The organism is Sideroxyarcus emersonii, assembly GCF_021654335.1.
GTDB lineage: Bacteria > Pseudomonadota > Gammaproteobacteria > Burkholderiales > Gallionellaceae > Sideroxyarcus > Sideroxyarcus emersonii.
This window is the reverse complement of sequence record NZ_AP023423.1, coordinates 1-115,343: the sequence shown is the minus strand read 5'-3', so window position 1 is coordinate 115,343 and position 115,343 is coordinate 1. Positions and strand designations below refer to the sequence as shown.

The following is a 115,343-nucleotide window of genomic DNA, read 5'->3' as shown; positions in this document are numbered from 1 at the left end:
CGAGGCATTATAGTAGCTGTGAAAATCGGCCGCCAATTCTTTCAGGTAGAACGCCACCAGGTGCGGCGCAAGGTCTTCGGCCGCGGTCTCGATCACCTGCGGAAAGTCGATCATGCGCTGCAGCAGCTGCGTCTCGTACTCGCTGTCCAGCACGCCGACATCGGCATGCAGCAGCGCGAGGCGGTCGCCGTTCCATTGCGCCAGCACCGTGCTGATGCGGGCATGCGCATACTGGATGTAATACACCGGGTTGTCGTTGCTCTGCGACTTCGCCAGGTCGATGTCGAACACCAGTTGCGAGTCGGGATGGCGCGCGGCGAGGAAGTAGCGCGTCGCGTCGCACCCCACCTCGTCGATCAGGTCGCGCAGCGTCACATAGCTGCCGGCCCGCTTGGAGATCTTCACCTCCTCGCCGTTCTTCAGTACCGTCACCATCTGGTGCAGCACGTAGTCCGGCCAGCCCTTCGGGATGCCGGCATCCAGTGCCTGCAGGCCCGCGCGCACACGGGTGATGGTGCTGTGGTGATCCGACCCCTGCTCGTTGATCACGCGCTCGAAACCGCGCCGCCATTTGTCCAGGTGATAGGCCACATCCGGCACGAAGTAGGTGTAGCCGCCGTCGCTCTTGCGCATCACGCGGTCCTTGTCGTCGCCGAAATCGGTGGTGCGCAACCACAGCGCATCGTCCTGCTCGTAAGTGTGGCCGCTGGCGATCAGCCTGTTCACGGTCTCTTCCACCTTGCCCTCGGTGTACAGCGCGGATTCCAGCGAGAACACATCGAACTCCACCTCGAAAGCGCGCAGGTCCAGATCCTGCTCGCGGCGCAGATAGGCCACCGCGAAATGACGGATCGCCTCGGCGTCGTCCGCATCGCCCTTGCCGGTGATGTGCTGATCGTCTGCCTCGACCGTCTCCTTCGCCATGTAGGCATTCGCCACATCCACGATGTAATCGCCGCGGTAGCCGCCTTCCGGCCACGATGGATGATCTGGTGTGACACCCTTGCAGCGCAGCTGCACCGAGCGGGTCAGGTTGTCGATCTGCTGGCCGGCGTCGTTATAGTAGAACTCGCGCGTCACGTTCCAGCCTGCTGCATGCAACACGCGGCACAGGCAATCGCCCACCGCCGCACCCCGCCCATGGCCGACGTGCAGAGGCCCGGTCGGGTTGGCCGAAACGAACTCCACCCCCACCTTGCGCCCGCCGCCGACATGCACATGGCCGTAGCCCGCACCTGCCTGCAACACGCCATGTACCACCTCCTGCTTCGCGGCGGTGGTGATGAATACATTGATGAAGCCCGCACCGGCGATTTCCACCTTCTCGATGACGCCGGATTTCGGCAACGCCGCGATCAAGGCGTTCGCGATGTCGCGCGGCGCTTTGCGCAGCGGCTTGGCCAGCTGCATCGCCAGATTGCAGGCGTAATCGCCATGCGATGCCTGCTTGGGACGTTCGATGAGGACGGTCGCGCCGCCATGCTCGGGCGCCACCTCGCGCAGCGCCTGCGCAAACAGTTCGGACAGATGGGATTTGAAATTCAGGACAGCAGACATGAAGCAGCACCATTAACATGAATTCGCCTGGCGATTCGTTTTCCCCGCTCCCTCCGGGGGAGGGTTTGGGTGGGGCAAACGCGCACGGCGAATGTTATTTTCAGGGATGGCACACCACCATGCCCGTTAGAGAGGCGCGGATTATAGCACCCAGGCCGCGCCGCTTTGATAGCGCCGGCATCGTTTTGCGGGCACAACATTTGCCGGTCCGCGGTATAGAATGCGCGCCTGCATCCATGCTCATCTTTTAAGGGAAATAACCATGTCTGAAGGATTCCATGTTCACGGCGCCCACGACCATGCGGTCGAGCACGGCGCCCACAGCGGTGACAAACTCGGCGGCCAGGTCGCGATATTCACCGCCATCCTCGCCTCGGTCGGCGCCATCGTCAGCTATCAGGGCGGCGACACCCAGAACCAGGCCATGCTGTTCAAGAACGAGGCCGTGCTGAAGAAGACCCAGGCCTCCGACCAATGGAGCTATTACCAGGCCAAGAGCAACAAGGGGCATCTGATGGAGCTCGCCGCCGACCTGGCCCCAGCCGGCAAGCGCGATTACTACAAGGCGCAGATCGAGAAGTACGAGAACGAGAAGAAAGAGATCAAGGCCAAGGCCGAGGCGCTGGAAGCGGAATCGGAGAAAGCCAACGAGGAAAGCGATCACGCGATGCACCCCCATCACAAGCTGGCGCAGTCGATGACACTGATCCAGATCGCCATCTCCTTGGCCTCCATCACGGTGTTGACGCGCAAGAAATGGCTGTTTGCCGTGGCGGCAATCTCGGCCGCGGGCGGACTGGCCATGTGGGGATGGGCGCTGAGCGTCTAGTGCGATGAAAGAGTTCCTTTACGACTGGGGCGGCGCCAACGTCTGGCTGTTCCATGCCATCAACGACATCCGTTTCGAATGGCTGGACCAGTTCATGCTGCTCGGCACCGCGCTGGGCGACCACAATCTGTTCATACCATATCTCGCTTTGCTGACGCTGCTTGCGCTGGTCATGGTGAGCAGGCCGGCGCAGGATCCCCGGCTTTACCGCCTGCAGGTGACGCGCTGGATGTCGGTGTTTGCCGTGTTCAGCGTCGCCTATCTGCTGGACGGCCTGCTGCTGGGATTCCTCAAGCCCCTGCTGGATTTCCCGCGCCCACCGCTGGCTTTACCGCCGGGCACGGTGAATATCGTCGGCACGCCGGAATACCACCATAGCCTGCCCAGCGGCCATTCGTCCTTCGCCATGCTGGTTGTGGCCAGCCTGTGGCCCGTGCTGAACCGCAAGTGGCGCGTAGCGGGCGTGGCCTTCGTATTGTGGGTCGGCATTTCGAGGAGCAGTCTGGGCGCGCATTTCCCTGCCGATGTACTGGCGGGATTCCTGTCCAGCCTGGCGGTGGTGATGCTGGTTTATGTTGCCGTGCATAAGCTGGTGCAACTGGCCGGACGCCGTCCTGTCGACGCGGGTTGAGCAGGAGCAACTCTAACCCCGCATCGCCTCGTTCCGTCAGCGCCTTGCCTTGACCACCAGGCTCACACCCAGTGCGGTAAGGGCGGTTCCCACCAGAGTCACCGGCGTAATCGGCTCGGAGAAAAGCACCCAGGCCATCAAAGCCGTAGTGGGAGGCACGAGATACAGGAGGCTGGTCACGGTGGTCGCCGCGCCGCGATGGATCAGCATATATAGCAGCGAACTCGCCCCCACCGTCAGGACCAGCACCGACCAGGCCATCGCACCGATAAATTCCGCATTCCAGCGTACGGGCTCGGCTTCGAGCAGCGCCAACGGCAGTGTGACGATCAGGGCGGCCAGGAGCTGCACCGTATTGGCGCTGCGCACATCGCAAGGCGTCACGAATCGTTTCTGGTACAGCGTCCCTGTGGTGATGCTAAGGAGCGCAAAGACGGCCAGGGAAAGATTGAACACTGTTGCTTCGCCGCCCGCCCCGAATTTGCGCGACACCACCAGCACCAGCCCGGCAAAACCCAGCAACAGTCCGGTCCACTGCCGTCGTGTGACGTGGCTGCCGGTGGAAGATAACCAGAATGCGGTCAGCACCGGTTGCAAACCGACGATCAGTGCGATCAATCCCGAACCCATGCCGGCTTTGACGGCGGCCCATACCCCGCCAAGATAGCCGCCATGCATCAGCACACCGCTGACTGACAGATGCAGCCACTGCGCGCGCACCCTTGGCCAGGAGATGCCGGCCAGCACGACCCAGGGAAGCAGGCAAAGGATGGAAAAGGCATAACGTAACGCCAGGAAGGTCATGGGCGGGGCGAGTGGCATGCCATAGCGCGCCACGATAAAGCCGGTGCTCCAGAGCAGGACAAACACCAACGGCATCGCCCGGATCAGGCCGGCTTCGTCGGCACGTTCACTCATTTGGGGAAACCGGGCATTGAACCCGCATAACGCATTAGAGATGATTGCATCACATTCAGACCTGATATTTCACTGCCGCAGAGCGGCACCATCGCTTTTCATACGGCATACAAAATCAGCAACCAGCCTGTATGCCCGAAATTCCAATTTGTGCAGCCAGTACCGCCTGCCCTTGATCACTCCGCCGCAGCCAGCCGTATGGTGTACTGCCCCGATTTCTCGTCCTTCACCAGCATCACCAGCTTGTGCTTCTGCGCATCCTCCATCAGTTCCTTGAAGGAGCGGTAGCCATAGTACGACTCGTTGAAGCCGGGTTTGCGGCGCTGCATGGTGGGTTTAACCATCGAGTACCAGAGCTTCTCGTCCGAGCCGCGTTCGGAGATCAGGCCCTCGACCGTCTCGACCAGGAAATCCATCGCCTCCTGCTTCTTGTCTTCCTCGCCTTTCGCTTCAGCCGGTTTCGCGGCTTCGGCTTTCGCCTTCGGTGGGACCTTCTTTGCAGCCTGTTTTTTCTTCGCTTCCTGCACCCGCACGAGGTCGTCGTAGAAGATGAACTCGTCGCAATTGGCGCTCAGCAGGTCGGAGGTCGAATCCTTCACCCCGATGCCGATCACGTATTTGTTGTTCTCGCGCAGCTTGGACACCAGCGGCGAAAAATCCGAGTCGCCGCTGATGATGACGAAGGTGTCGACATGGGCCTTGGTATAGCAAAGATCGAGTGCATCGACGACCATGCGGATATCGGCGGAGTTCTTGCCACTTTGCCTCACATGCGGGATCTCGATCAGCTCAAACGCCGCCTCGTGCATGGTAGCCTTGAATTCCTTGTAACGATCCCAGTCGCAATAGGCTTTCTTCACCACGATGCTGCCCTTGAGCAACAGGCGCTCCAGCACTTTCTTGATGTCGAACTGTGCGTACTTGGCATCGCGCACGCCCAGCGCCACGTTCTCGAAATCGCAGAACAGGGCCATGTTGGTGATCTCGGGTTGACCTGCCATTGCGTACCTCCTTGGAGCGGGTTGAATTGCGATATGCTCAATGGTATCGCCAAACAGGCCACTGACGAAATTTCAATGATGATCCCGTCACACCGGCGCAGGCCGGTGTCCAGTTTGATCAATACGCTGGATTCCGGCCTGCGCCGGAATGACAATTGATTGCGCCTATACCACTTTCCCGGGATTCATCAGTCCGTGCGGATCCAGTGTCCGTTTGATGCTGCGCATCAACTCCAGCTCCAGTTCACTCTTGTAGTGGGTGACTTCCTCGCGCTTGAGCTGCCCCAGCCCGTGCTCCGCCGCGATGCTGCCCTGGAACCTGGCCACGAACTCGTACACGAGGTGGTGCACTTCGCTCTCATGCCGCTCGATGAACGCCTTGTTCTGTGCCGCATCCGGCATGGAGGTGTTGTAGTGGATGTTGCCGTCGCCCATGTGGCCGAAGGCGACGATGCGCACGCCGGGATAGGCCTTGCGCAGGGCGGCGCTGGCTTGCGCGATGAATTCCGCCACGCGGCTGATCGGCACCGAGATATCGTGCTTGATGCTGAGGCCTTCCCGCTTCTGCGCCTCGGCGATGTTCTTGCGCAGCTTCCACCAGCGCTCTGCGTCATCCTTGTTGGTGGTGACCTCGAATTCGACGATGCCATCGCCGAACGAGTTGAGCGCATAGCGCAGAGCCGCATCCAGCGGTGCCGGCAGCACATCGGCCAGGCGGGTGATGACGATCCATTCGTGCCGGGTGGCGAACGGCTCCTGCGTATCCGGGATGTGCCTGAACACCAGGTCGAGGCAGGAGCGCGAGACGAACTCGAAGGCATCGATCGTGTCGCCGCAGTTGGCACGCAGGTGCGCCAGCAACTCCACCGCGGCGGCCGGGTCGCGCACCGCGATGCAGGCCGTCGCCACCGATTTCGGACGCGGAAAGAGTTTGAGGACGGCAGCGGTGATGATGCCCAGCGTGCCTTCCGCACCGATGAACAACTGCTTCAGGTCGTAGCCGGTATTGTCCTTGCGCAGGCTGCGCAAGCCGTCCCAGATGCGACCGTCCGGCAGCACCACTTCCAGCCCCAGCACCAGGCTGCGCGCTGTGCCGTAGCGCAGCACGTTGATGCCGCCCGCATTGGTGGACAGGTTGCCGCCGATCTCGCAGTGCGGCGCGATGGCGGTGAGGCCGAGCGGGAACAGGCGATCCGCCTGTTCCGGCGCATCGTACAGCGAGGCCAGCTTGCATCCGGCCTCGACGGTCATGGTGTAATTGGTGGCATCCACGTCGCGGATGCGATTCATGCGCGACAGGTTGACGACGACCTGCGGCAGCCCCCCCGCCAGCGGCACCGAGCCGCCGCACAGGCTGGTGTTGCCGCCCTGCGGCACGATGGCCAGCCTGTTCGCCGCGCACAGCTTCACCACTTCGCTGACCTGCTGCGTGTCGGCAGGGAACACCACCGCCAGCGCCTCGTTCGCATAACGGCCGCGCCAGTCCTTGCCGTAGGGCACGGCAGCCGCGCCGGTCAGCACGCCATCGCGGCCCACAATCGCGGCGAAGGATTCCAGTAGTTGCGGTTCTGTCGTCATGGTGTCCAGGCTCCTGTCAGGGTGGCATTGTAGCCCTGTGGGGCGACAGCGTGGAGCCGAGATATTTGCCACTTTGCCGCGAAGCCAGGCAGGACGGGCATGTTCAGACAGGTGGCTCGAAAACCAAGAAAAGACGGCATGCTTCAGCCATATCGCGTGCGGAACGCCTGATGACGGGCTTTGTGGGGCAGGTATGTTTACATCCGGTGATAGGTGCGAGTCACCCTCAAAATAATTCGACTCCAGTACCTATTAACTTACTGCCGGACACTTTGCAGATCACCGGTACCTGCGACATGAGTTGTCACAACCTTCAAAACTCCATCGGATCAACATCCAACACCCACCTCAATCTGCTCGCAGGCAACTCATCCAGCACCGGCTTCCACGCCCGCAGAAACTCCCCCAGCGCCTTGCGCTTGTCGCTCTGCACCAGCAGTTGCGCGCGGTGGTGGTTGGCGCGTTTGGGCATGGCGGCGGGGACGACGCCGTACACTTCGACGGGCAACTTCAATTCCATTGCTGCCGTGCGCGCCTGCTGCAGGAAGGCGTTCACCTCGCCCTGCTGCTTGCCTTCCGCGCTCAGCAGCGCCTGGTACACGAACGGCGGGAAGCCTGCCATCTGGCGCTCGGCCAGCAGGGTCTGCGCCCAGATCTCGTAGTCGTGTGCACGCAGGGCCTGGAACAGCGGATGGTTGGGGAAGGCGGTCTGCACGATCACTTCACCGGCCTTGTCGGCGCGCCCGGCGCGTCCGCCGACCTGGGTGAGTTGTGCGAAGAGCTTTTCCGAGGCGCGGAAGTCGGCGCTGTACAGCGCGCCGTCCGGGCTGATGACGCCGACCAGCGTGAGGTTGGGAAAGTCGTGGCCTTTCGCCAGCATCTGCGTGCCGATCAATATGTCGGCTTCGCCGTCGTGGATCTGTTTGCGCATCGCATTCCATGCGCCCTTGTTGCGCGTGCTGTCGCGGTCCACGCGCAGGATACGCGCTGCCGGAAAACGGGCCTGCAACGTTTCTTCCAGACGCTGTGTGCCGATGCCGACCGGCTTGAGGTCCGCATCGCCGCAGGTGGGGCACGCATGCGGCACGCGCTGCTGTGCGCCGCAGTGGTGGCAGCGCAGGCTGCGGTCTTTCTGGTGCAGCACGAGCTTGCCCGCGCAATGCTTGCACTCGGACAGCCAGCCGCAGGAGGTGCACATCAGCACCGGCGCATAGCCGCGGCGGTTGATGAAGATGAGGCTTTGTTCCTTGCGTTGCAGGCGCGCCTCGATGGCGGTGAGCAGGGGCTCGCTCAGTCCTTCGTGCAACGGCAGTTTGGTGATGTCCATGCAGCGCACGGTGGGCAGGGTGGCGGGCTGCACCGCGCGTTGCGTGAGCTTCAATAATCTGTAGCGCCCGCTCTGTGCGTTGTACCAGCTCTCCAGCGAGGGCGTGGCGGAACCCAGCACGATGGCCACGCCGCGCTGGTTGGCGCGGAAGATGGCCACGTCGCGCGCCGAGTAGCGCAGGCCGTCCTGCTGCTTGAAGGACGGGTCGTGTTCTTCATCGACCAGGATCAGGCCCAGGTTGGGCAGCGGCGTGAAGACGGAGAGGCGCGTGCCCAGCACGATGCGCGCTTCGCCGGATTGCGCCTTGAGCCAGTTCTGCGCGCGTTCGCCGTCGGCGAGGCCGCTGTGCAGGCTGACCAGGTCGACATCGGGAAAGCGGCTGCGGAAGTAGTTCTCCAGTTGCGGCGTCAGGTTGATCTCGGGCACCAGCAGTAGCACCTGCCCGCCGCGCTGCAGCATCTCGTGCATCAGGTGCACGTAGATCTCGGTCTTGCCGCTGCCGGTGATGCCGTGCAGCAGGAAGCAACCGTAGCCTTTTTGTTGCGAGACGGCATCCACGGCCTGCTGTTGCTCGACAGTGAGCGTATGCGCGCCAAGAAGAAGATTTCTTTTCTCGTTTGTCCTTTCTCCCGCTTGCGGAAGAGGATTGCTTTTGCGATCAACCAACTCGATCCAGCCTGCTTCGATCATTGCTTTGAGCGCCGCAGGCGCACTGGGCGACAGGCTGCGCAACTGTGCACCACTCAGGGGCGCCTGGCGCAGCGCCTGCAGGATGCGCTGCTGCACCACACGGCGCTTGGGCAACGTCGCCACATCCAGCGCCCTGCCAGCCTCGCTCAGGGTGTAGTCCAGCGACTGTTTCACGGCAATCGGTTCCACGGCACGCAAACGCGTCGGCAAGGCGGAGAGCACCGTCATTCCCAGAGGGTAGTGGTAATAGTCGCTGCAAAACTGCAGCAGGGTGAGCAATTCTTGCGGTAACGGCGGCACATCGTCTAGCACCTGTGTCACCGGCTTGATGCGCTCCGCCGCAAGATCGGAGCTTTCCGCCCACGCCATCGCCACGCCCAACACCTGTTTGCGCCCGAACGGCACGACCACACGCTGGCCGATCTCGAGCTGCGTTTTTTCACTTGCGACATAGTCGAAAAGTGTTGACAAAGGCACGTCCAGCGCGACGCGAACAATAGGCATGTTAAGGAAAATTTCTCCGGTAATTTCTGCGAAGTTTAGCTAATCGGCTTGAGCCAAATAGGGATTTTTTCTTATGCACATATCCTGTGGATAACTGTGTGGGCAATTACCCGATAAATACGCTAACTGCTAATTGTATATACGGTTTTTTTCTGTCGCCCAAATTCTGCTCAAGCCGATAGATCATTAATAAACAATTGGTTACAGATCAAACGAAAAAGGCCACGAAGATTGTGCTCCGTGGCCTAGCATCGAAACTCGCGCTGTTTATAAGACTGGGAACAGCGCTTGATTATTAATGGTATTTTTTGCTCAACTCATGCACTGCCTGGACCAGCGCAGCGGCATTATCCGGGTTGGTGAACTGCGAAATTCCGTGCCCCAGATTGAATACGTGTCCGCTGCCGTAGCCGTAGCTGGAGAGGATCTTTTCCACTTCGTTGTGGATGACTTCCGGCGTGGAAAACAGCACGGCCGGATCGAGGTTGCCCTGCAGCGCAACCTTGTGGCCGACCTTCTGCCGCGCCACGCCGATGTCCATGGTCCAGTCCAGACCGACCGCATCGCAGCCGATATCGGCGATGCTCTCGATCCACAGGCCACCGCCCTTGGTGAACACGATGCTGGGGATCTTCACGCCGTCGTGCTCGCGCTTCAGGCCCTGCACGATGCGCTGCATGTAGGGCAGCGAGAACTCGTGGTAGGCGGCATGCGACAAGGCGCCGCCCCAAGAGTCGAAGATCATCACGGCTTGCGCGCCGGCTTCGATCTGCGCATTGAGGTACTCCGTCACCGCATCCGCAGTCACACTGAGGATGTGGTGCATCAGTTTCGGCTCCTTGTACATCAAGGTCTTCACCTTGGCGTAGTCATCGCTGCTGCCGCCTTCGACCATGTAGCAGGACAGGGTCCACGGGCTGCCGGTGAAGCCGATCAGCGGCACGCGGCCGTCCAGCGACTTGCGAATCTGCGACACGGCGTCGGTCACGTACTTCAGGTCCTTGCCGATGTCCGGAACGCGCAGTGCCTTGATCGCGGCTTCGGTGGTCAGCGGACGCTCGAACTTGGGGCCTTCGCCTTCGGAAAAATACAGGCCCAGGCCCATCGCATCCGGCACGGTCAGGATGTCGGAGAACAGGATGGCCGCATCCAGCGGGAAACGATCCAGCGGCTGCAGCGTGACTTCCGTCGCCATGTCCGGCGATTTGCACAGGTTGAGGAAGCTGCCGGCGCGCTTGCGCGTGGCACAGTACTCAGGCAAATAGCGACCGGCCTGGCGCATCATCCACAGCGGCGTGTAGTCGGTGGGCTGGCGCAACAGGGCGCGCAGGAAGGTGTCGTTCTTGACTTTGAAGTTCATCGTTTTCTTTTCTTGTTATCGCGGCAGCACGCTGCTGCCCATCAGGTATTCATCCACCGCACGCGCCGCCTGACGGCCCTCGCGGATGGCCCACACCACCAGCGATTGGCCGCGACGCATGTCGCCCGCGACGAATACCTTCTTCACGCTGGTCTGGTAGCAGCCGGCACCGTCGGTGGTCGCCTTGGCATTGCCGCGGGCATCCTTCTCCACGCCGAAGGCATCCAGCACCTGTGCCAGCGGATTGGTGAAGCCCATGGCGAGGAACACGAAATCGGCCTTGAGTTCGAATTCGCTGCCCGGCATCTCGACCATCTTGCCGTCCTTGAACTCGACGCGCACCGCCTTGATCGCCTTCAGCACGCCATCCTCGCCGACAAACTCCTTGGTGGAGATCGCCCAGTCGCGCTCGCAGCCCTCTTCGTGCGAGCTGGAAGTGCGCAGCTTGAGCGGCCAGTATGGCCATGTCAGCGGCTTGTTCTCATGCTCCGGCGCACGCGGCATCACTTCGATCTGCGTGATGGAGGCTGCGCCGTGGCGGTTGGAGGTGCCCACGCAGTCGGAACCGGTATCGCCGCCGCCGATGACGACGACATGCTTGCCGGCGACGTTGATCGGGTTCTTCGCATCGCCCGCCACTTCCTTGTTCTGCGGGATGAGGAATTCGAGCGCATAGTGCACGCCTTTCAGTTCGCGCCCCGGCACCGGCAGGTCGCGCGGCTGCTCTGCGCCACCGGCGAGGATGACGGCGTCGAATTCCTTCTGCAGCTCTTTCGGGCTGATCGTTTTCTTCGCGTCATTGACGATGCCTTTGCCCGGCGCATCCTTTCCGACGAAGGTGCTGGTCTGGAACTTCACGCCTTCGGCGGCGAGCTGCGCCATGCGCCAGTCGATCAGCCGCTTGTCCAGCTTGAAGTCGGGGATGCCATAGCGCAGCAGGCCGCCGATGCGGCTGTTCTTTTCGAACACGGTGACGCTGTGGCCGGCGCGTGCCAGTTGCTGGGCGGCAGCCAGGCCCGCAGGACCGGAGCCGACCACGGCGACCTTCTTGCCGGTCTTCTTCTTCGCGGGCTGCGGTACCACCCAGCCGTTCTCGCCGCCCTTGTCGATGATGGCGTGCTCAATGGACTTGATGCCGACCGCGTCGTTGTTGATGTTCAGCGTGCAGGCGGCTTCGCAGGGAGCAGGGCAGATGCGCCCGGTCACTTCGGGGAAGTTGTTGGTGGAATGCAGCACATCCAGCGCCTGTTTCCAGTTGCCGCGATACACCAGGTCGTTCCAGTCGGGGATGATGTTGTTGACCGGGCAGCCGTTGTTGCAGAACGGGATGCCGCAGTCCATGCAGCGTGCACCCTGCTGCCTGGCTTCGGCATCAGTCAGGTGCGCGACGAATTCGCGGTAATCCTTGACTCGCTGCTCGACCGGCTCGTAACCCTCGCTGACGCGTCGGAACTCCATGAATCCTGTTGGCTTGCCCATTATGCGGCCTCCTTCTGCTGCGCCGCGATCTCGAGCAACGCACGACGATATTCGGTCGGCATGACCTTCACAAATTTGGGCAGGTAAGTCGCCCAGTTATCCAGTATCTGTCTGGCGCGGGCACTGCCGGTGTAGCGCAGGTGCTTTTCGATCTTGCCGCGCAAGGCCGCTTCATCCGCCTTGTTCAGGTGATTGAAATGCACGCGTCCGTGCGCCTCCACCTCGCCGGTCTCGCTGGCCGCGACCTCTTCCGGTACGGCCTCCAGCTGTACCATCGCCAGGTTGCAGCGTTGCGGGAAGGTGCCGTCCTCGTCCAGCACATAGGCGACGCCGCCGGACATGCCGGCCGCGAAGTTGCGCCCGGTCTGTCCCAGCACCACCACCATGCCGCCGGTCATGTATTCGCAGCCATGATCGCCCACGCCTTCCACCACTGCGATGGCGCCGGAATTGCGCACCGCGAAACGTTCGCCGGCGACGCCGCGGAAGAACACCTCGCCTGCGGTCGCGCCATACAGCACGGTGTTGCCGACGACGATGTTGTCCTCAGCCACCAGTTTGCTGTCGTCGGACGGCTTGACGATGATGCGTCCGCCGCACAGGCCCTTGCCGACATAATCGTTGCCTTCGCCTTCCAGCTGGAAAGTGATGCCGTGCGCCAGGAAGGCGCCGAAACTCTGGCCGGCGGTACCGACCAGCTTCACGCGGATGGTATCGTCGGGCAGGCCGGCATTGCCGTGGCGCTTGGCCACTTCGTGCGACAGCATGGTGCCGACGCTGCGATTGACGTTGCGGATCTTCGTTTCGATGGTCACCACGCGTTTCGCGTCCAGCGCCTCCTTGGCTTCCGCGATGAGGTCGTTGTCCAGCGCCTGGTCCAGGCCGTGATCCTGCTCCTCGGCATGACGGCGCGCCACGCTAGCAGGCATTGCGGGCTGATGGAAGATGCGCGAGAAGTCCAGCCCCTTCGCCTTCCAGTGCTTGATGCCCTTGCGCATGTCGAGCAAATCGCTGCGACCGACCAGATCCTCGAATTTGCGGATACCCATCTGCGACATCAGTTCACGCACTTCTTCGGCGACGAAGAAGAAGTAGTTCACCACGTGTTCCGGCTGGCCGGTGAATTTCTTGCGCAGCGCCGGGTCTTGCGTCGCGACGCCGACCGGACAGGTGTTGAGGTGGCACTTGCGCATCATGATGCAGCCCTCGACCACCAGCGGTGCGGTGGCGAAGCCGAACTCATCCGCGCCGAGCAGTGCACCGATCAGCACATCGCGACCGGTCTTCAACTGGCCGTCCACTTGCAGGCCGATGCGGCCGCGCAGCTGGTTCAGCACCAGCGTCTGCTGCGCTTCGGCCAGGCCCAGCTCCCACGGCGTGCCGGCATGCTTCACCGATGACAGCGGCGATGCGCCGGTACCGCCATCGAAACCGGAGATCACGATGTGGTCGGCCTTGGCCTTGGATACGCCAGCAGCCACCGTGCCCACGCCGACTTCGGACACCAGCTTCACCGAAATCGATGCCGCCGGGTTGGAATTCTTCAGATCGTGGATCAGCTGCGCCAGATCCTCGATGGAATAGATGTCGTGGTGCGGCGGCGGCGAGATCAGGCCGACGCCGGGCACCGAGTGGCGCAGCTTGCCGATGTATTCCGACACCTTGCCGCCGGGCAGCTGGCCGCCTTCGCCGGGTTTCGCGCCCTGCGCCATCTTGATCTGGATCTGGTCCGCGCTGGAAAGATATTCCGCCGTCACGCCGAAACGGCCGGAAGCGACCTGCTTGATGCGCGAACGCAGCGAATCGCCCGGTTTCATGGTCAGGTCGGCTTCGATGCGGTTCTTGCCGATGATCTCGGACAGCTTCTCGCCGCCATGCAGGACCTTGAAGCGGTTGGCATCTTCGCCGCCCTCGCCTGTGTTGGATTTGCCGCCGATGCGGTTCATCGCGATCGCCAGTGTGGTATGCGCCTCGGTGGAGATGGAGCCCAGCGACATCGCGCCGGTGGCGAAACGCTTGACGATTTCTTTCGCCGACTCGACTTCGTCCAGCGGCACAGGTTTGCCTGCGGGCTTGATCTCGAACAGGCCGCGCAACGTCATCTGGCGTTCGGTCTGGTCGTTGATCAGCTTGGCGTATTCCTTGTAGGTTGCGTAATTGTTGGAACGCGTCGAGTGCTGCAATTTGGCGATGGAATCCGGCGTCCAGGTGTGGTCTTCACCACGCGTACGCCAGGCATATTCGCCGCCGGCTTCCAGCATGGTGGCCAGCACCGGGTCATTGCCATAGGCTGCGGTGTGCGTGCGCACGGCTTCTTCCGCCACTTCCTTCAGGCCGATGCCCTCGATCTGCGAAGCGGTGCCGGGGAAATACTTCTCGATGAAATCGCTGTTGAGGCCGATCGCTTCGAAGATCTGCGAACCGCAGTAGGATTGGTAAGTGGAGATGCCCATCTTGGACATCACCTTCATCAGTCCCTTGTCGACAGCCTTGATGAAACGCTTCTTGGCATCCTTCACATCCAGGCCGGCCGGCAGTTCCAGCGTCGCGATGGTGTCGAAGGCGAGCCACGGGCAGACGGCTTCCGCGCCATAGCCTGCCAGCAGGGCGAAGTGATGCACTTCACGTGCAGAGCCCGTGTCCACTACCAGGCCGGTACTGGTGCGCAGGCCAGCCTTCACCAAATGATGATGCACGGCAGCTGTCGCCAGCAGGGCCGGGATCGCCACGCGCGCCGCACTCATGGCACGGTCGGACAGGATCAATACGTTGTAACCCTTGGCGACAGCCTTCTCGGCTGCCTTGCACAGAGCGGCGATCGCCTTTTCCGCGCCCGCCGCGCCATCCTTGACCGGATAGGTGATGTCCAGCACCTGCGACTTGTAGACACTCTTGGTCAGCTTCTCGATGTCATACAGCTTGGCGATATCTTCTTCCGACAGTACGGGCTGATGCACTTCCAGGCGCGGCGCCGGTTTGGTCTCGTCGATGCCCAGCAGGTTGGGCTTGGGACCGATGAAAGAGGTCAGCGACATCACGATCTCTTCGCGGATCGGGTCGATCGGCGGGTTGGTCACTTGCGCGAACAACTGCTTGAAGTAGTTGTACAGCACCTTGTTCCTGCTCGACAGCACCGGCAGCGCGGCATCGGCCCCCATGGAGCCGATCGCTTCTTCTCCCGCGCTGGCCATCGGCAGCATCAGGAACTTGGTGTCTTCCTGGGTGTAACCGAAGGCCTGCTGGGTATCGAGCAGACTGGCTTCGTTCTTGAGCGTGGCTTTGGACTTCGGCAGGTCGTCGAGGTAATGGCGTGATTGTTCGATCCACTTACGGTAAGGTTTGGCGGTGGCAATCTGCTGTTTCAGCTCCGCATCGTCCACGATGCGGCCGGCCTGCATGTCGATCAGGAACATCTTGCCCGGCTGCAGGCGCCACTTCTTGACTACCTTCTGTTCGGGAATCGGCAATACGCCCATCTCGGATGCCATCAGCACCACGTCGTCGTCGGTGATCAGGTAACGCGCCGGACGCAGGCCGTTGCGATCCAGCGTCGCACCGATCATGCGGCCGTCGGTGAAGGCCACGGCGGCCGGGCCGTCCCACGGCTCCATCAGCGCGGCATGGTATTCGTAGAAGGCGCGACGCTCTTCGTCCATCAGAGGGTTGCCGGCCCAGGCTTCGGGGATCAGCAGCATCATCGCGTGCGGCAGCGAGTAGCCGCCTGCCACCAGCAGTTCCAGCGCGTTGTCGAAACAGGCGGAGTCGGACTGGCCTTCGACGATCAGCGGCCACAGCTTGTCCAGATCCTTGCCGAGGAACTTCGACGACATCGCGGCATGGCGCGCCGCCATCCAGTTGACGTTGCCGCGCAGCGTATTGATCTCGCCGTTGTGCGCGATCATGCGGAACGGATGCGCCAGGTTCCAGGTAGGGAAAGTGTTGGTGGAAAAGCGCTGGTGCACCAACGAAAACGCGCTGACCAGCGCCTTGTCCTGCAGATCGAGGAAGTATTTGCCGACCTGGTCGGCCAGCAGCATGCCTTTGTAGACGATGGTGCGCGACGACATGGAGGGGGCGTAGAACCCTTTGCCCTGCTCTTTCGGCAAATTGCCGATTGCATGTTCGGCGGTCTTGCGGATGACAAACAGTTTGCGCTCGAAGGCATCCTGATCGGCAGTCTTCTTGCCGCGACCGATGAACACCTGGCGCACACAGGGTTCGACCGCTTTCACGCTCTCGCCTAGGCCGCTGTTATCCACCGGCACATCGCGCCAGCCCAGCAGTGTCTGCCCTTCGGCCTTGATCTTGTCGGCGATGATTTTCTCGCAGGCAGCGCGTGCTTTCGCATCGCGCGGCAGGAACAGCATGCCGACGCCATATTCCCCGGCTGGCGGCAGTGCCACCCTGGATTTCTCCAATGCCTTGCGCAGGAATGCATCGGGGATCTGGATCAGGATGCCGGCACCATCGCCCGCCAGCGGATCGGCTCCGACTGCACCGCGGTGCGTCAGGTTCTCCAGGATCTGCAAACCCTGGCTGACTCGATCGTGACTGGCTAACCCCTTGATATGTGCGACGAATCCGACACCACATGCATCGTGTTCTTGACGTGGGTCATAGAGACCCTGCTGCGCTGGCAACGAAGAATTGCTCACCTTGTTCCTCACCTCGATCATCCGACAATTGGCGGCTTAGGCCGCCTTCCAAATATTCATGCGAAAGGGCGGGAATGCTACCTTAATCCGGGGGGGGAGGGCAACCTGCTGCTCAGATCTCTTCTATGGCGAAGATGCGCCGATGTTCGCGGATGGCATAACGGTCGGTCATGCCGGCGATGTAATCCGCTACCGAGCGAGTGTGCCCGGACTCAGTCGGCGGCTTGAACTGGGGGGGCAGCAGTCTGGGATCTTCGGTGAAGGCCTCGAACAGGTCGCCGATGATACGGCGCGCCTTCGCCGTCATGCGCATCACCAGATAGTGGCGGTACAAATGGGTGCGCAGGAAGGTCTTGAGTTCGCGGTTGAGTTCGTGCATCTCGTCGCTGAACGCCACCAGCGGCGGCGCATGGCGGACATCGTCCACACTCTGCGGCGCAAGCGTGCGGATGTTGTGTTCCGTCTGCCCGATGAGGTCGGTGACCAGGGTATTGATCATGCGGCGCACGGTTTCGTGCACCACCCGGCGCTCGGCCAGGTCCGGATAGGCTGAGCGCACCTCGTTCAAATGCCGCGCGAACAAACGTACCGAGCTCAGCTGCTCCAGCGTCAGCAGGCCCGAACGCAGGCCATCGTCCACGTCGTGGTTGTTATAGGCAATCTCGTCGGCGAGATTGGCGATCTGCGCTTCCAGCGATGGTCGCTGGTTCTTGAGGAAGCGCTCGCCCACTTCACCGAGCCGGGCCGCATTCTCCGCCGAGCAGTGCTTGAGGATGCCTTCGCGCGTCTCGAAACACAGGTTGAGGCCATCAAACGGGGCGTAACGCTCTTCCAGCACGTCCACCACGCGCAAGGATTGCAGGTTGTGTTCGAATCCCCCGTAGTCCTTCATGCAGGTGTTCAGCGCCTCCTGTCCGGCATGCCCGAACGGCGTGTGGCCCAGGTCATGCGCCAGCGATACCGCCTCCACCAGGTCTTCGTTCAGCGCAAGGCGCCGGGCGATCGAGCGCGCGATCTGGGCGACTTCGATGCTGTGGGTGAGGCGGGTGCGAAACAGGTCGCCCTCATGATTGACGAACACCTGTGTCTTGTATTCGAGACGCCGGAATGCGCCGGAGTGGATGATGCGGTCGCGATCGCGCTGGAATTCGCTGCGTCCCGGCGGCGCAGGTTCAGGGTACCGCCTGCCGTGCGCGCTGGCGCTGACCGCGAATGCGGCAAGCTGCATCTCAGCCACTGCATGCCTCCAGCGTCTGCTCCAGCAGGGCTTGCGGCACGTCGCCCGTCAAAACCGCCTGCCCCAGTGATTTCAGCAGTACGAAACGGATCTTGCCGCCCGCCACTTTTTTATCCATCCCCATCAGTTGCTGGTATTTCTCCGCCCCCAGCCTGGGAGCGACGACCGGCAATCCGGCACGCTCGAACAGCTTGCGTACGCGCATCACTTCTTCTGCACCCAGCCAGCCAAGGCGCCGCGACAGGTCGGCAGCCATGATCGTCCCTGCTGCGACACCTTCTCCATGCAGCCAGACGCCGTAGCCCATGCCGGTCTCGATGGCGTGGCCGAATGTGTGTCCCAGATTCAACAACGCGCGTTCGCCGCTCTCGTGCTCGTCCGCCTCGACCACTTCGGCCTTGTTCTGGCAGCTTCGGGCGATGGCATATTGCAGTGCGGCGGTATCGCGCGACAACAATTTCTCGATGTTGATCTCCAGCCATTCGAGGAAGGACAGGTCCCGGATCAGACCATACTTGATGACTTCGGCGATGCCTGCGCGCAGCTCCCGGTCCGGCAGGGTGCCCAATGTAGCCGTGTCCGCCAGCACGACGCGCGGCTGATAGAACGCCCCTATCATGTTCTTGCCCAGCGGATGATTGATGCCGGTCTTGCCGCCCACGGACGAATCCACTTGCGACAGCAACGTCGTCGGAATCTGGATGAACGGCACACCGCGCAGGTAGGTTGCCGCAGCATAGCCGGTGATGTCGCCGATGACGCCGCCGCCCAGCGCGATCAGCGGTGTGCTGCGCTCGCTGCGCGCCGAAAGCAGGGCATCGTAGATAGTGTTGAGCGATTCGCCGTTCTTGTATTGCTCTCCGTCCGGCAGCGTGATGGATTGCACCCGCACCCCGTGCGATTCCAGCCCCTTGCTCAGGCGCTCAAGGTACAGCGGCGCCACCGTGGTGTTGCTGACGATCATCGCGCGCTTGTTCGGGATGTGCGGCAGCAACAGCTCGGCATGATCGAGCAGGCCATCCCCGATGTGGATGGGATAACTGCGTTCGGCCAATCCGACGCTCAAAGTCTGCATCGTTTTTTCGCTTCCTGTCATTTGCCTCAGCTCTTCCAGTTTGTGTTGCAGCCGCTCCAATAATATCTGTACGCTTTGCTTGCCGGTATGAATGACGATGTCTGCCGCCTCCATGTAGAGAGGATCGCGCAGGTCGTACAGTTCCTGCAATTTGGCTCGCGGATTCGCGGTCTGCAGCAGCGGGCGGTTATGGTCGTGGCGCGTACGCTGCCACAGGTCGTGCACATTGCTTTTCAGATACACCACCACGCCATGTTGCCGCATCAGGAGCCGGTTCTGTGCGTTCAGGACGGCGCCGCCCCCGGTTGCCAGCACGATGTCGTTTGCGTCGAGCAGTTCCTGGATCACGCTGCTCTCGCGTACCCTGAATCCCGCCTCGCCCTCGACATCGAAAATATGCGGAATGGTGACGCCGGTACGCCGCTGTATCTCTTCATCGCTGTCGATGAAAGTCTTGCCGAGTTGCCTGGCCAGCAGCTTACCCACCGTCGTCTTCCCGGCACCCATCATCCCGACCAGAATGATATTGCCGGAAGCCCTCTTGTCTGCCGTCGTGTTGCTCATAGGCACAATTGTATCGGAAACGGCGCGCTTCTCCCGCGCCAAAAAGGAAAGCCCGGCAGCGCCGGGCTTCGCATCTGCCTGCGGGATTGCTAATTCATGCCCAGACTGTCCTTGACGATCTTGGGCGTGATGAAGACCAGCAGCTCCTTCTTCGCATTGGTCACATTATCTTGTTTGAACAGCCAACCGATGATCGGGATATCGCCGAACAATGGAACCTTGGCCGTAGAGCTGGATTCGTCTTGCGTATAGATACCGCCGATCACCACCGTACCACCATTGTCGACCAGAACCTGCGTATCCACTTTTTTGGTGTTGATGCTGGGAACACCGGAATAGATGTTGCCCACCGTATCCTGATGCACGAGCAACTTCATGCCCACCCGATCTTCCGGCGTGATCTGCGGAGTCACAGTGAGGCCCAGCACCGCATTTGCAAAAGCGATGGTGGTAGCACCGCTGCTGGTTGCCATCGGATAGGGGATCTGCACGCCTTGTTCGATGGTTGCCGGCGTCTTGTCCCCTGTCAGCACGCGCGGGCTGGCGATATTCTTGGTTACGCCATCCAGCTCCGAAGCAGTCAGCTCCAAGGTCAGCGTCTTGGTGGCAGCCGCATTGAAAAGTGACAAGGTGACTCCACCTGTCCCGAACGGCGATCCGACCGTACTCATGCTTCCGCCAGCTCCATTTGTAACCGCACCACCAGTCCCAGCTACGACCGAACCCAGCTGCCCGTTACCGACCGAGAATCCCGGGGTCGCGCCTTGATAGCCGAGTCGCCCGCCAATTGTTCGATTGAAGGAATTGCCAGCTTCCACGAAGCGTGCTTCGATCATCACCTGACGCACCGGCACATCCAGTTGCTTAACGAAATTGCGCACTTCTTCGAGCCGGGTCGGTGTGTCCTGGACGAACAAGGTATTGGTGCGCAGATCGGAGACGGCAGAACCGCGCTTTGAAAGCAGGCCGGTATCCTTGTTCTTGAGCAAAGTCGCAATATCCAAGGCCTTGGCGTAGCTGAGCTGGAAGCTCTCGGTGTGGGTGGGCTCCAGTTCGCCGATTTCCTGGCGTGCGGTCAGGTCGATCTTCTCTTTGCTGGCAATCTCTTCGCGCGGCGCCACCTGGATGACATTGCCGTTCTTGCGCATGTCCAGCCCCCGGCTTTGCAGGATGATGTCGAACGCCTGGTCCCAAGGCACATCCTTCAATCTCAGCGTCAGATTGCCCGAAACCGTGTCGCTGATCACCATATTCAGGCCGGTAAAGTCGGCTATCACGCTCAACGCTTCGCGAGTGGAGATATTCTGGAAATTCAGGGTGAGCTTTTCACCCGCGTAGCCCTGCTGGTTGCCCTTCACCAGCTTGTTCGGGTCTTCTACGACGGATTTAATCTCAATAATGAATTTGTTGTCCGTCTGGTAGGCAGAGTATTCCCACTGCCCCTTGGGCTCAATCGCCAGACGTACGTTATCCCCATCTGCAAATGCGTCGACCAGTTGAACCGGTGTGCCGAAATCAGTCACATCCAGTTTGCGCTGCAAATTACGCGGCAGGTTCGTGCCCTGGAAATCAACCAGCAACATGCGCCCCTGCTGCTTGATGTCGATGCCGATATCCGTGTCGGAAAGATCAACCTGCACCCGGCCCTCGCCGTTCTTGCCGCGGTGGAAATCGATATCGCGCAGGCTGTGTTTTTGCTGCATCCCCTGTTTCGCATCGGCGAAATGCGCAAGCACGGTATCTCCGCCCGCTACACCTTTGCGCTGCAAGGTGATCAGCAGGTTGTTGCCATCGATTCGCGTCTCATAGCTGAGCATCTGCGCCAGATTGACCACCAGACGCGTACGATTGCCGGCTTGCACAATGTTGGCGCTGCGCAGGTCGCCCTCGCCAAACTCCTGGGTTGATTTCCCCAGCCCGTTCTCGGTGCCGGCAAAGTCGAAAGCGATCCGCGGCGGCGTATTGATGGCAAACGTGGCAGGCTGTCCGCCAGGTGCGGTTTTCAAGCCGACCGTAATCACCACCTTGCCGCCCGGCTCATTGTTCGCGCTCAAGGATTGGATGCTGTTCAATGCATCCGCATTCCCAGACTCCTGAGCCTGAACAATAGGCGCGTTCAACAGCAAGGACACCGCTAACAATCGGATGACGCCCAGAACCGGATTGCTGACTTGTTTCATAGTATTTGCTCCTAAATCATTCGACCAACTGCAGGCTACTCTCGCGTTCGGACCAGTCGCCCACGCTGTCTTGCACCATTTCCTTGATTTTCACTTCAGTTTCGGTCACCGAGGTGATCTGCCCGAAATTCAACCCAATGTAATTCCCTGCTTTAACGCGGTAGAGTTTGCCTTCGGTTGAGCGGATCACCGCCTGACCAACGCCTTTTTGGGACAGATAACCCACCATTTTCAGGCTCTCCAGGGGAAAATCTTCCAGTTCTTCTTTGGGGCGATTCAAGTTGGGCTGATTCTGTCCGCCATGCGCCGAACTCCTCGCATCCTGCTTGCGCGGCTTGAATGGGTCAGGCAGATTCGAATCGTTGTCGTAACTGAAAGGCTCATAGGGTTTTATATCCGGCGGCGGCGCAACCTTGCCGCGCATATCCGCCCCGGCATTCTTGACGAAATCGCGCAAATCCTGAAATTCCTCCCCGCCGCAACCGGCCAGCAACAGCGATGCCAGAAAAATGTAGCGCGAGATTCTCATTTCCTTGCTCCTGCCTTGGCAGCCCGCTTCTGTGCAGCCAGCTCATCTTCGTCCAGATAGCGATAAGTCCTTGCAGTTGCATCCATCGACAGCACCCCGCCCGCTCCGGGCGCTATGCTGATATCGTTCAGCGTAACGATTCGCGGCAACTGCGAGATATCGCTGGCAAATTTCCCCAAATCATCATAGTTCCCTGTCACCTTGATGGTAATGGGCTGCTCGGTAAATACTCCCGTCGCAACTTCTGGTCCTGGTCTAAATAAATCAAATTGCAGGCCTCGCCCCAAACCAGCCTGATTGATGTCGGTCAGCAACGCGTCCATTTCCGATTTGCTTGGCAACTGCTTGAGTAGCGCACCAAACGATTGCTGTGTATCGATCAATTGTTTTTTGATGATATCCAGATTGATCGCTTCGCGTTTTTTCGTCAGGAAAGTCTCCCTCAACTGCTCCTCTTCCTGCTGGGCCGCCTTCAGGTCGCCCCATTGCCCCTGCCAGTCAAATACCGCTCCGGCGGCGACAATCACAAGAAACATTGCACCAAAAGCGGCAAACTTTACCAGCCAAGGCCAGCTGCCCGGCGTTTTGGGATCGATGTTCTTCAGTTCTTCGATAAGCTTCATGTGTACCCCTTAGCCTTTCCCGCCCGTTGCAGCCGGTGTTGCAGCAGCAGGCGCTGCGCCTTTGGTCAGGTTAAAGTTGAGGGAAAACTCGCTCAGGCGCGTACCGCCAACAGTCGTAGCATGCACCTCAATCAGAGTCGGGGTATCCAGCCAAGGAGAGTCCTCGATCGAGCGCATCAAGGTGGAGACCCGGGCACTCGACTGGGCGTAGCCAACTATGCTGATTCTGTACCCAGTCTGCTTGAGGCTCTTCAAATATACGCCGTCCGGCAATATCCGCAGCATCTGGTCTAACAGATGAACGACATCCGAACGCGTGCTCTGCAGATTCTCGACCACCGTCTTCCTGGCCAGCAACGCCTGGGTCTGTTCGCGCAACTTCCTGATCTCTTCGATCTGCTTGTCAAGCACCGTTATCTCTTGCTTCAGATAGGCATTGCGGCGTTCCTGATAGGAAATCTGCGTGCTGATGGCTACATGGACAAAACCGACAATCACGCCACCCAACACCAGCGAAATGGCACTCAGTATGATGAATTGCAGTTGACGGGCTTTTCGCTTTTCTGCGCGGTGCGGCAGTAGGTTCACGCGTATCATGATGGATCGAATCTCCGCATAGCCAAACCACATGCAATCATCAGCGCCGGTGCATCCATCTGCAGCTGGCGCGGCTTGATGCGACTGGACAGCGTCATCAATTCAAACGGATTCGCCACCAGCGTGCTGACCTGTGTGCGAGTCGCCACGGCCTCATCCAGCCCCGGCAGGGCGGCACATCCGCCGGCCAGCACCACATAGTTCACTTCGTTGTACTGCGTCGAGGTAAAGAAGAACTGCAGCGCGCGCGAAACTTCCATGGCAACGTTCTCGCGGAAGGGAGACAACACGTCGCTTTCGTAATTCTCCGGCAGCCCGCCGTTGCGCTTGGCCGACTCGGCCTCTTCGGCCGACAGCCCGAAGACCCCCTGGATCTGCTGTGTGAGCTGTGCTCCGCCCACCTGCTGATCGCGCGCGTATATCGATTGCCCATTACGCAATACGTTCACATTCATGACATATGCACCGATGTCTACCAAGGCCACGCATTGATCTGCCGCACCGCCCGGCAATTGGCTGCGTATCATGTCAAACGCCGCTTCCGCAGCATAGGGTTCTACGTCCACCACGATGGCCTTTAACCCGGCAGACTGCGCCGCCGCCACGCGATCTTCGACATTGGCCTTGCGCGAAGCAGCCAACAGCACTTCGACTTCATCCGGGTTGTTCGGCGCCGGGCCGATCACCTGGAAATCCAGGTTGACCTCTTCCAGCGCAAAAGGAATGTATTGATTGGCCTCGCTCTCGACCTGGTACTCCAGATCATCTTCGCGCAGGCCGGCGGGTAACAAAATCTTTTTGCTGATCACCGCTGCGGCCGGCAGGGCCAGGCTGACGTTCTTGATACGCGACCCCAGCCGCTTCCAGGCGCGCTTCACCGTTTCCGAAACCGCATCCAGGTTATTGATGTTGCCATCGCTCACCGCGTCGGGCGGGAGCATCTCGATGGCATAGCGCTCGACCACATAACCAGCCTTTTTGGGCGCCTGACTCAATTCCACCATCTTGACAGAAGACGAACTAATATCCACCCCGATCAAGGGCGGCGTTGAGGTAGTCAGAAAGTCTAATGGGATATCAAAATTTCCTTTGATCATAGACTGGTTAGCGCTCTTCCGTACTAAAGTGGTTTAAATCCTAGCAATAACTCCCACGAGTGTAAAGTTTTTTTTATGCGCTCGTTTTCTGTGCACCAAACGATATAATTACATAAATATATAACTCAAACATTCGTCATGACCTCTCGTTGGTGGTTTTATCCCGCGCTTGTCGTACTCGTCCTGCCCCTGTTGCCGATTCTGCTGCTCGTCTTTGCGGCGATAGTCACCTATCCCACACTGCCTTCGCTGGAAACGCTGACCGACTATCGCCCCAAAATGCCGCTGCGCGTTTTCAGCGCGGAAGGCACGCTGATCGGCGAATTCGGCGAAGAGCGCCGCGAGCTGGTCAAGATAGACGACGTGCCGGTCCTCATGAAAAAGGCCATTCTGGCCGCAGAAGACGACCGCTTCTACGAACATGGCGGCGTCGACTATATCGGCGTGCTGCGCGCGGCCTACTCCAACTTTACTTCGGGCGGGGTCAAGCAGGGGGCCAGCACGATCACCATGCAGGTGGCGCGGAACTTCTTCCTTTCCAAGGAAAAAACGCTCTCGCGCAAATTCAACGAAATGCTGCTTTCGTTCAAGATCGAGCATAACCTGACCAAGGACGAGATCCTGCAGCTATACATCAACCATATCTATCTTGGGCAACGTTCCTACGGATTCGCTTCTGCCGCCCAGGTCTATTTTGCCAAATCGCTCAACCAGCTCAGCCCCGCCGAGATGGCAATGCTGGCAGGCCTCCCCAAGGCGCCCGCCACCTTCAACCCGGTGGTGAATCCGGAGCGCGCCAAGCTGCGCCAGATGTACATCCTGCGCCGCATGCACGACCTTGGCTACATCACCAAGGAACAATTCGAGCAGGCACAGAGCGAACCCATCGTAACGCGGCAAGCAAACCGCCACCAGGAATATCCTGTCAACGCCAGTTATGTCGCCGAAATGGTGCGCCAGGAAATGTATGACCGCTTCCAGGACGACGCCTATACCCAGGGCTACAGCGTATACACCACGATCCGTGCGCAAGACCAGGCCGCTGCCTATGCCTCAGTGCGCAAGGGCGTGATGGAATACGACCATCGTCACGGCTATCGCGGACCTGAAGGCTATGTCGACCTGAAAAAGAACAACACCGACGAACTGCTGGACGAAGCCCTGGAAGACGTGCCGGACAGCGACGACCTCATTCCGGCCATCGTGCTGTCCATCAACCCCAAGGGCATTCGCGTCCACTGCAAGGGCGGCCAGATCGTGGAAGTTCGCGGGGAAGGATTGCGCTTCGCGCAACAGACGCTGGGCAACAAGCTGGCGCTCAACCATCGCATCCGCAATGGTTCACTGATCCGTGTCTACAAGAATGACAAGGACTTCTGGGAAATCACCCAGCTGCCGCAGATCGAGTCCGCCTTCGTTTCGGCCAATCCCCGCGACGGCGCCATCTATGCGCTGGTCGGCGGCTTCGATTTCTATCGCAACCAGTTCAACCATGTCACCCAGGCATGGCGGCAACCCGGCTCCAGTTTCAAGCCTTTCATCTATTCCGCCGCGCTTGAAAAGGGTTTCACCCCTGCGTCGATCATCAATGACGCCCCGCTGGTGATCGATCTCTCGCAGACCGGCGAAGAGCTGTGGCAGCCAAAGAACTTCGAAGGCGGTTTCGATGGTCCGATGCGCATGCGCCAAGGCCTGGTCCGCTCCAAGAACCTCGTTTCCATCCGTATCCTGCAGGCTATCGGGCTTGAGTACGCGCAAGACTATGTGACCAAGTTCGGCTTCGACAAGGACAAGATCAAACCCTTCCTGACGATGGCACTCGGGGCCGGCTCGGTAACGCCGATGCAGCTGATGGGCGGTTATTCGGTCTTCGCCAATGGCGGCTACCGCATCATGCCCTATTTCATCCAGCGCATCGAGGATGGACAGGGCAAGGTCATTTCGCAGGCGGCGCCCGTCGTTGCGGGCCAAGGCGCCGAACAGGTCATCGATGTGCGCAACGCCTTCACCATGGTCAACATGATGCAGGATGTGGTGAAACATGGCACCGCCATACGCGCCATGGAGCTGGGACGGCAGGATCTGGCCGGCAAGACCGGCACCACCAGCGACTCGATGGATGCCTGGTTCGCCGGCTTCCATCCCACCCTGGTCGCCGTGACCTGGATCGGTTATGACAATCCACAAAGTCTGGGCGAAAAGGAAACGGGCGGAGGCGCGGCATTGCCGATCTGGATGGGCTACATGGAAAAGATGCTGAAAGGCGTGCCCGAGATCGAATACTCGATCCCGGATCATATTGTCACCGCGCGCATCAACGATAACGGCTTGCGCGACCCCAACGGCACCCACACCGAATACTTCTACGAAGAAAACCTGCCTCCGGAGCAAGGCGAAAGCGTTCCGGATAGCAGCAAGCCGGCGGAAGCGGGCGGACAACTTTTCTGATAAAAAGATGGGCAAACCTCACCCGCAACGCCGCGACCTGATGCGCGAACAGCTCGCCCATATGGCCGCCAAATTGATGGCCGAAGACGGCATCACCGATCACGCCTACGCCAAGCGTAAGGCCGCGCGCCAGCTCGGCGCATCGGACACCCATCACCTGCCCAGCAATCAGGAGGTGGACGATGCCTTGCACAGCTATCGCGCACTCTACCAGCAGGAAAGCCACCCCGGCGTCCTGCACCAGCTGCGCCAGGACGCACTTGCCGCCATGCGTCAGCTGGAAGCGTTCCATCCTTATCTCACCGGTTCGGTGCTGAGCGGCACCGCTGGCGAACGCTCCGACATCAACCTGATCCTGTTCAGCGACGACGAAAAGGCCGTGCTGCTGTTCCTGCTCAAGCACAATGTGGAATTCGACGACGGGGAATGGAAGACGCAGATCGGCGGCCGCAAGGAAACTGTGCCCAGCTACACCCTGGCCAGCGAGTCAGGCGCCCAGATTCATATCATCGTCTTGCCGGAGAATGCCTTGTACAGCGGCAGCCGCCATCCCGAAACCCATGCGGACATCGCCGCGGTGGAAGCGTTACTGGCAGTCTGAGCGCTCGGCAAGCAGTCATCCCCGAACCTGCCGATTCAAGGGCTAGGCGGTATTCAGCCGATCCAGCAAATCGCGTATCTTCATCGGATCATCGGCTCGCAGTATTTTCTGAACGAGCGGCGTCATCTCCGGCAGGCTGGTGGTGAGTACGCGCTGTTTTGTGCCCAGCAATTGGGCCGGATGCATGGAGAACTGGCGCAAGCCGAGACCGAGCAGCAACCGGGTGTATGCGAGCTCGCCCGCCATCTCGCCGCAGACCGAGATCGGGACCCCCGCCTTGTTGGCACTACCGATCACGTGCGCCAGCAGCTGCAGCACCGCAGGGTGCAGCGGGTCATACAAATGGGCGACCTCATCGTCGGTACGGTCGATCGCCAGCGTGTACTGGATCAGGTCGTTGGTGCCGATGGAAAGGAAATCCAGCTTCTTGATAAAGACGTTGAGCGCCAGGGCCGCCGCCGGGATCTCGATCATGCCGCCGATCTGCACATTCGGGTCATAGGCGATCCCTTCGTTGGCAAGACTCTGCTTGGCCCCCTCGATGAACTGCAGGGTCTGGTTGATCTCGGCGGTGCCTGACAGCATCGGTACGAGGATCTTCAGGTTGCCGTATGCCGAAGCGCGCAGCAGTGCCCGCAACTGGGTGCGGAACAATTGCGGCTCGGCCAGACACAAGCGAATGGCGCGCAGGCCCAGCGCCGGATTGCTGGCGACACGCACCGCGCCCTTGATCTGCTTGTCCGCCCCGAGGTCGAAGGTGCGGATGGTGACCGGCAGGCCCTCCATGCCCTCGATGACTTCACGGTAGGCATTGAACTGCTCCTCCTCGTCCGGCAGGTTGTCGCGGTTGAGGAACAGGAACTCGCTGCGGAACAGGCCGATGCCGGTCGCACCGTTCTCCTTCACCTCCGGCAGGTCGTGCGGCATCTCGATGTTGGCATGCAGCTCGATGTGCGTACCGTCCAGCGTGTCGGCGTGGGCGGTCTTCAACCGTTTCAGCTTTTGCCGTTCCAGTTCCCATTGACTCTTGCGCAGCCTGTAATCGGCCAGCAGATGCTTGTCGGGGTCAACGATCACCACGCCCTGCTCGCCGTCGACGATGAGCATGTCGTGATCCTTGATCAGCTCACGGGCATGGTGCAAGCCGACCACGCAGGGCGTATTCAGGCTGCGCGCGACGATGGAAGTATGCGATGTGGCACCGCCCAGGTCGGTCAGGATGCCGGAGAACTGGTGCGGCTTGAGCTGGATCAGGTCGGCGGGGCTGACGTCGTGCGCCACCAGGATCATCTCCACATCGTGCTTGCCGCTGGGCGGCACATGCCCGGATTCCCCGTTCAGCGCCTTGAGTACCCGTTCCACCACCTGCACCACATCGGTCTTGCGTTCCCGCAGATAGGCATCCTCGAACGCCTCGAACTGCGTGACCAGCGCATCCATCTGGGTCTTCAGCGCCCACTCCGCATTGCAGTGTTCGCGCTTCACCATCTCGCGCGCGGCGTGGTTGATATGTTCGTCGCCAAGGATCATCAGGTGCAGATCGAGAAAGGCCTCGAACTCCGCCGCCGCCTGTTGCGGGCGGAAACTGCGCAGATCGACCAGTTCCATGCGCGTCGCTTCGAGTGCGCCATCCAGGCGCGCCACCTCTTCATCCACCAGATGCTTGGGCAGCACGTAGTGCGCCACCTCCAGCGAGGTATGCGACACCAGATGGGCATGGCCGATGGCGATGCCGCTGGAGACCGGGAGCCCGTGCAGCGTAAAGCTCATTCGCCTTCTCCGAAGTAGTCGTTTATCAGGGCCAGGATCGCATCCATCGCCTCCTGCTCGCGCTCGCCGGCAGTCTCGATATTGATGGAAGAGCCTTTGGCGGCCGCCAGCATCATCACCCCCATGATGCTTTTCGCATTCACCCGACGCCCGTTGCGCGACAGCCACACTTCGCACGGATACTGCGATGCGAGCTGGGTCAGTTTCGCCGATGCGCGGGCATGCAGCCCGAGCTTGTTAATGATTTGCACATCCTGTTGCAACATTGCAGCCTTCCATATCCGAATTCATATCCACGATGCACTCGCGCCCGCCCTCGATCGCGCGGTGTACCATCTCTTCCAGGGTCTTTTCGCTGCAACACGTCACGCGCAACAGCATCGGCAGGTTAACGCCCGCCACCCCTCGCACTGCCGGCTGCTGACACAGCTGCCTTGCTATATTGCTCGGCGTCGCGCCGTAGACATCCGACAGTACCAGCACACCGTCGCCGCCATTCAATTGCGCAACCAGGGAATTTCCTTCTGCCAGTTTCTGCTGCGGATCGTCGCTTGCCAGCACCGACAGGCTCTTGAGGTGCGCGGGCGCTTCACCCAGTACATGCCGCACACAATCGATCAGGCTGTCGCCCAGACCATTGTGGGTTACCAATAAGATACCGACCAATCAATACACTCCTGTTAAATGCGCCAGCAAAGCCGCGACCGCCAGCAGCACGATCCAGCCGTAACGCAACAACCCTCTCCGCACCCTTGCCGCTGTCGCAGCGCTCGCATCCTCCGCGTCCACGATGGCACGTATCTTCTTAAGTGCCAGCCGGCCTGTCGTACGGCGGATATTCTGCTGCAACTGCTCTTCGCCGTTCATGGCTCGATCTTGCGCACCGTTGATTCATCCGCGAATTTTAGCCGTTTCTGCATTGCCGCGGTGAGATGCACCGCCCCCTGGTCATCGACCAGCAGCGCTTCGTCGAGATGCATCTTTTGTGCGGCAGCCAGCCAGCCCTGTACGCCGGAGATGAACAGCGGCTTGGACGATTCGTCGGACAACAGCCCGGCTTTCGCACCATGGGTAAGGATGGTCACGGCCTGCACCCCTTGCACCGGATATCCGGTACGGGGATCGATCAGGTGGCAGTAACGCTTGCCGCCCAGCTCGAAAAAGCGCTGGTAATCGCCGGAAGTGCCGATCGCCTCGCCGTCGTGTAATTCCAGCGTGGCCAGCGGCCCCGGCTTGCGCGGATGCTGGATGCCGATGCGCCAGGCACGCGAACCATGCTGCCCCAGCGCCAGCACGTTACCGCCGATATTGATCAGTGCGTTGCGGATACCCTGCTGTTTCAATATATCTGCGGCACGATCCAGCGCATACCCCTTGGCGTAGCCACCAAGATCGATCTTGACCGCGCGGTTGCGGCTGCCGACGACGACGTCGCCGTTTCCGTGCGACAGGCCGGCGGATGGCAATGCCGGCGTGAACGCCAGATCGCTCATCTGAGGATTCGCCTTTACCAGCGCGGCGATCTTTTTCCCATCCGGCAGCACGGCCTTGAAGTCGTCCGCCTGGAATCCCCACGCCTGGATCAGCCCACCGATCGCCGGATCGAACAAGCCATCGGATTGTGCGGAGACTCGTGCGGCATCCTGCAACATCGCTGCCAGTTCCGGCGAAACCGCTTTCGATTTCCCCTGCGCAATCGCAACGTTCAGCTCGCTCAATTCGGACGGCCGCCATGCATGCAATTTGTCATGCAGCCGCTGGAATTCCTGCATCACCGCTGTGATGCCCGCCTTGGCACGCGCCTCGTCTTCGCCGTAGATGGTCACCTCGACCAGGGTGCCGAATACGTAACCTTGCTGCTCGTAGGTTTGCGATCCGCTGTTGCAAGCGGCAAGCAGCGCAAACAGCGGGAGCAGCAGCAGACGGAAACTCACGCCTGCATTCCTTCCAGCTCCAGCGACGCCGCCAGCATCGCCAGCCGCGCCACCACGCCGTAGGCATAGAAGCGGTTCGGCATGTCGTCCGGTTCGCAATCCGGATTGGGCAGGATGCAGCAGTCCTCGAAGGCCAGCGGCTCGAAGCGCATGCCCGGCGCGTTCAGGTTCTCGTCCACGCCGCGCTCGGTATGCATGCGATAGAAACCGCCGACCACGTAGCGGTCGATCATATAGACCACCGGCTCGGCCACCGCCTCATTCAGGTTCTCGAAAGTGTAGACACCTTCCTGCACCAGCACATCGGAGACTTGCAGTCCTTCCTTCACCACGGCCATCTTGTTGCGCTGCTTGCGATTCAGGTCGCGCACTTCGCTGGCATCCTTCACCGTCATGATGCCCATGCCATAGGTTCCGGCGTCCGCCTTGACGATGACGAAGGGGTCCTGCTTCACGTCGTATTCCGCATACTTGGCGCGTATCTGCTGCAACACCGCGTCGACCTGCGCCGCGAGGCAATCTTCGCCGACCTTCTCGTGAAAGTTGACCTGGTTGCACACGGCGAAATAAGGATCGATCAGCCATGGATCGATCTTGATGAGGTCGGCAAACTGTCCGGTGACCTGGTGGTACGCCGCAAAATGCCTGGATTTGCGCCGCACATACCAGCCCGCCTCCAGCGGCGGCAACACGGTCTGTTCAAGGTTCTTCAGGATGTCCGGCGCACCGGAAGAAAGATCGTTGTTGAGCAGGATCACGCAGGGATCGAAATCTTTCACGCCGAGGCGGTTGCCTGTGCGCACCAGCGGCTCGAGCGTAAGCGTGTTGCCGTTCGCCAATTCCAGCGTGGTGGGCTGGGTGATCTCCGGCAACAGCGAACCGATGCGTACATTGAACCCGGCCTGCCGCAGGATGCGTCCAAGTTGTGCCACATTCTGCAGGTAGAACTGGTTGCGCGTGTGGTTCTCCGGGATCAGCAGCACCCCGCGCGCTTCCGGGCAGATCTTCTCTACCGCGCTCTGCACGGCATGCACGCACAACGGCAGGAAGTCAGGATTGAGATTGTTGAAGCCTCCCGGAAACAGATTGGTATCCACCGGGGCGAGCTTGAAACCGCTGTTGCGCAGGTCGACCGAACTGTAGAACGGCGGCGTATGTTCCTGCCACTGCGTGCGGAACCAGTGCTCGATGGCCGGCTGGGCGGTGAGAATGCGCTGCTCCAGTTCCAGCAGCGGGCCTTTGAGTGCGGTAGTGAGGCGCGGAACCATGTAATTGCCCGAGAAAAAACAATGCCGGTATTCTAGCCGATTGGGGCGATCCCATGCGCGACGTGCGGGGGCATCGCCACAGGAAGAAAGGGTTACTGGCGCAGCTGTTGCAGCAGATCGTAGCCCTCGCCCCACTCGCCGAGGCCGCTCTCCGCATTGATATGGCCGCGAGCACCGATGTGAACGACGCGGCTGCCCCAGGCGCGAGCCAGGCGTTCCGCATGTTCCGGCGAACCGTAGGGATCGTCGGCGCTGATCACCACGGTGCTGGAAAAAGTAAACGGCTGTGCCGGCGTATGCGAATAACCCGTCACATCCGGGGGACAGTTCGGCCCGTTCGGATCCGGCACTGCCACCAGCAAGGCCGCCGCGATTGGCGAATGCGGCCCGGATGCCCAATGCGCAACGGTCAGACAGCCGAGGCTGTGCGCGGCCAAGATGGTCCGAGGCCCGGCCTGCCTCACGGCTGCTTCCAGCGTAGCCACCCATTCCTCGCAAACCGGCTTGTCCCAATCGCGCTGTTGCACACGCACAAAATCGGGATGCGCCCGCTCCCACAAAGATTGCCAGTGCAGCGGGCCGGAATTGCCGATGCCGGGGAGGATGAGGACAGGTGCGGACATCGGGTTATTCAAGCGTTGCCTGCGTGCGCCGTCAATCGGGCAGCCTGCTGCGCAACTCGTCGCGGTCGAACCACCACTTGCCTGCCACGATGGCGTCCATCTCGCGCGACAAGCGCGGCAAGAACACCCGCGGATCGCGCAGCTCCAGCCTGTCCAGCCATTTGTCCATCGCCACCTGATCCTGCACGTGGCCATGGCGTTTGGCCACCATCGCGATCAGGTTATCGGCGAGGAAACTGAGGGTTTCATGCTGATCGTCGTCTGCGCGCAGGTCGACCACATAACGCGCCGCAATCGCTGCCAGTGCGCCGACGTCAGCTGCGTCGGGCGTCTCCTCCACCAGATGGATCAGCATCGCCGCCGTCACTTCCGGATCGACCGGAAAAGTCACGGCCAGCCAGATCCCCATGCCCAGCGCCGCCATCGAATCTTCCTGCCCGGCCTGGAACAGCACATCGCACGCCTCCACCGCGTCCTGCCAGGATTCGAACTGCATAGCGATGCGGAATGCCTCGCGTGCGATGTCCCACGCCTCCTTCCCGCGCTCCAGCGCATTCAGCAGTTCGGCGATGTCCATTTGCAGCCGTGCGCGCTGCAACGAGACCGCTTCGCCCAGTATGCTCAGTTCCTGCAGCTTTTCCGCAAGATGCCGCTTCAGGACGGCCTGCTCTGCTGCTGACAGACCATCATTGGCGTGTTTGATCAACGGGGTGATGCCAGTGATTTCTTGACTCATGCGACTACTGAATGTGGATTTGAGGAAGGTTGTAGTTTAAACCAAGTAGTGTTTTGAACCCGACCGCATTAATTCCGGGATAAGCAGTGCAAGACATTATTCGCACAGGTTTTCTTCAACTAGCGCCATTTCCCGGCAGAAACCCAAAAGTCAGCCCCCGCCCCGTCAGTGGTAGAATGCGCGCCTTCGAAAATAAGGCAGTCCCATGTTAGCTACCGCAAATATCACCATGCAGTTCGGCGCCAAGCCGTTGTTCGAGAACGTCTCCGTCAAGTTCGGCGACGGCAACCGCTACGGCCTGATCGGCGCCAACGGTTGCGGCAAATCCACCTTCATGAAGATCCTCGGCGGCGACCTGGAACAAAGTTCCGGCGAAGTGATGCTGGACAAGAACGAACGCCTCGGCAAGCTGCGCCAGGACCAGTTCGCCTACGAAGACCGGCGCGTGCTGGATGTGGTGATGATGGGGCATGCCGAAATGTGGGACGCGATGTCCGAGCGCGATGCGATCTACGCCAACCCGGATGCCTCGGAAGAGGACTACATGCGCGCCGCCGACCTGGAGGCGACCTTCGCCGAATACGACGGCTACACCGCCGAAGCACGGGCGGGCGAGCTGCTGCTGGGCGTGGGCATCGCCATCGAATTGCATAACGGCCCGATGCGCGAGGTCGCGCCCGGCTTCAAGCTGCGCGTGCTGCTGGCGCAGGCGCTGTTCTCCAACCCGGACATCCTGCTGCTGGACGAACCGACCAACAACCTCGACATCAATACCATCCGCTGGCTGGAAGACGTGCTCAACGCGCGCAACTCGACCATGGTGATCATCTCGCACGACCGTCACTTCCTGAACAGCGTATGCACGCACATGGCCGACCTCGACTACGGCAAGATCACCGTATATCCGGGCAACTACGACGACTACATGCTGGCTTCCACGCAGGCGCGCGAACAGCAGGCGGCGGACAACGCCAAGGCCAAGGAGAAGGTCGCCGAACTGCGCGCCTTCGTGGCACGCTTCTCCGCCAATGCGTCCAAGGCCAAGCAGGCCACCTCGCGCGCGCGCCAGATCGACAAGATCAAGATCGAGGACTTCAAGCCGTCCAGCCGCCAGTATCCGTTCATCCGTTTCGAATACGACGAGCGCGAGAAGCTGCACCGCGTTGCGGTGGAAGTGGAGAAGGTGGCCAAGGGCTTCGACCGCATGCTGTTCTCGAACGTGAATTTCCGCATCGACGCGGGCGAGAAAGTCGCCATCATCGGCCCCAACGGCATCGGTAAAACGACGCTGCTGCGCATCCTGGCAGGCGATCTCGCGCCGGACACCGGCACCGTCAAATGGGCGGAGAAAGCCAAGCCCGGCTACTACGCGCAGGACCACGCGCACGAGTTCGCCGAAGACAAGACGCTCACCGACTGGATGACCGATTGCCGCGGGCCGCATGACGACGACCAGGTGGTGCGCGGCACGCTGGGCCGTTTGCTGTTTTCCGGCGACGAGGTGAAGAAGAACGTGAAGGTGCTGTCCGGCGGCGAGAAGGGCCGCATGATGTTCGGCAAGCTGATGCTGGCCAGGCCGAACGTGCTGCTGATGGACGAACCGACCAACCACATGGACATGGAATCCATCGAATCGCTCAACACCGCGTTGCTGGAATACAAGGGCACGCTGGTATTCGTCAGCCACGACCGCGAGTTCGTGTCGTCTCTGGCCACTCGCATCATCGAGATCTCGGCCAAGGGCGTGAACGATTACCACGGCACGTACGAAGAATTCCTGCGCGACCAGATGGCGGATTAATGACAAATCGTCATTCCGGCGCAGGCCGGAATCCAGTTGATTCGCAAGCCCCGCGCAGCGGTTCAACAGATGGTTTGGCCGTTCCTCGAAACTCGCCGCAAGCGGTTCCTTTTGCCCGCTATGCGGAGATGTTTTACTGCTGGATTCCGGCCTGCGCCGGAATGACGGGGGGTTGGGTGTGACTACTTCTAAGGGAACGATCGGCGTCTTCGATTCAGGTGTGGGCGGCTTGTCCGTGCTGCAGCACATCCGCCAGGCGCTGCCGCATGAACGCCTGATCTATGTTGCCGATTCCGGCCACGTTCCTTACGGCGACAAGTCGCCGGCATTCATCGAGGCACGTTCACTGGCGATTGCGCACTTCCTGGTCGAACAAGGTGCCGACGCCATCGTCATCGCCTGTAACACGGCCACTGCGGCGGCAGTGACCACCCTGCGCAGCCAGTTCACGCTTCCCGTCATAGGCATGGAACCGGCCGTCAAACCCGCCGTCGCTGCCACCAGGAGCGGCGTGGTCGGGGTGCTGGCCACGGTCGGCACGCTGGAAAGCGCGCGCTTCGCGGCACTGCTGGAACGCTATGGAGAAGAAGTCGAGATCGTCACCCAGAGCTGTCCCGGGCTGGTCGAGCAGGTCGAACAGGGCGACATGAGCAGCGCACGCACGCATGCACTGATCGAACGTTATACGGCACCCCTGCTGGAGCGCGGGGCCGACACCTTGATCCTCGGCTGCACGCATTATCCTTTTCTTGCCCCGACGATCCGCCGTGTGGTCGGCGATGACGTTGCGCTGGTGGATACCGGTGCCGCCGTCGCGCGCCATCTGCAGCATCGCGTCAAAGCCGAACTGCCGCCCAGAACCGGCAGCGAAGCTGTCGAGCAATTCTTCACCAGCGGCGACCCCGCAGAGGCTGCGCGCATCATGTCGATCTTGTGGGGCAGGGAAGTTGCGGTATCGCTGCTGCCGCGGGAATACCTGTAGTTAGCCGGCACACAGGCTGCTGTCCGGCCGGGACGGCGAGTACCGCCGCCCCGGATCGGAATCACAGCTTCTGGTGGCTGCCGTCGCAGGTGATGCCGTTGCCGCTATGCTTGCAACCGCAGAAATAGACGGTCTCCGATTTATCCGCCTTGAATTCCCTGGGAGAGAACCCGGAACCCTGATGGCTGCCATCGCAGAACGGCTGTCCTGCGCTCTTGCCGCAGGTGCAATACCAATAGCTCTTGCCTGCTTCGACTGCAACGGCATAGGGCGACTTCTGGGCGATATGGGGTTTCTTTTCGGTCATGTCTGTTCCTCGGTTTGCAACCCCGCGCGATCTGCGCTGCATCGGGGCGGCTATTCAATGCAGCTGAACGGCGCTGCCCCGGCTTTCTTTTCCGGAGCGATCGGGAGAAAGCGCCCGCATGTTAGGCGGCGCCAGATGAAAGATAAAGGTGCACCGGCGGGATGAGCTGTTCCACAAATGGAACGAAAGCCTCTGCGGTATGTGTCTCCGGCATTTCCGGCCGCATCCTTCTTCTGATTCAGAACCGGTAACCCACTAGGAAATTGACGCTCTCCATGCCCCTGCGTTGCACGAGCGGGCTTTGCAAGGCCGGACCGGTGAGCCATTTGTAGGATACCCCGCCATTGCTGAACCATTCCTTGCTGTAGTTGTGCAGCCAGTTCGCGGTCAGCGCGTAATCCTTGATCCCGGCACCGGCATTGTAGGTGGTCAGCACGTAACCCGATGCGGCCGCCTGTTCCGGTGTGACGCCGAAATATGTCTGGTTGAACTTGCCATCGCCCCAATTGAGGTTGGTGCCGAGGCGCATGCGGTCGGCCGTCGAGAGCGGAAAATTGATGCCTGCCCCCAGCTCCGCGTGCACGCCGTGGCTGCCTGTGGATATGCCGCTGGAGACATACCAGGGGGCAAAGCGGCGATTGAAGAACAATCCCGCCTCCGGTATGAAGCGGATGTCGCCGGTGCCGTTCAGGCGCGGATCCGCACTTTGCCAGCGGCCATAGCCGGGTGCCAGGCGCACGCCGTATTGGCTGTCGCGATCATCGGAAAAATTGTAGCCTATGCCGCGCAACAGGCTGATGAATGCCTTGCCGTCCTTATAGCTGGCCTCCAGCAAGGGCATGAAGCGCATGCGGTCGTTGGCCGCGCCTTCATAACGCGGTGCGTAGCTCGCACCGCCGCCAAGGGAGAATTTCCACGGGCTTTCGGCTGGCACATTCTCGGCCACGGGAATGCGCGGCACATTGTTGAGCGGCAAATCCGGGATCGGCTCGACATCGAGGTTCGCGGCAAGCGCAGGCAAAGGAGCGGCAATTATCAGGAACAGGGCAAGTCGTCGCATCATTATCGGGGGCTGGATTGCATGGATTTTGCGGGCTGCGATGTTATCAAATTGTGCGCGGCTCAAGCTGGCTTGCGGTTGCCCCAGGATCCCCGGCTCGTCACCCGCCGCCGCACCCCGGCCGTGATTTTTACCGGATGCGCATCCGGCCTAAGCTCTTTTGTGCTACATATCGCAGGATGAAAACCGCACTCTTCATCCTGGCGTTGTCGCTTGTGCCGTTCGCCGCCGGCGCCGAACCTCACCCTGTCGAAATCCATACCCGGCTGGCCTCGCCGATCGGCGCCGACAAGAAAGTCGCCCTGACGCTGGATGCCTGTTCCGGCAAGTACGATGACGATCTGATCGAGTTCCTGATCCAGAACCGTATCCCGGCAACGATCTTTGCCACCAAGAAGTGGCTGGACAAGAACCCGCACGGGCTTTCCGTGATCAAGGCGCACCTCGACCTGTTCGATGTCGAAAACCATGGCGAGAAACACATCCCCGCGATCATCGGCACAGACCGGAATGTCTACGGCATTCCCGGCGAGCCCGATGTCGTCCATTTGCGCCGCGAAGTGGTGGAAGGTGCGCGCGCCGTGGAAAAAGCCACCGGCATCGCACCGCATTGGTACCGGGATGCCACCGGCGAATACGATCCACAGGCCATCCAGGAGATCGACAAGCTGGGATACAAGATCGCCGGCTTTTCCGTGAATGCCGACCAGGGCGCCACCGCGAAGAAAGCCGCTATCGAGAAGCGGCTGGAAAAGGTGATGCCCGGCGACGTCATCATCGCGCACATGAACAAACCGGCTTCCGATTCGGCCGAGGGATTGGCCGTCGGGTTGTCCTACCTGCTGAAGGCCGGTTTCGTCTTCGTTCGGCTGGATCAGGTCGACCTGCAGCTGATACCGGAGAAGGCCCCCAAAAAATCGCCCTAGCGATCGCTGCACATTTTGCCGCTGCCGCCGAATCTCCCCGAGATGTTCGGGGGATTGAGATTCCCCTGTCGGGCGCGCTGCTTCCATCCATGCGCGCGGTGCCGACGAAGCATGCTCTCGCTTCGGAGCGCAGCAAATTCATCTCGCTTCAAATTCCTTTTTCGAAAAGTTTATCACTGCTGGCGACATGGATTTGCTGCCGGGACCGTCAAAATTCCGTGATGGCCAATCGCTCTGAAACCCCTATAAACATTGGGGAAAGACGCGGTCCCGACATTCCAAAAAAAAACGACTCAAGGTAAGATTATTTTCGATGTCAGCTTTCGCTTTCATCGCAGCAAAAAACATTAAATTACCTCAGGGGAGTCGAATCATGGGAAGTGGATTGATCTTGTTGTTTGTATTTTCGCCGTTCATCCTGTTGTCGCTGTCGGTACTGGCAGTAGGCAAGGGCAAGTAATTCCGCGGTACATGGAAGCTCTTCCATGACTGCAAAGATCAGCGGCACTCTTCTTGCCGCTGGTCATCATCCAGAAGGTTTCACCGCCATCCCCCAAGCACGCTGAACCCGGGCATCGAGGCTGGCCGCCGATATGCAGCAAATCGGTTCAGGGTCGGGTTTGGCCCATCGCCTTGAGCAATTGCGACAGGTCATCCGGCGTTTGCGCTGCCGCCTGCGGGCCTGCGATCTGTTCCTGCACCCAGTCCACTGCGGCCCCCGCACCCCATGACAGCAGGGAGGCAAGCACGAATACCAGCAGGCCGCGAGTCATGCCTCCGGGTGTTCCATGCGCCTCCAGATATCGGCGGATATACCAGGCGGCGAGGAAGAACACCACTGTGGAAATGAACAGGTTCCAGATGGAGGGTAAGGCAAACATGTTGGATATTTCTCCCGTCGCGAATCTCGCGGCTACATTTTAGCTTCATATCCGGCCAGCACGGCAGTCGGCAAGCGGCTCGGGACGCAACGTCGCACCAACCCCCATACAAATTTCAGGCAGGCATGGGTTATCCGCTAGAATCCCCCCAACCTGTTTGAGGAATATCCGCATGACCGTCCACCGCCATTACACCCTGACCATCTCGTGCCCCGACCGCGCCGGCATCATCGCAGCGGTAAGCAGTTTCATTGCACAGCACGGCGGCTTCATCGTTGAGGCGAGCTATCACACCGAACTGGAGGCGCAACGTTTCTTCATGCGCCAGGAGATACGTGCCGATTCGCTGCCATTCGAGGCCGACGAGCTGCGGCGCCGCTTTGCGCCGCTGGCGCAGGAATTCGACATGAGCTGGCAGCTTGCGGATTCGGCCGTGAAGAAACGTCTCGTGGTGCTGGTGAGCAAACAGGATCATTGCCTGGATGACCTGCTGCACCGCTGGCGCAGCGGCGAACTGCTGGTCGACATCCCCTGCGTGATCTCCAATCACCAGGATCTGCGCAGCTTCGTGGAATGGCATGGCATCCCCTTCATCCATGTCGACATGACGGACAAGGCGGCGGCATTCGACCGGATCGCTGCGCTGTTCGAACAGCATCGCGGAGATACCATGGTGCTGGCGCGCTTCATGCAGATCCTGCCGCCCATGCTGTGCCAGCGCTTCCCGGGCCGCATCGTCAACATCCACCACAGCTTCCTGCCTTCCTTTGTCGGCGCCCGGCCCTACCACCAGGCCTATCTGCGCGGCGTCAAACTCATCGGCGCGACCTGCCATTACGTCACCGACGAACTCGATGCGGGACCGATCATCGAGCAGGACACAGTACGCATCGACCATGGCGACACGGTGGACGATCTGGTGCGTTACGGTCGCGACATCGAGAAGACTGTACTGGCGCGCGGCTTGCGTTACCATGTGGAAGACCGCGTGCTGATCTGCGGCAACAAGACCATCGTATTCCGTTGATACGGAGCGATTCTCAACCGCCACTTGATACAGGAGACACACCCCATGAAACGTACGTTATTTCTTGCACTTGCAGCACTGCTCGCGGGCAATGCGATGGCATTCGAGCTGACCAGCCCGGATCCTGATGTAAAGACCGGCCATCCGATGACCAAGGCGCAGGAATACAAGGGATTCGGCTGCTCGGGCGACAACCTGTCCCCGGCGCTGGAATGGAAGAATGCGCCTGCCGGTACGCGCAGCTATGCCGTCACCGTCTATGATCCGGATGCGCCCACAGGTAGCGGCTGGTGGCACTGGGTGGTGTACGACATTCCCGCCACCGCAACCGGGCTGCCTGCCGGAGCGGCACTCAAGACCCCGCTTCCTGCCGGCGCAAAACAGGGCCGCAACGATTACGGCGACCGCAACTTCGGCGGCGCCTGCCCGCCGGCTGGCGACAAACCGCATCATTACATCTTCACCGTTTACGCGCTCAAGGTGGACAAGCTCGATGTGCCTGAAGACGGCAGCGCAGCGCTGATCGGCTTCAACATCCAGTACAACAAGCTCGGCCTGGCCAAGCTGACGACGACCTACTCGCGCTGACTCCGGCATTGGCGTCCATGCAAGGGCATCTTCGGATGCCCTTTTCTTTTTGGGGGAATCAATATCGAGATTGGTGCATGCCCGCTGCCCTGTGCACTCCTTTAGGGCAACACTGAATCCTGCCGGCCGTCCTGCGCCCGCAAATTGCCTCCTTGAAAGTGGCCCGAAGCTTGCTCATAGCAAGTCGTCGAATCACTCAAGGAAATATCCATGCTGAAAAGTGCGCAAATGAGGCTGTCTCCCCAGGAAAAAAAATGGCTGCCCTGGCTGGGCAAGACCGGGAAGCTCGCCATGCGCTGGGCGACCTTCATCAATCGCCGCCGCTATCCCATCCTGGAGCAGACGTTCGAAAGCATCGCGACCACGCGCGTGCAGACGCTGATCGGCTGGGCCAGCCACCAGTGGGAGCTGCTGGAAGGCATGGTGGACGAAGTGCGCCGCGAGCTGCCGCAACCCCCTGCCGAGCTGATGCGGCATATGGTTGCGCGGGCCGCCGACTTCTCCGAGATCTTCATCGCGGATGCAAAGGGACGGGTGATCGCCTCCAGCCACGCCGCCCGCGTCGGCACTATCGACCGGCTGCCGCACGTATTGCAGGCAGACAGGCCGGCGCGCTTCCTGCACGGCCCTTATGTGGACACCACCACCCAGCTCATCGGGCCTTCAAGCTCGAAGTTCCATGACGCCGTGACGCTGATGTTCTACCTGCCGCTGCAGCTGGATGACGGTTCCAGCGGTTTCCTGTGCGGCCGCGTGCCGAACGATGTATTGGGAGACCTGATACAGCGCGAGGCGGGCCACATCTTCGTCGACTCGGGGGACAACTACCTGTTCATGGTGAAGCCGGTGTTCGATCCGTCCATCCAGCCCGGCACCGCACTCTCGCGCTCGCGCTTCGAGGACAACACGTTCAGTCTGGGCGACAACCTCAAGCAGGGCGTGAATACCAAGTTCGGCGTGGTGAGGATCAAGAATCACACCGAACTCGAGCTGGTCTTCAACGACCCCGCCACGCGGCAGCTGCATCCGGGCGTGCGCGAGACCATCGCGCACGGCGAGAACATGTTCGTCACCTATCCCGGGTATCCGGATTACCGCCACATCCCGGTCATCGGCAAGGGCGTCACCTTCCAGATGCCGGGTTCGCTCGATACCTGGGGCATGATGTGCGAAGCCGACCTGGAGGAAGCCAACCGTTTCCGTTCGGTCAATTTCCTGATGATGCGCACCAACCTGATCCTGGTCCTCGCCACCTGGGCGATCACGTTCGGCACCGGCCAGCTGCTGCAACAGGGCCTGCTGTGGACAGCCATGCTCAACCTGTTCCTGCTGGGCATCGGCACCCTGGTGTTCTACCGCATCGGCCTCCAGCCGATGACCGAGCGGCTGCGGCTGATGGCACGCATGATCCGCGTGCTGGCCGAAGGCGGAGGCAACCTGGCACAACGGCTGGAGCGTACCCAGGCCACGGTGGATGAGCCGGCGATCATGTCGCAGTGGATCAACAGTTTCATCGATACGCTGGATGGCACGGTAAGCCGTGTCATCCACGCCACCGGAGAGATGGACGAGACCCACCAGAGCATGATGAGCCGCAACCAGGAGGCGACGGTGGCGACGCATCAGGTACTGGCTGCGATCCAGGAGATCCTGATGTCGCTGCAAAGGCAGATGGCCGACATCGACTCGGCGACCCAGACGACGGCGGATATCCGTGCAGCCATGCAGCTGGCGCTGGACAATGCACAGCAGCAATTCCAGCTGGTGCGACAGCGGACCCAGGGCATACGCAGCTCGATCGAACAGTCATCCCTGACCATCAAGCGCCTCAGCAACAGCACCGAGGAGATCGGCAAGATCGTCATGGTGATCAATGCCATCGCGGACCAGACCAATCTGCTGGCCCTGAATGCCGCCATCGAAGCGGCGCGCGCCGGGGAAGCCGGGCGCGGATTCTCGGTGGTCGCCGACGAGGTGCGCAAACTGGCGGAGCGCACGACCGCCGCCACGCAAGAAATCAAGCAGATGATCGGCACGGTCCAGGGGCAGGCACGCGATGCCGTGCAGATCATGGAGAACGGTTCCACCGGCATGGAAGAGGGTCTGCGCCTGGCGGAAGCCGCTGCATCGGACAATACCGGCATGAAGGAGATCCTGGAACGCATGTTCGGCCTGATCCAGGGCATCGCCGACAGCGCGCACCGCTACGGCAAGGATGTGCAAAGCGTTGCCGAGGTGACGGAGTCGATGCGCGGAGCGCTCGATGAGCTGAACTTCAGCGTGGCCAGGGCGCGCCAGACTTCGTTGCGACTGCAACATCTTTCCAGCCAGTTCCAGGTCACGCAGATGCAGGGCAGACACGCTGTTCCGGGATCCCGATCCGTTTCCGAAACGCGTTCGAGATTCTTGCACTAGACCGCGAACCAGCCGCAAAGACCTGCCAACATGTACATCAACGCCAGCCTACAGGCCAAGCTTGAGAACAGCGAGCGCATGCTGAAGGCATTGCTCAACAATCTCGATGGCATGGTGTATTGCTGTCTCTGGGACGACAGGTGGACGATGGTGTTCGTCAGCGACGGCTGCAAACAGCTGACCGGCTACGATGCGCACTCGCTGGTGTCTGATCCGGCCATCTCATTCGAGGCGATCACCAGTCCCGAAGACCGGGGCAGGGTGCGCCAGGCCATCGAGGAAGCCATCTTCCGGCGCCAGCGCTTTGCGGTCGAGTATCGCATCATCCACGCCGACGGCGGGACGAGATGGGTATCCGAACGCGGCTGCCCCCTGTACAACGAGCGCGGGGAAGTCGAAGCGATCGAGGGTTTCATGCAGGACATCACCCAGCGCAGGCTGAGCGAAGCTGCGGCGCGCGAGGCCGAGGAACGCTATCGCTCGATCTTCGAGAACGCGCTCGAAGGGATATACCAGACCTCCCCGGACGGCCACTACCTCAATTTCAACCCGGCGCTGGCCAGGATCTACGGATACGAGTCCGCCGTCGAGCTGATACTCGGCATCTGCGATATACAGAAACAGTTGTACGTCGATCCGTTCAAGCGCGAGGAATTCGTTGCCCTGATGAGCGCACAGGGGCAGGTAAGCAATTTCGAGGCGCAGGTCTATCGCAAGAATGGCGAGATCATCTGGATCTCCGAGAACGCGCACGAGGTCAGGAACCAGAACGGCGACCTGCTGTTCTATGAAGGCACGGTCGAAGACATCACCGAACGCAAGAACTATGAACAGCAAATCGAATACCAGGCCACCCACGATGCACTGACCGGGCTGCCCAACCGCACCTTGCTGACCGACCGCCTGCAGCAATACATCGGCTTGGCCGACCGCTATGCCAGCAAGGTCGCGGTGGCCTTCGTCGACCTGGACCAGTTCAAGCTGATCAACGACAGCATGGGCCACCATGCCGGCGACGAGCTGCTGAAGATCATGGCCACGCGCCTGGGCGGCTGCGTGCGCGAGTCCGATACCGTGGTGCGCCTGGGCGGCGACGAATTCGTGCTGCTGCTGACCGGCTTGCACAAGATCGAGGACATCTCGGAGAGCATGCAGCGCGTCCTGTCGTCGGTGGCTGGTCCATGCGCGATCGAAGGCCGCGATTTCATCGTTTCCTGCAGCATCGGCATCAGCATCTATCCGGACGATGCGCGCGATACGACCACGCTGCTCAAATACGCCGATTCGGCCATGTACAAATCGAAACAGTCTGGCCGCAACAATTTCCAGTTCTACACCGACGAGTTGAATCGGCGGCTGATGGAACGCCTGGACATGGAATATCGTTTGCGCCAGGCGCTGGAACACGACGAGTTCCTGCTGCATTTCCAGCCCAAGCTGGCTTTTGCCAGCGGCAACATCTGCGGTGCGGAAGCGCTGATCCGCTGGCGGCCTGCCGGCGGCGGCATGGTCTCCCCGGCAGACTTCATCCCGGTCGCGGAAGAGACCGGTTTGATCGTGGACATCGGGCAGTGGGTGCTGCATTCTGCCTGCCGTCAGGCGGTACGCCTGAACGCCATGGCTGGCCGGGAGCTTCCCATCGCAGTCAACGTGTCCCCGCGCCAGTTCCGCCAGTCCGACCTGGTCAGCCGGGTCCGCTCCGCGCTGCAGCACAGCGGCCTGAACCCGGCCTGCCTGGAACTGGAAATCACCGAAAGCAGCCTGGTACACGACACCGGCAGCTTCATCAAGACGCTGCAGGAATTGAAAACGCTGGGAGTCAAGCTGGCCATCGACGATTTCGGTACCGGCTATTCCAGCATGGCCTATCTGAAGGACTTTCCGGTCGACCGGCTCAAGATCGACCAGGCGTTCGTCAGCCGTCTCGAAACGGAATCCAGCAATATCGCCATCCTGAAGGCGATCATCGCTCTCGGGCACAGCCTGAACATGAAGGTGATCGCAGAGGGCGTGGAAACGGCCTATCAGCAGGCTTTCCTCCATGGCATTGGATGCGATGAACTGCAGGGTTACTTTTTCAGCAAGCCCCTGCCAGTGGAAGCGTTTGAAAAACTGCTCGGCGACTAGTTCGCCGCCGGGTCAGCGCAAGGTCTTGAGATACTTGGGTTCGCTCACCGCAACCTGCAGCGGGACCGGTATTTCCGGGCGCGGCAGCAGCGGATGCACCGCTTCGATCCGGTCGCACAGTTTATGCAGTTCGTCGCTTCCGACCGCACGCGCCAGCTTGACCATCTCCTTTGCATAATCCGCATCGATACACATCCATTCGACATCGATGATGCGGTTCACTTCTCGGCGCAGCAATACGTGCATGCGGCCGGCCAGCGAAAACAGTATTTCCATATCGCCCGACATTTATTTCCTCCTCGATGCTTGTCTACTAATGAAAAGGGCATCCGAAGATGCCCTTTTCCGTTACTGCCAGGAGTGCTTAGAGGTTGTAGGAGTTCTCGCCATGATCGGCCAGATCCAGACCTTCTTCCTGGGCATCGTCGCTTGCGCGGATGCCGATGGTGTGCTTCAGGACCAGCAGGATCACGAAGGCGACGAACGCAGACCACGCCAGGGTGATGCCAACGTCCCACAGCTGTGCAACGATCTGTGCCGTAGCGTCGAAATCGGCGACCTTGTTGGCAACATAGTCGTATACGCCAGTACCGCCCAGGGCCGGGTTGACGAATATGCCGGTGCCGATGGAACCGATGATACCGCCGACGCAGTGCACGCCGAACGCATCCAGTGCATCGTCATACTTCAGCTTGGCCTTGATCACGGTCACTGCGAAGAAGCAGATCACCGCTGCGGCAGCACACACCGCCATCGCGCCACCCACGCCGACGAAACCGGCCGCAGGCGTGATCGCTACCAGGCCGGCCACGATGCCGGAACAGACACCCAGCAGGCTAGGCTTGCCCTTGACGATCCATTCGACTGCCGTCCAGACCACTCCGGCTACTGCGGTGCCGAACAAGGTGTTGAAGAAGGCCAGGCCGGCTGCACCGGTTGCTTCCAGGGCAGAGCCCGCATTGAATCCGAACCAGCCCATCCACAGCAGACCGGTACCGATCGCGGTCATCATCAGGCTGTGCGGAGGCATTGCCACCTTGCCGTAACCTTTGCGCGGTCCAAGCATCAGAGCTGCGACCAATGCTGCGATACCGGCATTGATGTGCACCACGGTACCGCCGGCGAAGTCCAGCGCACCTTTCTGGAAGATGAATCCGGCGTGGCTATTGGCAACGTCTGCAGCCTGGGCATTGGTATATGCATCAGGACCATCCCAGTACCACACCATGTGGGAGATCGGCAGGTAGGCGAATGTGAACCACAGCACGCTGAAGATGATCATCGACGAGAACTTGAAACGCTCTGCGAAACCGCCGGAGATCAGCGCGACGGTGATCGCAGCGAAGGTCAGCTGGAACATTGCGTAGACGAAGTCCGGCAGATACTGGCCCTTGCTGAAGGTGGCCGCAACCGCAGTGGTCGGATCGTCGCCGGACATGAACAGCTTGTCGAGCGAGCCGATGAACGGCGACAGTGCGCTGCCCTCATGGCCGGCAGTGAACGCTGCACTGTAACCATACGCCACCCAGAGTACCGCGATCACGCAGAAGATTGCGAAGCTCTGCATCACGGTCGACAGCGCGTTCTTCCTGCGCACCATGCCGGAATAGAACAGCGCCAGGCCGGGAACGGTCATCAGCAGCACGAACGCAGTGGAGGTCATCATCCAGGCAACGTCGCCTTTGTTGCAATCGAAGCCCTTGTCGCCGCATTTCGGTGCGGCAGCGGGGGCGTCAGCAGCAGGTGCTGCGGCCGGGGCTGCGGCAGCAGCGGTTGCCGGAGCTGCGGAGGCAGCGTCATCTGCATAAGCAGCGCCTGTCAGGCCGCACAGCATGGCCAGCAGGGCGAATAGCGCAAATAGTTTTTTCATCTCATCGCTCCTTATAGCGCTTCCGGACCGGTCTCGCCGGTACGGATGCGGATCACTTGTTCAAGTTCTTGCACGAAGATCTTGCCGTCGCCGATCTTGCCGGTCTGCGCGGATTTTTCGATGGCCTCGATCACCTGGTCCAGCTGATCTGCCTTGATCGCCGCTTCCAGCTTGATCTTGGGCAAGAAGTCCACTACATATTCCGCACCACGGTACAGCTCGGTGTGCCCCTTTTGCCGTCCGAAGCCCTTGACTTCGGTGACGGTGATGCCCTGAACGCCGATGGCGGACAGCGCTTCACGCACTTCGTCGAGCTTGAAGGGCTTGATGATTGCAGTGACGATTTTCATATTCACTTCTCCTTGAGTTGAGCGGGGCGTAGACGCCCCGCTTGCCTAGCTGCTGATTAGAACGTGCGGCTCAGGGCTACGACGACTGCGGTCTTGCCCAGATTGATCCCTTGGCTGGTATATGAAGCGGCCTTTGCATCCGTGCTGCTCACGGTCAGGCTTGCGCTGTAACCGGTACCCAGATCCTTGGCCACGGACACCCTGTAATCGGAATACGAGTACTGGCTATTGCTGACGCCGCCATTGTTTCCGGCAACAGTCTGTTTGCCGTAGTGCGCACCGAGCGTATAGCCAGTGTCAGCAATCGGGTAGCTGGCGCTCAGGTCGGCATAGGTGGAACCGGCGGAAGCAGTGAAGCCGAACAGGTCGCCCAGGCTGTAGGACAGTTTCGCTGTCACGATCGAATAGGTCGCAGCGGCGTAAACTTCATTGGTGTCCGCTTTTACATTGGCGCCGAAATTGCCGGAATAGTTATAGCGCAGGTAACCGACATCGTAAGAAACTGCGCTGACTGTTCCCCGGTAGCCACCGTAGGTATCGAGTTCCAGTCCGGACCTGCTTGCCACGCCCGCATCGCTCAACCAGCTGATGCTGGAACCCCATGTACCGACATACAAACCATTGGCGTTTACGTAATCGAAGCCGCCCTGGATGGCTGGGTTGGCACCCGATTGCGTGATTCCGCGATACAGGTAGTTGTTGGTCAGACTTACATTGGAAGAGAAGGGCGAGGCGGGTGCAGCATCGTCAGCCAGTGCAGGCAACGCGAAAGAAGAGGCCAGGGCAGCGAGCAGCAGTTTATTCTTAAGCATGGTGTTTCCTTTCGTTGAGTAATTAAGTGGGATGAAAGTATCCACGCAATCGTTACAGCAGAAACTGTGCCAGCCGCGCAAACCCGCGCCGATACTCGCAGTGCGGCTGGGCGGCACTTTTTCCGGCCAGCGCAGCGCACCAAGTGCATGCACGAAAACAGTGCGGCGCACCCGGGCGGTGCACTGACTATTTGCTACACTAGCACCCTATCCATTACAGGGTTAATTGCCATGCTGAACACAAAATTCTTTGAGGAAATGTCGTCGAAACTGAACGAGGCCGTTGCCAGCGGCCCTGCCAAGGATTTCGAGAAGAATGCCCGGGCGCTGCTGGCGCAAGGTTTCTCTAAACTCGATCTGGTCACGCGCGAAGAATACGACGTATTGGCGCAGCGCCTGGACAAGCTCGAAGCGCGCATCGCCGCACTGGAAACAGACAAATAACCCGTCATGGGCCTGGCTGTTCTGTACAGTCGCGGTCTGGCCGGCATGGACGCGGCGCTGGTCACCGTCGAGGTGCACCTTGCCAACGGCTTGCCCAACTTCACCATCGTCGGTTTGCCGGAAGCCGAAGTGAAAGAGAGCAAGGACCGGGTCCGCGCAGCCTTGCAGAATTGCCAGTTCGAATTCCCCGCCCGCCGCATCACCGTCAATCTCGCTCCGGCCGACCTGCCGAAGGAAAGCGGCCGCTTCGATCTTCCCATTGCGCTGGGCATCCTCGCCGCATCGGGGCAGATCCCCGCCGACAGGCTTGCCGAATATGAGTATGCGGGAGAGCTGGCGCTGACCGGCGAACTGCGCGCCATACGCGGCGCCCTGGCGATGACCTACCGCGCCGCCGATTCCGGCCGCGCCTTCATCCTGCCCGCCGTAAACGCCCCAGAGGCCGCGCTGGTTGAAGATGCCGTGGTCTATCCGGCGCAATCGCTGCTGCAGGTGGCAGCGCATCTTGCCGGGCGGGAAGCGCTGTCGCGTCACATCCCGGACCCCGCGGCCGATGCCCCGCATTATCCCGACATGCGCGAAGTGAAAGGCCAGGCGCAATGCAAACGAGCGCTGGAAATCGCCGCCGCCGGCGGGCACAGCGTGCTGATGAGCGGCCCGCCAGGCACCGGCAAAAGCATGCTGGCGGCGCGCTTTCCCGGCATCCTGCCGCAAATGACGCAACAGGAAGCCCTGGAATCCGCGGCCATGCAATCGCTGGGCGGCATGTTCGAGGTTAGCAACTGGAAACGCCGTCCTTACCGCTCGCCGCATCACACCGCGTCCGCCGTCGCGCTGGTGGGCGGCGGCAGCAATCCGCGCCCCGGCGAAATTTCGGTCGCCATGCATGGCGTGCTGTTTCTGGATGAACTGCCGGAATTCGACCGGAGCGTGCTGGAAGTGTTGCGCGAACCGCTGGAAAGCGGCCGCATCACCATCTCGCGCGCAGCACGGCGCGCCGATTTCAAGGCGCAGTTCCAGCTGGTCGCGGCGATGAACCCGTGCCCGTGCGGCTATCTCGGCCACTACAACGGCAAGTGCCGCTGCACGCCGGATCAGGTGGCGCGATATCGCGGCAGGATCTCTGGCCCCTTGCTGGACCGTATCGACATCCAGATCGAGGTACCCGCCGTGGCGCAGGAAGATCTGCTCAAGCAGGCGGACGGCGAAAGCAGTGCCGAGATTCAGGCCCGGGTCGAATCGGCCCGGCAGCGGCAGCTTGCCCGGCAGGCGAAACCGAATGCGCTGCTGTCGGTTGCCGAGATCGACAAGTGGTGTGCGCCGGGCACCGACGGCGAAGCATTGTTGCGTCAGGCCATTGCCCGCCTGAATCTGTCGGCGCGCGCCTATCACCGGGTGCTCAAGGTGGCGCGCTCCATCGCCGACCTGGCGGGTTGCGAACAGGTCCAGACGGCCCATATCGCGGAAGCAGTGCAATACCGGCGCATGAGCTTCTAGCCCAGCTGCCGCTCAGCCGAACAGGCGCGTGAACAGGCCTTTCTTCTTTTCCACAAAATCGTTCTGCTTGAGCAGGTAAACCTTCACCGCTTCGACATAATCCGCATCGTCGCGCTTGATATGGTTGAACAACCAGGTAACCAGCAGGCTGTTCAGCCCCCTGGAGATATCCTCGCCCTTGTCGAACCGCGCCTGGAAATCCGAAACGCGCTGCGCAAACAGGTCGTGCACCTTCTTGTGCGACTTGGCAAACGGATATCCGGCCTCTTCCTGCAGGCTTTCCTCAAAGCCGAAGTGGGAGATGGTGTAATCCACCAGGTCGCCAATCAGATAACCGATCTCTTCACGGGAATGCCCGCTGGAACGGGCATCGTCGAGCTGATTGATGTACTCCACGATCCGTCGGTGCTGCTGATCGATGACTTCGATACCGACATTGAGCTGTTCAGTCCATATAAATTTGGCCATTCATCCTCCTGACGTCATTACGCGGCATACCCCTCAATCCATTATTGGCGCGACCTGCACAATAACCATACCAATGGTATTGTTTAATCTTGGCCGCATCAAGTCGTGTCCGGCGGCATGCTAAAATCCGCGCCCTTTTATCGACTTACGCACCATGAGCCACGCCCCGCACCCTATCGAAACGCTCCTGCAGCAACGCATCCTGATCCTGGACGGGGCGATGGGCACCATGATCCAGCGCTACAAGCTGACCGAGGCACACTATCGCGGCACGGAGCTGTTCGGCGAATATTCGGGCGAACGCAGGACCTTCGCCGACCATCCGGTGGACCTGAAGGGCTGCAACGACCTGCTGCTGCTGACCCAGCCGCACATCATCGGCGGCATCCATCGCGAGTATCTTGAAGCGGGCGCCGACATCCTCGAGACCTGCACCTTCAATTCCACCTCGGTGTCGATGGAGGATTACGACCTCGAACAGCTGGTGTACGAACTGAATGTCGCCGGCGCGAAGCTGGCACGCGGGCTGTGTGACGAATTCTCCACTGCCGACAAGCCGCGCTTCGTCGCCGGCGTACTCGGCCCCACCGGGAAGACCGCTTCCATCTCGCCGGACGTGAACGATCCCGGCGCGCGCAACATCACCTTCGACCAGCTGGTGGAAAGCTACGCTGAAGCCGTGCGCGGCCTGCTTGACGGCGGCGCGGACATCCTGATGGTCGAGACCATCTTCGACACGCTCAATGCCAAGGCGGCGCTGTTCGCCATCGAACGCCATTTCGAGCAGCACGGCGTGCAGGTTCCCATCATGATCTCCGGCACGATCACCGACGCTTCGGGACGCACCCTGTCGGGCCAGACCACCGAGGCGTTCTACAACTCGCTCGCACATGCCAGACCGCTTTCCATCGGCCTCAACTGCGCGCTGGGCGCCGAACTGATGCGCCCCTATGTGGAAGAGCTGGCGCGCGTGGCGGGCTGCTACGTGAGCGCCCACCCCAATGCCGGCCTGCCCAATCCGCTGTCCGAGACCGGCTACGACGAAGTGCCCGAAACCACCGCGCGCCTGGTGAAGGAGTTCGCCACCAGCGGCTTCCTCAACATCGCCGGCGGCTGCTGCGGCACTTCGCCCGCACATATCAAGGCCATCGCCGAGGCGTTGCGGGACGTGCCGCCGCGCCAGCTGCCGGACATCGAACACAAATGCCGCCTGTCCGGACTGGAGCCGTTCAACATCGGCGACGACTCGCTGTTCGTCAACGTCGGCGAGCGCGCCAACGTCACCGGCTCGGCCAAGTTCAAACGCCTGATCCTCGAAGGCAACTACGACGAGGCACTGGAAGTCGCCAAGCAACAGGTGGAGACCGGCGCGCAGGTGATCGACGTCAACATGGACGAGGCGATGCTGGACGGCGAAGCCGCGATGGTGAAGTTCCTCAACCTGATCGCCTCCGAGCCGGACATCTCCAAAGTGCCGCTGATGATCGACTCCTCCAAGTGGAGCATCATCGAGGCAGGGCTGAAGTGCGTGCAGGGCAAACCCATCGTTAACTCCATCTCGCTCAAGGAAGGCGAGGAGAACTTCATCAAGCATGCCACGCTGGTGCGCCGCTATGGCGCCGCCGCCGTGGTGATGGCGTTCGACGAACAGGGCCAGGCCGACACCTATAAACGCAAGACCGAGATCTGCAAGCGCAGCTACGACATCCTGGTGGACAAGGTCGGCTTCCTGCCCGAAGACATCATCTTCGACCCGAACATCTTCGCCATCGCGACGGGCATCGAGGAGCACAACAACTACGCGGTCGATTTCATCGAAGCCACGCACTGGATCAGGCAGAACCTGCCCTACGCCAAGGTCAGCGGCGGCGTATCCAACGTGTCGTTCAGTTTCCGCGGCAACGAGCCGGTGCGCGAGGCGATCCACACCGTGTTCCTGTACCACGCCATCAAGGCCGGCATGAACATGGGCATCGTCAACGCCGGCCAGCTCGGCGTATACGAGGAAATCCCCAGGGATCTGCGCGACGCGGTGGAAGACGTGGTGCTGAACCGCCATCCCGACGCGGGCGAGAAACTGGTCAAGCTGGCCGAGTCGGTCAAGGGCGGCGGCAAGGAGCAGGTCGAGGACCTGGAGTGGCGCAAGGGCACGGTGCAGGAACGTCTGACCCATGCGCTGGTGCGCGGCATCACCAGCCACATCGTCGAAGATACCGAGGAGGCGCGGCTGCAGGCGAAATCGCCGGTCGAGGTGATCGAGGGACCGCTGATGACAGGCATGAACGTGGTCGGCGACCTGTTCGGCGCAGGCAAGATGTTCCTGCCGCAGGTGGTCAAATCGGCGCGCGTGATGAAGCAGGCGGTGGCCCACCTGGTGCCCTACATCGAAGCGGAAAAGGCGAAGTCGGGCGACAGCAAGCCCAAGGGCAAGATCGTGATGGCGACCGTGAAAGGCGATGTGCACGACATCGGCAAGAACATCGTCACCGTGGTGCTGCAGTGCAACAACTTCGAGGTGGTGAACATGGGCGTGATGGTGCCGTGCCAGCAGATCCTCGACACTGCGCGCGAACACAATGCCGACATCATCGGCCTTTCCGGCCTCATCACCCCGTCGCTGGAAGAGATGGCGCACGTGGCCAAGGAAATGGAACGCCAGGGCTTCAAGATCCCGCTGCTGATCGGCGGCGCAACCACTTCGCGCGTGCATACCGCGGTGAAGATCGCGCCGAACTATCCCAGCGGCACCACCGTGTACGTGCTGGATGCTTCGCGCGCGGTCGGCGTGTGCAGCAACCTGTTGAGCGACAGCCTGCGCGCCAATTACGTGGCGGAGATCCAGGCGGAATACGCGGCTGCACGCGAGCAGCACGAAGGCAAGAAAGGCAAGGCCAGCTACGTCACGCTGGCCGAGGCGCGCGCGCATGGCGTAAAGACCGACTGGAAGAAGTACTCGCCGCCCAAACCCAGGCTGCTCGGCGTACAGAAGCTGGAGAATTACCCGCTCGACATCCTGGTCGATTTCATCGACTGGACGCCGTTCTTCCAGGCATGGGAGCTGGCCGGACGTTATCCGAAGATCCTGCAGGATGAAGTGGTGGGCGAAGAAGCGCGCAAGCTGTTCGCCGACGCACAAGCCATGCTGAAGAGGATCGTCAAGGAAAAGTGGCTCACCGCCAATGCGGTGTTCGGCCTGTTCCCCGCCAATACCGTGAACAGCGACGACATCGAGATCTATACCGACGAATCGCGCAAGAAGATCGCGATGACCTGGCACAACCTGCGCCAGCAGACGAAAAAACCGGACGACATCCCGAACTACTGCCTGGCCGATTACATCGCGCCCAGGGATTCCAAGGTCAAGGACTATATCGGCGCCTTCGCCGTGACCACCGGCATCGGCATCGATGCGCGCGTGGCCGAGTTCGAGAAACAGAACGACGACTACAACGCCATCCTGCTCAAGGCGCTGGCCGACCGCCTCGCCGAAGCCTTCGCCGAACACCTGCACCTGCGCGTGCGCCGCGAGTTCTGGGGCTATGCGGCAGATGAAGGGTTAAGCAACGACGAACTGATCGCCGAAAAATACCGCGGCATCCGCCCGGCACCCGGCTATCCCGCCTGCCCCGAGCACACCGAGAAGGGGCCGTTGTTCGAGCTGCTGCAGGCGCCGCAAAATGCCGGCATCACCATCACCGAAAGCTACGCCATGCTGCCCACCGCGGCGGTGAGCGGTTTCTACTTCTCGCATCCGCAGGCGCAGTATTTCGCCACCGGCAAGGTGGACAAGGAGCAGGTGGCAGATTATGCCAAGCGCAAGGGCATGACGCTGGAAGAGGCGGAGCGGTGGCTGGCGCCGGTGTTGAGTTATTAACGGATTAAGCGGTACAGCAAGCAATATTCAACGAAAAAAGGAAACAGGCATGATTACCCTCACCAAAACCGACACCAAACTGGGCGAAGGCGCAGAAGCACAAGCCGGTCAGACCGTGATTGTGCATTACACGGGCTGGCTGCATGACGAGGCCGCGCCCGAAAACAAGGGCAAGAAGTTCGACAGCTCGCTCGACCGCAACGACCCTTTCAGTTTTCCGCTTGGCGGAGGACGCGTGATCAAGGGCTGGGATATTGGCGTGCAGGGCATGAAAGAAGGCGGCTCGCGCACACTGGTCATCCCGCCGGAGATGGGCTACGGACCACGCGGTGCGGGTGGGGTGATCCCGCCGAATGCGACGCTGGTGTTCGATGTGAAGCTGCTCAAGGTGATCAAGACCGACATGGTCGACACCAAGGTGGGCGAGGGTGCGGAAGCGCAGGAAGGGCAGCACGTCACCGTGCATTACACCGGCTGGCTGTTCGACAAGAACGCGCCGGAAAACAAGGGCACAAAGTTCGACAGCTCGCGCGACCGCGACGAGCCGTTCGATTTTCCGCTGGGCCAGGGCCATGTGATCCAGGGCTGGGACATCGGCGTGCAAGGCATGAAGGTGGGCGGGCAGCGCACGCTGGTGATTCCCCCGGAAATGGGCTACGGCAGGCAGGGCGCGGGCGGCGTGATCCCGCCGAATGCGACACTGGTGTTTGAGGTTGAGTTGCTTGGAATCAACTGAGGCGCGCTGTTAGACTGCTTCCATGTTCTATCTCGAACTCTTCGCTGCGCTGGATCGCCACAAGGTGGATTACCTGCTGATTGGCGGGTTGGCGGTCTCGTTGCATGGTGTGGAACGTGCCACGATGGATGTGGACATCACGGTGGCGATGAATCCTGCCAACCTGATAGCGCTGATCGATACTGCGAAGGAGCTGAAGCTCATGCCAGTGCTTCCGGTACCGCTGGAGTCGTTAAGCAATATCGAGTTGCTGCGCGATTGGCATGCACAGCGCCACCTTGAAGCTTTTGCACTGCGTACGCCGGAACTGGCCGGAGTAACCATAGATGTGTTGCTATTCCCGCCGGTGGATTTTTCCGGCATGCAGCAAAGAGCGGTGGAGTTCGATGTTGCCGGAACGGCGATCAAGGTAGTTTCCATCGACGACCTGATCGCGCTCAAGAGCGCTGTCGGGCGGCCTGTCGACATCTCGGATGTTGAACATCTGCAAAGGATCAGATCTGCATGAAGCAACCGTTCAGTCCTGGCGACCGCACTTACTATGTAAGCGACGAACGGTTGCGCGCTTTCAAGGCGCTCACGCCGGAACAGCGATTGCGCTGGGTGGAAGAACTGGCAAATTTCCTGCGTCTGGCAAAAGTAAGCAAGAAAAAACCCGCGTCGAAACCATAGATGAACCTGATCTCTAATCCATTGCTGGTCACGGCACTGATGCTGGCGGTATCCAACCTGTTCATGACCTTTGCATGGTACGGGCACCTGAAGAATTTCGCCCACTCGCCCTGGTATGTGGCGGCGCTGGCGAGCTGGGGCATCGCGCTGTTCGAGTACCTGATCCAGGTTCCGGCCAACCGCATCGGCTACACCCAGCTCAGCCTGGGGCAGCTGAAGATCATGCAGGAGGTCATCACGCTGACCATCTTCGTGCCGTTCGCGGTGCTGTACATGAACCAGCCGCTGAAGATGGACTATTTGTATGCGGGGCTGTGCCTGCTGGGTGCGGTGTATTTTATTTTTAGAACCTAAGCCGTCATTCCGGCGCAGGCCGGAATCCAGCTAGTCAATAATTCAGCGAAGCGGAACAAGACCCAACAGCATTTTTGATAACTGCACTGGATTCCGGCCTGCGCCGGAATGACGAAATTGGAATTAACAATGAGCCAAATGAAACACATCCACATCCTCGGCATCTGCGGCACCTTCATGGGCGGCATCGCCGCCATCGCCAAACAGGCAGGCTATCGCGTCACCGGCTGCGATGCCAACGTCTATCCGCCGATGAGCACGCAACTGGAAGAGCAGGGCATCGAGCTGATCGAAGGCTGGGGCGTGGAGCAGCTGGAACTGAAGCCGGATGTGTTCGTCATCGGCAACGTGGTGTCGCGCGGCAATCCGCTGATGGAAGAGATCCTGAACCGCAACCTGCCGTATGCCTCCGGCCCGCAATGGCTGGCCGATACCTTGTTGCGCGACAAGTGGGTACTGGGTGTGGCGGGCACGCACGGCAAGACCACCACCACGTCCATGCTGGCCTGGATACTGGAACATGCAGGGCTGAACCCCGGCTTCCTGATCGGCGGCGTGCCGCAGAACTTCGGCATCTCGGCGCGCATCACCGAGACGCCGTTCTTCGTGATCGAGGCGGACGAATACGACACCGCCTTTTTCGACAAGCGCTCCAAGTTCGTGCACTACCATCCGCGCACCGCGATCCTGAACAACCTCGAGTTCGACCACGCCGATATCTTCCCCGACCTGGCCGCCATCGAAACGCAGTTCCACCATCTGGTGCGCACGGTGCCGGGCAACGGGCTGGTGGTATGCAACGGGCGCGAGGAATCTTTGGCACGCGTGATCAAGCGCGGCTGCTGGACGCCGGTGGAGAAGTTCGGCTCGGATGACGGCTGGAACATCGATGCCAACGAGCAGGTGTCGCTCAGCGGCAAGGCGCAAGGCACCCTGCAGTGGGACTTGCTCGGCGAACACAACCGCATGAACGCACTGGCCGCGCTGGCCGCCGCGCGTCATGCCGGCGTGCCGGTCGCACAGGGCCTGGCTGCGCTCAGTGAATTCAAGAACGTGAAGCGCCGCATGGAGGTGCGCGGCACGGTCAACGGCATCACAGTGTACGACGACTTCGCGCACCACCCCACCGCGATCGACACCACCGTGGCCGGGCTGCGCCGCAAGGTGGGCAAGGCGCGCATCCTCGCGGTGCTGGAGCCACGCTCCAACACCATGAAGCTGGGCGTGATGAAGGACGCGCTGCCCGGCAGCCTGAAGGATGCCGACCTGACCTTTTGTTATGCCGGGAACCTGGGCTGGGATGCGCGTGGTGCGCTCGCCCCGCTGGGCGACAAGGCGGTGGTGAAGGACGATCTGAACGAACTCATCGAAGCCATCGCCGCCAAAGCGAAGTCGGGCGACCATGTCCTGGTGATGAGCAACGGCGGCTTCGGCGGGATACACGAAAAGCTGTTGCAACGACTGGCGCAGTGAATACGTACGCGTTCCGCCTGCTCAATGTATTTGCCATCGCCGGCGATCCCTTCTCCGGCAACCCGCTGGCGGTTTTTGAAGATGCCCGCGGCCTGAGCGACGAACAGATGCAGGTAATCGCGCGACAGATGAACCTGTCGGAAACGACGTTCATCTTTCCCAGCGAGTGCGCCAGTGCACGTGTCCGCATCTACACCCCTTCCTTCGAAATGCCGTTCGCCGGGCACCCCACGCTGGGCACGGCGCATGTCGTGCGTTCGCTCGCCCCTGCCGGCGACAGGCTCACGCTGGAGATGAAGGCGGGCATCATCCCGGTCGCAGCCCAGGGCAACCGCTGGGAACTGCAGGCCAACACAGCCAGGACACGCCCCATCGAGGCCACGCATGCCGAACTGGCCCAGATGCTGGGGCTCGATGTCACAGATATCGGCGAACGGCCATTGTGGGTCGATACCGGCAGCGAACAGCTGGTCATCCCGCTGCGTTCTGTCGCCGCCGTGGAGCGCGCTTCTCCGGATATCAAACTGATGGCGCAGCACGCATTCTCGCCAACCCGCGGCGCCAGCATGGCCTACGTGTGGGCACAGGACGAGGCCGGCGGGATCGTCTCGCGTTTCTTCTTTCCCAAGACGGGTTCGATCGCCGAGGATCCGGCCACCGGCTCGGCCTGCGCCAATCTCGGCGGCTGGTTCGTTGCCAATGGTGCTATGTTGCCCCTGCAGCGCGCGATCCACCAGGGCGATGCCGTGGGACGCCCGTCGTTACTGGGCTTGCGGGTAGAAGCTGGGGGAGTGATTCATGTTGCCGGCCTGGTAAGCGATCTGGGAAGCGGCCAGATCAGCATCTGACAGGGCCTGCAATCTGCAAATCCGGCGACACAGCCACCGCGCAGCAGCAGTTCGCTGCGCAATGGCTGGCGTTGTGTCGAAGTTTCTTATTGCGGCAGCACAGCGGATTTTGCAGCAGCTTGCTGACGATAGTCCTTCAGGGCCTGGTCCACTATCTCTATCCAGGCACTGTCGGTCACCACCTGACGGGAATCCTGGGCGTGCACCTCCACCGTTGCCGGCGTTGCCTTGCCGCTTATCTCAAGATTGGTGGCTATATCGGTATGCAGGGTAATCGCCCAGAAACCCGGTTGTAACCATGCCCAGAACTGCTTGATCCGTACGTCGATTATCACAGGATCGGGACCCGCTTCCGCCGCGTTGCTCGTCGTACGGTAACCCGCCTGTTTCAAGGCATTCGTCAGGTTCTCGCGCACGACACCAGCCACGGTCTGTCCATTCTCAAGCAACACATCGCCGAGTGCCTTGCCGAAACCGCCACGCTTGCGCCCGATGGCTCGGGCCTTGGTATCCGCCGATGCAAGGGTTGCGCCCTCGCCCCCCAGGGATGGCGTGCCGGGCTCGTTGGGATCCTGTTCGAATACTCGCTCGTCGGTGACCGAACCGATCAGGACGACTTTGGATTTGGTGACGGCATAAGTGGCCGTGCCAGAATCCCCAAGCTTGACCTCGCTGCGACTGGTGGCACAACCGGTAACCAGAACTGCGCTGGCTAACAGACAGACCAACAAATGATTCCTCGACATGATGGGCTCCTTAATGATTTGAAGTAAAGAGTTACGACCAACCGCATACGACCACATCCTGTACTGCTCCGGCAAAAACGTTGTCCTTCCGCTGCAATCCGTGTTCCGGCTTGCCGAACGCTTCAAACCTTACCTGCCGGCATTCCTGTCCTGCTTCATTTGCTTCATTGCGTCACGGCATGCTGCCGAGAATCTGAATTCCCTGTGCGCCCGCTTATAGCTGCCCATGCATTTCAGCAGGCCGCCACCGACCACTTCCTGCCCGCACCCGGTAACTTCCGCATCAGCCCGGCAGGCGCTGTTGACGTCCTGGGCATCGGCGGAAATTTCCGCTTTCATTTGCTTCAGCGCGCCGCGGCAAGCCGGAGAGAACTTGAAATCCTGGTGTGCCTTCTTGTAGCTGCCCATGCATTTCAGCATTCCCTTGCCGACGACCTCCTGCCCGCACCCGGCCATTTCCGCGTCTGCCCGGCAGGCCGTGTTGACTGCCTGCATATCTGCCGACGGTGCCGTATCGGCAATGGCAGCGCCGCTGAAAGACGATGCGCACAGTATTGCACCCGCCAGCATTGCTCTTGTTGTCATGCTCATGTTCCCTCCTCAAGGAAATAAATCGATATCCGTCCTGCTGCGCTTGGCCATATCCCGCATCATCCGTTCGCCCCGAACATCATGCGCTTTGCCACGAATTTCTTCGCCGGCGGCAAGCAGTCCAGCAGGGTGAGTGCGGCGGAGCGCACCCGGCCGAACAGCGGCAGGTCGTTGGAGAACAGGCGTACAAGACCGTCGGTGAAACGGATGCCGGCGTTGCGGTCGATACGGCGCGACTTGCGGTAGGCTGCGCACATTGCTGCCGAGCCGATGCCCTCCGGGACGCTGTCGAGGATGACCTGTGCCAGTTCCCATGCATCGCGGATGCCCATGTTGAATCCCTGGCCGGCGACCGGATGCAAGGTCTGCGCGGCATTGCCGATCAGCACCGTGCCCGGGAAGGTGATATCGGGCGCTCGCTTCAGGCGCAATGGATAGCAGCTGCGCTTGCCGACGCTGGTGAAGATGCCCACCCGGTCGCCGAAATGCTGCTGCAGGTTGTGCAGGAAGGCGGCGTCATCCCATTGCAGCATGGCTTGCGCGGCATCGTGCGGTGCGGTCAGCACCAGTTCGTAACCATCCAGGTACGGCAGCAGCGCCATCGGCCCCTGTACAGTGAAGTGTTCGAACGCCACCCCAGCGCGCGGCTGCGTGCAGGTGACATGGGCGATGATGCCGCTTTGCCCGTAATCCTGTACCTGCGGCGGATGCGACGCTTCGAGCAGCTTGCCGCCTTCGGCAACGACGGCGAGGCGCGCCGTGAGGGTATGCGGCTTGCCCTGATATTGATAGGTGAGGGTGGCCCCTTCGCCGGAGCTGCGCAGGTCGCTGACCGCCGCACCGTACAGGCAGGTGATGTCGCTCTGGCGCAGCACCTGCTGCAGCGCGGCGTGCAGGGTGGTGTAGGGCAATACGTAACCCATCTCGGCCACCTTCAGTTCTTCGGCGCGCAGGGTCGTGCTGCCGCTGGAATCCTTTTGCGTGACCTCGATGGTCCTGATGCCGCTGACGTTCTGTATCTTCTCCCATGCCCCCAGGCGCTGCAGCAGCAGGCGCGTACCGTAGGACAGCGCCAGGGCACGCGGGTCGGTGGTATTGCTGTCCGATTCGCGCGCCTCGAGCAGTACCACGTTCAAATCGTTGCCCTGCAGCGCGATCGCCAGCGCGGCACCGACCGGGCCGCCGCCGACGATGGCGATGTCGCAGCTGTTCTCATTCATGGCGCATGACCTCCTCGATCTCGCTGACCGTCTTCGGCGTATCCCGCGTCAGCACTTCGTTGCCCTTTGCGGTGATGAGCACATCGTCCTCGATGCGGATGCCGATGTTCCACAAGTCCCGCGGCACGCTGTCGCTGGGGCGGATGTAGCAACCGGGCTCGACGGTGAGCGCCATGCCGGGTTGCAGCGGTCGCCATTGGCCGTCCAGCTTGTATTCGCCGACATCGTGCACATCCATGCCCAGCCAGTGGCCGGTGCGGTGCATGTAAAACTGCTTGTAGCTTTCGGTCTCCAGTACCGATTCCAGACTGCCGCGGCAGAGTCGCAGGTCGATGAAACCCTGCGCCAATACCCTCAGCGCGGCTTCATGCGGGGCGTTCCAGCGCATGCCCGGTTTTGCCGCGGAAATGGCGGCCGCCTGCGCGGCAAGCACGATCTCGTACACATCCTTCTGGGCGGGGCTGAACCTGCCATTCACCGGGAAGGTGCGCGTGATGTCGGCGGCATAGCCGTCGAGTTCGCAACCCGCATCGATGAGCAGCAGGTCGCCGTCGTTAAGCCTGGCGTTGTTGCCGACGTAGTGCAGCGTACAGGCGTTGGCGCCGCCGGCGACGATGCTGGTATAGGCCGGATGCCGGGCGCCGTGGCGGCAGAATTCGTGCAGCAGTTCTGCTTCCACTTCATATTCGAACCGGCCCGGCCGGGTGAAGCGCATGGCGCGGCGGTGTGCACCGGCAGAGATCGTTGCAGCGCGGCGCATGATGTCCTGTTCGTGCGCATCCTTGACCAGGCGCATTTCGTTGATCGGTTCGCGCACGTCGCGGATCTCGCCCGGCGCACGGATGCCGCTGCGCGACTTCGCCTTCACGGCCTCGCGCAACCGGATGATGCGGGCGTCCCAGCCGGCATCCGCACCCACCGGGTAATACAGCACGGGCTGGTTGCCCATCAGTTCGGCCAGTTTTTCGTCCAGCTGCGCGATGGGATAAGCGGCATCGAAGCCGAACTTCTCGCTCGCTGCATCGGGGCCATAACGGAAACCATCCCATATCTCGCGTTCTGCATTTTTTTCGCGACAGAACAGGATGGCCTGCATCTGTTCGCCGGCAACGAGTACCAATACCGCTTCCGGTTCGGCAAACCCGGTCAGGTAGTAGAAATGGCTGTCATGGCGGTAATCGTAATGCGCATCCGCGTTGCGCACCGCTTCCGGGGCGGTGGGAATGATGGCAATGCCGCTCTGCATCTGACTTTGCAGGCGTTTGCGGCGTTCGGCGTAGATGGCGGTATCAGACATGCCGGGCATTTTGCGGCGCGCGCAGTCGCTTGTCGAGTTCGTCCAGCCGCTGCGGCGTGCCGACATCGATCCACAGGCCGCGGTGATGCTCACCGCTGGCTTTGCCTGCCGCGATCTGCTCGCGCAGCAGCGGCGCCAGCGGAGCCCTGGTTCCGCGCGCGATTTGCGCAAACAACTCCGGGCGATACAGGCCGATGCCGCTGAAAGTCAGTGCCGAGTGCCGGGGAGTGGGTGCCGAGCTGATCACGCGGTTGTCATGCAGCAGAAAATCGCCATTGGGGTGATGTTCGGGGTTGTCCACCAGCACCAGATGAACGGTGTCCTGGCTGCGTTGCATCTGCGCCGCCAGTGCCGGCATGCGGGCAAAGTCGTAATCGCACCAGATGTCGCCATTGACCACCGCGAAGGGTTGATCGCCCAGCAGGTGCAGGGCAAACGCGATGCCCCCTGCCGTTTCCAGTGCCGTGCCCTCGTCCGAATAGCGGATACGCGCGCCGAACTTGCTGCCGTCACCCAATGCCTGTTCGATCTGCAGGCCGAGATGCGCATGGTTGATGACGAGGTCGGTGATGCCGGCACGCACCAGCCGTTCGATGTGCCACACGATGAGCGGCTTGCCGCCGGCCTGCAGCAGGGGTTTGGGCGTGTGGTCGGTGAGCGGCCGCATGCGTTCGCCACGCCCGGCCGCCAGGATCATTGCACGCATGGGTTTGCTTCTTTCACGTTCGCTCCCGCTTGCGGGAGGTCACCAGCGGCTTGCCCGCCTGCGGGCCTGGCCAGAGGAAACATGCCCAGCATGCTCAAATCGATGCTCCGGTGCGTTGGGTTTTCTGTTCCAGTTCCATCAGCAGGACCAGCAACGGCTTCAAGTCGATGTAGCGCTCGCAGGCGCGGCGCAAGTAATCCATCACCAGCGGCATGTCCTTCAGGTAGCCGTCCTTGCCGTCACGGTGGTACAGCCGCGCGAAGATGCCCAGCACCTTGATGTGGCGCTGCACGCCCATCATCTCGTAATCGCGGTAGAACTCGCCGAAATCCTCGCGCACCGGCAAGCCGGCCTTGCGCGCTTTTTCCCAGTAGCGGATGAGCCAGTCCATGATCGCTTCCTCTTCCCACTTGATGTAGGCGTCTTTGAACAAGGATGCGAGATCGTAGGTGATGGGACCGTACACGGCATCCTGGAAGTCCAATATTCCAGGATTCGGGTCGGCGAGCATGAGGTTGCGCGAATGGTAGTCGCGATGCACGTATACGCGCGGTTGCGCCAGGTTGTTGGCCAGGATGCGCTCAAACACTTCTTCCAGCTTGGCTTGCTGTTTTTCGCTGAGCGTCACGCCCAGGTGTTTCGCGATATACCATTCGGGAAACAGGTTCAATTCGCGCCGCAACAAGGGTTCGTCATAAGGCGGCAGTTCGTCTTTTTTCGAGGCAAGCTGGATCCTGATCAGCGCATCGGTCGCTTCTGCGTATAGTTTTGGGGCGCTGGCATCGGTCAGTGCTTGCAGATAGGTGGTATTGCCGAGATCGGACAGCAGCAGGAAACCCTGCGCCAGGTCTTGCGCATACACATGCGGCACATGCGTGCCGGCTTCCTCGAACAACTTGCCGATATGCAGGAATGGCCGGCAATCTTCATGCTGCGGCGGCGCATCCATGATCACTTTCGTGCTGCCGTCGGCGAAAGTGGCGCGGAAATAGCGACGGAAGCTGGCATCGGCGGAAGCGGGGGCGATGGTGAAGGTCTCGTTTGGAAACAGGCCGGAAAGCCAGTCCGCAAGCTGCTTTTGACGTTGCATTTGATTGCCTTAATGAGGGATTTGTGCGATTTTAGCACCTTAATTTATTTACCCCCGCACCATGCCTTTTCGCCTTTCCCCTGTTGCGATCCTGATACTTGGAATGTTTCCAATGCTCGCTCAGGCCGAAGACGCGCCGTTGCCGTTGAAGCTGGATCGCATGCTCAAGAGACCGTCCGGGTCGTCGGAGGGATCTGCTGCGTTCATCAATGCGCAACATGTGGAAGCCAAAAAGAACGACCAGCTGGAAGCCAGCGGCGATGTGGAATTGCGTCAAAGCGGGCAGGTGATCTCTGCCGGTCACCTGCTGTACGGTCAGGAAAGCAAGGATGTGCTGGCCGAGGGCGGAGTACGGCTGGAACAATCCGGCATCGTTGTCACCGGGCCAGTCCTGAAGCTGAATCTGGACACCAACGTCGGCGAAATGGCCCAGCCGCAGTTTGAATTGACGGAGAGCCACGCGCGCGGCGCCGCCGAAACGATGCACATCGCCGGCAAAACGATCTATTCTTTCGACAATACGACTTTCACCACCTGCCCTGCGGGAAACGACGACTGGATGTTGCAGGCCGACCGCCTCGACCTGGATCGCACAACCCAGGTCGGTGTGGCACACGGAGCAACCGTCGATTTCAAAGGCGTGCCGATACTTTATACGCCGTGGATGGACTTTGCTTTGAACAGCAACCGGCGCTCCGGCTTCCTGAGCCCGAGCTATGGCTCGACCAGCACCGGCGGTACGGAATTCACCCTGCCGTATTACTGGAATATCGCCCCCAACTATGATGCCACCATCGCCCCGCGCGAGATCGCCAAACGCGGCATTCAACTCAACAATGAGTTCCGCTATCTGGAGCCAGGCTATTCGGGAACGGCCCGCTACGAAGTGCTGCCCGGCGATCACCTGACCAACAGCACGCGCTCGTTCATGTCCTTGCAGCACGCGCAGAACCTGGGCGGCGGCGTGGGCCTGGGGCTGAATGTAAATCGCGCATCCGACGATGCCTATTTCCGCGACCTGTCCAGCCTGATCAGCGGTACCTCGCAGGTCTATCTGTTGCGCGATGGCTCGCTCTCCTATGGAGTCGGATCATGGAATGGCTCGGTGGAAGTGCAAAACTTCCAGACCCTGCAAGATCCGCTTAACCCCATCGTGGCCCCCTACCGCAGCCAGCCGAACATTACATTGAACGGACAGGAAACGCTGGGCGATGCCACGTTCAATTTTGCCAATCAGTACGTCGATTTTCGCCACAACACCCTGGTCAATGCCGAACGGATGGTGATCAATCCTTCGGTAAGCTATCCGCTGCTGAGTGACCTAGGCTATTACGTCACGCCCAAGCTCGGCGTGCATTACACGCAATACCGGATGGGCTCGAACAACACGACGGGCATCCCCGATGCGACACGCACCCTGCCCATCTTCAGCGTGGACAGCGGCATGCAATTCGAGCGCGATATGCCGTCGTTCCTCGGCGGAAGTTATACGCAGACACTGGAGCCGCGGCTGTACTATGTATATATCCCGTACCGGGACCAAAGCATGCTGCCGATTTTCGACTCCGCACCGGCACCTTTCACTTTTGCCCAGATATTTTCCGAGAACCGTTTCTTCGGCAGCGACCGTATCGGCGATGCCAACATGGCGACGATGGCGCTGACCTCGCGCGTGATCGACGACCGGGACGGGGTGGAACGCTTCCGCATGATGCTGGGCGAGCGTTTCAGTTTCACGGCACCCAAGGTAGACATGTTCAACCCGGCAAGCAACACTTACCCGCCCAACACCTACCTCACCCCGGTAAGCAACAGCAACCGCTCCGACATCCTGCTCGGCCTTGGCGGCAAGCTCTCCAATACGCTGTCCATGGACAGCCTGATCCAATACAACCCCAGTCTGGCTCAGACCGACATGTACAGCTTTTCGACCACTTACAAGCCCGAACCGGGCAAGCTGGTCAATCTTGGCTACCGGCTGGAACGCGGCATCCTGCACCAGACCGACGTTTCAACCCAATGGCCGCTGTTCGGCCACTGGCTCGGCGTAGGCAGCCTGAGCTATTCCTTGCTGGATAAAAATGCCGTGGAGGCGCTGGCGGGGGTTGAGTATAATCAGTCCTGCTGGACGATGCGATTCGTAGCACAAACCTTCACCATCGCAACCAACGTTCGTTCTTCCGGAATATTCCTGCAACTGGAATTGAACGGGATGGGTGCAATCGGCTTCGATCCGATGGAAGCCCTGCGCCTCAACGTGCCCGGTTACACCAAGATAAACAGCCTGCCTGGGCAACCCGCCCAAGGCCTGAATTGATTTAAGCGAAAACTGAAAGAGAACATGCTGAGCCAAAAGATACTCACCCTCGTCCTGCTGGGTTTTGCAACCGTCGCGGCAGCGGCTGAGCCGCAAAAACAGGCAACGCCCATCGATCGGGTCGAAGTCATCGTGAACGACGACGTAATCACGCACAACGAACTGGAAAAGCGCGTCACCAGCGTGTCGAAAATGCTGCAACGACAGAATACCGCGCTGCCGGACCGGAGCATCCTGGAAAGACAGGTGCTCGAGCGCATGATCACCGAGATGCTGCTGGCACAGTTCGCCAAGGAGACCGGCTTGCGCATCGACGATGTACAGCTGGACAAGACCATCCTGCGCATCGCGCAACAGAACAAATTCGACTCGGTGGCCGCATTCCGCGCCAAGCTGGAGCATGATGGCACCGACTACAACGAATTCCGTGAGGAGATACGCAACGAGATCATCTCGGCCCGCCTGCGCGAACGCGAGGTGGACAGCAAACTGGTCATCAGCGAGAACGACGTGGACAACTACCTGAGCAACCAGGAACGCCAGGAAGGCAAGGGCGAAGAACTGCAGCTTGCCCACATCCTGGTGGTGGTGCCGGAGCAGGCCAGCGCGGACAAGATCCAGTCCTACCGCAGCCGGGCCGAACAGGCGCTGGCCAAGCTGCGCGGCGGCGCCTCGTTCGCCCAGGTGGCGGCCGGCTATTCCGATGCGCAGGATGCACTCAAGGGTGGCGAGATCGGCTGGCGGCCGGCGGACCGGCTTCCCCCGCTGTTTTCCGAAGCGCTGCAGAAAATGAAACCGGGTGATGTCAGCGATGTGCTGCGCAGCCCGAGCGGTTTCCACATCATCAAATTGCTCGACCGCCGCACTAAGGATACGCCGGTGGTGATCACCCAGACGCACGCGCGCCATATCCTGATCAAGACCAGCGAACTGGTCTCCGAGAACGAGGCCAAGAGCCGCCTGCAGGAGATCAAGCAGCGCATCGACAAGGGGGCGGATTTCGCCGAAGAGGCACGTTTGCATTCCGAGGACGGCAGCGCACCGCAAGGCGGCGACCTGGGTTGGCTGTCGCCGGGCGAGACCGTACCCGAATTCGAGGGGCCGATGAATGCGCTGAAGATCGGCCAGGTCAGCGGCCTGGTGCAGACCGGTTTCGGCTGGCACCTGATCCAGGTGCTGGATCGCCGCAATACCGACGTGAGCGTGGATCAGAAACGTCAGCGCGCCCGCAATGCCATCCGCACCTTCAAATCGGACGAGGCATTCCAGGACTGGCTGCGCCAGCTGCGTGACCGCGCCTTCGTCGAGTATCGCAACGAACCGAAATAATGCGGCAGCCACTCGCCATCACTGCAGGCGAGCCCGCCGGAATCGGCCCCGATCTCTGCCTGCAGCTTGTCAGCCATGAACATCCGCTGGTGGTGATCGCCGACAGGTCGCTGCTGCTGCAACGCGCGACCCAGCTCGGCATAGCCATACAACTGCACGATTACAGCGCCGCCGCACCCCTGAAACCCGGCAGCCTGAACGTGCTGCATGTTCCGCTGGCGCAACCTGTACAAGCCGGAAAACTGGATCCTTCAAACAGTCCTTACGTGCTGGAAACCTTGCGCCGCGCGGTCAGGGGTTGCCTGGCAGGCGAATTCTCGGGCATGGTGACCGCCCCGGTGCACAAGGGCATCATCAACGATGCCGGCATCCCGTTTACCGGACATACCGAATTCCTGGCCGAACTGACGGAAACGCCGCTGGTGGTGATGATGCTGATCGGAATGGTCCGGCATGCGCCTGTGCACCGAACTCCGTCCGCAACGGGGATCGCGGATTCCGGCACCGCCGAATTCATGCTGCGCGTGGCACTGGCAACGACCCACCTGCCCCTGCGCGAAGTGGCCGACGCCATCACTGCGCCGCTGCTGGAAGACGTGCTGCGCATCCTGCAGCGCGACCTGCAGCGCCGTTTCGGCATCGCCCGGCCGCGCATCCTGGTCGCCGGCCTCAATCCGCATGCCGGCGAAGACGGCCATCTGGGGCACGAGGAGATCGAGGTGATGATCCCCGTGCTCGACAGGCTGCGTGCCGAGGGTTACAACGTGAGCGCACCGCTGCCCGCGGACACCCTGTTCGCCGTACACCGTTTGCGCGAATGCGATGCGGTGCTGGCGATGTATCACGATCAGGGGCTGCCGGTATTGAAGCACGCCAGCTTCGGCGAGGGCGTGAACATCACGCTGGGCATGCCCATCATCCGCACCTCGGTCGATCACGGCACCGCGCTCGAACTGGCGGGTAGCGGCAAGGCCGATGTCGGCAGCATGCTGGAAGCAATCAAGGTTGCCGCGGAGATGGTGCAGCATGAGCGGGCATAGTAATGAGGGCCTGTTGGCTGCGGCGTCACGCACTGCACGCATGAGCCTCCACCGATACGCTTGGGGGAATTTTGATTATGGGTCATGAAGCCAAAAAGCGTTTTGGCCAGAACTTCCTCATCGACCAGAACATCATCGCCGACATCGTGCGCGCAATCCGCCCCGAAGCCGGCGACAACATGGTGGAAATCGGTCCCGGCCTGGGTGCATTAACGCGCCCCTTGCTGCAGACGCTGAATCTCCTGCATGTGATCGAGATCGACCGCGACATCATCGCGCGGCTGAAGACCGATTATCCGCAGGACCGGATCGTCATCCACGAAGGCGACGCGCTGAAGTTCGATTTCGCCACGCTGCCGGTACCATTGCGCATCGTCGGCAATCTGCCCTACAACATCTCTTCGCCGCTGCTGTTCCATTTTGCCGGATATGCTGCGCGCATCACCGACATGCACTTCATGCTGCAGAACGAAGTGGTCGAACGCATGGTGGCCGCGCCTTCCACTCCTGCCTACGGGCGGCTGTCGGTTATGCTGCAATACCGCTTCCACATGGAAAAGCTGCTCGACGTGCCGCCGCAATCGTTCCGCCCCGCACCCAAGGTCGACTCCGCCATCGTGCGCCTGATCCCGATCCCGCCCGACCAGATCGCCGTGCAGGACGAGGCATTGTTTGCCCAGATCGTGGCGGCGGCCTTCGGACAGCGGCGCAAAACCTTGCGCAACACGCTCAGGGACTATCTGCAGGAAGGCGATTTCGCCGAACTCGGCATCGATGCACAGTTGCGTGCCGAGAACCTGGGCGTGACGGAATTCGCGCGTATCGCCAATCGCCTGGCTAACGCGCACCGACCCGGTTTCAGTTAGAATCACGACTCCCCGGTCGCTGCTGGCATCTTGCGCATCAATGGCAATCCGGCAACGGTCCAGGCGACAAGGCGTGGCGCAAGCATCGTGCAACGCACGGTGCGCCCAAATTTTGAATTGATCGAGATGACAACATGTCCGACGTCCCACCCATTGTTCTGACCTTTGCTGCAGCCGACCCGAGTTGCGGAGCCGGAATCCAGGCCGATATCCTGACCATCGCCAGCATGGGTTGCCATCCGCTGTCGGTGATCACGGCCATCACCGTGCAGGACACCAGCGGCGTAGACGATGTGCAGCCGATAGATGCCGACTGGGTGGCCGACCAGGCGCGTACGGTGCTGGAAGACATGCCCGTTGCCGCGTTCAAGATCGGCCTGCTGGGCAGCGTGGAGAATATCGCGGTCATCGCCGAAGTAATCTCGGATTACCCCGATATCCCGCTGGTGTTCGATCCGGTGCTGGCTTCCGGCCGCGGTGACGAATTGGCGAATGAAGACATGCTGGACGCGATGCGCGAACTGTTGCTGCCACAGACGACCATCCTGACCCCGAACAGCATGGAAGCCAGGCGGCTGGTGCAGGACGAGGACAACGAGCAGGACGATCCCGAGCTTGCCGAATGCGCCAAGCGCATCCTGCGGCTGGGCTGCGAATACGTACTGATCACCGGCACGCACGAGCACACGCCCAAGGTCGTCAACAACCTGTATGGCGAACGCGGCCTGGTCCGCAGCGACAACTGGCCACGCCTGCCCGGCATCTATCACGGCTCCGGCTGCACGCTGGCGGCGGCGATCGCCGCGCTGCTGGCGAACGGACTGTCGATGGAAGATGCCGTGCATGAAGCCCAGGAATACACCTGGGAAGCGCTGAAATACGGTTTCCGTCCCGGCATGGGACAACACATCCCGGATCGCCTGTTCTGGGCGCGCGACGAAGATGCGGAAGATGAAAGTACGACCCGTCATTGACGGCAGAATTTCAGGATTGTCTTTCTCGATTGCTACCTTTCCCGTTCGCAGGGGACGGTTGAGGAAGGGGAAGCCGTGAATCCGATTCACGGCTTGTACGCAATCACACCCGATGTAGCCGATACCGCCGAATTATCCCGGCTCGTACGTCTGGCTTTGCAGGGTGGCGCCAGCATACTGCAGTATCGCAACAAGACCGCTGCGGCCGGGCTGAGGTTGCAGCACGCGCGGGCCCTGCGCGAGCTGACCCGTGAATTCGGCGCCACCTTCATCGTAAACGACGATGCGCAACTGGCCGCGCAGGTTGATGCCGACGGCGTTCACCTGGGAGGCGAGGATGGCAGCGTGGCGGCGGCGCGCGCGCTGCTGGGCAATGCAAGGATCGTCGGCGTATCTTGCTATAATCGCGTCGCGCTGGCGCATGAGGCGGTGCGGCAAGGCGCGGATTACGTTGCGTTCGGCGCATTCTTCCCTTCAAGCGTCAAACCGGATGCGGTGCAGGCGAACGTGCAGATGCTCACGGCGGCCCGAAGCGAACTGGACGTACCCATCGTCGCCATCGGCGGCATCACGCAGCAGAACGGTGCTGCGCTGATTGCTGCAGGCGCAGATGCGCTGGCAGTGATTACGGCACTTTGGGCCGCCCCGGACATCGAAGCAAGCGCACAAGGATTTTCAACACTTTTCAGCAGGACTAGGCAATGACTTCCAAAAACGAATCCCTCTTCGAACAATCCCAGAAGGTCATCCCCGGCGGCGTCAATTCGCCGGTGCGCGCTTTCCGCTCTGTCGGCGGTACGCCGCTGTTTTTCCAGCGCGGGCAGGGCGCTTATGTATGGGATGCGGATGGAAAAAAATATACTGATTACGTCGGCTCATGGGGACCGATGATCGTCGGTCACTGCCACCCGCAAGTGGTGAAGGCGGTGCAGGATGCGGCGGCGCAGGGACTCGGTTTCGGCGCGCCGACCGCAAGCGAACTGGAGCTGGCGAATCTGCTGTGCAAGATCCTGCCCAGCCTGGAAATGGTGCGCCTGGTCAGTTCCGGCACCGAAGCAACCATGAGCGCGATCCGCTTGGCACGCGGCTTCACCGGGCGTTCGCGCATCGTCAAGTTCGAAGGCTGCTACCACGGCCACTCCGACGGCCTGCTGGTGAAGGCCGGTTCCGGCGCGTTGACGTTCGGCCAGCCCAGCTCTTCCGGCGTGCCTGCCGAGATCGCCGCGCTGACCACCGTGCTGGACTACAACGATGCGGCCGGCCTGGAAAAAACCTTTGCCGACATGGGCAAGGAGATCGCCGCGGTCATCGTCGAGCCGGTGGCCGGCAACATGAACCTGGTCGCGCCCAAGCGCGAGTTCCTCGATGCGTTGCGCAACCTGTGCACCAAGCACGGCGCGGTGCTGATCCTCGACGAAGTGATGACCGGCTTCCGCGTCAGCCTGCAAGGCGCGCAGGGCTACTATGGCATCAAGCCCGACCTCGTCACGCTGGGCAAGGTGATGGGCGGTGGCCTGCCCGCCGCTGCGTTCGGTGGCCGCCGCGACATCATGAACTGCCTGGCTCCGCTCGGTGCGGTTTACCAGGCCGGCACGCTGTCCGGCAATCCGGTGGCAGTGGCTGCAGGTTTGACCACGCTGCAGCTGGTACAGGCGCCCGGCTTCTACGACAACCTCGCCAAGCTGGCGAAACAGCTCACCGAGGGCCTTACCGCTGCGGCGAAGAAACACAACATCGACTTCTGCGCGCAATCGGTCGGCGGCATGTTCGGCCTGTATTTCAGCAAGACATTGCCGACCAGCTATGCCGAGGTGATGAAATGCGACAAGGAAGCGTTCAACCGCTTCTTCCATGCCATGCTGGATGCCGGCCACTATCTGGCGCCGTCGGCATTCGAGGCCGGCTTTGTCTCGGCAGCGCATACGGAAGCGGATATCGCAGCGACCGTCGCGGCAGCAGACAAGATATTCTCGGTCTGGCAGTAGTGGGACTCTTCTCCAAAGCGACCTTCTACACCACGGTCAACCACATGCGCGACCTGCCGCTGCACGGCGGCAGGGAGGTCGCCTTCGTCGGCCGCTCCAACGCCGGCAAGTCGAGCGCCATCAATACGCTGGCCAACCACACGCGACTGGCTTTCACCAGCAAGACGCCGGGACGCACCCAGCACTTGAACTATTTCGATCTCGGCGACCATAGATACCTGGTGGACTTGCCCGGCTATGGTTATGCCAAGGTGCCGCCGGATGTTCAGGCGCACTGGGAACAACTGTTGAGCGAGTATCTGCAGACGCGCGAAGAACTGTGTGGCCTGGTGGTCATCATGGATGCCCGCCATCCGCTTACCGAGCGCGATCAAGGCATGCTGGACTGGTTCGCACCCACCGGGAAACCTATCCACATCCTGCTTACCAAGTCGGACAAGTTGAGCAGGCAGGAATCGACCAGGACGCTGCGCGAAGTCAGGGAGTTCCTAGCCGAACACTTCCCGCAATGTACGGTGCAACTTTTTTCCAGCCTGAAAAAACTGGGGATGGATGAAGCTGAAGCGGTGATCGCGAGCTGGTTCGCCGCCCAGGATTAAGGCCTGCACACCCGATTTCGGCTCACCTTCGGATATCATGGATAAAAAAAGCCCCTGAACCAAAGGGGGAGGTCAGGGGCAGAAGGTCTTTACAGGGTAAAGACACCCGCTCAGGGAGGAGAAACGGGAAGCAACTTACGCCGCTCACTGACTCTGAGGGGACTATGCGAAAATAGTTCCGGTAATTTGATAATTTTCAGGAATAACCATGCAAACACTCGGACAATATCCATACAAACGCATGCGCCGGATGCGCCGCGACGTGTTCTCTCGTGACCTGATGCGAGAGCATATACTCACTCCGGCGGACTTCATCTATCCCGTTTTCGTGCTGGAAGGCAACAACAAGGTCGAAGATGTGAAATCAATGCCGGGGGTGCAGCGCAAGACCCTCGATCTGCTGCTCAAGGAAGCCGAACAATGCGTGAAGCTGGGCGTGCCCGTGATGGCGATCTTCCCGGTGATCGATGCACCGCTGAAAAGCCTCGATGCACGCGAAGCCTATAATCCGGATGGACTGGTGCCGCGCGTGGTCGCCGCCCTGAAGAAGAATTTTCCCGAACTCGGTGTGATGACCGATGTTGCGCTCGATCCCTATACCACGCACGGTCAGGATGGTCTGATCGACAACAGCGGCTATGTCCTGAATGACGAAACGGTAGCAGTGCTGGCCAGACAAGCCCAATGCCATGCCGCAGCCGGTGCCGACATCGTCGCCCCTTCCGACATGATGGACGGGCGCATCGGCTCAGTGCGCGCGGCACTGGATGAGCACAACCGCATCTACACCCGCATCATGGCCTATTCCGCCAAATACGCCTCCAGCTTTTATGGGCCGTTCCGCGATGCCGTCGGCTCCAGCGGCAACCTGGGCAAGGGCAACAAATACACCTACCAGATGGATCCGGCCAACTCCGACGAAGCGTTATGGGAGGTCGGCCTCGATCTGCAGGAAGGTGCCGACATGGTCATGGTCAAACCCGGCATGCCCTACCTCGATATCGTTCGTCGCGTTAAAGACGAATTCAAGGCACCAACTTTCGTCTATCAGGTGAGCGGCGAATACGCCATGCTCAAGGCTGCTGCGCAGAACGGCTGGCTGAACGAGGAAGCATGCGTGCTGGAAGCATTGCTGGCATTCAAGCGTGCCGGTGCCGACGGCATCCTGACCTATTTCGCGCTGGACGCGGCGCGCTGGCTGAAGGGATAGGAACGCAACACCGGATCGATTCGCCACCCTGAAGGCGGCAAGGCCTTCAGGGTTGACACGATCCGCCAAAACACAGAAACTTCGTCCGGTGCCGATTTGAGTTCAGCTTGCGGGGCACGTTAAACATACCAGCTAAAGCGAGAAGACCCGCTCTAGCCACCAAGCTGTGCGGGTTTTTCTTTGGAGTCCCTTTGAACGCTTCAGTTGGCATCGTCAGCGCACAGCGCGCCATTTTCGACACGCCTCTCACTTTCAGGAGCGGCGCGGTGCTGCCGCACTATGAATTGATGTACGAGACCTATGGCACCCTGAACGCCGACAAGTCGAATGCCATCCTGATCTGCCACGCGTTATCCGGTCACCACCATGTGGCCGGCCATTATGCGGACGATGCCAGGAATGTCGGCTGGTGGGACAACATGGTGGGGCCGGGCAAACCCATCGACACGAACCGGTTCTTTGTCGTCGGCCTGAACAACCTGGGCGGCTGTCATGGCTCCACCGGCCCCTCCAGCAAAGACCCGCGCACCGGCAAACCCTATGGTGCAAGCTTTCCGGTGGTGACCGTGGAAGACTGGGTGGAAACGCAGGCGCGCCTCGCCGACCATCTTGGCATACGCTGCTTCGCCGCCGTGGTCGGCGGCAGCCTGGGCGGCATGCAGGCCATGCAGTGGGCGCTGGCCTATCCCGATCGCGTGCGGCATGTGCTGGCCATCGCCACCGCCCCGCATCTCACTGCCCAGAACATCGCCTTCAACGACGTGGCGCGCAGTGCCATCCTGACCGACCCGGATTTCCACGGCGGCGATTTCTACCAGCACGGCGTGGTACCGACGCGCGGCCTGCGCCTGGCGCGCATGCTGGGCCACATCACCTATCTCTCCGACGATGCGATGGCGGACAAGTTCGGACGCGAACTGCGCCATGGCAAGCTGAACTTCAGCTACGACATCGAATTCCAGATCGAGTCCTATTTGCGTTACCAGGGCGACAAGTTCGCAGCCTATTTCGACGCCAATACCTACCTGCTGATGACCAAGGCACTGGATTATTTCGACCCGGCGCGCGAGCTCGACGGCGACCTGAACCGCGCATTCGCTGCCGCCAGGGCGAAGTTCCTCGTCGTTTCGTTCACCACCGACTGGCGCTTCTCGCCGCAGCGTTCGCGCGAGATCGTGCACGCCCTGCTGCACAACAAGCTGGACGTGAGCTATGCCGAAATCTCTTCCCAGCACGGCCATGACTCGTTCCTGATGCAGGATGAGCAGTATTTCGCCGTGATGCGCAATTACCTGGATCGCGTGGCAGCAGAAGGGACCTCGCCATGAATTCGTCCATCATCCTGTCGCGGCCCGATTTCGCCGCCATCGCCGCCTGGATACCGCAGGGCTCCTCGGTACTCGATCTCGGCTGCGGCGACGGCAGCCTGCTGCGCTACCTGCGCGAAACCCGTGCCGTGCGCGGCTACGGCGTGGAGATCAGCGACGCCAACATCGCCGCCTGCATCGTCAATAACGTGAATGTGATCCAGAGCGATCTCGAATCCGGCATCGCGGATTTCGAAGATGGATCCTTCGATTTCGTCATCCTGTCGCAAACGCTGCAGGCGACCCACCATACCGAAGCGCTGATGAACGAGATCGTGCGCGTCGGCCACGAAGGCATCGTCAGCTTTCCCAATTTCGGCTACTGGAAAAATCGCCTGCAGGTCCTGCGCGGCAACATGCCGGTCTCGGACGAATTGCCATACCAGTGGTACGACACGCCGAACGTGCACCTGTGCACGCTGAACGATTTCGAGATCCTCTGCGCTCACCTGCAGATACGCATCCTCGGGCGGCATGTGATGGCCGATGGTCGCGACGTGCATGTATTGCCCAGCCTGCGCGGCACTACCGCCGTCTATCGCTTCCGGCGCGATGCCTGATCCATGACGGTCTGGGAGCAGCTTTTCACCAAACGCATGCTCATCTGCGTGTTCACGGGCTTTTCTTCCGGCCTGCCGCTGTTCCTGCTGTTCAACCTGGTTCCTGCCTGGCTGCGCAGCGAGCAGGTCGACCTCAAGACCATCGGCCTGTTCGCGCTGATCCAGTTCCCCTACACCTGGAAATTCGTCTGGTCGCCGCTGCTGGACCGCTTTGTCCTTCCGGCACTGGGGCGCCGCCGCGGCTGGATGCTGCTGTCCCAGGCCGGCCTGTTGCTGGTGATCGCCATGCTCGGCGGCTTCTCTCCGCAAACCGGGATGTCCTCCATCGTGCTGTTCTGCACCCTGCTTGCCTTCCTCTCCGCCACCCAGGACATCGCGCTCGACGCCTATCGGCGCGAACTGCTGAGCGACAGCGAACTGGGGCTGGGCAACGCTATCCACGTCAACGCCTACCGCATCGCGGGACTGGTACCCGGTTCGCTGTCGCTCATCCTGGCTGACCACATGGCGTGGAACTGGGTGTTCATCGTCACCGCGCTGTTCATGCTGCCCGGCATGGCGATGACGCTGATAGTGAGCGAGCCGCACCGCGCGTCGCCGCCCAAGACGCTGCGCGAAGCCGTGGTCGAGCCGTTCCATGAATTCATCACGCGCCAGGGCTGGAAGAGCGCGCTGCTGATCCTCGCCTTCCTGCTGTTCTACAAACTCGGCGACAGCATGTGCACCGCGCTGGCCACGCCGTTTTACCTCGACATGGGTTTCTCCAAATCCGACATCGGCCTCATCGCCAAGAACGCCGGGCTGTGGCCCTCCATCGTCGGCGGTTTGCTCGGCGGCTTGTGGATGATCAGGATCGGCATCAACCGCGCGTTGTGGCTGTTCGGCGTGGTGCAGATCGTCTCCATCTTCGGCTTCGCCTGGCTGGCCTCGGTCGGCCATCACGCCGAGATCACCGCGATCGAGCGCACCCAGCTGGCGCTGGTCATCGGCCTGGAAGCATTGGGCGTCGGGCTAGGCACCGTGGCTTACGTCGCCTTCATGGCGCATACCACCCACCCGGCCTATACCGCCACCCAGCTTGCACTGTTCACCAGCCTGATGGCGATGCCGCGCACCTTCGCCAATGCGGCGACGGGGTGGCTGGTGGAGACGATGGGATGGACGAACTTCTTTTTCTTGTGTGCAGTGCTGGCGGTGCCGGGGATGTTGTTGTTGCTTAAGGTTGCGCCGTGGAGACAGATGCCACAGAATGACTTCTGAATCTTCCACATAACTGTTTCGCTCATGACCATCGACCAAATCATCGCACTTTCTGCCAGTGTTGGTGCATTTCTAGCTGCCATAGCAACGTTCTTGACTGTTCGTCAAATGGTTCAGCAAAGAGTTGCCTCCTATCGACCCGAACTTGTAATTTCCCGAACACACTTCGAAGGTTCTCAGGATCCCGTCATACCATCTCATTGGGTTCCAAAGCTAAGCACTCAAGCAGCGGGGGAAGGATTTCCATTTTTTTCGATGCCTCTAGTTAATGTTGGCCTTGGCACTGCAAAGAATTTGTTAATCAGGTGGTCATTTCCTATCGAAGAGATGGTCGCTCAAGTAAATCAGCTCGCTCAGCGAACATTAACCCCGGTTTATTTTGATTTGGAAAATGGAGTGCTGACTATCAAATCAGATACTCTTGGCAACGGTGCCTCAATATGGAGAAATCAACAGGAAGAATCGCTGGACTATTTACTGCCCGTATCTATTCAAAAGGATTCCAGTGTCATAAGGTTGCCATTAGTATTTGTCCAGCTCTGTTCCGCTCTCTTGTATCTCGCTGCAAAAGACAAAGACAGAGCAGATTTCCCAGTCACCCCCATTTTAAGCGCTCAAATTGATTTTCTTGATATTGGGGGAAAGCGCCACTCGACAAACTATGACATTTCGCTTCAAATTGTCATGTTTGGCGGCGATGGAAAGTTTTTTCACGGCTACTTGGAATCAAATAAGCGCTCCTAACAGTACATCAAGTGAAGCGTGCGGGTGTGGGCGCGAAGTGCCCACACGGTGTGGTCTCTGATTTTGCTTTTCCTTCCCCTGTGCGCCGCCGAGTAGCGGAGAACAGTCAGGGGTAGTCGGCGAGGACTGTCTGAGCGCGTAGCGCGAGTTCCGCAGCCGCCTGACTGTTCGAGCAACGCAGGGAACCCATGCAGTGGGCGGCAAACCGGGGGCGCCCTCTTTTGGTTACTTTTCTCGGCAAGACGAGAAAAGTGACTAGCTGTCGGGCTACCCCCGACTGTATTGGTTTTGAAAGAAGAGAACATGCAACGAGCGTTCCCCCACCCTAACCCTCCCCCGGAGGGAGAGGGAACTGTTGGAGGCTCCGCTTGCTCAGGCCCGACGAACTAACTGCCCATCCTGCACCTTCCCCAACACCACCTGCGCACAAACCGCCCCGATCAATGCCATCAACATATCCGTCTGCGTATCCCATGGATCGCCCTGCGTGCCGAGGAAGGCATCCGCGCCTTGCCCCATCGTCACGGCGGCTGCCCACTCGATGAGTTCGTAACAGGCACTGACGGCAAGGCAGCTGGCGGTGACCAGCGTGAACAGCAGTTTGCCGCGTTGCAACGGCGAGCTGCGCAGCAGCAGTTCGCGGAACAGCAGAGCCGGCACGAAGCCCTGCGCGAAGTGGCCGATCTTGTCGTAGTCGTTGCGCAGGAAGCCGAACCAGTGCTCCATCCAGTATCCCAGCGGCACTTCGGCATAGGTGTAGTGCCCGCCGACCATCAGGATCAGCGCATGCAGGAACAACAGACGATAGACCAGCGGCGTTAAGGTGTAACGCTTATAGGTGGCAACGAAGATGGGCACGGCGATGAAAATGGGCGCCGTCTCCATCCACCAGGTCAGGTAGTCGTGCGGGTGGATGGCGGTGATCGCGAGCAGGATGCTGCCGGCGATCAGGAGCAGCGATGGTTCGTTGGCTGTTTTCATTTTGTTCCTTGCAATACCGGTTTGCGCACCGGTTCAAGTCATTGCTAAACTGGCCGCATGGATGAGCGCAAGATCAAACGTCTGGCGGTAATGTTGCTGGTGGCTATCGTCGTCATCATGATAGCCAAATACCTGCTGACCCAGACCATCACCTCGCTGGGCACTGCCTCCCGGGAGAAGAAGCGCGCCGTTGCCGAACGGCAGGTGCCCGCTTCCGAGCCCGTTGCGGCCGGGGCGGCCGAGCTCGTTCCCGCAAGTACGGCGACCAGCGACGCTGCCCCGGCCGGCCCACCGTCCGACACTCCCGCCCGCTAGGCCAGATCCTTCTCGTAATCCACCATCAGCGGTGCATGGTCGCTGAAGCGCTGCTCCTTGTAGATGCCCGTCGTGACGGCCTTCGCGGCGATGCCGGGGGTGGCGATCTGGTAGTCGATGCGCCAGCCGACATCCTTGGCCCAGGCCTGGCCGCGGTTCGACCACCAGGTATACGCTTCCAGTTCGGGATGCAGCTTGCGGAACACGTCGACGAAACCGACTTCGTCGAACAGCTCGGTGAGCCAAGCGCGCTCTTCCGGCAGGAAGCCGGAGTTCTTCTTGTTGCCGCGCCAGTTCTTCAGGTCCTTCTCGGTATGGGCGATGTTCCAGTCGCCGCAGACGATGACGTCGCGGCCACTGTGCCGAAGTTCCACAAGATGCGGCATGAAGGCTTCCAGAAATTTGAACTTCACGGCCTGTCTCTCTTCACCGCTGGAACCGGAGGGCAGGTACAGCGACACCACGCTGAGATTGCCGAACTGCGCCTCGATGTAGCGTCCTTCGGCATCGAATTCGGGGATGCCCAGACCGACGATGACGTTGTCCGGCTTGCGCCTGGAGTAGATGCCGACGCCGCTGTAGCCCTTCTTCTCGGCATAGTGGAAATAGCCGTGGTAGCCGAACGGGGCGAGCATGTCGGAGGTCATGTCGTCGGCCTGGGCCTTGAGTTCCTGTACGCACAGAATGTCGGCATCCTGCTTGCCGAACCATTCCAGCAGGCCTTTGTTGTAAGCCGAACGGATCCCGTTCAGGTTTAGGGTGATGATGCGCATGAAGTCTCTCGCTGGATAAGTCCGCGCATTATAATGGCGGCTCTGTTCAATCCAACTGCAAAGCTATCCATGCACGCTTACCGCCAGGATTTCATCCGCTTCGCCGTCGCGCAGAACGTGTTGCGCTTCGGCGAGTTCCAGACCAAGGCCGGACGTCTTTCGCCCTATTTCTTCAATTCCGGCCTGTTCCAGGACGGCGCTGCGCTGCGCGAGCTGTGCCAGTTCTACGCACAAGCCATCCTGGCCTCCAACGTCGAGTTCGACATGCTGTTCGGCCCTGCTTATAAGGGCATTCCGCTCGTAGCGGGCACTTCCATCGCGCTGGCCGAGCAGGGGCGCAACGTGCCGTATTGCTTCAACCGCAAGGAAGCGAAAGACCACGGCGAGGGCGGAACCACCGTGGGGGCAAAGCTGCAGGGCAGGGTGCTGATCATCGACGATGTCATCTCGGCCGGGACTTCGGTGCGCGAATCGATCGAACTGATCCGCGCGTCCGGCGCCACCCCTTGCGGCGTGGTGATCGCGCTGGACCGCATGGAACGCGGGCAGGGCGAATTGTCGGCGGTGCAGGAAGTGCGGCGCGATTTCGGCCTGCCGGTCATTTCCATCGCCGCGCTGGACGATCTGCTCGACTATTTGCAGGGGCAAGCCCAGTTGGTGCAGAATCTGCACGCGGTCCAATCCTATCGCGACCGTTACGGAGTGAAAGAATGAAAAAATCCAGTCTGCTTGCCGTTTCCGCCCTGTGCATCGTCTTCAGCCTCAATGCGGAAGCCAAGCTGTATAAATGGGTGGACAAGGACGGTACCACGCATTACGGCGAGACCATTCCTCCGGAGTACGCGGATCGGGATACCAAGGAGCTCGATCATGGGCGGGTGACCGACCGCAGCGAAACCTTCGACGACAAGCTCAAGTCATCCAAGCAGGAATCGGTGGTTGACAAGGCGGCCATCGAAGCCAGCCGCCACGACCAGGCGTTGCTGAACAGCTACAGCAACGAGAAGGAGATCGACCTTGCGCGCGACCGCAACCTGTTGCAGATCGAGGCGCGCCTGAACAGTTACACCACCATGCTCAAATCCGCCCAGTCCACGCTGGATGGGTTGCATCAGGAAGCCGACAGCCGGACCAAGAAGGGCTGGAAGATCCCGCAATCGTTGACCGACGACCTGGCTGCTGCCGAAGTGCGCGTCGCCGACCTGCAGAAAAACATCGATGTGAACCAGAAGGAAATGGATGCCGTAAAAGCGCGTTACGAAGCCGACAAGCAGCGCTATCGCGAGCTCAAGGGTTTGTCCGGCGGCAGTTCCGGCACCGGCAAGTAATCACAGCGCGGCAAACGCGCGCCGCGCTGCATCGTAACGCAGCAACTCTCCGCGTTCGATATCGAAGTACCAGCCGTGCAGGATGAGCTGTCCTGCCTCGACGCGTTCCCGCACCCAGGAGAAGGTCATCAGGTTATCCAGCGAGACCAGGATGGCGCGCTGTTCGCAGGCGCGCGTCTGCTCTTCCAGTGTGGCGTTGGGCATCTCTGCCATCACGCTGCTGCGGGCGCTTTCCACCAGGCACATCCAGTCGTCGATGAACGAATTGGGATCGCTCACCCCGCCGTTCCGGACCAGGGCGCCGATGCCGCCGCAGTGTGCATGCCCGAACACGATGATGTGGCCGACACCCAAGGTGCGCACGCCGTATTCGATGGCCGCGGTGGTTCCGTGATGCCCGGCGCGGCTTTCGAGCGGCGGGACGAGGTTGGCAACGTTGCGGACGACGAACAGGTCACCCGGCTCGCAATCCAGCACCAGCGCAGGGTCCACCCGCGAATCGCAGCATGCAACGACCAGCGTCTTGGGCGTCTGGCCTTTGGCAACCAGCTGCTGGTAAAAGCTGTCGTTGCGCTCGAAATGCCGTTCCCGAAAACGCCGGAAGCCCTCGATCAGTTTGCTCGGGATCGTATTCATGCACCGGTCAGCAGGCGTTGTGCTTCGCGGTATTTGTCCGCGGTCTTTTGCAGCACGTCCGCGGGGACCTGCGGTGCGGGCGGTTGCTTGTTCCAGCCGGAGGATTCCAGCCAGTCGCGCACGAACTGCTTGTCGAAGCTCGGAGGATTGCTGCCGACCTTGTACTGGTCGGCTGGCCAGAAGCGCGAGGAATCGGGCGTCAGCGCCTCGTCGATCAGATACAGCTTGCCTGCGGCATCGGTACCGAATTCGAACTTGGTGTCGGCGATGATGATGCCCTTGGTCAACGCGTAGTCCGCCGCCTGGGTATACAGCGCCAGGGTGGCATTCTTCACCTGTTCGGCCATCTCCGCACCCAGCAGCTTCCTGGCTTCCTCGAACGAGATGTTCTCGTCGTGTTCGCCTACCGCAGCCTTGGTCGAAGGTGTGAACAAGGGTTGCGGCAGCTTCTGCGCTTCCTGCAATCCCGCCGGCAACTGGATGCCGCACACGGCGCCGGTCTTCTTGTAGTCCTTCCAGCCGGAACCCACCAGGTAGCCACGGACGATCGCTTCGATCGGCAGGGGCTTGAGCTTCTTGGTGACAAAGGCGCGACCGCGCACTTGCGCTTTTTCCGCCTCGGTCTTCACCACCGACTCCGGATCGATGCCGGACAGGTGGTTGGGGATGACATGGGCCAGTTTCTTGAACCAGAAATTCGACACCGCGGTCAACACCTCGCCCTTGCCGGGGATCGGCGTAGGCAGGATCACATCGAATGCGGAAAGTCGATCGGTCTGCACGATCAGCAAATGATCGGCGTCGACTTCATACAGGTCGCGAACTTTGCCGCGATGCAGGAATTTCAGGCTGGTCAGATTGGATTCGTGTAGTACGCTCATTTTCAGCTCAACGTAGGTAATGTGGTTGCGGCGATCTGTTCGGCTTGCTTCTTGCGATAGTCGGCCAGTTTCTGCGCGATCTGTCCGTCTTGCGCTGCCAGCATGGAGACAGCGAACAATCCGGCGTTCGCCGCGCCCGCTTCGCCGATGGCGAAGGTGGCGACCGGTATCCCTTTCGGCATCTGTACGATGGACAACAGCGAGTCCATCCCTTTCAGGTATTTCGAAGGAATGGGCACGCCCAGCACCGGCAGCGTGGTCTTGCCGGCGATCACGCCGGCCAGGTGTGCCGCACCGCCGGCGCCGGCGATGAAGCATTGCACGCCTTGCGCGCTCATGTCCTTGATGTAGTCGAACAGCAGATCGGGCGAGCGATGCGCCGAGATCACGCGCGCATCGAAAGCCACGCCAAAGTCCTGCAATGCGCGTGCGGCCTGCTGCATGATTTCCCAGTCATTCGCACTGCCCATCACAATCGAAACCAGGGGTTTGCCCATCATATTTCCTTTGCTCGCGCAGCAGCGGCGCCATATCCGTTGCCGGTGGCGCCGCCCGGCATTTACATGCCCTTGTGGTAGCCCACCACGCGTTCGACTTCGTTCTTCGAACCCAGGATCACCGGCACGCGCTGGTGCAGGCCGGTCGGCTGGATTTCCATGATGCGCTGGCGGCCGGTAGAGCTGGCGCCGCCTGCCTGCTCGACGATGAACGACATCGGGTTGGCTTCGTACATCAGGCGCAGCTTGCCGGGCTTGGTCGGATCCTTGGTATCGAACGGATACATGAAGATGCCGCCGCGGGTCAGAATGCGGTGCACTTCCGCAACCATGGAGGCAACCCAGCGCATGTTGAAGTTCTTCTCGCGGCCGCCGTCCTTGCCCTTCACGCACTCCTCGACGTAGCGCTGCACCGGCTTTTCCCAGAAACGCTGGTTGGACATGTTGATGGCGAACTCCGCCGTATCGGCCGGGATGGTCATGTTCGGGTGGGTCAGGAAGAAATCGCCCACATCGCGGTCCAGCGTGAAGCCGTTCACGCCGTGGCCGGTGGTCAGCACGATCATGGTATTCGGGCCATACAGCGCATAACCGGCGCAGATCTGCTTGGTGCCCGGCTGCATGAAATCGGCTGCGGTCGGGTTGGTCACGCCTTCCGGGCAACGCAGGATGGAGAAGATGGTGCCGACGGAGATGTTCACGTCGATGTTGGAGGAACCGTCCAGCGGGTCGAAGGTGATCAGGTACTTGCCCTTGGGATACTTGGCCGGGATCGGGTAGATATCGTCCATCTCTTCCGACGCCATCGCAGCCAGGTGGCCGCTCCACTCGTTGGCCTTGATGAACACTTCGTTGGTGATAACGTCCAGTTTCTTCTGCGTCTCGCCTTGCACGTTCTCGCTGCCCGCGCTACCCAGCACGCCGATCAGCGCGCCCTTGTTCACGTCATGCGCGATCTGCTTGCAGGCGGAAATCACGTCGCTCAGCAGTCCGGTGAAATCGCCGCTGGCATTGGGTATCTGGCGCTGTTCTTCGATGATGAACTGGATCAAACTCTTGCTCATTACTGCTCTCCTCTGATTGAATTTTCAACTTGCCGATTTTACAGGTTTTGCGCAGCGCGCTCTACGGCTATTTGGTCAAGGAAATGAACAGCTCCGGCAATTTCTCCGGCAGCTGCGCCACCTTGTCGATGATGGTGTATTGCCTGCCGAAGATATCCGCCACATATTCATCGGCTTTGGGGTCAAGATTGATGCAGTAGCTGTAAATTCCCTGCTGGTCCAATTCCTTGACAGCTTGTCGGGTATCGGCGATCAGCAGCTCGCCGTCCTTGCTATCCACGTCCGCGGGCTGGCCATCGGTGAGGATCAGCATGAGTTTCTTGTCCGCCTGCTGCTTTTCGAGGTAATGCGCGGCGTGCCGCATCGCTGCGCCCATGCGCGTGGAATAGCTTGCCTCCATTGCCGCCAGGCGGCTCTTCACCGTGTCGTCCCACTTCTCGCTGTAGCCCTTAATGTGCAGGAAGCGCACGTCGTGCCGCGTATTGGAATGGAAGCCGGCAATGGCGAACGGGTCTCCGAGCTTTTCCACCGCCCAGCCCAGCAACGACACCGCCTCCTGGCTCAATTCCAGGATCGTCTGGTCGCTGCCCGCTGCTTGCTCGTTCAGCGATTCCGACAGATCGAGCAACAGCATCACCGCGATGCTGCGCCCGTCGTTACGGTGGCTCATGTTGATGCGCGGATCGGGCTGCGCGCCGCTCTTGTAGTCGATGAGCGAGCGGATCGCCACATCCAGGTCGAGCTCGCTGCCTTCTTCCTGGTAGCGGATGCGCACCTTGTCCTGCGGTTTCAGCAGGTCGAGCATCTTCTTCAGGCGCTTGGCCAACCCTGCGTGCTTTTCGAGCAGGCGATCGATGTCTGCGGGATTCCCTTGCGGATGCAATCCCTCATAGACGCTGACCCAGTCGGGACGATAGCTCTGATTATGGTAGTCCCATTCGTGGTAGTGGCGCGGCGGCAGGCCTTTGAGTTCTTCGCCAGGCTCGACCTTGCGCGGCTCGTCGAAGGCCTCTTCCTCGTCGCCTTCCTCGATGAATTTCCACATCTGGCGGTTGTCGTCGCGGTAATCGATCACCGTGTCCTTGAAATGCGTGTTGGCGAAGTTATCGCTTTTCAGGCGCGTCTTCGCGATGAAGGAAACCCCAAGGTTGGCCATTTCCTGGGTGGACGACTCGCCGCCTTCCAGCAGCGCATGGAAGCGCTGCACAAATTCGATGGTGGCGGCATTCCGGTATGCGTGTTGCGGATCGAGGATGGCCCGCGACAGCATCGCCAAGCGGTGACGCACCGTCGATTCCTTTTCCGCGTCGCACGCCTGTTCCTGGGGAACCGGGTGCAAGGCCTTGAAGATGCGGCGCAAGCCCGGAAATTCGCGCATCGCCAGGTATTCCACCCGGCTGTCTTCGAGGAATTCAGCCGCCATGCGCTGGAACGGGCTCAGGTTGTCCGCAATGATGGCGGTGGTCCAGCGCCGGTGCCCTGCGATGTGGGCCAGCGTGGCACGGTAACGATCCAGCCCGGTGACGCCCGGCACATCGTCGTACACATCGGGCAGTCGGATGCCCAGTTTGTCGTAGTAGGGAACGGGCTTGCGCAACTCGTCGTACATGCTGGAATAGGGGATCAGCATGTCGTCGTCCTGCCACAACCCGCGCAGGTACAGGCTCAGTTTGCGTTCGTTATCCACCAGCAGCGTGCCGTGCCGCTCGCGTTGCAGCACTGCGCGGCTGTCGGCCGATTGCAGGCTGAAATAGTCTTTCTGCCGCTCGGGATGATCTTCGTAATAGCGGATGCCGTAATCCACCCAGTTCCTGAGGCCAGCCAGCGACAGTTGTGCCAGCAATGCCGGGGCCTGCTTGAACAGCTCCGGCAGGCCGGGGCTGGGAAAGGTCTGGTGGATGCCGTGCACCGATCCGGTGGTGCGCTCCATCAGGTCCAGCGCGATCGCAAGGTATTCGGCCAGCAGCTCCCGCGTCTGCAAACGCCGTGCGGTCGCGGGCAGCGATTGCAGGAACGGCACGATGGCCGTGCCGTTCGGCGATTTCCACATCTTGCGGATGAACGTGATGATGTCGGGCAAAGCCTCTTCCCCGACGATGGCCGCTATTTCGGGCCACTCTTCAAGAAAGATCAGGATCGGTTCCGCGCCGCGCCCCATCCTGCCGAGAAAGCGTGCCTGTTCGATATAGGCGGTTATGCCTGAGCCGGAGAGGGTCGCCAGGGCTGCCTGCATGTGGTCGGCAAACACTTCCGCCACCCGCGGAAATCCGCAGGCGAGCTCCTTCCAGTAGGGCTGCAACTCTTCCGCTATTTCGGTCGCTTGCACGCTCATGGCATCAGGCAAAGACGGTGTCGATGGCGTGGTCCAGCGTGTCGCGGATATCCGCATCGTCGGTGATCGGGCGCACCAGTGCCATGCGGCACGCATCCTTGGCCTCGACGCCGCCCTTGATCAGGGTGGCCGCATATACCAGCAGGCGTGTGGAGATGCCCTCGTCCAGACCATGTCCCTTGAGGTTGCGCGCGGCCTGGCCGATCTTCACCAGTCGTGTGGCCAGCGCCGGATCGATATCCGCCTCCTTGCTCAATATGCCGGCTTCGACACTCGCCTCCGGATAATCGAACTCGAAGGCCGTGAAACGCTGCTTGGTCGATTGCTTCAGGTCCTTCATCAGGCTCTGGTAGCCCGGGTTGTAGGAGATCACCAGCTGGAAATCGGGGTGCGCTTCGATCAGTTCGCCCTTCTTGTCCAGCGGCAGGGTGCGGCGGTGGTCAGTCAGCGGATGGATTACCACCGTGGTGTCCTGGCGTGCCTCGACCACTTCGTCCAGGTAGCAGATCGCGCCGATGCGCGCTGCGGTGGTCAACGGACCGTCCAGCCAGCGCGTTCCGCCGGCATCGAGCAGGTATCTCCCCACCAGGTCGCTTGCGGTCATATCCTCGTTGCAAGCCACGGTGATCAGCGGCTTGTTCAGCTTCCACGCCATGTATTCGATGAAGCGCGATTTGCCGCAACCCGTCGGGCCTTTCACCATCACCGGCAGGCGCGCGGCATACGCGGCTTCATACAGCGCGACTTCGTTGCGCTGTGCCTGGTAGAACGGTTCCTTGCGGACTTTGTACTGTTCCTTGTTATCCATTGCGACTCCTTTGTTCGGCCCTATTCCGTTCAGTCTGCACGGGATCGGGTTCTGGAAAAAAACGCCCCCATCGTGTGGGGGCGCATTTTTGCTGCTTTCCTGCCGAGCTTACTTGTGTACGCCCAGCTTTTCGCGCCAGCCCGGATACAGCTTGTCCGCATCTTTGGGGAAAGACTCGAACGCACGGGCGAATTCCTTGTGCTGCTTCGCGTACTGGATCGGATCGGCGCCCGATTTCCAGCACTCGTAAGCCTGGCGCAGGGAGATCGCACCCGCTGCGGGGCTGTCGATGTGGCCGTAGGAACCGCCGCCGGCCGTGTTGATCACGTTGCCGTGGCCCAGGTTCTGGAAGAAGCCTGGCAGGCGCAGCGCGTTCATGCCGCCGGAGATGATCGGCGTGGTCGGCTTCATGCCATACCACTTCTGGAAGTAGACTGGGCCTTGGCACTCGTCGCGCTCGATCATGTAGGCGATGTTGCGGTCGTCGCCCTCGCCTTCCATCTTGCCGTAACCCATGGTGCCGACGTGGATGCCGGATGCACCTTGCAGACGGCTCATCTTCGCCAGCACAAAGGCGGTGTAGCCGCGCTTGGCCGAAGGCGAGGTCACGGCGCCGTGGCCGGCGCGGTGATAGTGCAGGTATTGGCCGGGGTACTGGCGGCGAGCGGTGGTCACCATGCCGGGGCCGCCGACGTAACCGTCGACCAGGAAAGCCAGCTTGTCCGCATCCGGACCGAACACTTCCAGCGCGTAGTCTGCGCGAGCGCACATTTCATAGTGGTCGTCGGCGGTGATGTTCATCGAGAACAGCTTGGCCTGGCCGGTTTCGTCCTGGGCACGCTTGAGTGCGTCGTATACCAGCGGCAGTACTTTCTTCAGCGGGCAGAAAGTCTGGTTGCCTTGCGGCTCGTCGTTCTTGATGAAATCGCCACCCAGCCAGAACTGGTAGGCAGCCTTGGCGAACGGCTCGGGACGCAGGCCCAGCTTCGGCTTGATGATGGTGCCGGAGATGTAGCCGCCGTCCTTGATCGGACGACCCAGGATACGCCACAGGTTGGAGATGTCGGTGGCAGGACCGTCGAACATCTGGATTGCGCGCTCTGGCATATAGAAGTCGATCATCTTGGCATGCTCGATGTCGCCCATGCCCTGGTTGTTGCCAATCGCCAGCGTCAGGAACGAGACCAGCATGAAGCGGCCATCGGTGACGTTGCGGTCGAACAGTTCCAGCGGATAGGCGATGCGCATATCTTCGGTGGCTTCGTCGATGTAGTACACCAGCGCGTCAACGCCCTTGGTGAAATCGTCGGTGGTGGAAACTTCCACGTTGGTTCCGGTGGAGGACTCGGCGGCAAAGTGCGCTGCCGCTTCCAGATATCCGTGCCCGTCCTTGGGCTTCATCTTGTAGGCGACCAGGATGTGCTTGCCACCCTTGATCAGGTCTGCTTCCTTGAGATCAAGGTTGGAATAACGATTGGACTGATCCATTTACTTCTCCTCGTTGGTATTGAATTCGTTCTCTGAAACTGCGGAGCGAACTATACCGCCGAGAATCATAAATAACAGTCAATTGTTTTTATGTGAACCATAAGTAAAGCTTATGGTATAAATCTCCCATGCTGCCTATTTCTTTGCGCCAATTGCAGGTTTTCGAATGCGTCGCCCGCCATCTGAACCATTCGCGGGCCGCGGCCGAACTGTATCTGTCACAGCCGGCAGTATCGATGCAGATCAAGCAAACCGAGCATGCAATCGGCCTGCCCTTGTTCGACCAGGTCGGCAAGAAGCTGTTTCTTACTGAGGCTGGACGGGAGTTGCTGCACCATGCCCGCTCCATATTGCAGACGATGCAGGACATGGAATCCGTGTTTGCCGAAATGAAAGGGCTGGAGCATGGTCACCTGAATATCTCCGTAGTCAGCACAGCCAACTATTTCATGCCGCAGTTGCTCGCCAAATTCATCCAGCTCCACCCCAGCATCAACGTCAGTCTTTCCGTGGCCAATCGCGACGCCGTACTCAAACAGCTGTCCGATAACGTCGCCGACCTGGCCATCATGGGACAACCGCCGGAGGGGACGGACATGGTGTCGCAGGCATTCATGCAGAACCCGCTTGTGGTCATCGCCGCGCCGGATCATCCGCTGGCGACGCAAACAAGGATCCAGCCACGCCAGCTGTCGAGTGAGACTTTTCTGTTGCGCGAGATCGGCTCCGGTACCCGCGGCGTGGTCGAGCGCTTCTTCGCCAGCCATCGCCTGCCGTTGCCTGCACATATGGAAATGGATACCAATGAAGCCATCAAGCAATCCGTCCATGCCCGCATCGGCATCGGCATCATTTCCCGCCCTGCAATCGAGCTGGAGCTGGAAACCCATCGATTGTGCATCCTCGATGTCGACGGCTTTCCCATTGTGCGCAACTGGCATATCGTGCAGCGCAGGAACAAGCGCTTGTCCACCGCGGCGAATGCATTCCTGAAGTTCCTGCTGGCCGAAGCGGAACGGCTGGCCAACCCTGCCGCTGCCAGCAGGGCTTCCCGCAGCGGAGCTTGACGACAGGTTCCGCCGAATGCGTTGGACAAACAAAAAGCGGCCCGGAGGCCGCTTTCTGTTTGAAGCGAGTTGCAGCGATTACTTGATGATCGCGTTGAGCTCACCCTTGCTGTAGCGAGTAGCCATAGAATCCAGCGAGATCGGCTTGATCTTGGCGGCCTGGCCGGCGGAACCGAACGCTTCGTAGCGTGCCTTGCAGATCGCCTTCATCGCCTTGGTCGTCTCGGCCAGGAACTTGCGCGGGTCGAAATCCTTCGGATTCTCGGCCAAGAAGCGGCGGGTGGCGCCGGTCGATGCCATGCGCAGGTCGGTATCGATGTTCACCTTGCGCACGCCATGCTTGATGCCTTCGACGATCTCTGCAACCGGCACGCCATAAGTCTGCGGCATCGCACCGCCGAACTTGTTGATGATCTCCAGCCATTCCTGCGGCACGGAAGAAGAACCATGCATCACCAGATGGGTATTGGGAATGCGCGCGTGGATTTCCTTGATGCGGCTGATCGCCAGGGTCTCGCCTGTGGGCGGCTTGGTGAACTTGTAGGCGCCATGCGAAGTGCCGATGGCGATGGCCAAGGCATCGACTTGCGTGGCCTTGACGAACGCAGCTGCCTCGTTCGGGTCGGTCAGCAACTGGTCGTGGCTCAGCTTGCCTTCAGCGCCATGGCCGTCTTCCTTTTCGCCGTGGCCGGATTCCAGGGAACCCAGACAACCCAGTTCACCTTCGACGGAAACGCCGACGGCGTGGGACATCTCCACCACCTGGCGGGTGACGTTCACGTTGTAATCGAAAGTCGACGGAGTCTTGCCGTCGGTCATCAGCGAACCGTCCATCATCACGCTGGAGAAGCCGGATTTGATGGCATTGATACAGACTGCGGGCGAGGCGCCGTGGTCCTGGTGCATGACGACGGGGATATGCGGATACATTTCCACGGCCGCTTCGATCAGGTGGCGCAAGAACGGTTCGCCGGCATATTTGCGGGCGCCTGCGGAGCCCTGCATGATCACCGGGCTGTTGCATTCGTCGGCCGCTTCCATGATCGCCTTGACCTGCTCCAGGTTGTTGACGTTGAACGCGGGCAGGCCGTAGCTGTTTTCTGCCGCGTGATCGAGTAGTTGACGTAAGGATACGAGTGCCATTTTGTTCTCCTAGATAAATTACATAAACGATTGCAGTGTTTTTATGCCTGCTTAATTCTTGCGGTGGTCGCCCACGCGCACGATCTTCATGGTATTGGTGTGGCCAGCCTTGCCTAACGCCTCACCAACGGTCATCACGATCAAATCACCATCTTCCACCATGCCCAGGCGCGACAGCTCGTCTTCCGCCTGCCGCAGGATCACGGAATGATCGTGGGTTTCGATCTTGAATGCGATCGGATGCACACCGCTGAACAGGGTGACCTTGCTCAGGGTCGCCCCCATCGGCGTCATCGCGAAAATGGGCGCGCCGGCGCTGACGCGCGACATCCACAACGCCGTCGAACCGGACTGCGTCAACGCAACGATTGCCTTCACCTTAAAGTGGGACGCCGCATACAGTGCAGACATCGCGATCGACTGGTCGATGCGCGTGAACTTGCTCTGGTCCAGGCGGCGATCCATCGCACTTTCTTCGGTCTCCTTTTCCGCGTTGAGGCAGATGCGGGCCATGGCTTCGATGGTCTCGACCGGATAATCGCCCACTGCCGTTTCCGCCGACAGCATCACTGCATCGGTTCCATCCAGTACCGCGTTCGCCACGTCGGACACTTCGGCGCGCGTGGGGATCGGATTGGTGATCATGGATTCCATCATCTGCGTGGCCGTGATGACGAGCTTGTTCCTCGCGCGCGCCATCTTGATCATCTTCTTTTGCAGGCCGGGTACCGCCGCATCGCCGACCTCGACCGCCAGATCGCCGCGCGCCACCATGATGGCATCGGATGCGTCGATGATGGAGCCGAGTACCGGGATCGCCTCGGCACGCTCGATCTTGGCTACCAGCAGGCTCTTTCCCCCGGCGGCATGCATCAGTTCGCGCGCCAGCTTCATGTCGTCCGCCGAACGCGGGAAGGATACGGCCAGGAAATCCGCCTTGATCAGCGCTGCCGTCTTGATGTCTTCCTTGTCTTTTTCGGTCAGCGCAGGAGCCGTCAATCCACCGCCCTTGCGGTTGATGCCCTTGTTGTTGGACAGGACGCCGCCGCGGACGACGATGCAATGCACCTCGGTACCTTTGACTCCCGTGACATGGAATTCCAGCATGCCGTCGTTGAGCAGCAATACCGTGCCGATATCCACGTCGTTGGGGAGTTCCTTGTAATCCAGTCCCACCCGTTCCTGGTTGCCCAGGCCGTCCAGCGATGCATCGAGAATGAACTTATCGCCCTTGTTCAGGGTGATCTTGTCGTTCTCGAATTTGCGCACGCGGATCTTTGGTCCTTGCAGGTCTGCCAGGATGCCGATGGTACGTCCCGCGGCCCTGGCGGCGGCGCGTACCTTCTCGGCACGATCCATGTGATCCTGGGCCGAGCCGTGGGAGAAGTTCATCCGTACTACATCCACTCCCGCGCGGATCATTTGTTCCAGTACCTTCTGGTCGCTGGAAGCGGGCCCCAGTGTTGCTACTATTTTTGTTCTGCGCAGCATGAGATTCCTAGTTAGTTATTGCCTGGCGCGTTGCTCCAGAATTTCAACCGCTGGCAATGTCTTGCCTTCGAGGAATTCCAGGAACGCACCGCCTGCGGTGGAGATGTAGGACACCTTGTCGTAGATGTCGTACTTCTGGATCGCCGCAATGGTGTCGCCGCCGCCGGCCAGGGTGAATGCGCTGGTTTCGGCGATAGCCTTGGCGATGGCCTTGGTGCCTTCCCCGAACTGGTCGAACTCGAATACCCCGACCGGTCCGTTCCAGACCACAGTGCCCGCCTTCATGATGATGTCGGCCAGTTCCTGTGCGGACTTGGGACCGATGTCGAAGATCATGTCGTCGTCAGCCACATCGCCGGCGTCCTTCAGCACGGCAGGTTCGTTGGCATCGAACTTCTTGCCGACCACCACATCCACCGCGATGGGGATGTTAGCGCCGCGTTGTTTCATTTTTTCGATCAGCGCCTGTGCGGTCGGGACGAGGTCGTCTTCACACAGCGACTTGCCGACATTCTTGCCGACCGCTTTCAGGAAGGTGTTGGCAATGCCGCCGCCGACCACCAGCTGTTCGCACTTCTCGGACAGCGATTCGAGCACGGTCAGCTTGGTCGACACCTTCGAACCGCCGACGATGGCGACCATCGGACGGGCCGGATTCAGCAAGGCCTTGCTCAACGCTTCCAGCTCTTCGGTAAGCAGGATGCCTGCAGCTGCAACGGGTGCGAACTTAGCCACGCCGTGCGTGGAGGCTTCTGCACGGTGCGCGGTACCGAAGGCATCCATCACGAATACGTCGCACAGGGCGGCATATTTCTTCGACAGTTCGTCGTTGCTCTTCTTCTCGCCCTTGTTGAAGCGGCAGTTCTCCAGCAGCACCAGCTCGCCTTCGGCAACGTTGAAACCGCCATCGGTCCAGTCGCGGATCAGGCGCACGGGCTTGCCCAGCTTGTTGGCGATGGTATCGGCCACCGGCTTGAGCGAGTTCTCTTCCGAGAACACGCCTTCTTCGGGGCGGCCGAGGTGGGATGTCACCATCACTTTTGCACCGGCTTTCAGCGCGGCATTGATGGTGGCCATGGATGCGGTGATACGTGCATCGGAGGTGACCTTGCCGTCTTTGACGGGCACATTGAGGTCGGAGCGGATCAGGACGCGTTTGCCCTTGAGATCCAGGTCGGTCATTTTGATAACGGACATGATTTTTTCCTTGGTTGCAGACTTAAAGCTAAAAGGGCTGGCATGCGCCAGCCCTTTATCGAAACGAATTACTTCGCAATGTGACGGACCAGACGCATCAGGTTGCAGGTGTAACCGTACTCGTTGTCATACCACGCCACCACCTTGACGAAGGTCGGATCCAGTGCGATTCCGGCATCCGCATCGAAAATCGACGGATTAACGCAGCCGCGGAAATCGGTGGAAACCACCTTATCGTTGGTGTAGCCCAGCACGCCCTTCAGCGGACCGTTCTCGGACGCTGCCTTCATCGCCTTGCAGATGTCGTCGTAGGTCGCTTCTTTGTTCAGTTCGACAGTCAGGTCAACCACGGACACATCGGAAGTGGGCACGCGGAATGCCATGCCGGTCAGCTTCTTGTTCAATGCGGGGATCACCACACCCACGGCCTTCGCTGCGCCAGTGGAGGAGGGGATGATGTTTTCCAGGATGCCGCGGCCACCGCGCCAGTCTTTATTGGACGGGCCGTCGACGGTCTTTTGTGTCGCGGTCGCTGCGTGCACAGTGGTCATCAGGCCGCGCTTGATGCCGAAAGTGTCGTTCAGCACTTTGGCAACCGGTGCCAATGCGTTGGTAGTACACGACGCTGCGGAAACGATCTTCTCGCCCTTGTAGGTGTCGTGGTTCACACCGTATACGAACATCGGGGTCGTATCCTTGCAAGGGGCAGACATCACCACCTTCTTGGCACCTGCAGCGATATGTTTCTGGCAGCTGGCGTCATCCAGGAAAAAGCCCGTGCATTCGATCACGATATCGGCACCGACTTCATTCCATTTCAGGTTGGCGGGGTCCTTTTCTGCGGTCAGGCGTATGGTCTTGCCGTTGACGACCAGATTGTTGCCGCTGACCGAAACGTCGCCCTGGAAACGTCCATGCACGGAATCGTGTTTCAGCATGTACGCCAGGTAATCCGGCTCCAGCAAGTCGTTGATGGCGACGACCTCGATTTCAGGGAAGTCTTTCGTAGCTGCACGGAACACCATGCGACCGATACGACCGAATCCATTGATACCAACTTTGATTGCCATATATATCTCCCGATCACTAATTAAAAATCTGTATTGAGCGCTGACTGTCTATTCCATGAACTGCCGCGGGACCATTCCCGGTGGTCCCGCGGCAGCCAGGTCGCGTCTTGGCGCTTAGCCAATCACTTTCTTTACTGTACCAACGACGTTTTCCACCGTGAAGCCGAAGTGCTTGAACAACTCGGGTGCCGGTGCGGATTCGCCAAAGCAGTCCATGCCGATCACGGCGCCTTCAAGACCGACATATTTGTACCAGAAACCGGTCACGCCGGCCTCGACGGCCACACGCTTGATGCCCTTGGGCAACACGCTGTCCTTGTAGGCCTGATCCTGCCGATCGAACACATTGGTCGATGGCATCGACACCACGCGCACATTGATACCTTCCGCGGCCAGTGCGGCCTGGGCCTTCATTGCCAGGTCCACTTCGGAACCCGTTGCAATGATGATGGCTTGCGGCTTGCCACCCGCGGCTTCCGACAGGATGTAGCCACCCTTGCGGATATTCTCGATCTGCTTCGCGTCGCGCTTCTGGAAAGCCAGGTTCTGGCGGCTGAAGATCAAGGAAGACGGGCCGGTCTTGCGCTCGACCGCGCTTACCCAGGAAACCATCGACTCGACGGTGTCGCATGGACGCCAGGTGTCCATATTGGGAATGTAGCGCAGCGTGGTGGTCTGCTCGACCGGCTGGTGAGTCGGGCCGTCTTCGCCCAGACCGATGGAGTCGTGGGTGTACACGTAGATCACGCGCTGTTTCATCAAGGCCGACATGCGCAAGGCGTTACGTGCATATTCGGAGAACATCAGGAAGGTGCCACCGAACGGCAGCAGGCCGCCGTGCAGGGACATGCCGTTCATGATGTGCGACATGCCGAATTCGCGCACGCCGTAGCTGATGTAGTTGCCGGGCTTCTTGCCGGAAACGTGATGTGCGCCTGTCCAGTTGGTCAGGTTGGAACCGGTCAGGTCGGCGGAGCCGCCCAAAAACTCTGGCAGTGCCGGAACCAGCGCATTGATCGAGTTTTGCGAAGCCTTGCGGGTGGCGATGGTCTCGCCCTTTTCATTCACTGCGGCGATGGCCTTGGCGGCATGTTCGGCCCAGTTGGCCGGCAGGTCGCCGTTCATGCGGCGCTCGAACTCTGCGGCTTCCTTCGGGAAGGCCTTCTTGTACTCGGCGAACTTGTTGTTCCACAGCTTTTCCAGGCCTTCGCCCTTGGTGCGCGCATCCCATGCCTCGTACACATGCTTGGGAATCTCGAACGGGGGATATTTCCAGCCGATGTGCTCGCGGGTCGCCTGCACTTCGGCATCGCCCAGCGCGGCGCCGTGCACGTCGTGCGTGCCGGCCTTGTTCGGGGAACCGACACCGATGATGGTCTTGCAGCAGATCAGCGTCGGCTTGTCGGTGACAGCCTTGGCCGCAACGATGGCTTTATTGATCTCGTCCGGGTCGTGACCCTGCACGTCGGCGATGACATGCCAGCCGTAGGCCTCGAAGCGCTTGGCGGTGTCGTCGGTATACCAGCCGTCGATATGGCCGTCGATGGAGATGTTGTTGTCGTCCCAGAAGGCGATCAGCTTGCCCAAGCCCCAGGTGCCGGCAAGTGCGCAAGCTTCGTGCGAAATGCCTTCCATCATGCAGCCGTCGCCCATGAATACATAAGTATGGTGGTTGACGATCTCATGTCCCGGCTTGTTGAACTCGTTGGCCAGCAACTTCTCGGCCATCGCCATGCCGACTGCGTTGGTGATGCCCTGGCCCAGCGGACCGGTGGTCGTTTCGACGCCGACGGTGTAGCCATACTCAGGATGGCCCGGTGTCTTGGAGTGCATCTGGCGGAAACGCTTCAGCTCATCGATAGGCAGGTCATAGCCGGTCAGGTGCAACAATGCATAGATCAGCATCGAACCGTGGCCGTTGGATTGCACAAAACGGTCGCGGTCAGCCCACTTGGGGTTGGCGGGGTTGTGTCGCAGGTGATGGTTCCACAGCACCTCGGCGATTTCTGCCATGCCCATCGGCGCACCAGGGTGACCGGAATTGGCCTTTTGTACGGCATCCACCGCCAGCATGCGGATCGCGCCGGTGATGTCATTGAATTTCGGGGGGGTTACATTACGTGCCGCAGCCATTTTCCTGCCTCCTAAAAACATCCCTAATAAAAACTGAATTATTTTTGCAACGAAAGGCGCCGATTATGCCTTAACGGCTTGCCGTTGGGCAACAACGGCAAGCCCCCAAGCGCAGGCCCGTTCGGACTATTGATGTTCGCCTGAACCCTTTTTAAGGGGTTTTATCCCCAATTGTTTGAGTTTTCGGTAAAGATGGGTGCGTTCTATGCCTGCCTTCTCGGCGATGCGCGAGATGTTCCCATTCTCTTTTTTCATCTGATAGTTGAAGTACAGGCTGTCGAAATGCTCCCTCGCCTCGCGCAAGGGCAAATCTAACGGCAAAGATGTCTGTATGCAACCGTCTTTATTGCTTTCGGCCTGGGCGGCTTCCGGCTGGTGCTGGACTGGCACTGCGGCGGGAACGCCTTGTTGAATGGCCTTGGCCACCGTCGCCAGCAATTTCTGCAAGGCGATGGGCTTCTCTAAAAAGTCCGACGCACCGATGCGCATCGCCTCCATCGCGGTCTCGATCGTGCCATGTCCGGACATCATGATCACCGGCATGGTAAGCAGCTTTTGCTCGACCCATTCCTTGAGCAGTGTCAGACCATCGGTATCCGGCATCCAGATATCCAGCAGCACCAGGTCGGGGGCATGGTTGGCGCGAAACTTCCGTGCCTGCTCTGCGTTCTCCGCCAGATGTATGCGGTAGCCCTCATCGAACAGGATTTCGGAGAGCAACTCGCGGATGCCCACCTCATCGTCAACCACCAGGATCTCTTTTGTAGCCATCACACCATCTCCGTTTCTGTTGCCGCCAGGGGCAGGATAACGTTCACACTTGTACCAGCCCCGGGCTGGCTTTCTATGGTTATTTTTCCGCCGTGCTCTTCCACGATCTTTTTCACAATCGCCAGACCCAGGCCGGTTCCTCGCTGTTTGGTCGTCATGTAGGGTTCGAACAGCCTTCCCAGCATGTGCTCCGGAATGCCGCTGCCGTTGTCGCGTACCGTCAGTTTCAGGGCATTATCGGGGGTGTTCTCCGTAGACAGGACGATTTGCGGATGCTCGGTCTGTTGCAACGCATCGTGCGCGTTCTGCAGCAGGTTGTGGATCACCTGACGCAGGCGGGTGGCATCGCCGTTCAGCAAGGTACGCTCGGCACCGAACCGAAGGGCGATCGGGCTGCTGTTGGCTTCGTACAGGCCCATCACCTCGTTCAGCAGCTGGTGCATATCGAGCTGCACCATCCGCGCGGCAGGCGCGCGCGCATAGTTGGCAAATTCGGTGACCATGTTTTTCATCGCCCCGACCTGGCTGACGATGGTCTGGGTAGCGCGTTGCACGAGTTGCGTGTCCTGGTCGTCCAGCTTGCCCAGCAGCTTGTGCTGGAGGCGTTCTGCCGAGAGTTGTATCGGCGTAAGCGGGTTTTTGATCTCGTGCGCCAGCCGCCGCGCTACCTCGCCCCAGGCCGCCTGTCGTTCGGCTTGCAGCAGGTGGGTGATATCGTCGAACACCACCACAAAGCTGTTGTCCTCCTCCATGGTGGACAGCCGCGTCCCCCGCAGCAGCAGGATCTGGTCGCCGCTTTTGCTCATGCGCTCGATCTGCTGTCTCCATTCATATTGCGACGATTCCTCGAAACCCTGCATCACCGTATCGATGAACGAGCGCAGCAAGACGTGTCTGGCTGCGATCTCGGGCAGGGTGTGGCCTTCCATCTCCTGCAGCGGTATGCCCAGTATCTGATTCGCACTGGGATTGGAGGACCGCAGCCGATGCCGTGCATCCACCACCAGAACACCCGATGAGAGATGGGCCAGCACGCTTTCCAGATAGACCTTGGCATTCTCCACCTGCAATTGCTGCTGCTCGCCCTTCCGCTTTGCGTCCGCCAGGTAATTGGTCATCTGGTTGAACAGCCCGGTCAGCGCACCCAGCTCGTCGCTGCTTTGAACCGGATAGTTGCCGCTGAAATCGCCCTGCGATACCGCCAGCGTCCCTGCGGCCAGGGCAGCCAGCGGGGCGCTGAGCTGCTCGCTCAGATAGAACGCCACCGAACCGACACTGAGCAGGACTATCAGCAATGACAAGGTAAGCGTAACGCCATACAAACGTTTCAACCCAAGCCTGGACAACGACAGCTCCTGGTAGTCGCGGTATACCGCCTGCACCGTTTCGGCATCTTCGGCGATCTGCCTGGGGACCGGCTGCATGAATTGCAGCGTCCTCGGACCATCCCTCCAAAGCGGCGATTTCATCGGGATCAGTACGCGCAAGGCAAGTTGGTCGTCCGGCAGGACCTCGACCATGCTGTAGCCGCCTTTTTCCCACGCCTCGCGCAACATCTCCGGCGACGGTCTTTCCGTTTCCTTCCTGCTTTGGCTGTTCGCGTAGGCCAGCAACTGCCCCTTGCTGCCATACACGGCCGCTTCCTGCGCGCCGCCTTCTTCCACCAGCTTCGATAACGTCTGGTTGTGCCTCTGCGAATCCTGCTCGGTCAGGATCATGGCGACCAGGCGCCCTTTCTTGCCCAGTTCCACCAGGCCGTTTTCCAGCGAGCTGCGGCCCAGATGCAGGCCGCCTTCCAGCGCTTTTTCCACGCGCACATCGAACCATGACTCGATACTCTTGCTGAGGAACTGTACCGATACCGCGTAGACCAGGAATCCCGGCAGGATGGCGATCACGGAAAAAATCAGCACCAGGCGCAAGGTCAGCTTTGCCCCATATATCTTTTGCTTGAGTTTGATGCGCAACTGCCATATCTGCGATGCCACCAGCCCGGTCAATCCGAGTGCCAGCACCCCCGTCATCGCCAGCAGAAAATAATAGTTGTGCGAGAACAGATCCGTGTTGGCGCTGGCGCTCGACAACAGGTAAAGCAGCACCGCGCCGGCGATCCCGCTGAAAATGACCAGGTACTTCATGGCTGGAGTGCCTTTTCAGCGTCGGGACTCAGAACCCAGCGGTATGGCTCGGATTTCAGGTTCCAGTCCTCGTTGGTGAGCGCATTCACCTGCAGCGGCTTGGGCAGTTGCGTCACATCCAGTCGCATCTGCGCAACGGCCGAACAGCAGTCGCTTCCCTTTTTCAGCAGCCGCGAAAAATAACCGCCGCCGTTCTTGTCCAGCAATGCAACCGGAACAGGGGGGGCAATCTGGTGCCCCAGCACGGTGAGGGCATCTTTCAGCTCGCTGAAACTTTGGAACAGCGAACCGCGCGTGATGCGGTATTGCTGGGTAAGTGCATTGAATGAAAGCTTGGCCGTCTGCTCGTCCCGGATCACTTCGGTATCCAGCCAGTACCAGCGCGAGCGATTGATCGACAGTTCGCTGATGAAATACAGGGTAACACCGTGCTGCAACGCGGTCTCGACCGTATGGGAAAGCTGGATGTCGTAGTCAGCGGACAGCTGATAGCCTTCCTCTGTCAGGCGCGCTTCGGCCTTGTTGATGGAAATGCCTTCCGCACTGGCGGCAGCCGCGCACAGCCACAGGCAGATCACCCAGGCCGCACGATGCAACCGATCAAGCTTGTTTGTGCAGCAATGCATAAAAGAACCCGTCATGCTCTTCGTTTGGCAATAACTGCCCGTCCGTCATGCCTGTTGCGGACAGCGCAATCCGCGTTGCCTCGCCGTGTCGCGACAGGAACGCGTCGATCACCTGCTGGTTCTCGCGCGCAAACACCGAGCAGGTCGCATAGAGCAATTTACCATCTCCTGCCAGCAGCAACCACAGTGATTCCAGTATCTGTGCCTGCTGTGCCGCAAAACTTTCGATATCCTCCGGTCGGCGCAGCCATTTGATGTCGGGATGGCGGCGCACCACACCGGAGGCCGAACACGGAACATCGGCCAGGATCCGCTGGAACGGTCTGCCGTCCCACCATGCTTCCGGTGTGGCGGCATCGCCGCAAACCACCCGGGCATCCAGATGCAGGCGCTGCAGGTTCTGGTGCACGCGCTGCAGTCGCTCTTCCTCCTTGTCCAACGCCACCAGATCGATATCCGCGGATTCCAGCAGGTGCGCGGTCTTGCCGCCGGGCGCCGCGCAGGCGTCCAGTACATGCATTCCATCCCGCACATCCAGCAGGTAGGCCGCCTGTTGCGCCCCCCCATCCTGTACCGAGACCCACCCCTCTTCGAAGTTGGGCAAACGCTCAACGGGGATCGGCCGCTCCAGCTTCAGTGCGACCGGGCCGACGATCTGTGCCGCGATGCCTTGGCTGGCAAGCAGCGATTGATATTCGGTTGCGTTCGTATGGCGCACATTGACGCGCAAGGTCATGGGTGGATGTTCGTTTCCGGCTGCCAGTATGGCCGCGGCCTGTTCGCCATATTGCCGTTTGAGCGTATCGATCCACCACTGCGGATATGCGTAGCGGCTTTCCTCGTTCTGGTCGGCAGCCTCCAGCAACGCCGGTTGCCTGCGCAGAAAATTGCGCAATACCGCATTCACCAGTCCGCTGGCTGCCGGATTGAACAGTTTGGCGGCGTTCACTGCCTGGTCGACGATGGCATATTGCCCCGCCCTGGTGTGCTGCAGCTGATAGAGCGCAACCAGCAGCAGGCAGCGCAAGGGGGTTTCCTGCACGCGTCGCTGCAGCAGGTTATCCAGGATGAAATTCAGGCGCGCATAATAACGAAGCGTGCCGTAGCACAGGTCTTGCAGCGCTCCTTTTTCTTGCGCATTGAGACTGGACTGCTTGCGCAGGGTCTCGCCCAGCACCTGAGTAAGGTTGCGGCCGTCACGTACTACCTTGCCCACCGCTTTTGCCGCTTCGAGTTGGATGCGCTGCATGGTCAGCCTGCTTTGAAGCGGTAGCCGACCTTGATGGGAAAACCTTGCAGGAATTGCGCAACGGGCAGTGCCTTGCCGCCCGGTTTTTGCAAAACTTCCAGCGCCAGCGTACCGTCGCCGCATGCGACCTGGATATACTGTTTATCCACTGCAACGACGGTTCCGGCTGGCGCGCCATTTCCTTCGGCTATGTGCGCACGCAGTATCTTGATCGGCGTTTCTCCAAACAGCGCGGTGGCGACCGGGAAAGGGAAATATCCGCGAATCGCACGCTCAAGTTGCGCAGCATCCAGTCGCCAGTCCAGTTGCGCTTCGATTTTGGTCAGCTTGGCGGCATAGGTCGCCTGCTGCGCATCCTGCGGCTCGGGCAGCAGCTGGCCGCTTTCCAGGCGATGCAGGGCCTCAAGGATGCATTGTGCGCCAAGCCCGGCGAGTTTGTCGTGCAGGGTCTGCGCCGTATCGCCAGGTTCGATGGGGCACGATCTTTTCAGCAGCATGTCGCCGGTATCGAGGCCTTCGTCCATTTGCATGACGGTAATACCGGTCTCGGCGTCGCCGGCCAGGATTGCCCGCTGGATAGGTGCGGCCCCGCGCCAGCGCGGCAACAGCGAAGCATGGATGTTGAGGCAGCCGTAGCGGGGAATCTGCAGAACCGCTTTTGGCAGTATCAGGCCATAGGCAGCGACTACCATCACCTCGGCATCAAGTTCGGCTATTGACCGCTGGGCCTCTTCCATCTTCAGGGTGCCTGGCTGCATCACTTTCAAGCCGTGCTGCAATGCCAGTTGTTTTACCGGGCTGGGGGTAAGGTGCATGCCGCGTCCCGAAGGTCGGTCCGGCTGGCTAAGCACCGCAACGATCTGGTGTTTTTTCATCAGCGCGGCCAATGCTTCGGCGGCGAACTGCGGTGTCCCTGCAAAAATGATCTTCACGTATCGATCTTAGAAAGTTTCGCGCCGTTGCTTTTTCAGCTTGGCGCGGATCCTGGTCTGCTTGAGGTGCGACAGGTGCTCGACGAACACCCGCCCTTGCAGATGATCCATCTCGTGCTGGATGCATACTGCCAGCAGGCCTTCTGCTTTTAACGTGAATGTTTTGCCATGTTCGTCGAGGGCACGTACGGTGACAAACTCCGCGCGGCGGACCTTTTCATAGATTCCCGGTACCGAAAGGCAGCCTTCCTCGTTTTCCTTTTCTCCAGTGTTATCCAGCAGTTCCGGATTTATGAATACCTTGAGGTCGTCGCGGGTCTCGGATGTATCGATCACGATCAGCCGAATGTGCTTATCCACCTGGGTTGCCGCTAGGCCGATTCCGGGAGCCGCATACATGGTCTCCGCCATGTCCTGCACCAGTTTGCGGATCGAGTCGTCGACCTGTTCGACCTTTTTCGCAATCTTGTGCAAGCGTTCGTCAGGGTACTGGATGATAGGGAGAATTGCCATAAATGCTTGCCAACTGAAGAGACTAGATGCAGAATTTAAACCGCCGTGCAAACATCGCGCCGCTTTTCCTTACTTTGCTGGGGTTTTCCATGCGCAAGATTATATCGCTGATTTGTCTCTTGTTGCCCATCGCCGTTTGCGCGGATGAGCTTAAATTGCAGGAAAATGCCCCCGACCACTATGTCGTGGTGAAAGGCGACACGCTGTGGGACATCTCGGCCAAATTCTTCAAGGATCCCTGGAAATGGCCACAGATCTGGGGATACAACAAAGACACCATCAAGGACCCGCACTGGATTTATCCGGGTAACGTGGTTTACCTCGACCAGAGCACGCATACGCTTAAAGTTGCCGGGGGAGAAGCGGTTCCGGCTTCCGGCGTCTCTCCTGCCGAAGTGTCCATGGCTGACGTGGCGCCCGGTGAACCGACTTCTTCCACATCGGAAGTCGTCAAACTTTCACCCAAGCCCAGAGAAGTGAAGGGAACGAATCAGGCCATCCCGGTAATCTCGTTGAAAGATATCGGGCCGTTCCTTGCCCAGCCTTTGGTCGTGGATGACGACGAACTGGATGGAGCCCCCGTGCTGGCCGGGACTTACGACCATCGGGAGCTTCTTGGCACAGGCAATGTTGCCTATGCCAAAAATCTGCCCAGCGATAAAGGCGAGCGCTGGCAAATATATCGGCCCGGAATCACCTTCAAGGATCCCGATACCGGCGAGGTGCTGGGACATGAAGTGGTTTATCTAGGCGATGCATTCGTCGAAAAGTTCGGCGACCTCAGTACCTTGAAGATCACCCGTGCCGTGCTTGAGATCAACGTCGGCGATCGTCTGGCCCAGGCCACCACCAGTTTTGCCAGCAATTTCCTGCCGCACGAACCCGACAAAAACATCAATGCCAAGGTCATTTCCATCTATGGCGGCGTTGAACAGGCCGGGCAAAATGCCGTGGTCACCCTGAACAAGGGCCGTCGCGATGGCCTGGAAAGCGGGCATGTGCTGGCCCTGTACCAGAAGGGCGAAGTGGTGCCCAGCCATAATATTTTCACCTCGGATACTGTGTTGCCGGATGTGCGTTACGGACTGCTGTTCGTATTCCGCGTGTTCGACAAAGTTTCATATGCGCTCGTGATGCAGACACGTTTACCCGTACAGAGATTGGATCGCGCCAGCAATCCCGAGTAAAGCATGCTGCTGGACGCTCCGCTTGCAGCGTGGATCACCCTGAGCCAGATCCCCGGCCTGGGTAACGAAAGCCTGCGGCGTTTGCTGCTTTCTTTCGGCTCGCCTGAAGCGGTGCTGGAAGCATCGGTCTCTTCGCTCGTGCATCACGTCAAACCCGCCGTAGCCAAGGCGATTGCGACAGGAATCGACGGGGCATATCTGGTTACGGTAGCAAATTGGCTCGACGACCCGCTCAACCGGATCCTTACTGTCGCCGATGTCGAATACCCCCGGTCGCTGCTTAATACCTCCGACCCGCCCTTGTTGCTGTATGTAAAAGGGCGTCTCGATCTGTTGAATGTGCCGGCACTTGCCGTCGTCGGCAGCCGCAATGCCTCCACGCAAGGATTGCGCAATGCGGAAGCATTCTCCCTCTCGATCTCCGATGCTGGTCTGTGCATCGTCAGCGGCATGGCTCTCGGCATCGACGCGGCGGCACATCTGGGTGGCCTGCAAGGTTCTGGTTCCAGTATCGCCGTAGTCGGCACGGGGCTGGACAAGGTATACCCGGCTGCCAATCGAGAACTGGCACATCGTTTGGCACAAGACGGAACCATCGTCTCCGAATTTCCGCTGGGAACGCCCCCGCTTGCGGCTAATTTTCCTCGGCGCAATCGCATCATCAGCGGTTTGGGTCTCGGATGCCTGGTGGTCGAAGCTTCTGTCCAGAGCGGGTCGCTCATCACTGCCCGCATGGCGCTCGAGCAGGGGAGGGACGTTTTCGCCATACCGGGTTCGATCCATTCTCCGCAATCCAGGGGATGCCATGCGCTGATCAAACAAGGCGCCAAACTGGTGGAATGCGCCCAAGACATCCTGCAGGAACTGGGTTATCGTTCGCCGGCTGGAACTCCGAATGCCGCCCCGGAGCATCCGCTATTCGCGCATCTCGGCTTCGACCCGCTCGACGTGGAGACGCTTGTGCAGCGCAGCGGCTTGACGATAAGCGAGCTATCCGCCATCCTGTTGCAACTTGAACTCGACGGACATATTGCATCCTTGCCCGGCGGCTTATATCAACGCATCACCTAAACTACACTCTTTCATGTTCGACATCCTGCTTTACCTGTTTGAAAGTTACTTCGATATCGGCAGTTACCCGGACCATGACAAACTCTCGGTCAAGCTGAGCGCCGCCGGCTTCGAGGAAGACGACATCAATCAGGCGTTGACCTGGTTATCCGGCTTGCAGCAGCTCACCCGGGCCGCGTATCCCGACAATATCAACCACAGCGGCACACGCCTGTACACCGACTTCGAATCCCAGCGCATCAGTCCGGAAGGCCTGCGCTTCCTGGCTTTCTGGGAACACAGCAAGCTCATCACGCCGATCGAACGCGAGATGATCATCGACCGGGTGCTGGCACTGGGCCGCAAGAACCTGTCCCTCGACAAGCTCAAGCTCATTGTGCTGATGGTGCTGTGGAGCCAGCATGAAGATCTCGACCCGATGATCATTGAAGACCTGCTGACCCCGGCCGATTCCGCCCAATTACACTAAAACATGTCCTCCAACCTGCTCATCGTCGAGTCTCCGGCCAAGGCCAAGACGCTCAAGAAATATCTCGGCAAGGACTTCGAGGTTCTGGCCTCGTATGGTCACGTGCGCGATCTGGTGCCCAAGACCGGGGCAGTCGATCCGGACAATAACTTCGCCATGCAGTATGAAACCATCGCGCGCAACAGCAAGCACGTTGATGCCATCGCGAAGGCTGCTGCTGAAGCCGATCATATCTTTCTCGCACCCGACCCGGACAGGGAAGGTGAAGCCATTGCCTGGCACATTGCGGAACTGCTGAAAGGCAAGCGCGCGCTCAAAGGCAAAAAGATGCAGCGCGTGGTGTTCTACGAGATCACGCAATCCGCCGTGAAAGATGCCGTTGCACATCCGCGCGAAATTTCCATTCCGCTGGTGAATGCGCAGCAGGCGCGCCGCGCGCTCGACTACCTGGTCGGTTTCAATCTGTCACCGCTGTTGTGGCGCAAGATCCGCCCCGGTCTGTCTGCAGGACGCGTGCAAAGCCCGGCGTTGCGACTGATCGTCGAGCGTGAGCTGGAAATCGAGAAGTTCAAGAGCCAGGAATACTGGACTATCCATCTGGACAGTCAAAAAAACAGCATTCCCTTTAGTGCAAAGCTTTTCCAGTATCAGGGCAAAAAGCTGGAGCAACTCAGTATCGGCAGCCAGCAGGAATTCGATGCCATCCATGCCAGGCTCGCCGATGCGAAGCTGCCGCCAAAAGTCGTGCGGGTGGAAAAGAAGGGCAAACAGCGAAACCCGGCCGCACCGTTCACCACATCCACGCTGCAACAGGAAGCCGTACGCAAGCTGGGCATGACTTCCGATCGCACCATGCGTACTGCTCAGTCGTTATACGAAGGCGTTGACATCGGCGGGCAAACCATCGGTCTGATTACCTACATGCGTACCGATTCGGTCAATCTTGCCAATGAAGCGGTGGCCGAGATACGCGACTACATCAAGGATAATTTCGCTGCCGATTACTTGCCGAGCAAACAGCCGGTATACAAGAGCAAATCCAAAAATGCGCAGGAAGCGCACGAAGCCATCCGCCCGACCTCGATTCTGCGTACGCCGGATAGTCTGCGCGCTCATCTGAACATCGACCAGATGCGCCTTTACGAGATGATATGGAAGCGCACACTTGCGTCGCAAATGGCGCCAGCCCGATTTGATACTGTCAGTGTTGATATCCGCTTGAGCAGCGACGATACCCTGTTCCGCGCTTCCGGCCAGACTCTGGTGTTTCCCGGTTTCATCGGTGTGTACATGGAAGACGTGGACGATGCCGAAGAGGAAGACAGCGCCAAACTCCCCCCGCTCGCGGAAGGGGATGTTCTTGCTGTTGAAAAACTTTACGGCGAACAACACTTCACCCAGCCACCCCCGCGCTACTCCGAAGCCAGCTTGGTAAAAACACTGGAGGAACACGGTATCGGACGCCCATCCACGTACGCCACCATCATCTCCACGCTGCAGGCGCGCGAGTACGCCACGCTCGACAAGAAGCGCTTTATGCCCACCGACGTCGGTCGCGTGGTCATCAAATTCCTCAATGAGCATTTCACGCGCTATGTCGATTATGGGTTCACCGCGAATCTCGAGGACGAGCTGGACGAAATTTCCGAGGGCAAGCGCGACTGGATCCCGGTGCTGGAAGAATTCTGGAAGGGTTTCAACAAGCTCATCGGCGAAAAGAAAGATGTCGAACGTCCTGGTACCGAAATGCTGGAAGAGAAATGCCCGAAATGCGGCAAACCCCTGTCCAAGCGTCTTGGCAAACGCGGCAGTTTCATCGGTTGCACCGGCTATCCCGAGTGTGACTATACGCGTAGCCTCGGTGGCGACGAGGATGCCGGCGAAGCGCGTAAAGAACTCGGCACGCATCCGGAAACCAATCAGCCTGTGCTGCTGTTACGCGGACCTTATGGCCCGTATGTACAACTCGGCGAAGTGGAAGAGGGTGCCAAGACCAAACCCAAGCGTGTATCCTGGCCGAAGGAATTACCCCTGGAACAGGCCGATCTTGCCCATGCATTAAAACTGCTCTCCCTGCCGAGGGAACTCGGCACTCACCCCGAAAGCGGCAAGAAAGTCATCGTCAATATCGGCCGTTTCGGCCCTTATATCGGCCACGACGGCAAATTCAAATCCATCCCGCGCACCGACAGCATCTTCGATATAAGCCTGGACCGTGCTGTGGAACTGCTGGCTCAAGCCAGGACCGGCGGCGCCACCGTACTGCGCACCCTGGGCGAACATCCGGATGACAAGGCACTCATCGAAGTATGCAGCGGTCGCTACGGACCCTATGTGCGCCACGGAAAAATCAATGCCACCCTGCCGAAGGATGTAACACCGGAGGCGGTGACGCTGGAGGAGGCGCTGGAAATGATCGCCGCCAAGGCAGCGAAGGGCGGCAGCGGCAAGGCAAAGACCGCGAAGAAACCTGCGGCAAAGAAAACCGCTGGCAAAAAGACCACCAAGGAAAAGGCAGAAACCAAGTCCAAGGCGACGGTGAAGAAAACCACGGTAAAAACGAGCGCTGAAAAGCCTGCGGTCAAGAAAACCGTTAAGACCGCTACGGCTAAAACAGTAGTCAAGAAAGTCGTTGCCAAGCCTGCTGCAAAGAAACCGGCGAGCAAGAAGACCTCCAAGAAATAATATCTTTGGCAACCCTAGGCAACCCCTTACCGACAGCGTGAAAGTCGCTTGTGGCGCGTTTTGGGGGACTTGCTCTGGATTCCCCATGGTTATTGGCTTGCGCGGGTGTTTTCCCTGAAAATAAAAAACCGCCCCTTTCGGAGCGGTTTCAACCTTCATATCTATACATCCAGATTTTTTACGCCCAACGCATTCTGCTCGATGAATGCCCGGCGCGGCTCGACCACATCGCCCATCAATGTGGTGAAAATTTCGTCGGCGCCAATGGCATCTTCAATGCGCACGCGCAGCAAAATGCGGTTTTTCACGTCCATGGTGGTTTCCCACAGCTGATCGGGGTTCATCTCGCCCAAGCCTTTGTAGCGCTGGATGCTGACACCCTTTTTGGCATCTTCCAACAGCCATTCGATAGCCTGTTTGAAGCTGCCCACGCCGCGTTTCTGTTCGCCGCGCATGACATAGGCAGTAGGTGAAATCAGGCCATCCAGCGCTTCTGCAGTCTGGCGGATCTGTACGTAGTCACCACCTTGGAGGAATTCGCGATCGAGGTAGCTAAGCGAATAATTGCCGTGAAAGATCTTTTCCAGGCGCAAACGCAACTCGCCGTTTTCGTCTGTTTCGACATCCGCCTTGATGACGCCGCCGCAAGCCTGCTCCAGTAGTTCAGCACTCCTTTTTGCAGCTGCCGCATCTTCCAGTGACAGAGCGGGAAGAACTAGCAGCGCATGGCTGGCTTCTGGCGCAATAAAGTGGGACAGGCGGTCGATAACGGCTTCGGCAAGAAAATATTGCTTGGCTATCTCGCCCAGCGTTTCCCCCTGAATAGGTGTCGCATCGAGTGCCGGATAAAATGCTGCCCCATTCAATGCCGAGCCGAGCATGTAGTTTTTCAGCTCATGTTCATCCTTGAGATAGCGTTCTTCACGCCCTTGCTTGATCTTGTATAACGGCGGCTGGGCAATATAAATGTGCCCGCGTTCAACCAGCTCCGGCATCTGGCGGTAGAAGAAAGTAAGCAACAGGGTGCGGATGTGGGCACCATCCACGTCCGCATCGGTCATGATGATGATGCGGTGATAGCGCAGCTTCTCGGCGCTGTATTCTTCTTTGCCGATCCCTGTTCCCAACACGGTGATCAGGGTGGCAATCTCCTGCGAGGCGATTAACTTTTCGAAACGGGCTTTTTCGACATTCAGGATCTTGCCCTTGAGTGGCAGGATAGCCTGGAACTTGCGATCGCGGCCTTGTTTGGCGGAACCGCCGGCGGAGTCGCCCTCGACCAAATATAGCTCGGAAAGAGCCGGGTCTTTCTCCTGGCAGTCTGCCAGCTTTCCAGGCAGGCCGATGCCATCCAGGACTCCCTTGCGGCGCGTCAGTTCGCGCGCTTTGCGTGCTGCATCGCGGGCCCGGGCCGCTTCGACGATCTTGCCGCAAATGATTTTCGCATCGACAGGGTTTTCAAGCAGATAGTCAGCCAGTTTTTGTGAAACGACTTCATTTACTGCTGGTTGTACTTCGCTGGATACCAGTTTGTCTTTAGTCTGGGAGGAAAACTTGGGTTCGGGTACCTTGACCGACAGTACGCAGGTCAATCCTTCGCGCATATCGTCACCAGTGGTATCCACCTTGGCCTTTTTTGCCAGTTCATGCTCTTCGATGTATTTGTTGATGACGCGGGTCATCGCCATGCGCAAGCCAGTGAGGTGGGTTCCTCCATCCCGCTGCGGGATGTTGTTGGTGAAGCATTGCACGACTTCCGAATAGCTGTCGTTCCACTGCATGGAAACTTCCACAGTAACCGGCCCGGATGAACCTTCGGCATGGAAAGGTTTGGGATGCAGTACGGTTTTGCTCTTGTTCATGTATTCGACGAAACCACGAACACCACCGGAATGGGCGAAGTTTTCGCTCTTGCCTGTGCGCTGATCAATCAGCTCGATCTTGACGCCATTATTCAGGAAGGATAATTCACGCAGACGTTTAGCCAGAATCTCGTAATGAAATTCGACCAAGCCGAATATTTCCTTGTCGGCCAGAAAATGCACTTCTGTGCCGCGCTTCTTGCTTTCGCCTAAATCCTGAACAGGTGATACGTCAACGCCATTCTGCTTCTCGACGATCCGATCCTTGACTGCACCCCGTACAAAATCCAGCCCATATTTCCTGCCATCGCGATGCACGGTTAATTTTAGCCATTCAGACAGACCATTGACGCAACTTACACCCACACCATGCAAACCACCGGAAACCTTGTAGCTGTTCTGGTTGAACTTCCCACCTGCGTGCAACACGGTCAACACGATTTCTGCTGCTGAACGTTTGGGCTCGTGTTTGTCATCAAACTTGATGCCGATCGGAATACCCCGGCCATTATCGGATACCGAAATCGAATTGTCGCCATGAATGATGACTTTGATGTCGTCGCAATGCCCAGCCAAGGCTTCGTCGATAGCATTATCCACCACCTCGAATACCATATGGTGCAAGCCGGTGCCATCGGATGTATCGCCTATGTACATTCCAGGACGCTTACGGACAGCCTCCAGCCCTTCAAGTTGCTGGATACTCGATTCGTCGTAGTTATCACTCATGGGATTTTTTTGCTTTCTGTTTCACGTGGAACAAGTTAAATGCGCATCGGCATGACGACATATTTGTAGTCGGTCTTTTCCGGGATGGTGATCAGCAAGCTGCTGTTCTGATCACCAAAGGAAAGGGTGATTGTTTGAGAATTGATGTTGTTGATACCATCCAGCAAATAATTCACGTTAAATCCAATATCCAGCGAAGCACCGGAATAATCGTTCTCGATGTCTTCCTGGGCTTCTTCCTGCTCGCTGTTGCTGCTGATAATGCGCAGATTCTTTTCCGTCAGCAGCAATCTAACCCCGCGGAATTTCTCGTTTGACAAGATGGCTGCACGCTGCAAGGCCTGCAAAATAGTCAGGCGATCCAATGTCAGATGATTGGTGTGATTGGGAATAACGCGGTTGTAGTCAGGAAACTTGCCATCAATGACCTTGGAAGTCAGCACGACATCGGCAAATGAAATACGAACCTGCTTTTCTGCCAGCTCCAGTTGGACTTTGTCTTCGCTGTCACCCAACAACTTCAGCAGTTCATTAACTGTCTTGCGAGAAAGGATGACTTCCTGTTTCTGGTGGTTTTCTTGCAGTTCTTCGCTAATGAAAGCCAACCGGTGTCCGTCGGTTGCGATTAGTTTGATCGATGTCCCATCGATCACCAGCAATACACCATTCAGGTAATAACGAATATCCTGTTGTGCCATGGAATATTGCACCGAGCTCAACAAGCGGCGTAATACCTTTTGTTCAATTGTTACTTTGGCTGCTCCAAGCAATTGTTCAGCCAAGATTGGAAAGTCTTGCGCGGGCAATGTCTGCAAACTAAAACGGCTTTTGTTTGCTTTGACCAGCAAGCGATTATCCTGGTTATCCAATGAAACAGTACTGTTGTCTGGTATTGCACGAAGGATTTCCTGCAATTTTTTAGCAGAAATCGTAATCGAGCTTTCAGTCCCGTCCAGCTCTGATTTGAGTTGTGCTTCTATCTGGATTTCCAGATCGGTTGTGATAAATCGGGCCCCATCTTTATTTTTCTTGATGAGTACGTTCGACAGGATTGGTAAAGGTTGTTTGCGTTCTACGATACCAACGACAGCTTGCAACGGTTTCAGTAATTCATTTCTGTCTATCTGCTTAATGAACATATATATCCTTTAAAAACCTAATAATCACAATAAGTGGTACCGAATTTATGAATAAGTATTTTTTTGTTTAATTTACAAAAGGTTAATTGAAAATTTTGTTGTTCAAAACAATGCTCGATGTTGTTGATCGTTTGTGCATAAGTTTTTCAAATCATCATTCTTACCGGTATATCTACAAACTGTGCACAACCTATCCCGGTTTATCCACGCAACGTCTGATTCAGTAAATTGAAATCCGCATTCAATGCCGAATCGCTATTGCGCAGGGATTCAATGGTTTTGCATGCATGCAGTACCGTCGAATGATCGCGGCCGCCAAATGCGTTGCCTATCTCCGGTAAACTAAGCTGTGTGAGTTCTCTGGCTAGGCACATGGCAATCTGGCGAGGGCGGGCAATCACACGCGTACGCTTTTTTGAAAGCAGATCCACAATCTTGATGCGATAAAAATCGGCGACCGTTTTCTGAATGTTTTCCATGGAAACCTGCTTGTTTTGTGCAGCCAATAAGTCTTTTAGTGCTTCCTTTGCCAGTTCGATGGAAATCGCGCGTTTGTGGAAACGCGCATAGGCTTCTATACGGTTGAGGGCGCCCTCAAGTTCCCGAATGTTGGAACGGACATGCTTTGCTATGAAAAAAGCAACATCCTCGCTGATAGGCGAGCCACTTGCAGCTGATTTTTGCAGCAGAATTGCAACCCGCATTTCCAGTCCTGGCGGTTCAATCGCTACTGTAAGCCCGCATGTGAAGCGCGAAGTCAGTCTTGGCTCAATCCCCGTGATTTCTTTCGGAAAGGTATCACACGTTATAACCACTTGTTTATTTGTATCTATAAGTGAATTCAACGTGTAAAAGAATTCCTGTTGAGTACCTGGTTTGTCAGCGATGAACTGAATGTCGTCGATCAGCAACAGGTCCAATGAATTGTAGAACTGCTTGAATTCATCGAAATTTTTTGTCTGAAAAGCGCGAACTACGCCAGAAATATAATTTGTTGCATGAATATAGCAAATCCTTGCCTGCGGATTCTGCTTGCTGACCAGATTGCCGATCGCTTGCAATAAATGAGTCTTGCCCAAGCCAACCCCGCCATATATAAACAATGGGTTATAAGCAACACCTGGTGTTTCGGCAACCTGAATAGCGGCTGCGTGCGCCAGCTGGTTTGCTTTACCGGTGACAAAGGTATCGAAAACCAGGGAAGCGTTAAGCTTATTGGGGTTCTTGACCGCTTTGGTTGTAGGAGCAGCAATCGGTTTGGAGGATGTCTGCTGTACCGGTGGGACTGTGACCTTGGATCCGCGTTTTTCGATACGTAATTCTATTTGCGGAGGCGATGAAAAAAACGGTAAAGCGCGCTTGGATATTTCAGGCAGAAAACGTTCCTGAACGATGCGCAGCGTAAAACTGTTGGGTGCAGTAAGAACGAGTTTTTCTCCATCGATCTCGAAAATCAATGGCTTAATCCATGAATTGTATTGTTGTAAGGGTAGCTGTTCCTTGAAGAAACTCAAGCAGCTTCCAGACAAACTCTGGGCGGACAT

General features: G+C 59.6%; 100 protein-coding genes and 3 pseudogenes (1 of these 103 running past the window's edge). 41 read left to right on the top strand and 62 right to left on the bottom strand.

The window, feature by feature from the left end:
* Positions 1-1,557, bottom strand: partial view of an arginine--tRNA ligase gene (gene argS, locus L6418_RS00505; protein ID WP_237247531.1) — the 5' portion only. Its footprint begins 120 nt before the window's first position; the window shows 1,557 of its 1,677 coding nt (coding positions 1-1,557); its start codon is at positions 1,555-1,557; its stop codon lies beyond the left edge, outside the window.
* A 262-nt stretch (positions 1,558-1,819) separates the two neighbouring features.
* On the opposite strand from argS, the gene L6418_RS00500 reads away from it, so the two are divergent.
* Entirely contained in the window at positions 1,820-2,386 is a 567-nt protein-coding gene (locus L6418_RS00500) for a DUF4337 domain-containing protein (RefSeq protein WP_237247530.1), read from the top strand.
* Between the two features lie 4 nt (positions 2,387-2,390).
* Positions 2,391-3,017 (top strand): phosphatase PAP2 family protein, encoded by a 627-nt coding sequence (locus L6418_RS00495; RefSeq protein WP_237247529.1) that lies wholly within the window; start codon positions 2,391-2,393, stop codon positions 3,015-3,017.
* A gap of 36 nt (positions 3,018-3,053) precedes the next feature.
* On the opposite strand, the gene L6418_RS00490 is transcribed toward L6418_RS00495, so the two are convergent.
* The 15 genes and pseudogenes from L6418_RS00490 to L6418_RS00425 all read right to left on the bottom strand — a co-directional run bounded on the left by L6418_RS00490 (position 3,054) and on the right by L6418_RS00425 (position 24,431).
* Positions 3,054-3,935: a DMT family transporter gene (locus L6418_RS00490; RefSeq protein WP_237247528.1), complete on the bottom strand. Its 882-nt coding sequence runs from the start codon at positions 3,933-3,935 to the stop codon at positions 3,054-3,056.
* Between the two features lie 176 nt (positions 3,936-4,111).
* A complete protein-coding gene (locus L6418_RS00485) occupies positions 4,112-4,936 on the bottom strand; it encodes an NYN domain-containing protein (RefSeq protein WP_237247527.1) in 825 nt (274 codons plus the stop codon).
* Between the two features lie 165 nt (positions 4,937-5,101).
* A complete protein-coding gene (locus tag L6418_RS00480) occupies positions 5,102-6,514 on the bottom strand; it encodes an FAD-binding oxidoreductase (protein WP_237247526.1) in 1,413 nt (470 codons plus the stop codon).
* A gap of 313 nt (positions 6,515-6,827) precedes the next feature.
* Positions 6,828-9,035, bottom strand: a complete 2,208-nt coding sequence (locus tag L6418_RS00475) for a primosomal protein N' (RefSeq protein ID WP_237247525.1) — start codon at positions 9,033-9,035, stop codon at positions 6,828-6,830.
* Positions 9,036-9,330: 295 nt separating this feature from the next.
* Complete coding sequence (hemE, locus tag L6418_RS00470; protein WP_237247524.1) at positions 9,331-10,395, bottom strand: uroporphyrinogen decarboxylase; 1,065 nt, start codon at positions 10,393-10,395, stop codon at positions 9,331-9,333.
* 15 nt (positions 10,396-10,410) lie between these two features.
* Positions 10,411-11,874 (bottom strand): glutamate synthase subunit beta, encoded by a 1,464-nt coding sequence (locus L6418_RS00465; RefSeq protein ID WP_237247523.1) that lies wholly within the window; start codon positions 11,872-11,874, stop codon positions 10,411-10,413.
* A complete protein-coding gene (locus L6418_RS00460; RefSeq protein ID WP_237247522.1) occupies positions 11,874-16,550 on the bottom strand; it encodes a glutamate synthase-related protein in 4,677 nt (1,558 codons plus the stop codon). Before L6418_RS00460 ends, L6418_RS00465 begins: the two co-directional genes overlap by 1 nt.
* Before the next feature lie 91 nt (positions 16,551-16,641).
* Positions 16,642-17,757 carry a deoxyguanosinetriphosphate triphosphohydrolase gene (locus L6418_RS00455; RefSeq protein WP_237248747.1) on the bottom strand — a complete coding sequence of 372 codons (1,116 nt, stop codon included), beginning with the start codon at positions 17,755-17,757 and terminating at the stop codon, positions 16,642-16,644.
* Between the two features lies 1 nt (position 17,758).
* Positions 17,759-18,841: a 3-dehydroquinate synthase gene (gene aroB, locus L6418_RS00450; protein WP_269807845.1), complete on the bottom strand. Its 1,083-nt coding sequence runs from the start codon at positions 18,839-18,841 to the stop codon at positions 17,759-17,761.
* A 33-nt stretch (positions 18,842-18,874) separates the two neighbouring features.
* Positions 18,875-19,405: pseudogene (locus L6418_RS13425) on the bottom strand (shikimate kinase); the annotation flags it as partial.
* A gap of 89 nt (positions 19,406-19,494) precedes the next feature.
* Positions 19,495-21,585: a type IV pilus secretin family protein gene (gene pilQ / locus L6418_RS00445; RefSeq protein ID WP_237247520.1), complete on the bottom strand. Its 2,091-nt coding sequence runs from the start codon at positions 21,583-21,585 to the stop codon at positions 19,495-19,497.
* A gap of 16 nt (positions 21,586-21,601) precedes the next feature.
* Entirely contained in the window at positions 21,602-22,114 is a 513-nt protein-coding gene (locus L6418_RS00440) for a pilus assembly protein PilP (protein WP_237247519.1), read from the bottom strand.
* Positions 22,111-22,737 (bottom strand): type 4a pilus biogenesis protein PilO, encoded by a 627-nt coding sequence (locus L6418_RS00435; protein WP_237247518.1) that lies wholly within the window; start codon positions 22,735-22,737, stop codon positions 22,111-22,113. Before L6418_RS00435 ends, L6418_RS00440 begins: the two co-directional genes overlap by 4 nt.
* 9 nt (positions 22,738-22,746) lie before the next feature.
* On the bottom strand, positions 22,747-23,334 hold the full coding sequence (locus L6418_RS00430) for a PilN domain-containing protein (RefSeq protein ID WP_237247517.1): 588 nt from the start codon (positions 23,332-23,334) through the stop codon (positions 22,747-22,749).
* On the bottom strand, positions 23,331-24,431 hold the full coding sequence (locus L6418_RS00425; RefSeq protein ID WP_237247516.1) for a pilus assembly protein PilM: 1,101 nt from the start codon (positions 24,429-24,431) through the stop codon (positions 23,331-23,333). Before L6418_RS00425 ends, L6418_RS00430 begins: the two co-directional genes overlap by 4 nt.
* A 138-nt stretch (positions 24,432-24,569) precedes the next feature.
* Here L6418_RS00425 and L6418_RS00420 point away from each other — a divergent pair, with 138 nt between their 5' ends.
* Entirely contained in the window at positions 24,570-26,879 is a 2,310-nt protein-coding gene (locus tag L6418_RS00420; RefSeq protein ID WP_237247515.1) for a penicillin-binding protein 1A, read from the top strand.
* 7 nt (positions 26,880-26,886) lie between these two features.
* Positions 26,887-27,480, top strand: a complete 594-nt coding sequence (locus L6418_RS00415) for a hypothetical protein (protein ID WP_237247514.1) — start codon at positions 26,887-26,889, stop codon at positions 27,478-27,480.
* A gap of 42 nt (positions 27,481-27,522) precedes the next feature.
* On the opposite strand, the gene ptsP is transcribed toward L6418_RS00415, so the two are convergent.
* The 8 genes from ptsP to L6418_RS00375 form a co-directional block, all read right to left on the bottom strand.
* Positions 27,523-29,250 carry a phosphoenolpyruvate--protein phosphotransferase gene (gene ptsP / locus L6418_RS00410; protein WP_237247513.1) on the bottom strand — a complete coding sequence of 576 codons (1,728 nt, stop codon included), beginning with the start codon at positions 29,248-29,250 and terminating at the stop codon, positions 27,523-27,525.
* The gene (locus tag L6418_RS00405; protein WP_237247512.1) at positions 29,247-29,516 is read right to left on the bottom strand and encodes an HPr family phosphocarrier protein; all 270 of its coding nucleotides are present in this window, start codon (positions 29,514-29,516) and stop codon (positions 29,247-29,249) included. Before L6418_RS00405 ends, ptsP begins: the two co-directional genes overlap by 4 nt.
* Complete coding sequence (locus tag L6418_RS00400; protein ID WP_237247511.1) at positions 29,488-29,916, bottom strand: PTS sugar transporter subunit IIA; 429 nt, start codon at positions 29,914-29,916, stop codon at positions 29,488-29,490. Before L6418_RS00400 ends, L6418_RS00405 begins: the two co-directional genes overlap by 29 nt.
* On the bottom strand, positions 29,917-30,117 hold the full coding sequence (locus L6418_RS00395) for a hypothetical protein (protein WP_237247510.1): 201 nt from the start codon (positions 30,115-30,117) through the stop codon (positions 29,917-29,919).
* Complete coding sequence (locus tag L6418_RS00390) at positions 30,114-31,184, bottom strand: FAD:protein FMN transferase (protein ID WP_237247509.1); 1,071 nt, start codon at positions 31,182-31,184, stop codon at positions 30,114-30,116. The genes L6418_RS00395 and L6418_RS00390 overlap by 4 nt, the downstream gene beginning before the upstream one ends.
* Positions 31,181-32,452 (bottom strand): glutamate--cysteine ligase, encoded by a 1,272-nt coding sequence (gene gshA, locus L6418_RS00385; RefSeq protein ID WP_237247508.1) that lies wholly within the window; start codon positions 32,450-32,452, stop codon positions 31,181-31,183. The genes L6418_RS00390 and gshA overlap by 4 nt, the downstream gene beginning before the upstream one ends.
* Positions 32,453-32,544: 92 nt before the next feature.
* On the bottom strand, positions 32,545-33,075 hold the full coding sequence (locus L6418_RS00380; protein ID WP_237247507.1) for an alpha/beta hydrolase: 531 nt from the start codon (positions 33,073-33,075) through the stop codon (positions 32,545-32,547).
* A 31-nt stretch (positions 33,076-33,106) separates the two neighbouring features.
* Positions 33,107-33,811, bottom strand: a complete 705-nt coding sequence (locus tag L6418_RS00375) for a hypothetical protein (protein WP_237247506.1) — start codon at positions 33,809-33,811, stop codon at positions 33,107-33,109.
* A 205-nt stretch (positions 33,812-34,016) separates the two neighbouring features.
* On the opposite strand from L6418_RS00375, the gene L6418_RS00370 reads away from it, so the two are divergent.
* Both L6418_RS00370 and murI read left to right on the top strand, forming a co-directional pair.
* On the top strand, positions 34,017-35,612 hold the full coding sequence (locus L6418_RS00370) for an ABC-F family ATPase (protein WP_237247505.1): 1,596 nt from the start codon (positions 34,017-34,019) through the stop codon (positions 35,610-35,612).
* A 178-nt stretch (positions 35,613-35,790) separates the two neighbouring features.
* Complete coding sequence (gene murI / locus L6418_RS00365; RefSeq protein WP_237247504.1) at positions 35,791-36,594, top strand: glutamate racemase; 804 nt, start codon at positions 35,791-35,793, stop codon at positions 36,592-36,594.
* A 61-nt stretch (positions 36,595-36,655) separates the two neighbouring features.
* On the opposite strand, the gene L6418_RS00360 is transcribed toward murI, so the two are convergent.
* Both L6418_RS00360 and L6418_RS00355 read right to left on the bottom strand, forming a co-directional pair.
* Positions 36,656-36,901 (bottom strand): CDGSH iron-sulfur domain-containing protein, encoded by a 246-nt coding sequence (locus L6418_RS00360; RefSeq protein ID WP_237247503.1) that lies wholly within the window; start codon positions 36,899-36,901, stop codon positions 36,656-36,658.
* Between the two features lie 238 nt (positions 36,902-37,139).
* The gene (locus L6418_RS00355; protein ID WP_237247502.1) at positions 37,140-37,964 is read right to left on the bottom strand and encodes a MipA/OmpV family protein; all 825 of its coding nucleotides are present in this window, start codon (positions 37,962-37,964) and stop codon (positions 37,140-37,142) included.
* Between the two features lie 176 nt (positions 37,965-38,140).
* Between L6418_RS00355 and L6418_RS00350 the strand changes: the two genes are divergently transcribed.
* Positions 38,141-38,887, top strand: a complete 747-nt coding sequence (locus L6418_RS00350) for a polysaccharide deacetylase family protein (RefSeq protein WP_237247501.1) — start codon at positions 38,141-38,143, stop codon at positions 38,885-38,887.
* Between the two features lie 608 nt (positions 38,888-39,495).
* Here the strand turns inward: L6418_RS00350 and L6418_RS00345 are convergent.
* Positions 39,496-39,768 (bottom strand): hypothetical protein, encoded by a 273-nt coding sequence (locus L6418_RS00345; protein ID WP_237247500.1) that lies wholly within the window; start codon positions 39,766-39,768, stop codon positions 39,496-39,498.
* A gap of 172 nt (positions 39,769-39,940) precedes the next feature.
* Between L6418_RS00345 and purU the strand changes: the two genes are divergently transcribed.
* The 4 genes from purU to L6418_RS00325 all read left to right on the top strand — a co-directional run bounded on the left by purU (position 39,941) and on the right by L6418_RS00325 (position 45,925).
* Positions 39,941-40,795, top strand: coding sequence for a formyltetrahydrofolate deformylase (purU, locus tag L6418_RS00340; RefSeq protein WP_237247499.1), 855 nt, complete (start codon positions 39,941-39,943; stop codon positions 40,793-40,795).
* Positions 40,796-40,840: 45 nt separating this feature from the next.
* Complete coding sequence (locus L6418_RS00335) at positions 40,841-41,383, top strand: YbhB/YbcL family Raf kinase inhibitor-like protein (protein WP_237247498.1); 543 nt, start codon at positions 40,841-40,843, stop codon at positions 41,381-41,383.
* 210 nt (positions 41,384-41,593) lie between these two features.
* A complete protein-coding gene (locus L6418_RS00330) occupies positions 41,594-43,798 on the top strand; it encodes a methyl-accepting chemotaxis protein (protein ID WP_237247497.1) in 2,205 nt (734 codons plus the stop codon).
* A gap of 30 nt (positions 43,799-43,828) precedes the next feature.
* The gene (locus L6418_RS00325) at positions 43,829-45,925 is read left to right on the top strand and encodes a bifunctional diguanylate cyclase/phosphodiesterase (RefSeq protein WP_237247496.1); all 2,097 of its coding nucleotides are present in this window, start codon (positions 43,829-43,831) and stop codon (positions 45,923-45,925) included.
* A gap of 12 nt (positions 45,926-45,937) precedes the next feature.
* On the opposite strand, the gene L6418_RS00320 is transcribed toward L6418_RS00325, so the two are convergent.
* The 4 genes from L6418_RS00320 to L6418_RS00305 all read right to left on the bottom strand — a co-directional run bounded on the left by L6418_RS00320 (position 45,938) and on the right by L6418_RS00305 (position 48,957).
* Positions 45,938-46,213, bottom strand: a complete 276-nt coding sequence (locus L6418_RS00320; RefSeq protein ID WP_237247495.1) for a hypothetical protein — start codon at positions 46,211-46,213, stop codon at positions 45,938-45,940.
* Positions 46,214-46,289: 76 nt separating this feature from the next.
* Positions 46,290-47,795, bottom strand: coding sequence for an ammonium transporter (locus tag L6418_RS00315; RefSeq protein ID WP_237247494.1), 1,506 nt, complete (start codon positions 47,793-47,795; stop codon positions 46,290-46,292).
* Between the two features lie 11 nt (positions 47,796-47,806).
* Complete coding sequence (gene glnK, locus L6418_RS00310; protein WP_237247493.1) at positions 47,807-48,145, bottom strand: P-II family nitrogen regulator; 339 nt, start codon at positions 48,143-48,145, stop codon at positions 47,807-47,809.
* Positions 48,146-48,201: 56 nt separating this feature from the next.
* Positions 48,202-48,957: a TorF family putative porin gene (locus L6418_RS00305; protein WP_237247492.1), complete on the bottom strand. Its 756-nt coding sequence runs from the start codon at positions 48,955-48,957 to the stop codon at positions 48,202-48,204.
* A gap of 231 nt (positions 48,958-49,188) precedes the next feature.
* Between L6418_RS00305 and L6418_RS00300 the strand changes: the two genes are divergently transcribed.
* Positions 49,189-49,401, top strand: coding sequence for an accessory factor UbiK family protein (locus L6418_RS00300; RefSeq protein ID WP_237247491.1), 213 nt, complete (start codon positions 49,189-49,191; stop codon positions 49,399-49,401).
* Positions 49,402-49,407: 6 nt separating this feature from the next.
* A complete protein-coding gene (locus tag L6418_RS00295; RefSeq protein ID WP_237247490.1) occupies positions 49,408-50,898 on the top strand; it encodes a YifB family Mg chelatase-like AAA ATPase in 1,491 nt (496 codons plus the stop codon).
* Positions 50,899-50,910: 12 nt separating this feature from the next.
* Here L6418_RS00295 and L6418_RS00290 read toward each other — a convergent pair whose 3' ends face one another.
* Complete coding sequence (locus L6418_RS00290) at positions 50,911-51,366, bottom strand: bacteriohemerythrin (protein WP_237247489.1); 456 nt, start codon at positions 51,364-51,366, stop codon at positions 50,911-50,913.
* A gap of 154 nt (positions 51,367-51,520) precedes the next feature.
* Here L6418_RS00290 and metH point away from each other — a divergent pair, with 154 nt between their 5' ends.
* The 7 genes from metH to L6418_RS00255 all read left to right on the top strand — a co-directional run bounded on the left by metH (position 51,521) and on the right by L6418_RS00255 (position 59,323).
* Positions 51,521-55,240, top strand: a complete 3,720-nt coding sequence (gene metH, locus L6418_RS00285; RefSeq protein WP_237247488.1) for a methionine synthase — start codon at positions 51,521-51,523, stop codon at positions 55,238-55,240.
* Between the two features lie 49 nt (positions 55,241-55,289).
* Complete coding sequence (locus L6418_RS00280; protein WP_237247487.1) at positions 55,290-55,976, top strand: FKBP-type peptidyl-prolyl cis-trans isomerase; 687 nt, start codon at positions 55,290-55,292, stop codon at positions 55,974-55,976.
* 22 nt (positions 55,977-55,998) lie between these two features.
* Positions 55,999-56,484, top strand: a complete 486-nt coding sequence (locus L6418_RS00275) for a nucleotidyltransferase (RefSeq protein ID WP_237247486.1) — start codon at positions 55,999-56,001, stop codon at positions 56,482-56,484.
* Positions 56,481-56,648 (top strand): hypothetical protein, encoded by a 168-nt coding sequence (locus tag L6418_RS00270; protein ID WP_237247485.1) that lies wholly within the window; start codon positions 56,481-56,483, stop codon positions 56,646-56,648. Before L6418_RS00275 ends, L6418_RS00270 begins: the two co-directional genes overlap by 4 nt.
* Positions 56,649-57,002 (top strand): DMT family protein, encoded by a 354-nt coding sequence (locus L6418_RS00265; protein WP_237247484.1) that lies wholly within the window; start codon positions 56,649-56,651, stop codon positions 57,000-57,002.
* 129 nt (positions 57,003-57,131) lie between these two features.
* Positions 57,132-58,475: a UDP-N-acetylmuramate:L-alanyl-gamma-D-glutamyl-meso-diaminopimelate ligase gene (gene mpl / locus L6418_RS00260; protein WP_237247483.1), complete on the top strand. Its 1,344-nt coding sequence runs from the start codon at positions 57,132-57,134 to the stop codon at positions 58,473-58,475.
* On the top strand, positions 58,472-59,323 hold the full coding sequence (locus L6418_RS00255) for a PhzF family phenazine biosynthesis protein (protein ID WP_237247482.1): 852 nt from the start codon (positions 58,472-58,474) through the stop codon (positions 59,321-59,323). The genes mpl and L6418_RS00255 overlap by 4 nt, the downstream gene beginning before the upstream one ends.
* An 86-nt stretch (positions 59,324-59,409) precedes the next feature.
* Here L6418_RS00255 and L6418_RS00250 read toward each other — a convergent pair whose 3' ends face one another.
* The 6 genes from L6418_RS00250 to L6418_RS00225 all read right to left on the bottom strand — a co-directional run bounded on the left by L6418_RS00250 (position 59,410) and on the right by L6418_RS00225 (position 64,973).
* Complete coding sequence (locus L6418_RS00250; RefSeq protein ID WP_237247481.1) at positions 59,410-60,069, bottom strand: hypothetical protein; 660 nt, start codon at positions 60,067-60,069, stop codon at positions 59,410-59,412.
* A gap of 129 nt (positions 60,070-60,198) precedes the next feature.
* The gene (locus tag L6418_RS00245) at positions 60,199-60,660 is read right to left on the bottom strand and encodes a hypothetical protein (RefSeq protein WP_237247480.1); all 462 of its coding nucleotides are present in this window, start codon (positions 60,658-60,660) and stop codon (positions 60,199-60,201) included.
* A gap of 59 nt (positions 60,661-60,719) precedes the next feature.
* Positions 60,720-61,880 carry an FAD-dependent monooxygenase gene (locus tag L6418_RS00240; protein ID WP_237247479.1) on the bottom strand — a complete coding sequence of 387 codons (1,161 nt, stop codon included), beginning with the start codon at positions 61,878-61,880 and terminating at the stop codon, positions 60,720-60,722.
* On the bottom strand, positions 61,873-63,177 hold the full coding sequence (gene pepP, locus L6418_RS00235; protein ID WP_237247478.1) for a Xaa-Pro aminopeptidase: 1,305 nt from the start codon (positions 63,175-63,177) through the stop codon (positions 61,873-61,875). Before pepP ends, L6418_RS00240 begins: the two co-directional genes overlap by 8 nt.
* Positions 63,170-63,883, bottom strand: coding sequence for an N-acetylmuramate alpha-1-phosphate uridylyltransferase MurU (gene murU / locus L6418_RS00230; RefSeq protein WP_237247477.1), 714 nt, complete (start codon positions 63,881-63,883; stop codon positions 63,170-63,172). Before murU ends, pepP begins: the two co-directional genes overlap by 8 nt.
* A 94-nt stretch (positions 63,884-63,977) precedes the next feature.
* On the bottom strand, positions 63,978-64,973 hold the full coding sequence (locus tag L6418_RS00225) for an aminoglycoside phosphotransferase family protein (RefSeq protein WP_237247476.1): 996 nt from the start codon (positions 64,971-64,973) through the stop codon (positions 63,978-63,980).
* A gap of 112 nt (positions 64,974-65,085) precedes the next feature.
* Between L6418_RS00225 and L6418_RS00220 the strand changes: the two genes are divergently transcribed.
* The 13 genes from L6418_RS00220 to L6418_RS00160 all read left to right on the top strand — a co-directional run bounded on the left by L6418_RS00220 (position 65,086) and on the right by L6418_RS00160 (position 79,224).
* Positions 65,086-67,290, top strand: coding sequence for an LPS-assembly protein LptD (locus L6418_RS00220; protein ID WP_237247475.1), 2,205 nt, complete (start codon positions 65,086-65,088; stop codon positions 67,288-67,290).
* Positions 67,291-67,302: 12 nt separating this feature from the next.
* Positions 67,303-68,619, top strand: coding sequence for a peptidylprolyl isomerase (locus L6418_RS00215; RefSeq protein ID WP_269807844.1), 1,317 nt, complete (start codon positions 67,303-67,305; stop codon positions 68,617-68,619).
* Positions 68,619-69,659, top strand: a complete 1,041-nt coding sequence (gene pdxA, locus L6418_RS00210) for a 4-hydroxythreonine-4-phosphate dehydrogenase PdxA (RefSeq protein WP_237247473.1) — start codon at positions 68,619-68,621, stop codon at positions 69,657-69,659. The genes L6418_RS00215 and pdxA overlap by 1 nt, the downstream gene beginning before the upstream one ends.
* A 77-nt stretch (positions 69,660-69,736) precedes the next feature.
* Positions 69,737-70,525 (top strand): 16S rRNA (adenine(1518)-N(6)/adenine(1519)-N(6))-dimethyltransferase RsmA, encoded by a 789-nt coding sequence (rsmA, locus tag L6418_RS00205; protein WP_237247472.1) that lies wholly within the window; start codon positions 69,737-69,739, stop codon positions 70,523-70,525.
* Positions 70,526-70,659: 134 nt separating this feature from the next.
* On the top strand, positions 70,660-71,499 hold the full coding sequence (gene thiD / locus L6418_RS00200; RefSeq protein WP_237247471.1) for a bifunctional hydroxymethylpyrimidine kinase/phosphomethylpyrimidine kinase: 840 nt from the start codon (positions 70,660-70,662) through the stop codon (positions 71,497-71,499).
* A 75-nt stretch (positions 71,500-71,574) separates the two neighbouring features.
* Positions 71,575-72,204 (top strand): thiamine phosphate synthase, encoded by a 630-nt coding sequence (thiE, locus tag L6418_RS00195; protein WP_237247470.1) that lies wholly within the window; start codon positions 71,575-71,577, stop codon positions 72,202-72,204.
* Positions 72,201-73,484 (top strand): glutamate-1-semialdehyde 2,1-aminomutase, encoded by a 1,284-nt coding sequence (gene hemL, locus L6418_RS00190; protein ID WP_237247469.1) that lies wholly within the window; start codon positions 72,201-72,203, stop codon positions 73,482-73,484. Before thiE ends, hemL begins: the two co-directional genes overlap by 4 nt.
* Positions 73,484-74,083 (top strand): ribosome biogenesis GTP-binding protein YihA/YsxC, encoded by a 600-nt coding sequence (gene yihA / locus L6418_RS00185; protein WP_237247468.1) that lies wholly within the window; start codon positions 73,484-73,486, stop codon positions 74,081-74,083. The genes hemL and yihA overlap by 1 nt, the downstream gene beginning before the upstream one ends.
* Positions 74,084-74,291: 208 nt before the next feature.
* Positions 74,292-75,293, top strand: coding sequence for a porphobilinogen synthase (gene hemB / locus L6418_RS00180; protein ID WP_237247467.1), 1,002 nt, complete (start codon positions 74,292-74,294; stop codon positions 75,291-75,293).
* A 191-nt stretch (positions 75,294-75,484) separates the two neighbouring features.
* Positions 75,485-76,621, top strand: a complete 1,137-nt coding sequence (locus L6418_RS00175) for a homoserine O-acetyltransferase (RefSeq protein ID WP_237247466.1) — start codon at positions 75,485-75,487, stop codon at positions 76,619-76,621.
* On the top strand, positions 76,618-77,220 hold the full coding sequence (gene metW, locus L6418_RS00170) for a methionine biosynthesis protein MetW (protein ID WP_237247465.1): 603 nt from the start codon (positions 76,618-76,620) through the stop codon (positions 77,218-77,220). The genes L6418_RS00175 and metW overlap by 4 nt, the downstream gene beginning before the upstream one ends.
* A gap of 3 nt (positions 77,221-77,223) precedes the next feature.
* Positions 77,224-78,480, top strand: a complete 1,257-nt coding sequence (locus L6418_RS00165; RefSeq protein WP_237247464.1) for an AmpG family muropeptide MFS transporter — start codon at positions 77,224-77,226, stop codon at positions 78,478-78,480.
* A 24-nt stretch (positions 78,481-78,504) separates the two neighbouring features.
* Positions 78,505-79,224, top strand: a complete 720-nt coding sequence (locus L6418_RS00160) for a hypothetical protein (protein WP_237247463.1) — start codon at positions 78,505-78,507, stop codon at positions 79,222-79,224.
* Between the two features lie 372 nt (positions 79,225-79,596).
* On the opposite strand, the pseudogene L6418_RS00155 reads toward L6418_RS00160, so the two are convergent.
* Positions 79,597-80,175: pseudogene (locus L6418_RS00155) on the bottom strand (DUF2238 domain-containing protein); the annotation flags it as partial.
* An 87-nt stretch (positions 80,176-80,262) separates the two neighbouring features.
* Between L6418_RS00155 and L6418_RS00150 the strand changes: the two are divergent.
* On the top strand, positions 80,263-80,520 hold the full coding sequence (locus L6418_RS00150; protein ID WP_237247461.1) for a hypothetical protein: 258 nt from the start codon (positions 80,263-80,265) through the stop codon (positions 80,518-80,520).
* On the opposite strand, the gene L6418_RS00145 is transcribed toward L6418_RS00150, so the two are convergent.
* A complete protein-coding gene (locus L6418_RS00145; protein WP_237247460.1) occupies positions 80,517-81,293 on the bottom strand; it encodes an exodeoxyribonuclease III in 777 nt (258 codons plus the stop codon). The two genes, L6418_RS00150 and L6418_RS00145, sit on opposite strands and share 4 nt — an antisense overlap.
* A 69-nt stretch (positions 81,294-81,362) precedes the next feature.
* Between L6418_RS00145 and pyrE the strand changes: the two genes are divergently transcribed.
* The gene (gene pyrE, locus L6418_RS00140) at positions 81,363-82,007 is read left to right on the top strand and encodes an orotate phosphoribosyltransferase (protein WP_237247459.1); all 645 of its coding nucleotides are present in this window, start codon (positions 81,363-81,365) and stop codon (positions 82,005-82,007) included.
* Positions 82,004-82,621 (top strand): DUF4124 domain-containing protein, encoded by a 618-nt coding sequence (locus tag L6418_RS00135; RefSeq protein WP_237247458.1) that lies wholly within the window; start codon positions 82,004-82,006, stop codon positions 82,619-82,621. The genes pyrE and L6418_RS00135 overlap by 4 nt, the downstream gene beginning before the upstream one ends.
* On the opposite strand, the gene L6418_RS00130 is transcribed toward L6418_RS00135, so the two are convergent.
* The 7 genes from L6418_RS00130 to L6418_RS00100 form a co-directional block, all read right to left on the bottom strand.
* On the bottom strand, positions 82,622-83,257 hold the full coding sequence (locus tag L6418_RS00130) for a carbonic anhydrase (protein ID WP_237247457.1): 636 nt from the start codon (positions 83,255-83,257) through the stop codon (positions 82,622-82,624).
* Positions 83,254-84,138, bottom strand: a complete 885-nt coding sequence (locus L6418_RS00125; protein WP_237247456.1) for a phosphoribosylaminoimidazolesuccinocarboxamide synthase — start codon at positions 84,136-84,138, stop codon at positions 83,254-83,256. Before L6418_RS00125 ends, L6418_RS00130 begins: the two co-directional genes overlap by 4 nt.
* Positions 84,139-84,140: 2 nt before the next feature.
* On the bottom strand, positions 84,141-84,635 hold the full coding sequence (gene purE / locus L6418_RS00120; RefSeq protein WP_237248746.1) for a 5-(carboxyamino)imidazole ribonucleotide mutase: 495 nt from the start codon (positions 84,633-84,635) through the stop codon (positions 84,141-84,143).
* A gap of 62 nt (positions 84,636-84,697) precedes the next feature.
* Complete coding sequence (locus tag L6418_RS00115) at positions 84,698-85,699, bottom strand: class 1 fructose-bisphosphatase (RefSeq protein WP_237247455.1); 1,002 nt, start codon at positions 85,697-85,699, stop codon at positions 84,698-84,700.
* A gap of 67 nt (positions 85,700-85,766) precedes the next feature.
* On the bottom strand, positions 85,767-88,031 hold the full coding sequence (locus L6418_RS00110) for a nitric oxide reductase activation protein NorD (RefSeq protein WP_237247454.1): 2,265 nt from the start codon (positions 88,029-88,031) through the stop codon (positions 85,767-85,769).
* A gap of 4 nt (positions 88,032-88,035) precedes the next feature.
* Positions 88,036-88,839: a CbbQ/NirQ/NorQ/GpvN family protein gene (locus L6418_RS00105; RefSeq protein ID WP_237247453.1), complete on the bottom strand. Its 804-nt coding sequence runs from the start codon at positions 88,837-88,839 to the stop codon at positions 88,036-88,038.
* Positions 88,840-88,947: 108 nt separating this feature from the next.
* The gene (locus L6418_RS00100; RefSeq protein WP_237247452.1) at positions 88,948-90,327 is read right to left on the bottom strand and encodes a ribulose-bisphosphate carboxylase; all 1,380 of its coding nucleotides are present in this window, start codon (positions 90,325-90,327) and stop codon (positions 88,948-88,950) included.
* A gap of 128 nt (positions 90,328-90,455) precedes the next feature.
* Here L6418_RS00100 and L6418_RS00095 point away from each other — a divergent pair, with 128 nt between their 5' ends.
* Positions 90,456-91,394 carry a LysR family transcriptional regulator gene (locus L6418_RS00095; protein WP_237247451.1) on the top strand — a complete coding sequence of 313 codons (939 nt, stop codon included), beginning with the start codon at positions 90,456-90,458 and terminating at the stop codon, positions 91,392-91,394.
* A gap of 78 nt (positions 91,395-91,472) precedes the next feature.
* Here the strand turns inward: L6418_RS00095 and fba are convergent, their stop codons facing one another.
* From fba to def, 12 genes and pseudogenes are all read right to left on the bottom strand, one after another.
* Complete coding sequence (fba, locus tag L6418_RS00090; RefSeq protein ID WP_237247450.1) at positions 91,473-92,537, bottom strand: class II fructose-bisphosphate aldolase; 1,065 nt, start codon at positions 92,535-92,537, stop codon at positions 91,473-91,475.
* Positions 92,538-92,588: 51 nt separating this feature from the next.
* A complete protein-coding gene (pyk, locus tag L6418_RS00085) occupies positions 92,589-94,028 on the bottom strand; it encodes a pyruvate kinase (protein WP_237247449.1) in 1,440 nt (479 codons plus the stop codon).
* Positions 94,029-94,043: 15 nt separating this feature from the next.
* Complete coding sequence (locus tag L6418_RS00080; protein ID WP_237247448.1) at positions 94,044-95,225, bottom strand: phosphoglycerate kinase; 1,182 nt, start codon at positions 95,223-95,225, stop codon at positions 94,044-94,046.
* 68 nt (positions 95,226-95,293) lie between these two features.
* Positions 95,294-96,295, bottom strand: coding sequence for a type I glyceraldehyde-3-phosphate dehydrogenase (gene gap / locus L6418_RS00075; protein ID WP_237247447.1), 1,002 nt, complete (start codon positions 96,293-96,295; stop codon positions 95,294-95,296).
* A 114-nt stretch (positions 96,296-96,409) separates the two neighbouring features.
* On the bottom strand, positions 96,410-98,428 hold the full coding sequence (gene tkt, locus L6418_RS00070; protein ID WP_237247446.1) for a transketolase: 2,019 nt from the start codon (positions 98,426-98,428) through the stop codon (positions 96,410-96,412).
* Positions 98,429-98,554: 126 nt separating this feature from the next.
* Entirely contained in the window at positions 98,555-98,683 is a 129-nt protein-coding gene (locus L6418_RS13480) for a helix-turn-helix domain-containing protein (RefSeq protein ID WP_408641579.1), read from the bottom strand.
* A gap of 147 nt (positions 98,684-98,830) precedes the next feature.
* Positions 98,831-99,199, bottom strand: a pseudogene (locus L6418_RS13475) (response regulator); the annotation flags it as partial.
* The gene (locus L6418_RS00060) at positions 99,199-101,337 is read right to left on the bottom strand and encodes an ATP-binding protein (protein ID WP_237247444.1); all 2,139 of its coding nucleotides are present in this window, start codon (positions 101,335-101,337) and stop codon (positions 99,199-99,201) included. The gene L6418_RS00060 and the pseudogene L6418_RS13475, both read right to left, overlap by 1 nt.
* Positions 101,334-101,978 (bottom strand): DUF4390 domain-containing protein, encoded by a 645-nt coding sequence (locus L6418_RS00055; RefSeq protein ID WP_237247443.1) that lies wholly within the window; start codon positions 101,976-101,978, stop codon positions 101,334-101,336. The genes L6418_RS00060 and L6418_RS00055 overlap by 4 nt, the downstream gene beginning before the upstream one ends.
* A complete protein-coding gene (gene rsmB / locus L6418_RS00050) occupies positions 101,938-103,212 on the bottom strand; it encodes a 16S rRNA (cytosine(967)-C(5))-methyltransferase RsmB (RefSeq protein WP_237247442.1) in 1,275 nt (424 codons plus the stop codon). The genes L6418_RS00055 and rsmB overlap by 41 nt, the downstream gene beginning before the upstream one ends.
* 2 nt (positions 103,213-103,214) lie before the next feature.
* Entirely contained in the window at positions 103,215-104,144 is a 930-nt protein-coding gene (fmt, locus tag L6418_RS00045) for a methionyl-tRNA formyltransferase (RefSeq protein WP_237247441.1), read from the bottom strand.
* Positions 104,145-104,153: 9 nt separating this feature from the next.
* Positions 104,154-104,657, bottom strand: a complete 504-nt coding sequence (gene def / locus L6418_RS00040; RefSeq protein WP_237247440.1) for a peptide deformylase — start codon at positions 104,655-104,657, stop codon at positions 104,154-104,156.
* A gap of 89 nt (positions 104,658-104,746) precedes the next feature.
* On the opposite strand from def, the gene L6418_RS00035 reads away from it, so the two are divergent.
* From L6418_RS00035 to topA, 4 genes are read left to right on the top strand one after another with little or no spacing between them, the layout of a single operon-like run.
* The gene (locus L6418_RS00035; RefSeq protein ID WP_237247439.1) at positions 104,747-105,844 is read left to right on the top strand and encodes a LysM peptidoglycan-binding domain-containing protein; all 1,098 of its coding nucleotides are present in this window, start codon (positions 104,747-104,749) and stop codon (positions 105,842-105,844) included.
* Positions 105,845-105,847: 3 nt separating this feature from the next.
* Positions 105,848-106,915, top strand: coding sequence for a DNA-processing protein DprA (dprA, locus tag L6418_RS00030; protein ID WP_237247438.1), 1,068 nt, complete (start codon positions 105,848-105,850; stop codon positions 106,913-106,915).
* A gap of 13 nt (positions 106,916-106,928) precedes the next feature.
* Entirely contained in the window at positions 106,929-107,384 is a 456-nt protein-coding gene (locus L6418_RS00025; RefSeq protein ID WP_237247437.1) for a DUF494 family protein, read from the top strand.
* Positions 107,385-107,387: 3 nt separating this feature from the next.
* Positions 107,388-110,069, top strand: coding sequence for a type I DNA topoisomerase (gene topA / locus L6418_RS00020; RefSeq protein ID WP_237247436.1), 2,682 nt, complete (start codon positions 107,388-107,390; stop codon positions 110,067-110,069).
* A gap of 161 nt (positions 110,070-110,230) precedes the next feature.
* Here topA and gyrB read toward each other — a convergent pair whose 3' ends face one another.
* From gyrB to dnaA, 3 genes are all read right to left on the bottom strand, one after another.
* The gene (gene gyrB / locus L6418_RS00015; RefSeq protein WP_237247435.1) at positions 110,231-112,660 is read right to left on the bottom strand and encodes a DNA topoisomerase (ATP-hydrolyzing) subunit B; all 2,430 of its coding nucleotides are present in this window, start codon (positions 112,658-112,660) and stop codon (positions 110,231-110,233) included.
* A 35-nt stretch (positions 112,661-112,695) separates the two neighbouring features.
* Entirely contained in the window at positions 112,696-113,799 is a 1,104-nt protein-coding gene (gene dnaN, locus L6418_RS00010; RefSeq protein WP_237247434.1) for a DNA polymerase III subunit beta, read from the bottom strand.
* A 200-nt stretch (positions 113,800-113,999) separates the two neighbouring features.
* Positions 114,000-115,343 carry a chromosomal replication initiator protein DnaA gene (gene dnaA / locus L6418_RS00005; RefSeq protein WP_237247433.1) on the bottom strand — a complete coding sequence of 448 codons (1,344 nt, stop codon included), beginning with the start codon at positions 115,341-115,343 and terminating at the stop codon, positions 114,000-114,002.

Bases quoted from the DNA above. Each gene is read 5' to 3' on its own strand.
- gap (WP_237247447.1), bottom strand. From the start codon at position 96,295: ATGGCAATCAAAGTTGGTATCAATGGATTCGGTCGTATCGGTCGCATG.
- L6418_RS00325 (WP_237247496.1), top strand. From the start codon at position 43,829: ATGTACATCAACGCCAGCCTACAGGCCAAGCTTGAGAACAGCGAGCGC.
- pdxA (WP_237247473.1), top strand. From the start codon at position 68,619: ATGCGGCAGCCACTCGCCATCACTGCAGGCGAGCCCGCCGGAATCGGC.
- L6418_RS00360 (WP_237247503.1), bottom strand. From the start codon at position 36,901: ATGACCGAAAAGAAACCCCATATCGCCCAGAAGTCGCCCTATGCCGTT.
- thiD (WP_237247471.1), top strand. From the start codon at position 70,660: ATGTCCGACGTCCCACCCATTGTTCTGACCTTTGCTGCAGCCGACCCG.
- L6418_RS00300 (WP_237247491.1), top strand. From the start codon at position 49,189: ATGCTGAACACAAAATTCTTTGAGGAAATGTCGTCGAAACTGAACGAG.
- L6418_RS00440 (WP_237247519.1), bottom strand. From the start codon at position 22,114: ATGAGAATCTCGCGCTACATTTTTCTGGCATCGCTGTTGCTGGCCGGT.
- L6418_RS00110 (WP_237247454.1), bottom strand. From the start codon at position 88,031: ATGAGCGTGCAAGCGACCGAAATAGCGGAAGAGTTGCAGCCCTACTGG.
- hemE (WP_237247524.1), bottom strand. From the start codon at position 10,395: ATGAACTTCAAAGTCAAGAACGACACCTTCCTGCGCGCCCTGTTGCGC.
- L6418_RS00245 (WP_237247480.1), bottom strand. From the start codon at position 60,660: ATGAGCATGACAACAAGAGCAATGCTGGCGGGTGCAATACTGTGCGCA.
- L6418_RS00280 (WP_237247487.1), top strand. From the start codon at position 55,290: ATGATTACCCTCACCAAAACCGACACCAAACTGGGCGAAGGCGCAGAA.
- dnaN (WP_237247434.1), bottom strand. From the start codon at position 113,799: ATGTTCATTAAGCAGATAGACAGAAATGAATTACTGAAACCGTTGCAA.
- L6418_RS00350 (WP_237247501.1), top strand. From the start codon at position 38,141: ATGAAAACCGCACTCTTCATCCTGGCGTTGTCGCTTGTGCCGTTCGCC.
- L6418_RS00330 (WP_237247497.1), top strand. From the start codon at position 41,594: ATGCTGAAAAGTGCGCAAATGAGGCTGTCTCCCCAGGAAAAAAAATGG.
- L6418_RS00080 (WP_237247448.1), bottom strand. From the start codon at position 95,225: ATGTCCGTTATCAAAATGACCGACCTGGATCTCAAGGGCAAACGCGTC.
- gyrB (WP_237247435.1), bottom strand. From the start codon at position 112,660: ATGAGTGATAACTACGACGAATCGAGTATCCAGCAACTTGAAGGGCTG.
- L6418_RS00320 (WP_237247495.1), bottom strand. From the start codon at position 46,213: ATGTCGGGCGATATGGAAATACTGTTTTCGCTGGCCGGCCGCATGCAC.
- L6418_RS00165 (WP_237247464.1), top strand. From the start codon at position 77,224: ATGACGGTCTGGGAGCAGCTTTTCACCAAACGCATGCTCATCTGCGTG.
- aroB (WP_269807845.1), bottom strand. From the start codon at position 18,841: ATGCAGACTTTGAGCGTCGGATTGGCCGAACGCAGTTATCCCATCCAC.
- L6418_RS00420 (WP_237247515.1), top strand. From the start codon at position 24,570: ATGACCTCTCGTTGGTGGTTTTATCCCGCGCTTGTCGTACTCGTCCTG.
- metH (WP_237247488.1), top strand. From the start codon at position 51,521: ATGAGCCACGCCCCGCACCCTATCGAAACGCTCCTGCAGCAACGCATC.
- L6418_RS00240 (WP_237247479.1), bottom strand. From the start codon at position 61,880: ATGAATGAGAACAGCTGCGACATCGCCATCGTCGGCGGCGGCCCGGTC.
- pyk (WP_237247449.1), bottom strand. From the start codon at position 94,028: ATGCTGCGCAGAACAAAAATAGTAGCAACACTGGGGCCCGCTTCCAGC.
- tkt (WP_237247446.1), bottom strand. From the start codon at position 98,428: ATGGCTGCGGCACGTAATGTAACCCCCCCGAAATTCAATGACATCACC.
- L6418_RS00375 (WP_237247506.1), bottom strand. From the start codon at position 33,811: ATGAGTCAAGAAATCACTGGCATCACCCCGTTGATCAAACACGCCAAT.
- L6418_RS00370 (WP_237247505.1), top strand. From the start codon at position 34,017: ATGTTAGCTACCGCAAATATCACCATGCAGTTCGGCGCCAAGCCGTTG.
- L6418_RS00490 (WP_237247528.1), bottom strand. From the start codon at position 3,935: ATGAGTGAACGTGCCGACGAAGCCGGCCTGATCCGGGCGATGCCGTTG.
- L6418_RS00315 (WP_237247494.1), bottom strand. From the start codon at position 47,795: ATGAAAAAACTATTTGCGCTATTCGCCCTGCTGGCCATGCTGTGCGGC.
- mpl (WP_237247483.1), top strand. From the start codon at position 57,132: ATGAGCCAAATGAAACACATCCACATCCTCGGCATCTGCGGCACCTTC.
- L6418_RS00335 (WP_237247498.1), top strand. From the start codon at position 40,841: ATGAAACGTACGTTATTTCTTGCACTTGCAGCACTGCTCGCGGGCAAT.
- L6418_RS00500 (WP_237247530.1), top strand. From the start codon at position 1,820: ATGTCTGAAGGATTCCATGTTCACGGCGCCCACGACCATGCGGTCGAG.
- L6418_RS00475 (WP_237247525.1), bottom strand. From the start codon at position 9,035: ATGCCTATTGTTCGCGTCGCGCTGGACGTGCCTTTGTCAACACTTTTC.
- dprA (WP_237247438.1), top strand. From the start codon at position 105,848: ATGCTGCTGGACGCTCCGCTTGCAGCGTGGATCACCCTGAGCCAGATC.
- L6418_RS00115 (WP_237247455.1), bottom strand. From the start codon at position 85,699: ATGAGCAAGAGTTTGATCCAGTTCATCATCGAAGAACAGCGCCAGATA.
- purU (WP_237247499.1), top strand. From the start codon at position 39,941: ATGACCGTCCACCGCCATTACACCCTGACCATCTCGTGCCCCGACCGC.
- ptsP (WP_237247513.1), bottom strand. From the start codon at position 29,250: ATGAGCTTTACGCTGCACGGGCTCCCGGTCTCCAGCGGCATCGCCATC.
- L6418_RS00460 (WP_237247522.1), bottom strand. From the start codon at position 16,550: ATGATCGAGGTGAGGAACAAGGTGAGCAATTCTTCGTTGCCAGCGCAG.
- L6418_RS00265 (WP_237247484.1), top strand. From the start codon at position 56,649: ATGAACCTGATCTCTAATCCATTGCTGGTCACGGCACTGATGCTGGCG.
- L6418_RS00130 (WP_237247457.1), bottom strand. From the start codon at position 83,257: ATGAATACGATCCCGAGCAAACTGATCGAGGGCTTCCGGCGTTTTCGG.
- L6418_RS00355 (WP_237247502.1), bottom strand. From the start codon at position 37,964: ATGATGCGACGACTTGCCCTGTTCCTGATAATTGCCGCTCCTTTGCCT.
- L6418_RS00305 (WP_237247492.1), bottom strand. From the start codon at position 48,957: ATGCTTAAGAATAAACTGCTGCTCGCTGCCCTGGCCTCTTCTTTCGCG.
- L6418_RS13480 (WP_408641579.1), bottom strand. From the start codon at position 98,683: ATGAAAAAAGAGAATGGGAACATCTCGCGCATCGCCGAGAAGGCAGGC.
- L6418_RS00290 (WP_237247489.1), bottom strand. From the start codon at position 51,366: ATGGCCAAATTTATATGGACTGAACAGCTCAATGTCGGTATCGAAGTC.
- hemL (WP_237247469.1), top strand. From the start codon at position 72,201: ATGACTTCCAAAAACGAATCCCTCTTCGAACAATCCCAGAAGGTCATC.
- pyrE (WP_237247459.1), top strand. From the start codon at position 81,363: ATGCACGCTTACCGCCAGGATTTCATCCGCTTCGCCGTCGCGCAGAAC.
- L6418_RS00275 (WP_237247486.1), top strand. From the start codon at position 55,999: ATGTTCTATCTCGAACTCTTCGCTGCGCTGGATCGCCACAAGGTGGAT.
- L6418_RS00135 (WP_237247458.1), top strand. From the start codon at position 82,004: ATGAAAAAATCCAGTCTGCTTGCCGTTTCCGCCCTGTGCATCGTCTTC.
- L6418_RS00345 (WP_237247500.1), bottom strand. From the start codon at position 39,768: ATGTTTGCCTTACCCTCCATCTGGAACCTGTTCATTTCCACAGTGGTG.
- L6418_RS00380 (WP_237247507.1), bottom strand. From the start codon at position 33,075: ATGTCCGCACCTGTCCTCATCCTCCCCGGCATCGGCAATTCCGGCCCG.
- L6418_RS00105 (WP_237247453.1), bottom strand. From the start codon at position 88,839: ATGGATAACAAGGAACAGTACAAAGTCCGCAAGGAACCGTTCTACCAG.
- L6418_RS00035 (WP_237247439.1), top strand. From the start codon at position 104,747: ATGCGCAAGATTATATCGCTGATTTGTCTCTTGTTGCCCATCGCCGTT.
- L6418_RS00055 (WP_237247443.1), bottom strand. From the start codon at position 101,978: ATGACGGGTTCTTTTATGCATTGCTGCACAAACAAGCTTGATCGGTTG.
- topA (WP_237247436.1), top strand. From the start codon at position 107,388: ATGTCCTCCAACCTGCTCATCGTCGAGTCTCCGGCCAAGGCCAAGACG.
- L6418_RS00465 (WP_237247523.1), bottom strand. From the start codon at position 11,874: ATGGGCAAGCCAACAGGATTCATGGAGTTCCGACGCGTCAGCGAGGGT.
- L6418_RS00060 (WP_237247444.1), bottom strand. From the start codon at position 101,337: ATGAAGTACCTGGTCATTTTCAGCGGGATCGCCGGCGCGGTGCTGCTT.
- L6418_RS00480 (WP_237247526.1), bottom strand. From the start codon at position 6,514: ATGACGACAGAACCGCAACTACTGGAATCCTTCGCCGCGATTGTGGGC.
- L6418_RS00270 (WP_237247485.1), top strand. From the start codon at position 56,481: ATGAAGCAACCGTTCAGTCCTGGCGACCGCACTTACTATGTAAGCGAC.
- dnaA (WP_237247433.1), bottom strand. From the start codon at position 115,343: ATGTCCGCCCAGAGTTTGTCTGGAAGCTGCTTGAGTTTCTTCAAGGAA.
- L6418_RS00495 (WP_237247529.1), top strand. From the start codon at position 2,391: ATGAAAGAGTTCCTTTACGACTGGGGCGGCGCCAACGTCTGGCTGTTC.
- L6418_RS00025 (WP_237247437.1), top strand. From the start codon at position 106,929: ATGTTCGACATCCTGCTTTACCTGTTTGAAAGTTACTTCGATATCGGC.
- metW (WP_237247465.1), top strand. From the start codon at position 76,618: ATGAATTCGTCCATCATCCTGTCGCGGCCCGATTTCGCCGCCATCGCC.
- hemB (WP_237247467.1), top strand. From the start codon at position 74,292: ATGCAAACACTCGGACAATATCCATACAAACGCATGCGCCGGATGCGC.
- L6418_RS00405 (WP_237247512.1), bottom strand. From the start codon at position 29,516: ATGTTGCAACAGGATGTGCAAATCATTAACAAGCTCGGGCTGCATGCC.
- L6418_RS00160 (WP_237247463.1), top strand. From the start codon at position 78,505: ATGACCATCGACCAAATCATCGCACTTTCTGCCAGTGTTGGTGCATTT.
- L6418_RS00415 (WP_237247514.1), top strand. From the start codon at position 26,887: ATGGGCAAACCTCACCCGCAACGCCGCGACCTGATGCGCGAACAGCTC.
- L6418_RS00100 (WP_237247452.1), bottom strand. From the start codon at position 90,327: ATGGATCAGTCCAATCGTTATTCCAACCTTGATCTCAAGGAAGCAGAC.
- glnK (WP_237247493.1), bottom strand. From the start codon at position 48,145: ATGAAAATCGTCACTGCAATCATCAAGCCCTTCAAGCTCGACGAAGTG.
- rsmB (WP_237247442.1), bottom strand. From the start codon at position 103,212: ATGCAGCGCATCCAACTCGAAGCGGCAAAAGCGGTGGGCAAGGTAGTA.
- L6418_RS00455 (WP_237248747.1), bottom strand. From the start codon at position 17,757: ATGCAGCTTGCCGCATTCGCGGTCAGCGCCAGCGCGCACGGCAGGCGG.
- pepP (WP_237247478.1), bottom strand. From the start codon at position 63,177: ATGTCTGATACCGCCATCTACGCCGAACGCCGCAAACGCCTGCAAAGT.
- L6418_RS00145 (WP_237247460.1), bottom strand. From the start codon at position 81,293: ATGCGCATCATCACCCTAAACCTGAACGGGATCCGTTCGGCTTACAAC.
- L6418_RS00395 (WP_237247510.1), bottom strand. From the start codon at position 30,117: ATGAACGGCGAAGAGCAGTTGCAGCAGAATATCCGCCGTACGACAGGC.
- L6418_RS00220 (WP_237247475.1), top strand. From the start codon at position 65,086: ATGCTCGCTCAGGCCGAAGACGCGCCGTTGCCGTTGAAGCTGGATCGC.
- L6418_RS00435 (WP_237247518.1), bottom strand. From the start codon at position 22,737: ATGAAGCTTATCGAAGAACTGAAGAACATCGATCCCAAAACGCCGGGC.
- L6418_RS00430 (WP_237247517.1), bottom strand. From the start codon at position 23,334: ATGATACGCGTGAACCTACTGCCGCACCGCGCAGAAAAGCGAAAAGCC.
- rsmA (WP_237247472.1), top strand. From the start codon at position 69,737: ATGGGTCATGAAGCCAAAAAGCGTTTTGGCCAGAACTTCCTCATCGAC.
- gshA (WP_237247508.1), bottom strand. From the start codon at position 32,452: ATGGTTCCGCGCCTCACTACCGCACTCAAAGGCCCGCTGCTGGAACTG.
- L6418_RS00095 (WP_237247451.1), top strand. From the start codon at position 90,456: ATGCTGCCTATTTCTTTGCGCCAATTGCAGGTTTTCGAATGCGTCGCC.
- L6418_RS00125 (WP_237247456.1), bottom strand. From the start codon at position 84,138: ATGAGCGTACTACACGAATCCAATCTGACCAGCCTGAAATTCCTGCAT.
- fba (WP_237247450.1), bottom strand. From the start codon at position 92,537: ATGGCACTCGTATCCTTACGTCAACTACTCGATCACGCGGCAGAAAAC.
- L6418_RS00150 (WP_237247461.1), top strand. From the start codon at position 80,263: ATGGATGAGCGCAAGATCAAACGTCTGGCGGTAATGTTGCTGGTGGCT.
- L6418_RS00485 (WP_237247527.1), bottom strand. From the start codon at position 4,936: ATGGCAGGTCAACCCGAGATCACCAACATGGCCCTGTTCTGCGATTTC.
- L6418_RS00295 (WP_237247490.1), top strand. From the start codon at position 49,408: ATGGGCCTGGCTGTTCTGTACAGTCGCGGTCTGGCCGGCATGGACGCG.
- L6418_RS00225 (WP_237247476.1), bottom strand. From the start codon at position 64,973: ATGCAACGTCAAAAGCAGCTTGCGGACTGGCTTTCCGGCCTGTTTCCA.
- purE (WP_237248746.1), bottom strand. From the start codon at position 84,635: ATGGGCAAACCCCTGGTTTCGATTGTGATGGGCAGTGCGAATGACTGG.
- pilQ (WP_237247520.1), bottom strand. From the start codon at position 21,585: ATGAAACAAGTCAGCAATCCGGTTCTGGGCGTCATCCGATTGTTAGCG.
- L6418_RS00425 (WP_237247516.1), bottom strand. From the start codon at position 24,431: ATGATCAAAGGAAATTTTGATATCCCATTAGACTTTCTGACTACCTCA.
- L6418_RS00250 (WP_237247481.1), bottom strand. From the start codon at position 60,069: ATGTCGAGGAATCATTTGTTGGTCTGTCTGTTAGCCAGCGCAGTTCTG.
- murU (WP_237247477.1), bottom strand. From the start codon at position 63,883: ATGCGTGCAATGATCCTGGCGGCCGGGCGTGGCGAACGCATGCGGCCG.
- def (WP_237247440.1), bottom strand. From the start codon at position 104,657: ATGGCAATTCTCCCTATCATCCAGTACCCTGACGAACGCTTGCACAAG.